General features: G+C 59.0%; 92 protein-coding genes and 1 pseudogene (2 of these 93 running past the window's edge). 69 read left to right on the top strand and 24 right to left on the bottom strand.

Going from position 1 to position 115,343, the window contains the following annotated elements; genetic code table 11:
• The 4 genes from ACP26L_RS28780 to yajC form a co-directional block, all read left to right on the top strand.
• Positions 1-286: the end of a SpoIID/LytB domain-containing protein gene (locus ACP26L_RS28780; protein WP_426448636.1), read on the top strand. The gene continues 1,850 nt to the left of window position 1, outside the view; only the last 286 of its 2,136 coding nucleotides appear in the window; the start codon falls outside the window, past its left edge; its stop codon occupies positions 284-286.
• Positions 287-357: 71 nt separating this feature from the next.
• Complete coding sequence (gene queA / locus ACP26L_RS28775; protein ID WP_426448634.1) at positions 358-1,416, top strand: tRNA preQ1(34) S-adenosylmethionine ribosyltransferase-isomerase QueA; 1,059 nt, start codon at positions 358-360, stop codon at positions 1,414-1,416.
• Positions 1,417-1,465: 49 nt separating this feature from the next.
• Positions 1,466-2,605 carry a tRNA guanosine(34) transglycosylase Tgt gene (tgt, locus tag ACP26L_RS28770; protein ID WP_426448632.1) on the top strand — a complete coding sequence of 380 codons (1,140 nt, stop codon included), beginning with the start codon at positions 1,466-1,468 and terminating at the stop codon, positions 2,603-2,605.
• 44 nt (positions 2,606-2,649) lie between these two features.
• Complete coding sequence (yajC, locus tag ACP26L_RS28765) at positions 2,650-2,973, top strand: preprotein translocase subunit YajC (protein ID WP_426448630.1); 324 nt, start codon at positions 2,650-2,652, stop codon at positions 2,971-2,973.
• 99 nt (positions 2,974-3,072) lie between these two features.
• Here yajC and ACP26L_RS28760 read toward each other — a convergent pair whose 3' ends face one another.
• On the bottom strand, positions 3,073-3,432 hold the full coding sequence (locus ACP26L_RS28760) for a TIGR04086 family membrane protein (protein WP_426448628.1): 360 nt from the start codon (positions 3,430-3,432) through the stop codon (positions 3,073-3,075).
• A 160-nt stretch (positions 3,433-3,592) separates the two neighbouring features.
• On the opposite strand from ACP26L_RS28760, the gene ACP26L_RS28755 reads away from it, so the two are divergent.
• Positions 3,593-4,270: a DUF421 domain-containing protein gene (locus ACP26L_RS28755; RefSeq protein ID WP_426448626.1), complete on the top strand. Its 678-nt coding sequence runs from the start codon at positions 3,593-3,595 to the stop codon at positions 4,268-4,270.
• Between the two features lie 23 nt (positions 4,271-4,293).
• On the opposite strand, the gene spoVB is transcribed toward ACP26L_RS28755, so the two are convergent.
• Entirely contained in the window at positions 4,294-5,859 is a 1,566-nt protein-coding gene (gene spoVB, locus ACP26L_RS28750) for a stage V sporulation protein B (RefSeq protein WP_426448624.1), read from the bottom strand.
• A 223-nt stretch (positions 5,860-6,082) separates the two neighbouring features.
• Between spoVB and ACP26L_RS28745 the strand changes: the two genes are divergently transcribed.
• The 6 genes from ACP26L_RS28745 to ACP26L_RS28720 all read left to right on the top strand — a co-directional run bounded on the left by ACP26L_RS28745 (position 6,083) and on the right by ACP26L_RS28720 (position 13,086).
• Entirely contained in the window at positions 6,083-6,727 is a 645-nt protein-coding gene (locus tag ACP26L_RS28745; RefSeq protein ID WP_426448622.1) for a post-transcriptional regulator, read from the top strand.
• A gap of 124 nt (positions 6,728-6,851) precedes the next feature.
• On the top strand, positions 6,852-8,084 hold the full coding sequence (gene secD, locus ACP26L_RS28740; protein ID WP_426448620.1) for a protein translocase subunit SecD: 1,233 nt from the start codon (positions 6,852-6,854) through the stop codon (positions 8,082-8,084).
• The gene (gene secF, locus ACP26L_RS28735) at positions 8,074-8,997 is read left to right on the top strand and encodes a protein translocase subunit SecF (protein ID WP_426448618.1); all 924 of its coding nucleotides are present in this window, start codon (positions 8,074-8,076) and stop codon (positions 8,995-8,997) included. The genes secD and secF overlap by 11 nt, the downstream gene beginning before the upstream one ends.
• 145 nt (positions 8,998-9,142) lie before the next feature.
• Positions 9,143-10,072 (top strand): cation diffusion facilitator family transporter, encoded by a 930-nt coding sequence (locus tag ACP26L_RS28730; RefSeq protein ID WP_426448617.1) that lies wholly within the window; start codon positions 9,143-9,145, stop codon positions 10,070-10,072.
• A gap of 75 nt (positions 10,073-10,147) precedes the next feature.
• Positions 10,148-12,577: a single-stranded-DNA-specific exonuclease RecJ gene (recJ, locus tag ACP26L_RS28725; RefSeq protein ID WP_426448615.1), complete on the top strand. Its 2,430-nt coding sequence runs from the start codon at positions 10,148-10,150 to the stop codon at positions 12,575-12,577.
• A complete protein-coding gene (locus ACP26L_RS28720; protein WP_426448613.1) occupies positions 12,574-13,086 on the top strand; it encodes an adenine phosphoribosyltransferase in 513 nt (170 codons plus the stop codon). The genes recJ and ACP26L_RS28720 overlap by 4 nt, the downstream gene beginning before the upstream one ends.
• An 86-nt stretch (positions 13,087-13,172) precedes the next feature.
• On the opposite strand, the gene ACP26L_RS28715 is transcribed toward ACP26L_RS28720, so the two are convergent.
• A complete protein-coding gene (locus ACP26L_RS28715) occupies positions 13,173-13,829 on the bottom strand; it encodes a DUF2642 domain-containing protein (protein WP_426455129.1) in 657 nt (218 codons plus the stop codon).
• A gap of 147 nt (positions 13,830-13,976) precedes the next feature.
• Complete coding sequence (locus ACP26L_RS28710; RefSeq protein ID WP_426448611.1) at positions 13,977-14,672, bottom strand: DUF6897 domain-containing protein; 696 nt, start codon at positions 14,670-14,672, stop codon at positions 13,977-13,979.
• 379 nt (positions 14,673-15,051) lie between these two features.
• Here ACP26L_RS28710 and ACP26L_RS28705 point away from each other — a divergent pair, with 379 nt between their 5' ends.
• The 10 genes from ACP26L_RS28705 (at position 15,052) to ACP26L_RS28660 (ending at position 28,642) form a co-directional block, all read left to right on the top strand.
• Complete coding sequence (locus ACP26L_RS28705; RefSeq protein ID WP_426448609.1) at positions 15,052-15,399, top strand: c2 calcium-dependent domain-containing protein 4C-like protein; 348 nt, start codon at positions 15,052-15,054, stop codon at positions 15,397-15,399.
• Between the two features lie 176 nt (positions 15,400-15,575).
• The gene (locus ACP26L_RS28700; protein ID WP_426448608.1) at positions 15,576-16,646 is read left to right on the top strand and encodes a CotH kinase family protein; all 1,071 of its coding nucleotides are present in this window, start codon (positions 15,576-15,578) and stop codon (positions 16,644-16,646) included.
• A gap of 194 nt (positions 16,647-16,840) precedes the next feature.
• Positions 16,841-19,033, top strand: a complete 2,193-nt coding sequence (locus tag ACP26L_RS28695; RefSeq protein WP_426455127.1) for a RelA/SpoT family protein — start codon at positions 16,841-16,843, stop codon at positions 19,031-19,033.
• Positions 19,034-19,072: 39 nt separating this feature from the next.
• Positions 19,073-19,519 (top strand): D-aminoacyl-tRNA deacylase, encoded by a 447-nt coding sequence (gene dtd / locus ACP26L_RS28690; protein WP_426448606.1) that lies wholly within the window; start codon positions 19,073-19,075, stop codon positions 19,517-19,519.
• 88 nt (positions 19,520-19,607) lie between these two features.
• Positions 19,608-19,784 carry a hypothetical protein gene (locus tag ACP26L_RS28685; RefSeq protein ID WP_426448604.1) on the top strand — a complete coding sequence of 59 codons (177 nt, stop codon included), beginning with the start codon at positions 19,608-19,610 and terminating at the stop codon, positions 19,782-19,784.
• A 535-nt stretch (positions 19,785-20,319) separates the two neighbouring features.
• The gene (locus ACP26L_RS28680) at positions 20,320-22,275 is read left to right on the top strand and encodes an FAD-dependent oxidoreductase (RefSeq protein ID WP_426448603.1); all 1,956 of its coding nucleotides are present in this window, start codon (positions 20,320-20,322) and stop codon (positions 22,273-22,275) included.
• Between the two features lie 503 nt (positions 22,276-22,778).
• Positions 22,779-24,047 carry a histidine--tRNA ligase gene (hisS, locus tag ACP26L_RS28675; protein ID WP_426448601.1) on the top strand — a complete coding sequence of 423 codons (1,269 nt, stop codon included), beginning with the start codon at positions 22,779-22,781 and terminating at the stop codon, positions 24,045-24,047.
• 40 nt (positions 24,048-24,087) lie between these two features.
• Positions 24,088-25,872 carry an aspartate--tRNA ligase gene (gene aspS / locus ACP26L_RS28670; protein ID WP_426448599.1) on the top strand — a complete coding sequence of 595 codons (1,785 nt, stop codon included), beginning with the start codon at positions 24,088-24,090 and terminating at the stop codon, positions 25,870-25,872.
• A 32-nt stretch (positions 25,873-25,904) separates the two neighbouring features.
• Positions 25,905-26,660 carry a tRNA threonylcarbamoyladenosine dehydratase gene (locus ACP26L_RS28665; protein ID WP_426448597.1) on the top strand — a complete coding sequence of 252 codons (756 nt, stop codon included), beginning with the start codon at positions 25,905-25,907 and terminating at the stop codon, positions 26,658-26,660.
• Between the two features lie 662 nt (positions 26,661-27,322).
• Entirely contained in the window at positions 27,323-28,642 is a 1,320-nt protein-coding gene (locus tag ACP26L_RS28660; protein ID WP_426448595.1) for a replication-associated recombination protein A, read from the top strand.
• Between the two features lie 1,021 nt (positions 28,643-29,663).
• Here ACP26L_RS28660 and ACP26L_RS28655 read toward each other — a convergent pair.
• Positions 29,664-30,785, bottom strand: coding sequence for an IS110 family transposase (locus ACP26L_RS28655; protein ID WP_426448395.1), 1,122 nt, complete (start codon positions 30,783-30,785; stop codon positions 29,664-29,666).
• An 835-nt stretch (positions 30,786-31,620) separates the two neighbouring features.
• On the opposite strand from ACP26L_RS28655, the gene ACP26L_RS28650 reads away from it, so the two are divergent.
• Both ACP26L_RS28650 and ACP26L_RS28645 read left to right on the top strand, forming a co-directional pair.
• Positions 31,621-33,135: an alpha-N-arabinofuranosidase gene (locus tag ACP26L_RS28650; RefSeq protein ID WP_426448593.1), complete on the top strand. Its 1,515-nt coding sequence runs from the start codon at positions 31,621-31,623 to the stop codon at positions 33,133-33,135.
• A 245-nt stretch (positions 33,136-33,380) separates the two neighbouring features.
• The gene (locus tag ACP26L_RS28645; protein WP_426448591.1) at positions 33,381-34,718 is read left to right on the top strand and encodes a hemolysin family protein; all 1,338 of its coding nucleotides are present in this window, start codon (positions 33,381-33,383) and stop codon (positions 34,716-34,718) included.
• 100 nt (positions 34,719-34,818) lie between these two features.
• On the opposite strand, the gene mnmA is transcribed toward ACP26L_RS28645, so the two are convergent.
• Positions 34,819-35,982: a tRNA 2-thiouridine(34) synthase MnmA gene (gene mnmA, locus ACP26L_RS28640; RefSeq protein WP_426448590.1), complete on the bottom strand. Its 1,164-nt coding sequence runs from the start codon at positions 35,980-35,982 to the stop codon at positions 34,819-34,821.
• 287 nt (positions 35,983-36,269) lie between these two features.
• Here mnmA and cymR point away from each other — a divergent pair, with 287 nt between their 5' ends.
• The 16 genes from cymR to ACP26L_RS28560 all read left to right on the top strand — a co-directional run bounded on the left by cymR (position 36,270) and on the right by ACP26L_RS28560 (position 53,833).
• Positions 36,270-36,689 carry a cysteine metabolism transcriptional regulator CymR gene (gene cymR, locus ACP26L_RS28635; RefSeq protein ID WP_013920049.1) on the top strand — a complete coding sequence of 140 codons (420 nt, stop codon included), beginning with the start codon at positions 36,270-36,272 and terminating at the stop codon, positions 36,687-36,689.
• Between the two features lie 34 nt (positions 36,690-36,723).
• Complete coding sequence (locus ACP26L_RS28630) at positions 36,724-37,869, top strand: cysteine desulfurase family protein (RefSeq protein ID WP_426448588.1); 1,146 nt, start codon at positions 36,724-36,726, stop codon at positions 37,867-37,869.
• Between the two features lie 82 nt (positions 37,870-37,951).
• Positions 37,952-38,473, top strand: a complete 522-nt coding sequence (locus ACP26L_RS28625; RefSeq protein ID WP_426448587.1) for a PRC-barrel domain-containing protein — start codon at positions 37,952-37,954, stop codon at positions 38,471-38,473.
• A gap of 10 nt (positions 38,474-38,483) precedes the next feature.
• Positions 38,484-38,681 carry a hypothetical protein gene (locus ACP26L_RS28620; protein ID WP_426448586.1) on the top strand — a complete coding sequence of 66 codons (198 nt, stop codon included), beginning with the start codon at positions 38,484-38,486 and terminating at the stop codon, positions 38,679-38,681.
• Positions 38,682-39,124: 443 nt separating this feature from the next.
• Positions 39,125-40,198: an AI-2E family transporter gene (locus tag ACP26L_RS28615; protein ID WP_426448584.1), complete on the top strand. Its 1,074-nt coding sequence runs from the start codon at positions 39,125-39,127 to the stop codon at positions 40,196-40,198.
• Positions 40,199-40,668: 470 nt separating this feature from the next.
• The gene (locus tag ACP26L_RS28610; protein ID WP_426448582.1) at positions 40,669-40,950 is read left to right on the top strand and encodes a hypothetical protein; all 282 of its coding nucleotides are present in this window, start codon (positions 40,669-40,671) and stop codon (positions 40,948-40,950) included.
• Positions 40,951-41,435: 485 nt separating this feature from the next.
• Positions 41,436-44,057, top strand: a complete 2,622-nt coding sequence (gene alaS / locus ACP26L_RS28605) for an alanine--tRNA ligase (protein ID WP_426448580.1) — start codon at positions 41,436-41,438, stop codon at positions 44,055-44,057.
• A gap of 79 nt (positions 44,058-44,136) precedes the next feature.
• A complete protein-coding gene (locus tag ACP26L_RS28600) occupies positions 44,137-44,400 on the top strand; it encodes an IreB family regulatory phosphoprotein (protein WP_426448578.1) in 264 nt (87 codons plus the stop codon).
• 65 nt (positions 44,401-44,465) lie between these two features.
• Positions 44,466-44,879 (top strand): Holliday junction resolvase RuvX, encoded by a 414-nt coding sequence (ruvX, locus tag ACP26L_RS28595; protein WP_426448576.1) that lies wholly within the window; start codon positions 44,466-44,468, stop codon positions 44,877-44,879.
• Between the two features lie 14 nt (positions 44,880-44,893).
• Positions 44,894-45,214: a DUF1292 domain-containing protein gene (locus ACP26L_RS28590; RefSeq protein ID WP_013920037.1), complete on the top strand. Its 321-nt coding sequence runs from the start codon at positions 44,894-44,896 to the stop codon at positions 45,212-45,214.
• A gap of 65 nt (positions 45,215-45,279) precedes the next feature.
• Positions 45,280-45,585 (top strand): DUF1292 domain-containing protein, encoded by a 306-nt coding sequence (locus tag ACP26L_RS28585; RefSeq protein WP_426448574.1) that lies wholly within the window; start codon positions 45,280-45,282, stop codon positions 45,583-45,585.
• A gap of 192 nt (positions 45,586-45,777) precedes the next feature.
• Positions 45,778-46,857, top strand: coding sequence for an endolytic transglycosylase MltG (mltG, locus tag ACP26L_RS28580; RefSeq protein ID WP_426448572.1), 1,080 nt, complete (start codon positions 45,778-45,780; stop codon positions 46,855-46,857).
• Positions 46,858-46,891: 34 nt separating this feature from the next.
• A complete protein-coding gene (locus ACP26L_RS28575) occupies positions 46,892-47,836 on the top strand; it encodes a peptidase U32 family protein (RefSeq protein WP_426448570.1) in 945 nt (314 codons plus the stop codon).
• 33 nt (positions 47,837-47,869) lie between these two features.
• On the top strand, positions 47,870-49,147 hold the full coding sequence (locus ACP26L_RS28570; RefSeq protein ID WP_426448568.1) for a peptidase U32 family protein: 1,278 nt from the start codon (positions 47,870-47,872) through the stop codon (positions 49,145-49,147).
• Between the two features lie 392 nt (positions 49,148-49,539).
• A complete protein-coding gene (locus ACP26L_RS28565) occupies positions 49,540-51,771 on the top strand; it encodes a methyl-accepting chemotaxis protein (RefSeq protein WP_426448566.1) in 2,232 nt (743 codons plus the stop codon).
• A 229-nt stretch (positions 51,772-52,000) separates the two neighbouring features.
• Complete coding sequence (locus tag ACP26L_RS28560) at positions 52,001-53,833, top strand: peptidoglycan D,D-transpeptidase FtsI family protein (protein ID WP_426448564.1); 1,833 nt, start codon at positions 52,001-52,003, stop codon at positions 53,831-53,833.
• A 13-nt stretch (positions 53,834-53,846) separates the two neighbouring features.
• Here ACP26L_RS28560 and ACP26L_RS28555 read toward each other — a convergent pair whose 3' ends face one another.
• The 7 genes from ACP26L_RS28555 to ACP26L_RS28525 all read right to left on the bottom strand — a co-directional run bounded on the left by ACP26L_RS28555 (position 53,847) and on the right by ACP26L_RS28525 (position 62,793).
• Positions 53,847-55,139, bottom strand: a complete 1,293-nt coding sequence (locus ACP26L_RS28555; protein ID WP_426455125.1) for an ATP-binding protein — start codon at positions 55,137-55,139, stop codon at positions 53,847-53,849.
• Positions 55,140-55,351: 212 nt separating this feature from the next.
• Positions 55,352-56,809, bottom strand: a complete 1,458-nt coding sequence (gene pelG, locus ACP26L_RS28550) for an exopolysaccharide Pel transporter PelG (RefSeq protein ID WP_426448562.1) — start codon at positions 56,807-56,809, stop codon at positions 55,352-55,354.
• A complete protein-coding gene (pelF, locus tag ACP26L_RS28545; RefSeq protein WP_426448560.1) occupies positions 56,797-58,221 on the bottom strand; it encodes a GT4 family glycosyltransferase PelF in 1,425 nt (474 codons plus the stop codon). Before pelF ends, pelG begins: the two co-directional genes overlap by 13 nt.
• Positions 58,218-60,077, bottom strand: a complete 1,860-nt coding sequence (locus ACP26L_RS28540; protein WP_426448558.1) for a DUF2194 domain-containing protein — start codon at positions 60,075-60,077, stop codon at positions 58,218-58,220. Before ACP26L_RS28540 ends, pelF begins: the two co-directional genes overlap by 4 nt.
• A complete protein-coding gene (locus ACP26L_RS28535) occupies positions 60,031-61,143 on the bottom strand; it encodes a hypothetical protein (protein ID WP_426448556.1) in 1,113 nt (370 codons plus the stop codon). Before ACP26L_RS28535 ends, ACP26L_RS28540 begins: the two co-directional genes overlap by 47 nt.
• On the bottom strand, positions 61,140-62,378 hold the full coding sequence (locus tag ACP26L_RS28530; RefSeq protein WP_426448554.1) for a hypothetical protein: 1,239 nt from the start codon (positions 62,376-62,378) through the stop codon (positions 61,140-61,142). The genes ACP26L_RS28535 and ACP26L_RS28530 overlap by 4 nt, the downstream gene beginning before the upstream one ends.
• A 13-nt stretch (positions 62,379-62,391) precedes the next feature.
• On the bottom strand, positions 62,392-62,793 hold the full coding sequence (locus tag ACP26L_RS28525; RefSeq protein WP_426448552.1) for a response regulator: 402 nt from the start codon (positions 62,791-62,793) through the stop codon (positions 62,392-62,394).
• Between the two features lie 158 nt (positions 62,794-62,951).
• Here ACP26L_RS28525 and ACP26L_RS28520 point away from each other — a divergent pair, with 158 nt between their 5' ends.
• Positions 62,952-63,779: an endo alpha-1,4 polygalactosaminidase gene (locus ACP26L_RS28520; protein WP_426448550.1), complete on the top strand. Its 828-nt coding sequence runs from the start codon at positions 62,952-62,954 to the stop codon at positions 63,777-63,779.
• 202 nt (positions 63,780-63,981) lie between these two features.
• Here ACP26L_RS28520 and ACP26L_RS28515 read toward each other — a convergent pair whose 3' ends face one another.
• A complete protein-coding gene (locus ACP26L_RS28515; protein ID WP_426448548.1) occupies positions 63,982-65,031 on the bottom strand; it encodes a metallophosphoesterase family protein in 1,050 nt (349 codons plus the stop codon).
• A 276-nt stretch (positions 65,032-65,307) separates the two neighbouring features.
• Between ACP26L_RS28515 and ACP26L_RS28510 the strand changes: the two genes are divergently transcribed.
• From ACP26L_RS28510 to ACP26L_RS28500, 3 genes are all read left to right on the top strand, one after another.
• Positions 65,308-66,537: a DUF2157 domain-containing protein gene (locus ACP26L_RS28510; RefSeq protein WP_426448546.1), complete on the top strand. Its 1,230-nt coding sequence runs from the start codon at positions 65,308-65,310 to the stop codon at positions 66,535-66,537.
• Positions 66,527-67,108: a GDYXXLXY domain-containing protein gene (locus ACP26L_RS28505; protein ID WP_426448545.1), complete on the top strand. Its 582-nt coding sequence runs from the start codon at positions 66,527-66,529 to the stop codon at positions 67,106-67,108. The genes ACP26L_RS28510 and ACP26L_RS28505 overlap by 11 nt, the downstream gene beginning before the upstream one ends.
• Before the next feature lie 665 nt (positions 67,109-67,773).
• Positions 67,774-68,661: a lipoate--protein ligase family protein gene (locus tag ACP26L_RS28500; protein WP_426448543.1), complete on the top strand. Its 888-nt coding sequence runs from the start codon at positions 67,774-67,776 to the stop codon at positions 68,659-68,661.
• Positions 68,662-69,535: 874 nt separating this feature from the next.
• Here the strand turns inward: ACP26L_RS28500 and ACP26L_RS28495 are convergent.
• On the bottom strand, positions 69,536-70,264 hold the full coding sequence (locus ACP26L_RS28495) for an alpha/beta hydrolase (protein ID WP_426448541.1): 729 nt from the start codon (positions 70,262-70,264) through the stop codon (positions 69,536-69,538).
• A 252-nt stretch (positions 70,265-70,516) separates the two neighbouring features.
• On the opposite strand from ACP26L_RS28495, the gene pdhA reads away from it, so the two are divergent.
• The 5 genes from pdhA (at position 70,517) to ACP26L_RS28470 (ending at position 76,827) form a co-directional block, all read left to right on the top strand.
• Positions 70,517-71,614 carry a pyruvate dehydrogenase (acetyl-transferring) E1 component subunit alpha gene (pdhA, locus tag ACP26L_RS28490; RefSeq protein ID WP_014371907.1) on the top strand — a complete coding sequence of 366 codons (1,098 nt, stop codon included), beginning with the start codon at positions 70,517-70,519 and terminating at the stop codon, positions 71,612-71,614.
• An 18-nt stretch (positions 71,615-71,632) separates the two neighbouring features.
• On the top strand, positions 71,633-72,613 hold the full coding sequence (locus tag ACP26L_RS28485; protein ID WP_426448539.1) for an alpha-ketoacid dehydrogenase subunit beta: 981 nt from the start codon (positions 71,633-71,635) through the stop codon (positions 72,611-72,613).
• A gap of 32 nt (positions 72,614-72,645) precedes the next feature.
• On the top strand, positions 72,646-74,031 hold the full coding sequence (locus tag ACP26L_RS28480; RefSeq protein WP_426448537.1) for a dihydrolipoamide acetyltransferase family protein: 1,386 nt from the start codon (positions 72,646-72,648) through the stop codon (positions 74,029-74,031).
• A 5-nt stretch (positions 74,032-74,036) separates the two neighbouring features.
• A complete protein-coding gene (gene lpdA, locus ACP26L_RS28475; RefSeq protein ID WP_426448535.1) occupies positions 74,037-75,452 on the top strand; it encodes a dihydrolipoyl dehydrogenase in 1,416 nt (471 codons plus the stop codon).
• 166 nt (positions 75,453-75,618) lie between these two features.
• Positions 75,619-76,827 carry a hypothetical protein gene (locus ACP26L_RS28470; RefSeq protein ID WP_426448533.1) on the top strand — a complete coding sequence of 403 codons (1,209 nt, stop codon included), beginning with the start codon at positions 75,619-75,621 and terminating at the stop codon, positions 76,825-76,827.
• A gap of 7 nt (positions 76,828-76,834) precedes the next feature.
• Here the strand turns inward: ACP26L_RS28470 and ACP26L_RS28465 are convergent, their stop codons facing one another.
• Positions 76,835-77,905 (bottom strand): GGDEF domain-containing protein, encoded by a 1,071-nt coding sequence (locus tag ACP26L_RS28465; RefSeq protein WP_426448531.1) that lies wholly within the window; start codon positions 77,903-77,905, stop codon positions 76,835-76,837.
• Positions 77,906-78,149: 244 nt separating this feature from the next.
• Here ACP26L_RS28465 and ACP26L_RS28460 point away from each other — a divergent pair, with 244 nt between their 5' ends.
• From ACP26L_RS28460 to ACP26L_RS28435, 6 genes are all read left to right on the top strand, one after another.
• Positions 78,150-80,339, top strand: a complete 2,190-nt coding sequence (locus ACP26L_RS28460; RefSeq protein WP_426448529.1) for an alpha-galactosidase — start codon at positions 78,150-78,152, stop codon at positions 80,337-80,339.
• A 509-nt stretch (positions 80,340-80,848) separates the two neighbouring features.
• Positions 80,849-81,481, top strand: coding sequence for a TetR/AcrR family transcriptional regulator (locus ACP26L_RS28455; protein WP_426448527.1), 633 nt, complete (start codon positions 80,849-80,851; stop codon positions 81,479-81,481).
• A 25-nt stretch (positions 81,482-81,506) separates the two neighbouring features.
• On the top strand, positions 81,507-82,712 hold the full coding sequence (locus ACP26L_RS28450) for an HlyD family secretion protein (RefSeq protein WP_426448526.1): 1,206 nt from the start codon (positions 81,507-81,509) through the stop codon (positions 82,710-82,712).
• Positions 82,693-83,913 carry an ABC transporter permease gene (locus tag ACP26L_RS28445; protein ID WP_426448524.1) on the top strand — a complete coding sequence of 407 codons (1,221 nt, stop codon included), beginning with the start codon at positions 82,693-82,695 and terminating at the stop codon, positions 83,911-83,913. Before ACP26L_RS28450 ends, ACP26L_RS28445 begins: the two co-directional genes overlap by 20 nt.
• The gene (locus ACP26L_RS28440) at positions 83,910-85,727 is read left to right on the top strand and encodes a hypothetical protein (protein WP_426448522.1); all 1,818 of its coding nucleotides are present in this window, start codon (positions 83,910-83,912) and stop codon (positions 85,725-85,727) included. The genes ACP26L_RS28445 and ACP26L_RS28440 overlap by 4 nt, the downstream gene beginning before the upstream one ends.
• Positions 85,728-86,427: 700 nt before the next feature.
• Positions 86,428-87,957, top strand: coding sequence for a phytoene desaturase family protein (locus tag ACP26L_RS28435; RefSeq protein ID WP_426448520.1), 1,530 nt, complete (start codon positions 86,428-86,430; stop codon positions 87,955-87,957).
• A 212-nt stretch (positions 87,958-88,169) separates the two neighbouring features.
• Here ACP26L_RS28435 and ACP26L_RS28430 read toward each other — a convergent pair whose 3' ends face one another.
• Positions 88,170-89,042, bottom strand: coding sequence for a hypothetical protein (locus tag ACP26L_RS28430; protein ID WP_426448519.1), 873 nt, complete (start codon positions 89,040-89,042; stop codon positions 88,170-88,172).
• A 277-nt stretch (positions 89,043-89,319) separates the two neighbouring features.
• Here ACP26L_RS28430 and ACP26L_RS28425 point away from each other — a divergent pair, with 277 nt between their 5' ends.
• From ACP26L_RS28425 to ACP26L_RS28410, 4 genes are all read left to right on the top strand, one after another.
• Positions 89,320-90,168, top strand: a complete 849-nt coding sequence (locus ACP26L_RS28425; RefSeq protein WP_426448517.1) for a DUF429 domain-containing protein — start codon at positions 89,320-89,322, stop codon at positions 90,166-90,168.
• Between the two features lie 209 nt (positions 90,169-90,377).
• Positions 90,378-90,710, top strand: coding sequence for a hypothetical protein (locus ACP26L_RS28420; protein ID WP_426448515.1), 333 nt, complete (start codon positions 90,378-90,380; stop codon positions 90,708-90,710).
• 356 nt (positions 90,711-91,066) lie between these two features.
• Complete coding sequence (locus ACP26L_RS28415; protein WP_426448514.1) at positions 91,067-92,773, top strand: AMP-binding protein; 1,707 nt, start codon at positions 91,067-91,069, stop codon at positions 92,771-92,773.
• 37 nt (positions 92,774-92,810) lie between these two features.
• The gene (locus tag ACP26L_RS28410; protein WP_426448512.1) at positions 92,811-93,134 is read left to right on the top strand and encodes an SCP2 sterol-binding domain-containing protein; all 324 of its coding nucleotides are present in this window, start codon (positions 92,811-92,813) and stop codon (positions 93,132-93,134) included.
• Here ACP26L_RS28410 and ACP26L_RS28405 read toward each other — a convergent pair.
• The 3 genes from ACP26L_RS28405 to ACP26L_RS28395 form a co-directional block, all read right to left on the bottom strand.
• Positions 93,125-93,787, bottom strand: a complete 663-nt coding sequence (locus ACP26L_RS28405) for a hypothetical protein (RefSeq protein WP_426448510.1) — start codon at positions 93,785-93,787, stop codon at positions 93,125-93,127. The two genes, ACP26L_RS28410 and ACP26L_RS28405, sit on opposite strands and share 10 nt — an antisense overlap.
• A 133-nt stretch (positions 93,788-93,920) precedes the next feature.
• Positions 93,921-94,073, bottom strand: coding sequence for a hypothetical protein (locus tag ACP26L_RS28400; protein WP_426448508.1), 153 nt, complete (start codon positions 94,071-94,073; stop codon positions 93,921-93,923).
• A gap of 192 nt (positions 94,074-94,265) precedes the next feature.
• Entirely contained in the window at positions 94,266-94,421 is a 156-nt protein-coding gene (locus tag ACP26L_RS28395; protein ID WP_013919994.1) for a hypothetical protein, read from the bottom strand.
• 219 nt (positions 94,422-94,640) lie between these two features.
• On the opposite strand from ACP26L_RS28395, the gene ACP26L_RS28390 reads away from it, so the two are divergent.
• Entirely contained in the window at positions 94,641-95,888 is a 1,248-nt protein-coding gene (locus ACP26L_RS28390; protein ID WP_426448506.1) for a helix-turn-helix transcriptional regulator, read from the top strand.
• 220 nt (positions 95,889-96,108) lie between these two features.
• On the opposite strand, the gene ACP26L_RS28385 is transcribed toward ACP26L_RS28390, so the two are convergent.
• The 4 genes from ACP26L_RS28385 to ACP26L_RS28370 form a co-directional block, all read right to left on the bottom strand.
• Positions 96,109-97,308, bottom strand: a complete 1,200-nt coding sequence (locus ACP26L_RS28385) for a DNA-binding protein (protein WP_426448505.1) — start codon at positions 97,306-97,308, stop codon at positions 96,109-96,111.
• Between the two features lie 27 nt (positions 97,309-97,335).
• Positions 97,336-101,853, bottom strand: coding sequence for an immunoglobulin-like domain-containing protein (locus ACP26L_RS28380; RefSeq protein ID WP_426448503.1), 4,518 nt, complete (start codon positions 101,851-101,853; stop codon positions 97,336-97,338).
• Between the two features lie 182 nt (positions 101,854-102,035).
• Positions 102,036-102,581, bottom strand: a complete 546-nt coding sequence (locus ACP26L_RS28375) for a GrpB family protein (protein ID WP_426448501.1) — start codon at positions 102,579-102,581, stop codon at positions 102,036-102,038.
• A 515-nt stretch (positions 102,582-103,096) separates the two neighbouring features.
• Entirely contained in the window at positions 103,097-103,540 is a 444-nt protein-coding gene (locus ACP26L_RS28370; protein WP_426455123.1) for an Lrp/AsnC family transcriptional regulator, read from the bottom strand.
• A gap of 169 nt (positions 103,541-103,709) precedes the next feature.
• On the opposite strand from ACP26L_RS28370, the gene ACP26L_RS28365 reads away from it, so the two are divergent.
• The 10 genes and pseudogenes from ACP26L_RS28365 to ACP26L_RS28320 all read left to right on the top strand — a co-directional run.
• Positions 103,710-104,447: a YitT family protein gene (locus ACP26L_RS28365; protein ID WP_426448499.1), complete on the top strand. Its 738-nt coding sequence runs from the start codon at positions 103,710-103,712 to the stop codon at positions 104,445-104,447.
• A 680-nt stretch (positions 104,448-105,127) separates the two neighbouring features.
• Complete coding sequence (locus ACP26L_RS28360) at positions 105,128-107,377, top strand: helix-turn-helix domain-containing protein (protein WP_426448497.1); 2,250 nt, start codon at positions 105,128-105,130, stop codon at positions 107,375-107,377.
• A gap of 210 nt (positions 107,378-107,587) precedes the next feature.
• Complete coding sequence (locus ACP26L_RS28355; protein ID WP_426448495.1) at positions 107,588-109,108, top strand: extracellular solute-binding protein; 1,521 nt, start codon at positions 107,588-107,590, stop codon at positions 109,106-109,108.
• A gap of 174 nt (positions 109,109-109,282) precedes the next feature.
• The gene (locus tag ACP26L_RS28350; protein WP_426448493.1) at positions 109,283-110,203 is read left to right on the top strand and encodes an ABC transporter permease; all 921 of its coding nucleotides are present in this window, start codon (positions 109,283-109,285) and stop codon (positions 110,201-110,203) included.
• A gap of 15 nt (positions 110,204-110,218) precedes the next feature.
• The gene (locus ACP26L_RS28345; RefSeq protein WP_426448491.1) at positions 110,219-111,094 is read left to right on the top strand and encodes a carbohydrate ABC transporter permease; all 876 of its coding nucleotides are present in this window, start codon (positions 110,219-110,221) and stop codon (positions 111,092-111,094) included.
• 130 nt (positions 111,095-111,224) lie between these two features.
• On the top strand, positions 111,225-111,926 hold the full coding sequence (gene sigK, locus ACP26L_RS28340) for an RNA polymerase sporulation sigma factor SigK (protein ID WP_013919982.1): 702 nt from the start codon (positions 111,225-111,227) through the stop codon (positions 111,924-111,926).
• Positions 111,927-112,063: 137 nt separating this feature from the next.
• Complete coding sequence (locus ACP26L_RS28335; RefSeq protein ID WP_426448488.1) at positions 112,064-112,237, top strand: hypothetical protein; 174 nt, start codon at positions 112,064-112,066, stop codon at positions 112,235-112,237.
• A pseudogene (locus ACP26L_RS28330) lies at positions 112,234-112,834 on the top strand (zeta toxin family protein). The gene ACP26L_RS28335 and the pseudogene ACP26L_RS28330 overlap by 4 nt, the downstream one beginning before the upstream one ends.
• A 443-nt stretch (positions 112,835-113,277) precedes the next feature.
• A complete protein-coding gene (locus tag ACP26L_RS28325; RefSeq protein ID WP_426448486.1) occupies positions 113,278-114,519 on the top strand; it encodes a carbohydrate binding domain-containing protein in 1,242 nt (413 codons plus the stop codon).
• 273 nt (positions 114,520-114,792) lie between these two features.
• On the top strand, positions 114,793-115,343 hold the 5' portion of the coding sequence (locus tag ACP26L_RS28320) for a GBS Bsp-like repeat-containing protein (RefSeq protein WP_426448484.1). 1,156 nt of this gene lie beyond the right edge of the window; 551 of the gene's 1,707 nt are visible here — the first part of the coding sequence; its start codon is at positions 114,793-114,795; its stop codon lies off the right edge, out of view.

Raw genomic sequence — 115,343 nt, 5'->3', positions numbered from 1 at the left:
AGAGGGGGCCGTCCGCACGCGGACGCCGGGTTCGAATCCCGTCTACGTGGCGGCCGGCACAGCATCCTCCCGGCAGGCGGCTAAGGATGAACCGCTGTTCGTCCTGAATGGGACAGGGCAGGTGCGGGCGGCTACGGATGACGCCCAGTTCATCTTCAAGGGCACCGGCTTCGGCCATGGCCTGGGGATGTCCCAGTGGGGGGCCAAAGGCTACGCCGAGCAGGGGCTGGATTACCGGGCCATTCTGCAGACCTACTATGCCGGCGCAGCCATTACCAAGTTGTAAGGCACTTTTAACGTTTAGCAGTCATGACTCCCGCACAGGCGGAATTCCATATAGAAGGATGTTAAGAACCGATGCAGGTGGATTTATTCGATTACCATCTTCCCGAAGAGCTCATCGCCCAGACGCCGCTGGCAGACCGTACGGCGTCCCGGCTGCTGACGTTGAGCAGGACGAGCGGTGAGATTGCTCACCATACCTTTGAAGATCTGGAGCAGTATCTGCAAGCCGGGGATGTCCTCGTGTTGAACAACACGAGGGTCATTCCAGCCCGGCTTTTTGGCGTGAAGGCGGACACGGGAGCCAAGGCGGAGATTCTCCTGCTGAAGCAGCTTGAGAGCGACCGCTGGGAGGCCCTGGTGAAGCCGGGCAAGCGGCTGCGCGAAGGCGCCGTGATCCACTTCGGCGGGACCGCCGGAGCGGACAGGGCAGGCGAGGGCGAACCTCTGTTGAAGGCGACGGTCGAGGAGCACGGAGAGCAGGGTGCCCGCGTGCTGCGCTTCGAGTACGAGGGAATCTTCAACGAGCTGCTCGACCGGCTCGGCCATATGCCGCTGCCGCCTTACATCAAGGAGCAGCTGCCCGAGCGCGAGCGGTACCAGACGGTATACGCCAAGCACGAGGGCTCGGCCGCGGCACCGACCGCCGGGCTGCATTTTACGGAAGCGTTCCTGCATAGGCTGGAACAAAAAGGTATACAATTAGCCTATGTCACCCTTCATGTAGGCCTCGGCACCTTCCGTCCGGTTTCCGCCGAGACGGTGGATGCGCACGCGATGCACGAAGAGTACTACGAAGTGCCGCCGGAGACCGCCGGGCTGGTCACCGCCGCGAAGCGGGAGGGAAGGCGCGTGGTTGCGGTGGGCACCACCTCGGCCCGCACCCTGGAGACGGCCGCCGCGGAAGACGGCAGCCTGCAGGCCTGCAGCGGCTCCACGGGCATTTTCATCTACCCCGGCTACCGCTTCAAGGCGGTGGATGCGCTGTTAACGAACTTCCATCTGCCGAAGTCGACGCTGATGATGCTGATCTCCGCCCTCGCGGGGCGGGAGCAGGTGCTTGCCGCCTACCGTGAAGCGGTCGAGGAGAAGTACCGCTTTTTCAGCTTCGGGGATGCCATGTTTATCTACTGACCGTACTCTACAGAGGGCGGTTCTTATACGGACGGAAAGAAGTGAAACCATGATGCCAGCAGTAACGTATGAACCTATCAAAACCTGCAAGCAGTCCGGCGCCCGGCTCGGGCGCGTTCACACGCCCCACGGCGTGATCGAGACGCCTGCCTTCATGCCGGTCGGCACCCAGGCGACCGTGAAGACGATGGCTCCGGAAGAGCTGAAGGCGATGGATGCGCACATCATCCTCAGCAATACGTATCACCTCTTCCTGCGGCCCGGCCACGAGACGGTCAAGGCGGCCGGCGGCCTGCACAAGTTCATGAACTGGGACCGACCGATCCTGACGGACAGCGGCGGGTTCCAGGTCTTCTCGCTCAGCGACATGCGCAAGATCAGCGAGGAGGGCGTGGAGTTCCGCTCCCATTTGAACGGGGACAAGCTCTTCCTCTCCCCGGAGAAGGCGATGGAGATTCAGAACGCGCTCGGCTCCGACATTATGATGGCGTTCGACGAATGCCCGCCTTATCCGGCGGAGCACGGCTACGCGAAGCAGTCGCTGGAGCGCACTACCCGCTGGGCCGAGCGCTGCCTCAAGGCGCACAGCCGTCCGGAGGACCAGGCCTTGTTTGCCATCGTCCAGGGCGGCATGTATGAAGACCTGCGCAGGCAGAGTGCGGCCGAGTTGACTTCCCTGGATTTTCCGGGGTATGCTATTGGGGGACTGAGCGTAGGGGAGCCGAAGCACCTGATGTATGAGGTGCTCGATTACACGGTTCCACTGCTGCCCGCGCAGAAGCCGCGCTATCTGATGGGCGTCGGTTCGCCGGATGCCCTGGTGGAAGGGTCCATCCGCGGGATCGACATGTTCGACTGCGTACTCCCTACACGGATTGCCCGCAACGGGACGATCATGACGAGCACAGGGCGTCTGGTCATCCGCAACGCCAAGTTCGCGAATGACTTCGGACCGCTGGATCCGGCCTGCTCGTGCTATACCTGCAAGAATTATTCGAGAGCGTATATCCGCCATCTCATCAAAGCGGACGAGACATTCGGCATCCGTCTGACCACATACCACAACCTGCATTTCCTTCTGGAGCTCATGCGGGGCGTGCGGCAGGCGATCCGGGAGGACCGGCTGCTCGACTTCCGCGACGAGTTTTTTGCGGCCTACGGCATAGATGAGAACAGCAAAGGGTTTTAACCACCATTTCATAGACACCGAAAGACAGAAAGGGGAGTTCTTGCATGTGGGAACTGGCAGCGGCCAGCGCACCGGCAGAAGCATCCGGGCCTATGGCGTACCTTGTGACTTACGGACCGCTCGTTCTTATGTTCGTCGTTCTTTATTTTCTCCTGATCCGTCCGCAGCAGAAGCGTCAGAAGGCGCGCAACATGCTGCTGGGTAACCTCAAGAAGGGTGACAAGGTAGTCACTATCGGGGGGCTGCACGGAACGATTCTGGAGCTGACGGATGACACGGTCATTCTCCGCGTGAACGACGTGACGAAGATGACGTTCGAGCGCTCCGCGATCAACACGGTGACGACGAGTGCGGCAGGCGACAAGTAAAGACATGCACAGGGCCTGAAGCGAGCATGAGCGGCTTCAGATCTATACGGCATAACCCAAAAAGAGGCTCTTCCCCAAGGGGAAGGCCTCTTTTGCAATTCATCTTTTGAGATTGACGCCGATCATCCCGCCCAGGGCGCCGGCTAGGGGAGCGACGCCGCCGAGCACCAGCATTTCCTGAGTGAAGCCCGCGTCATAAGCCAGGAAGCCGACCATCCAGATGACGGCCATATACAGCAGACCGAGCAGGCCTCCCTGATACCAGCCTCTGGAGCCGCTGCGTTTGCCCGACACAATGCCCCCGATGAACAAAGACAGCGCATGGATGGCCAGAGTCACGCCCAGCCACGAGCCTTCCGCCACTTCGGTGCCGAGCAGTACCAGCGAGGCGGCCAGCGTACCGGCCAGCATGAACAATACGGCGTACATCAATCCGGAGAGCAGCGGCGATCCTTTCATGGTTCCTCATCCTCCCGTAACCTGATCTTGTCTCATTCTATGGGCCCTCAGGGCAAAATAGTACAGGCTTTCCTCCCCGCGTTCCCAGCATTTCTCCCGCATGACAACCATTTGGCAGGGTCACAATAGGCTTGGAACCGTTGCCTCGGGAGGTTGAGCTATGGAGACGTTGTTGGTCCTTTTTTTCCGTACCCTGCTGGTCTACGTGGTCGTATTCTTGACGATGCGCCTCATGGGGAAGCGGGAGATTGGCAAGCTGTCGCTGTTTGATCTCGTGATTTCGATCATGATTGCCGAAATCGCCGTATTCGTACTGGAGGATCTGGACAAGCCGCTCATCCAAGGCATTCTTCCGATGCTGACCCTGGTGTTCGTGCAGGTGTTCATAGCCTTCGTCTCGCTGAAGAGCCAGAAGCTGCGGCGGTTGTTCGAAGGCCGGCCTTCGCCCCTGATCGAGCATGGGCAGCTGAACCGGGAGGAGATGCGCAGGCAGCGCTACAACCTCGACGATCTGCTCCTGCAGCTGAGGGAGAACAAGGTGCTGAATGTGGCGGATGTGGAGTTTGCCGTGCTGGAGCCCTCGGGTAAGCTGACGGTGCAGCAGAAGGCGGACAAGGAGGAAGAGCCGCCGTGCCCGCCGCCGTCGTTCCGCTATGAAGGGCTGCCGCTGCCCCTGATTATGGATGGGAAGGTCCAGGATGATAGTCTGAAGAAGCTGGACAAAACGCGCTTCTGGCTCAAGAGCGAACTGCAGAGCCGGGGGGTCAAGGACTTCAAGGAAGTGTTCTTCTGCTCGCTGGATCACCGGGGGCGCTGGTTTATCGATAAGAAAAGATAGGATGACGCTTTGGCGAACCCCGTTTATTTCACCAACTTCTTGCCGAGCCAGAAGATCCGGAAGAGATCGTCCCGTTCGATGAGACGAAGCAGCGTGGCGGCGAGCAGATAGATGACAAAGCCGGTAAAACAGGCGGAGGCGAACTTGCCGAATCCGTCCGGCAGCCATTCGGAGTACATGACTGAATAGCTCGATAGGCCGGCCGCCGCCATACTGACGCCCACCTTCAGGAAATCGGCGGGATTCATCCGGAACTGCAGCAGACGCACGATGCTGTTCCAATGAAGCAGCGTAACCAGCATGATATTCACGGTAATAGCCATGACCGCTCCCAGGATACCGAATTCCGGCCGGGAGGCGAGGAAGACAATCAGAGACAGCTTGACCGTAGACCCGATGAGTGTATTGATCAGTGCGCTTCCGGGTCTTTCGAGTGCCTGTAGAGCGGACTGCAGCGGCGCCTGGAAGTAAATGAACAAGGCCGCCGGAGCCATCATGCGCAGCATGGCACCCACCCCCGGCTGGTTGTACATATAAAGGCAGATCGGCTCCGCGAGCACGTACATCAATACCGCGAACGGTGCGCCGGTGACCAGGGCGAGCTTCAGGGATTGGTGAAGGCGCATATGGATCGTCTTCATATCCCCCCGGGCGGCCGCCTCGGATAAGGACGGGACCAGAGAGACGGCCAGGGAGAAGGTCAGGGCGCTGGGCAGGAGCAGCACGGGAATGACCATCCCCTGCAGCGCCCCGTACTGCGCGGTGGCCGCACCGGTGGCAATCCCGGCGACCGCAAGGGCATGCACGGTGAAAATCGATTCGAGCAGATAGGACCCCGATCCCACAAGCTTGCTGCCTGTAATCGGAAGAGCCAGGCCCAGCAGATTCTTGAGAGAGGCCAGGCGGTTCAGGGACTTCCGTCCGCCGGAACGGCTGCGGCGGTCCTGCAGTTCCCGTCTGCGGCCGCGAAGGTAGATGGAGGCGAGAACGAGCATTGCGCCGATTTCCCCGATGGTCACACCGACCATCGCGCCTGCAGCTGCGTATTCGATACCGTAGGGGATCATCCAGTAGGCGAAGAGCAGCACGGTAACGATCCGGATCATCGTTTCGATGACCTGGGAGAGAGCGGTCGGAATCATGTTGTGCCGGCCCTGGAAATACCCGCGGAAGACGGAGGAGACGGCCACGATCGGTACGATGGGCGTCATGCACAGGAACGTGTAGTATACGCGGGAGTCTGTGAAGACGTGGTTCGTGATCCAGGGAGCGAAATAGAAGATAGCGATGCCGAAGAGCAGGCCAAGCGCGGTGGAGAGGGCGAGGGACACCCGGAAAATGCTCCGGATGCGCGCTTCGCTGCCTTCCGCTTCCGCTTCGGCAATCAGTTTGGCCACCGCTACGGGGATGCCGCCGGTGACGATCGTCAGGATCACCACGAGGAACGGCCAACCCATCTGGTACAGTCCGATCCCCTCGGAGCCGATGACCCGGGGAAGGGTCATGCGGGGGATGAAGCCGAGTATACGGTTAATGATACCGGCTGCCAGCAGGATGAGCGTTCCTTTGATGAACGATTGTTTGGTCAAGGGAATAACCTCTTTTCTCCCTCCAAGGGCATGTGGTGCCGGATAGATTCCTTAGGCCGGTCCGGGCGGACGGCCAAGCCGTTGATCCTGTATAATGAATATGCGGAACCTGTCCGGCCGCATGCTAGAATTTTGATAGGGCCGCCTTCCGGTTGTGCAGGAAATCAGGCCCGGGGCAGCGAATAGGATAACCATCGAGCTGCGTACGGGGAGGGGATACCTGATGGATAAAGACATATGGAAGCAGGACCGCAGCAGCAGTACGGAGCCGGACGAGAACCTGCAGGATGGAGTGCAGCCGCCGGACCATCAGGCTGAAGGGGCCGCTGCAGCAGGGGATACGGAAGAACAGGAGGACGCGGCGCCCCGGAGGGAAGCGGAAGGGAACGCCGAAGATGTACCTTATATGGAGAGATATTATGCGGCTGCCGAATCGGCGGCTTCGCTGATCCGCGAAGATGTGGAAGATGCCGCTGCGCAAGAGGAACCGGGAGAGCCGCTTCATGGGCCTGAGGCAGCGCCGGAGCCGGAGACTGAGGCGGAAGTGCCCTCTTATGAGGAGGATCCTTCGATTCCGCTGATCGAGCGGGCCGAAGCGTATGCGGGGGAAGCGGAGCCCGAGACGATGGACGACGATGAGCTCAGCCTTGTGATCGAGGAGATGTGCCGCAGCAAAGCCGAGGAGTTTCATATGCTCGGTTACGAGCATGTAACGCCGGAGGATATCTGGGACTGTGTCAGCGACAAGTACCGCAAGAGCGGCGTGCCGCCGCTGCACCGGATTGTGAATGATATTTTGTCGCTGCGGGTGACGAATTTTATGAACTGGCTGACGATGAGCGCATTCAAAGGTGCCCATTTCCGTTGAATGGGCTTCTTTTTTTGCGGTTAAGCTATACTATTGGTAAGCTCCTCTGCCTAGGGGATTCCAAATTGACTCGTTTTTGGCAGGTGAGTATAATGGGAATATTGAGTGTGGAAGGAGATTTTTCATGGACATCAAAAGATTGGCCGCCTTTCTTGGCATCGTCCTGATCGTATTCGCGTCGATCGGGCTGACAAGCCCTGCCCTGCTCGGCGGCATCAAACTCGGACTCGACCTGCGGGGCGGCTTTGAGATTCTGTATGTGGCCGAGCCGCTTGAGGCGGGGCAGCAGGTGACCAAAGAGTCACTGCTGGAGACGGCAAGAAGCATTGAGCAGCGTGCCAATGCGCAGAAGGTGGCCGAACCGGAAGTCACGACCGAAGGCCAGGACCGGATCCGCGTACGGGTCGCCGGGGTAGCCAACGAAGCCCAGGTGCGGGAAGTGCTCAAGAAGCCGGCGGAGCTCACATTCCGCGGACCCGACGGCACCAAAGAGATGGTGGGAAGCGATTTCGCGGTGGGCGCCGCCCAAATCGGCTATGACCAGTCCAACCGCCCTCAGATCAACATTGAAGTGAAAGACGCCGAGAAATTCCGCAAGGTGACGGAGAAGCTTCTTGGCAAGCCGCTTGCGATTTATCTGGACGAGACGGAGCTTTCCGCGCCGATCGTACAAAACGTACTGACCGACGGCAAGGCGACGATCTCGGGTAACTATACATATGAAGAGGCGAAGCAGATCGCAGACACGATCAACCTGGGCGCGCTGCCGCTCAAGCTCACCGAGAAGTATACGCAGTCCGTAGGCGCTTCCCTCGGTCTTCAGTCTCTTCATCAGACGGTGAAAGCGAGCGCGATCGCATCGATCCTCATTATTTTGTTCATGCTGATTATTTATCGTGTGCCGGGTCTCGTGGCTTCGATCTCCATCGTGACCTTCATCTGGGCGATGCTGGGCGTGATGTACTTAATGAAAGCAACCCTGACCCTGCCGGGCATTGCAGCCTTCGTGCTTGGCGTGGGGATGGCGGTGGACTCCAACATCATCACGTATGAGCGGATCAAGGACGAGCTGCGCAGCGGCAAGAGCCTGTTCTCCGCGCTGAAGGCCGGTTCGAAGAACTCGTTCCGGACGATCGTAGATGCGCAGCTGACAACGGTTATCGCTGCAGCGGTCCTGTATTTCCTTGGAACGGGAGCTATTCAGGGCTTTGCGCTGACGCTGATTCTTACGATTATCGTCAGCATTCTGACGAACGTCTTTTTCTCCAGATGGCTGCTGCACCTCCTGGTTCGAAGCAACTTGGTTAAGAAGCCGGAGTATTTTGGAGTAAAGGAGTCCGAGATTCATGCGCTATGATGACAGCAAGTTCGACTTCATGAAGCACCGCCGGAAGTTCTACGCGTTCTCCATCATTATTACGCTGCTGGGGATTCTGACCTTGGCGGTGTTCGGACTGAACCGGGGCGTGGATTTCAAAGCGGGGACAACGCTGGATATATCCACAGGGGGCAAGGCCATAACCCAGGAACAGGCATTGGAAATTACGAAGGCAGCCGGCTTCGAGCCGGCCGGCAATCCGATCATCGGCGGCGATGCCGGCGACCGGGTGACGATGCGCTTCGACCACGTCCTGAATGCCGAGGAAGTAGGCAAGGTGGAAGCGGGCTTCAAGGCCGCCTTCGGTGAAGGCGTGTCCAAAGAAGAGAATACCGTCGATACGGAACTCGCTAACGAAATGGCTGTGAAGGCCATCTATGCGGTACTTGTTGCCAGTCTCGGGATCATCGTCTACGTGTCGATTCGTTTCGAATGGCGGTTTGCTGTGGCAGCGGTTGTCGCCCTGCTGCATGACGCCTTCATCGTCATCAGTCTGTTCTCGATCCTCCGCCTGGAAGTGAACCTTCCGTTCGTTGCGGCGATCCTGACGATTGTCGGTTATTCGATCAATGATACCATCGTTATATTTGACCGGATCCGCGAGAATTTGCGGTTCGCCAAAGCAAAGACCTATGAAGATCTCGCCCGTGTCGTGAACCAGAGCATATGGCAGACGCTGACGCGTTCGATCAATACCGTGCTTACCGTCTTGATCGCAGCGGTTCTCCTTTGCGTCATGGGCAGCGAAGCGATTCGTCTCTTCTCGCTGGCCATGATCATGGGGCTCGTGGCGGGGATGTATTCTTCGATCATTATTGCGAGCCCGCTCTGGCTCATTCTCAAGACCAAATCGCTCAATTCCAAACCCAAGGCTGCAGCGCAGAACGGTTGATTCTCGGGATGGTTCTGCCCGGCTGCAACGTACAGCATCGGCCGCGCGAAACGGCAGTTTCGGCGGCCTTTATCCATGAACCGGAGGCTCGGCAGCTGCCGGCGCCATGCTTATGAAATCCTGAATCTAACGGAGGAGGGGCCCCATGACGGATGAACGTGACAAGCAGGCCGAGGCGGCGGCGCGGATGGCGCTTACCGGCGGACTCGCACTCGCGTTGTTGAAGGCTGCAGCCGGTATGGCGGCAGGCAGTAAAGCATTGATTGCGGACGGGCTCCATTCGGCCGCCGGCTCGCTTGGTTCGCTGGCCTCACTGATCGGTCTGCGGGTCTCGGGGGATCCGGACAGCGGCAGGACCCGGGCGGTTTCATCCATCGTGCTCTCTGTTCTTCTGCTTGTAATGGGAATCGAGACGGCGATCTCCTCCCTGAAGTCGATTCTTCTAGGTCCCGTGGAAGCGCCGGAGCGTTATGCACTTATCGTTCTTGTTGTAACTGTCATCGCCGGCGAAGCATTGTATCAATTCAGACAGCGCCCGGGAGCGGCTTCCGGGTCAGAGGCACAGGATGAAGGGGCACGCGTTCACCGCTCCGGTCTCTATGCCGCCTTGGCGGCTCTGATCGGGATGGGCGGAGCCATCCTGGGGAATTACCTGGGAAATAAATGGCTGTATTATATGGATCCGGCTGCAGGGTTCGTGATTGCGCTGCTTATCCTCCGGACGGGTTACGTTACGGTGCTGGAATTGGTCGTCCGCGGTTGGGACAAGGTGCTCGACAGAGAAAATGCGGCTGATTTGATCGAAACGGTCCAGCGGGTGAAGGGTGTCATTGCGGTCGACGATCTGCAGGCGAGGGAACAAGGCCATTATGTGATCGTGGATGTCCGGATCAGCGTGAATCCGCGCATTACGATCCAGGAAGGCCACGAAATTGCAAGAATTGTCAAACAAACGCTGATGAAGCGGTTCAGCCATATTACGGAAGTGTTGACACAGGTGAGCCCGTATGACGCGGGCTATCCGTACAAGGGCGCAAGCCGGGATCACGATGATGTGTCCACACTTCTTCATTAAGGCCGGCCCGCTGCCGGCAGGATCAGTATGGCCCGGCAGCCGCAGAGGCGTGCCGGGAGAGGAGGAAAGGCAGGCATGCTACAAGCCAAGGCAAGATGGAACATCGGAGAAGCGGATGAATCGGCGGTGAAGACCCTCTCGCAGCAGCTCGGTCTCTCACCGCTGCTTTCGCGTCTTCTGGTGGTTCGGGGAATGACAGACACCGGGCATGCTGCCGAATTTTTGGAGGGGGGAGCGGATCACATTCATGATCCGTTCCTTTTGGACGGGATGGAACGTGCGGTCGGTCGGATTCGTCAGGCCCTGGAGGCCGGAGAGCGTATCCGGATCTACGGGGATTACGACGCTGACGGGGTGAGTTCCACGACACTGATGGTGTATCTGCTCCGACAGCTGGAGAGTACGTTCGATTATTACATTCCTCACCGGGTGACCGAGGGGTATGGACTGAATATAGGGGCGATGGATGAGGCCCACAAGCAGGGCGTGGGGCTCATCATCACGGTGGACACGGGGATCAGCGCGGTGGAAGAGATCGCTCATGCGGCCGCTCTTGGCATCGATGTGATCGTCACGGATCATCACGAGCCGCCGGAGGTGCTTCCGGATGCCTACGCGCTGATCAACCCGAAGAAGCCGGGCTGCCCGTACCCTTATAAGCACCTGGCCGGGGTAGGCGTCGCCTTGAAGCTGGCCCAGGCGCTGCTCGGCCGCTGGCCGGAGGAGCTGCTGCCCTATGCGGCCATCGGCACGGTTGCCGACCTCATGCCGCTTACGGAAGAGAACCGGATCATCGTCAAGCGGGGCATCGAACAGATGCGCTCGACCGCGAGCTGCGGCATTAAGGCGCTGCTGGCCGTAGCCGGCATCCCGGTGCGCGAGGTGAGCTCGACGCATATCGGCTTTGCGCTCGGTCCGCGGATCAATGCCAGCGGAAGGCTGCTCAGCGCCGATACGGCGGTGAAGCTGCTGACGACGGGGGATGACCGGGAAGCCGAACGGCTGGCCCAGGAGCTCGACCTCCTTAACAAGGAGCGGCAGCGCATCGTGGACGAGATGGCCAAGGAGGCGTTCGCCCTTGTCGAACGGCAGCGGGAGAAGGCCGGCGCGCTCCCCAAAGCGATCGTGCTCGCGCACGAGAATTGGAATGTGGGGGTAATCGGCATAGTCGCCTCCAAAATCGTCGACCGGTTTTACCGTCCCACAGTCATTCTGGGCATCGACAAGGAGAGCGGAATGGCCAAGGGCTCGGCCCGGTCCATTGCCGGCTTCGACATGCATAAGGCGCTGACCCACTGCGCCGATCTCATGGATCATTACGGCGGGCACCAGATGGCTGCCGGCATGACTCTGGACCGGGAGCAACTGGGCGAATTCGCACGAAGGCTGGATACCCTGGCGGAGGAGTGGCTGCAGCCGCAGGACTTTGTTCCGCTGCTGCAGGCGGACGCCGAGTGCGACTTCGGGGAGATCAGCCTCGAGAGCATCCTTGATCTCGAGAAGCTGGGGCCGTTCGGGACGGGTAACCCGTCACCGCGGTTTGTCTTCCGCGGTCTGAAGCTCAGCGACCTGCGGACGATGGGCAAGGAGCAGCAGCATCTTAAGCTCTCCTTGAAGGGGGCGGGGGAGGCGGCAGCCGCTCTGGAGGCTGTCGCCTTCAACAAAGGGGCGCTCAGCGACTGGATTACGCCGACCGCCCGGATCGACCTGCTCGGAGAGCTGTCCGTCAACGAGTGGAACGGCGTACGCCGGCCGCAGATTCTGCTGCAGGATCTGCAGGTGACGGACCTCCAGCTCTTCGACTGGCGGGGGACGCCGAAGCCGGACCGCAGGGTGGCCGAGCTGTGCGAACGGCTGCAGCGCCGGCCGCAGGGACATGACCACCTTCCTGCGGCGGTGGTGGTGTTCCGCTCCTGGATCCCGCCGGAGCTTCAAGCCGCTGCTCAAGGCTGTGCCCTCTGGCACTGCGATCTCCAGGGGCACCTGCATCCGGCCGGGGGCCTGTGCGCAAGCCTACCGCTCCACGAGGCGCGGGATATCGTGCTCTATCATCTGCCGGAGCGGCTCGAGCAGCTCCATGCGGTTGCCGTCCAGGCTGCCGCCGCCGAGCGGTATTATGCGGCTTGGGGCGGCGCAGAGGACAAGCATGCCGCCCTGCTGCCGGACCGCACACAGTTTAAGACGGTCTATGGCGTGCTGGCCGGAGCAGGAGGGGGCGGGAGCTCAGCGCAGAGCATCGGGGCTCGGACACGGCTCGAGCCCGCCGTGGTCCGGTTTATCCTGGATGTCTTCACGGAGCTTGCGTTCGTCGAGTCGTCGGGGGATACATTCCGTCTCCTGCCCGCCGTGGAGAAGAAAGATCTGACGGCATCCCTGCTCTACCGCAGCCGGATGAACCATAAGGAAGTAGAAGAACGTCTGCTTTACACTACAGCAAGAGAGCTCCTGGGCACCTTGGTGTCCGAGGCTCATAACACAACCACATTGATGGAGGGAATCCTATGAATTTCAAAGAATATATCCGCGTGATCGAAGACTTCCCGCAGCCGGGCATCTCATTCAAAGACATTACGACCCTGCTTGCAGACGGTAAAGTATACCGTGAAGTCATCCGAGAGCTGGCTTCGCGCCTGGAAGGACAGCAGATCGATCTGATCGCGGGTCCCGAAGCGAGAGGGTTTGTGATCGGCGCCCCGCTGGCAGTCGCCCTCGGCATCGGCTTCGTGCCGATCCGCAAAAGCGGCAAGTTGCCGGGCAACACCATCGAAGCGGATTATGCGCTGGAGTATGGCAAGGACAAGCTGGCCATGCATGACGATGCCATCAAGCCCGGCCAGAAAGTGCTGATCGCCGACGATCTGCTCGCAACGGGCGGAACCATCGCGACGTCGATGAACCTGGTGAAGCAGCTTGGAGGCGAAGTGGTCGGTGCGGCATTCCTCATCGAGCTTCTGGAGCTGAACGGCCGGGAGAAACTGGATGGGATCGACGTCATCTCGCTTGTGCAGTATTAATTTTTGCTCGCAATACACTACAGGGCGGCCATGGGGCCGCCCTGTTTTTGTATATGGCATCTTTCGGATTTTCAAATGGAGCTGGTTTACGGCTTGTGCACCGTCTTTACATGATCCATATGCATGAAGACCGACGCGCCGCCCGAGGTGATCAGCTCGACAATGGGGGTATCCGCGGACTTCAGCAGCCCGATATGGCTCTGCCGTTCACCTAGATTCAGAACGACGAATTCGCCTTCCAGCTTCTTAAGCTGTTGGTCCATTGTCCGTGCGAGCGGCATGGTGTTAGGGGAGACGGGGAAGGCGGCCGGGTTCATGGAGTAAGGCGTGACGTTGGGTCCGTAAGGGATGAGCGTCTTGAGATGGCGCATGGATACGAGGACGGTGTGATAGACCGGAGATTGAAAGGCGAAGAAGTCGGTCATGAGCGAAGTGATGTAGCCATGAATCGACTGCTGGCCGGTAATATAAATCTCGCTGAAGATGCCCTTGGCATTCATCAGAACTTTGCGGTAAGACAGATCCGGCGTGCTTTCCCAAGTAATATCGGCAAGGGATGATTCCTCTCCCGCCGTTATGGCCGCCAAGGTGAATTCCTGCAGGTGCAGGGCGGGAACATAATGAAAGCGTCTGCCGTCGTGGACGACAAGGATATCACTGCCCATATCGATCAGGATTCCGCGGACCGGTTCTTTTTTGCCGGATACGAACAACTCGACAGGGCGGTTCAGATAGGAGAGCATCGCTGACAAAAGGTACACCTCCTCCGGGCTCAGCTGAAAAAGAGAAAAAAAGCCCCATGGATGTCGGGAATACAGCGCATCTCCATGGGGCGTAAACGGTACAGCTTTATGGTATGGGGCGTCCCCTCAGGAGACGGGGACATCAGGTTAGCGGCGTGTGGAACGTTTCAGGCTGTATACCGGCGTTTTGACGGATTTGCTGCTGCGTGTCGAGGCGCTGGCTTTCTTTTGTCCGCTGCGGCTGCCGCCGCTGCTGGCGCTGCGTTGTCCGCTGCGGTTTCCACCGCTGCTCGCGTTTCTTTGGCCGCCTTGGGCTTGGTTCTGACCTTGGTTTTGGCCTTGGTTCTGACCTTGGTTTTGACCTTGGTTTTGGCCCTTGTTCTGGCCGCTGCGGCTGCCGCTCCGCGAGCCAAGGGTTACGCTTTTGATATGAAAGAGAGGAATCCGGACGATCTCTTTGCCTACGATCAGGAACAGAACATCCTGGTTGACGTCCGAGATGATGCCTTCGATTTTCTCCGGACCGCCGCGGTTGATCTGCACGAATTGATGGCGGAGCTGCTGGAGTACAGCGGGGAAGGAGCCGGCCGACACATAGGCAGGTGTCATTCCACTTCGATTACCACTGCGGTTACCACTGCGGTTACCGCTGCTGTTTCCGCGGGGAGCATCGCTGATGCTCTTGATGTGGGCTGCATTCACATAAACCAGCCCGTCCTTTGTTTTCACTACGAGATACCCGTGTCTAACGGCAAGCAGCCTGCCGGTAATCGCGTCGGGACCTCCACGGTTGATCCGGATTTCGGATCCGACCAGGGTGCTAAGCGGGTTGTTGTAAGCCATTTGAACATTCCCCTCTCGTGTAATTAAATTGAATTGCAGATTGCTAATTTCCTGAAGCCGTACGGAACTTAACTGAAGCAACGGGTATCCAGGTTGAACCGGTGAACCCTACCGCCGCCGGGCACCGACCACCTCCCTTCATTTGTCGATGGGGTTGATTTGTAAGATATGTATATGTATAACGCAGGGATTCCGTATGGTCTGGAATCTAGGTTTCTTCCAATTTCCACTTCTATCATGGCTAGGGGGGACAATCGTTCAGTAGAGAGGAGGCGCGGGCGTCAGCGGTATTTTGACGGGGCTGACGGTTGTCCCTTACCACTTGAGGATCATCTACATACCTTGAATTATCTCTATTAAAAGGGAGGTAGTTTGAGAGATGACGACTCATGAGCAGGGGCTGAAAGAGGCAAAAGTACAGGGAACTTGCGCTTGCAATGAAAATCACAAGAGCAAGGGCAAGAAGAGTCAAGGGAACCGCACACAGGGGAACCGCACACAGGGGAACCGGACTGAAGGGAACCGCACGAAGGGGAACCGGACTGAAGGGAACCGCACACAGGGGAACCGGACTGAAGGTAACCGTACGCAGGGGAACCGGACCGCAGGGAACCGCACGAAGGGGAACCGAACTGCGGGGAACCGCACGGGCGGCAACCGTACGAAAGGCAACCGTACGAAAGGCAACCGTACGAAAGGCAGCCGCGGGAACCGGACCGGCTGTTAAGCAGTTTGGTCCCTTCGGGGCGGATGTCCCCGCAGGACAACTGCCGTCGCCCCGGCCGCCCTCCCGGCATAAGGTAATGTAGCACAAAAAGCCTATCCGATAAGGATAGGCTTTTTGCTTGTAGCGGAGGCCGGATACCGTGCTTTCCGCTAATCGGACGGGAGGGCGGAAGAGCGATGGCTGCTGAACTGCCGGTGAGGCATCTGTTGATTGAAGAGAACGAGCTGAAGCAGCTGGAGAAGGATGTGTGGAGTGACAGATTCGTTCGCTGCCGGCTTGCGGCCGGCCGGGGACGCTCCAGCGCCAAGGTCCGCTACCGGGGCGGGCATACGAGGGGTTACCCCAAACGTTCTTATGAGGTCGTCTGCGGAGGCAGGACTTATCATTATAATGCGGAATACGATGATCCTTCGCTGATCCGCAATGCGCTCTCCTTCCAAATCTTCGAGTGGATCGGGGTGCCGAGCCCGAAGACCCGGCATGTGCATCTCATGCTCAACGGGCAAAGCCTCGGAGTATATCTGGAGCTCGAAGGGGTGGAGAGGCCCTTTTTCCGCAAGCGGGGGATTGGGGTGCAGTCGCTGTTCTATGCTGTGAACGACGATGCCAACTTCAGTCTGAAAGCCACGGATTCCTCCCGCCGCAAGTCCTCCTTGTTCTCGGGATACCAGCAGATGATGGGGCTGCCGGCCGAACGCCGGCGCCTCGTGCTCTTCATCCGACGCCTGAACGCCGGGGGGATGGCCGGCTCAAAGGAGCTGCAGCGTTATCTGGCGCTAAGGCTGGACATCGATAACTATCTCCGGTGGCTGGCCGGTGCGGTGCTCACCGGCAATTACGACGGCTTCGATCAGAACTACGCGCTGTACCGGCATACGCGCACCGGCAGATACCGGATCATCCCTTGGGATTACGAAGGGACATGGGGGCGCAACTGCTACGGGCGGGATTGCGGCAGCGACCTGGTGAGGATCCGGGGGTATAACCTCCTGACGGAGCGGCTGCTGCAGTTCGCGAGTGTACGGAGGCAGTATAAGCTGCTGCTGCAGCGGCTTCTACGAACGACGTTCACGGTGAACCGGGTTCTTCCCGTCGCGAGGGAGATGCATGCGCAGATCCGTCCCTATGTCCAGCGCGATACGCAGCGGAAGTGGAGTTTCTCCACCTTCGACGGCGAGCCGGAGTTTATCCGCCGGTACATCGAAGAACGCCGGAAGCTGATCGCCGAAGGGATCAAGGAGCTCTGAGCCTGAGGCCGCGGCGGTTCGTGAGAAGGAGCAGAGCGATTTCCGGGTTCAGGAAGCGCTGACTTTTCCCGTAAGGGGCTGCGGCTCAGGAGAAGGGACCGCGCAATATGTCGGTTCTTCCCGCATATTCTTGACGCCGGGCCCTCATCGGGGGCATAATGGATTAAAATCGATTTAAGGGAATGGATGAACGGATGGGGATAGAGCAGCTTCTTGAGAAGGCATCCAGTTATGTGAAGGAACAAGATCTCAAACGAATCCGGGAAGCCTACGAATTTGCCGACCAGGCCCACTTCGGGCAGGTCCGCAAGTCCGGGGAGCCTTACATATTGCATCCGCTTGCCGTGGCGGAGATTCTCGTGAACATGCAGATGGACACCACGTCGATCATTGCTGCGCTGCTCCATGACGTGGTGGAGGATACGACGGTATCCCTCGAGACCGTGCATGAGAAGTTCGGCGCGACCTGTGCGATGATCGTGGACGGACTCACGAAGCTCGAGAAGATCAAGTTCAAGAGCAAGGAAGAGCACCAGAATGAGAATTACCGCAAAATGTTCGTGGCCATGGCCCAGGATATCCGCGTCATTCTCATCAAGCTCGCAGACCGGCTGCATAACATGCGCACCCTGAAGCACCAGTCGGAAGAGGCGCAGCGCCGCATTGCCGACGAAACGCTTGAGATCTTCTGTCCGATCGCCCACCGGCTCGGAATCTCCGCCATTAAGTGGGAGATGGAGGATATCGCGCTCCGCTACCTGAACCCGCAGCAGTATTACCGCATCGTGAATCTCATGCAGAAGAAGCGGACGGAACGGGAGCAGTATATCAATGATGTCATCACGAACGTGAAGGAAAAGCTTCATGAGATGGGCATCGACGGGGATATCTCCGGCCGGCCGAAGCATATCTACAGTATCTATAAGAAGATGACCGTGCGCAGCAAGCAGTTCAACGAGATCTACGATCTGCTCGCCCTGCGGATCATCGTCGACAATATCAAGGACTGTTACGCGACCCTGGGGATCATTCACACGCTGTGGAAGCCGATGCCCGGACGCTTCAAGGATTATATCGCAATGCCGAAGCCGAACATGTACCAGTCTCTGCATACGACGGTCATCGGCCCGAAGGGCGAGCCGCTGGAAGTGCAGATCCGTACCTTCGAGATGCACCGGACGAGCGAGTACGGGGTGGCGGCGCACTGGGCGTACAAGGAAGGCACGAATGTGCCGACGGGCAGCTACGAGGATAAGATGCATTTCATCCGCGAGATCATCGAGCTGCAGAACGAAGCCGAGGATGCCCAGGAGTTCGTGGAATCGCTGAAGATGGACTTTTTCTCCGACCTGGTATTCGTCTTTACGCCTAAAGGGGAAGTCATTGAGCTGCCGGTCGGTTCCGTGCCGCTCGACTTTGCTTACCGGATTCATACGGAGGTCGGCAACCGGACGATCGGAGCCAAGGTGAACGGGCGGATCGTGCCGCTCGACCACCGGTTGAAGACCGGGGATATCGTCGAGATCCTCACCTCCAAGCATTCTTATGGACCGAGCCAGGATTGGGTGAAAATCGCCCAGTCCTCGCATGCCCGCACGAAGATCCGCCAGTGGTTCAAGAAGGAACGCCGCGAGGAGAACGTCGTCAAGGGCAAGGAGATGATCGAGCGCGAACTGAAGCGGCTCGGCTACGATGTGCCTCCTCTGATGAAGGAAGACGAACTGATGGAGGTTGCCCGCAAGTTCAACTTCCAGGAAGTCGAAGATATGCTGTCGGCGGTCGGATTCGGAGGCATTACCGCGGCACAGATCGTCACGCGGCTGACAGAGAGGCTCCGTAAGGAAGCGGAGGAAGCGCAGGCCCAGGCCATGCAGCTGACCTCCGAAGTCAAGGAGATGAAGGCTCCGGATAAGGAGCGCAGGGGACGTCCGACCGGCGGCGTGCGGGTCAAGGGAGTGGACAACCTGCTTATTCGCTTTGCGAGGTGCTGCAATCCAGTGCCTGGGGATGCCATTATCGGCTACATTACCCGGGGGCGCGGCGTTTCCGTCCACCGGCTCGACTGTACGAATATCCCTTCACCCGAATGCAGCGATGAAGGGAACCGCGTCATCGAGGTGGAATGGGTGGACGATGTGGAGGCGAATTACAACGTCGAGATCGAGATCACGGGACATGACCGGCGGGGGCTTCTGAACGAAGTGCTGCAGGTTGTCTCGGAATGCAAGACGATCATCTCGGCCGTGTCGGGGCGCTCCGACAAGAACAAGATGGTGACGATTCATATGACGATTCTCATCCGCAATATCGATCATCTGCACTCCGTGGTGGAGAAGATCAAGCGGGTGAAGGACGTGTATTCGGTGCAGCGCATCATGCAGGCGTAAGAAGATGCGGAATATGAAGCAGAAGCGGGGCTTATAACGATGAAGGTGGTACTGCAGCGCAGCAAAGCCGCGCAAGTGACGGTAGACGGCGAGACGGTGGGCCGGATTGAACACGGGCTGGTTCTGCTCGTCGGCATCGCGCACGAAGATACCGAAGCGGATGCGAAATATCTCGCGGACAAGATCGCGGGACTGCGCATCTTTGAAGACGGGGATGGCAAAATGAACCATTCGGTGCTGGAAACCGGAGGACAGATTCTCTCGGTTTCCCAGTTCACGCTCTACGGAGACTGCCGCAAAGGCAGACGTCCGAACTTCATGGGAGCGGCGAGACCGGAGCACGCGGAGCCTCTGTACGAGCGGTTCAACGGCATGCTGCGCGAGCTGGGGCTGACCGTGGAGACGGGCCGGTTCGGCGCGATGATGGACGTGTCGCTCGTCAACGACGGGCCGGTGACCCTGATCCTGGAGAGTAATCCGGCCTGACCCGGATTGGATAGGCGGTTTCCGGGGAACAATGGGAAGATGAGGGAGGCGACCTCCCGGATTCTCTCCCAAAGGAGCCGTAACCGCCATGTACCGTTCCACGAAGGAAATACTCGCCGCCCAGCCGGATCAGCTGCTGGGACACGGCAGCCCGGCCGAAGCGATGGCCCTGCTGTCGGCGGAGCGGGCGGAGGGCACGCTGCTCAGCATCTATACCTCCGACAGCGAGCAGCGCAAGCGGACGCCCCGCAAACCCTACCGGTAAGCTTTGGCAGACCGCTTTCGGCATAACCCGAAAGCGGTCTGTTTGTTTTACCTCCCATGGGCAAATATGCTAAACTGGTTGACGGTATACCACATGGCAGAGGGGGGGCGGAACGGAAAGTACCGCACCAGGGCGTAAGCCGAAGGGGCGGCAGCCTGGCAGGACTCAGGTGTCCTGCAGGAAGCGGATGAATGTGAAGAGCGGAGAGCCGGCCTAGTGCCGCGGCAGGTCCCGAAGGCTTCTTCCGATCGATGGATCGACGGGGCCGGGGGATTAGAAGCTGCGCGGCCGAACGGACATGCTCGCCTTACATAGGGCGCCTATTTCAGCATACCGGAATGGACAGGCTGTCAGGCTTCTCGGCGCTCTCTGTGAGCGAAGGCCGAACGGGCCTTTCCCCCGTGAATGCGGCATGCTGTTCCTGCCGTCCATGCCGGACCGGATAGGAGAGGCTGAAGCAGGAAGAGGCGGGGCCCGGGTGAAAGCCCAACATGCTCTTATTGATTTTTTACTATTTTTGAAGATGAGGTGTATTATGGCATCCAACAGGAAAGGGGCCGGAGGCGCAAGCAAGGGCTATTGGCTGCTGGCTGTGCTGCTGCTGGTGATCGCAGCGGGAGCTTACGGACTGCACAGGTGGACTAAGAATACGACTCACAGTGCAGGGGTTCAACCGGGTACTGCCCAGCAGCTGGAGAAGGTCAAGACGGTGGCGAAGCCGCAGGAGAGCTATGATGTGATTGTGGCAGGTACAGATCCGGAAGGCGTGGCTGCAGCGGTCTCCGCAGCCAAGAACGGCCAGCGCACCCTGCTCGTCGACGGGCATAACCGCGAGATTCTCGGCGGACTGATGACCCTTGGCTGGCTGAACTCGCTCGATATGAATTACGGTCCTGCGGAAGGCGTGCTCCATCAGAGAGAGCTGCTCAACAAAGGATTGTTCTCGGCCTGGTACAGCCAGATTGAGGGCGACTCCTTCGATGTGGTCACGGCGGCTAATACCTTCAACCGGATGGTGGCGGCGGAGAAAAATATTGATGTGCTCCTCAAGGTGAAGTCCATGGAGCCGGTTGTCGAGAAGGGCGATACGGCATCTCTGGTAAAGGGAATGAAGCTGACCCTGGAAGACGGCAGCGAAGTGACCGTCAGCGCGAAGTCGGTCATCGATGCGACGCAGGACGCGGATATCGCGGCTGCGGCAGGCGTGCCTTACACGACGGGAAGGGAAGACCTTGGGGACAAAAAGTCCCGGATGGCCGTGACCCTCGTATTCCGGCTGAAGAACGTGACCCCGGACGTATGGGCGAAGATGCGCCAGCGTGCCGAGCAGGATAACGACGAAGGTACAGGCTCCAATGAGATGAGCATCTGGGGCTATAAGGATATGAAGGACTATCCGGCGGTCAATAAAGAGCGGATCCGCATGCGCGGACTCAATATCGGCCGCCAGAACGATAATACGATCCTGATCAACGCGCTGCAGATCTTCGGCGTCGACGGGACGGATCCCAAATCGAAGGAAGAGGCCTTCGAGCTGGCCAAAGCGGAGCTGCCTCATGTGGTCGACCATATGAAGAAGCAGTACCCGGAGCTGGCCGGCATCGAGCTGGATGCCACCGCGCCGGAGCTCTATGTGCGTGAGACACGGCACATTCAGGGCGAATACCGCCTGAGCATCGTGGATGTACTCGAGAACCGGGACCAGTGGGACCGGGTCGCCTTCGGCTCGTACCCGGTGGATATCCAGCGCATGTCGCCTGCGGATACGGGGGCGGTCGTAACGGTGCCGAAGCAGTATGCCGTTCCATTCCGGAGCATAGTACCGCTGAAGGCAGACGGACTGCTCGTGGTTGGGCGTGCCGCGTCTTATGATTCGCTGCCTCATGGCACCGCGCGGGTGATCCCGGTCGGCATGGCTGCGGCGGAAGCGGCCGGTGCCGCCGCCAAGATCGCGGCGGACGGCAAGATGACCTTCCGCCAGATGGCTGCAAACAAGGACAGCATTGCGGCGCTTCACGAAACGCTGAAGAAGCAGGGCATGGCTTTGGAATCGTATACGCTGAAGCCCGAGCCTTTTATGGAGCACAAGGCGTACGAGGGCTTGAAGGTGGCGGTGACACTCGGTCTGGCTACCGGCGGCTACAATAATGACTTCGGACTGGATGGCAAGAGCAACCAGCAGCGCTTCGTGAACCAGCTCGAAGGCTTCCGCAAGTTCAAGCCGGCCGTCCTCACAGGCAGTCCGGCGGGTGCGCTGGTGAAGGGCTCCGATCCGAAGGCGCTGGCGCTGACGCTCGATGCGGCGGCCCACATGATCGCGCTGCTCGTCAAAGCGGAAGCCGGGGCGGATAACGCCGTGCCGGTGCTGACGGAGCGTGGGCTTCTCAAGGCCGAGACACTTGAGGCTATTGCCAATAAGGAAGAGCTGACGAACGGGGATGCGTATCTGCTGATCCGGGATGTATATAACGCGGTCAAAGCGGAATCCTAGAAGTCAGGTCAGCGAGCAGAACTTCAGGGAAAGTCAGATTCTCCGGACACCCGGCTCTTGACTTCCGGTGAAGAGATCATTACAATGAGTGTTAACCATTGCCAAAACATGTCGATCCTATGATGGGACAAAGTAGTACGAACCTTGCGTATACCAGAGAGGGAAGCCGCCGGCTGCAAGCTTCCTTGCGCGAATCGCACGAAGAGACCTCCCGGAGGACGGTCGGGGAACTCCGCCGTACCGAGCTGGCGCCACACGCCGCTCCTGTACCGGACAGTAGCCGCACGCGCAGGCGGGCGTTATCCGCATGAAGTGTGAAAGAGAAGCAGATCGTTCCTATCCGAGGAACGGGTCCGTTCGCTTTCAAATCGTGGGTGGTACCGCGGGAGACTTGCTTGAAGCTCAATCTCTCGTCCCTGAATTCGTTCAGGGGCGGGAGTTTTTTTGTTTTTTTGGTTTGAAGAAACAGGTGAGCAGGTAGAGGAAAGGAGTCAGTGCTGCAAATGAGTATTCAGAAACCGAAGGGCACGCAGGATCTGCTGCCCGGGGAAATCGAGAAATGGCAGTATATCGAGAACAAGGCCCGCGAGCTGTGCCGCCGTTTCAACTACAAGGAGATACGCACGCCGGTCTTCGAGAGCACGGAGCTGTTCCAGCGCGGGGTCGGCGAGACGACGGACATCGTTGAGAAGGAGATGTACACGTTCGTCGACAAGGGCGACCGCAGCATGTCCCTCCGTCCGGAAGGCACAGCGGGTGTCGTGCGTTCGTACGTGGAGAACAAGCTCTACGGCGAGCCGGACGTCACGAAGCTGTACTACATCGGGCCGATGTTCCGCTATGAGCAGCCGCAGGCCGGACGCTACCGCCAGTTCCACCAGTTCGGCATCGAGGCGTTCGGCGCCGTCGATCCGGGCATTGACGCGGAGGTAATCGCGCTGGGCTACACGTTCTACAAGGAGCTCGGGCTGAAGGATGTCGTCGTGGAGGTCAACTCGGTCGGTACGCCGTCGGTGCGTGCTTCCTACCGCGAGCATATCCAGCGGTTCTTCGCGCCGGTAAAGGATCAGCTATGCAAGGACTGCCAGTCCCGGTATGACCGCAACCCGATGCGGATCCTCGACTGCAAAATCGACCAGAAATTCTGTGAGGGCGCGCCGACGATCACCGAGCACCTCGACGAGGAATGTACTGTGCACTTCCAGGCCGTGCAGGACTATCTGACGGCGATGGAGATTCCGTTCCGCCTGAACCCAAGGCTCGTCCGCGGCCTGGATTACTACACGCACACCGCGTTCGAGTACAAAGCGGGCGGGATCGGCGCTATCGACACGATCGGCGGCGGTGGCCGCTACAACGGCCTCGTCGGCCAGATCGCCGGCGGCAATAACGACAAGCCGGGCGTGGGCCTGGGCCTTGGCATGGAGCGCATCCTGCTCGTGCTGGCGGCGCAGGGCGTGGAGATCCCGGCAGCGAAGCCGCTGGACGTCTATCTGATCGGCCTCGGCGAAGCCGCCGACAAAGAGTGCGTCCGTCTGCTGCAGCAGGTGCGTATCGCCGGACTGAGCGGTGAGAAGGACTACCTGAGCCGCAAGATGAAGGCTCAGATGAAATCGGCGGACCGCCAGGCGGCTGCTTTCGTCGCCATCCTCGGCGATGACGAGCTTGCGAGAGGCGAGATCAGCGTGAAGAGCATGCTGACCGGCGAGCAGGAGACGTTACCGCTTTCCGGCTTCGTGCAGACGCTGGCGGACCGGATCCGGAATGTATAGATTGGCCCAATTCGAATAACACTTGGAGGTAGAATCAACCATGTCTACAATGCTCAAAACGCATCAATGCGGCTCCCTGACGAAAGCGAATGTCGGCGAGACCGTCACTCTGAACGGCTGGGTGCAGCGCCGGCGCGACCTTGGGGGCGTCCTGTTTATCGACCTCCGCGACCGCAGCGGCCTGGTCCAGATCGTTTTCAATCCGGCCTTCTCCGGCGAAGCGCTGGCGACAGCCGACCGTGCGCGCAACGAATATGTGCTCGCGGTACGCGGCAAAGTCGTCGAGCGTGACGCGGAGACGGTGAACGCGAACCTGCCGACCGGTGAGATCGAAGTGCAGATCACCGAGATCGAGATCATGAACCAGGCGAAGAACCCTCCGTTCTTCATCGAAGACGGCATCGAGATCGACGAGTCGCTCCGTCTGAAGTACCGCTACCTCGACCTGCGCCGTCCGGAGATGCAGCGTACGCTGATGCTCCGTTCGAAGGCGGCGAAGGTGTTCCGCGACTATCTCGACGAGAACGGCTTTATCGACGTCGAAACGCCGATCCTGACAAGGAGCTCGCCGGAAGGCGCGCGTGACTACCTCGTGCCGAGCCGGGTGCACCCGGGCGAATTCTTCGCGCTGCCGCAGTCACCGCAGATCTACAAGCAGCTGCTGATGGTAGCCGGACTTGAGCGCTATTATCAGATCGCCCGCTGCTTCCGTGACGAGGACCTTCGCGCCGACCGCCAGCCGGAGTTCACGCAGGTGGACATCGAGACGTCGTTCCTGTCCCAGGACCAGCTCCTCGGCCTGATGGAGCAGCTCGTGGTCCGCTTGTTCCGCGAGACGGCGAACGTGGAGATCCCTACGCCGTTCCAGCGCATCCCTTATGCGGACGCGATGAGCAAGTACGGCTCCGATAAGCCGGACCTGCGTTTCGGTCTCGAGCTCAAGGACGTATCGGACATTGTCAAGAGCTCGGGCGTGAAGGTGTTTGCCAGTGTCGTAGAGAACGGAGGCCAAGTTAAGGCGCTTAACGCCAAGGGCTGCGGCACGTGGAGCCGCAAAGAGATCGACGATCTCGGCGTCTATGCGGCCCGCTACGGGGCCAAAGGCCTGGCGTGGATGACCTACAAGGAAGGCGAGCTCAAAGGTCCGATCGTGAAGTTCTTCTCGCCGGAGGAGCTCGAAGCCCTGAAGTCGCACCTGGAAGTGGAAGAAGGCGACCTGCTGCTCTTCTCCGCCGACACGAAGAAGGTCGTGGCCGATGTGCTCGGCAACCTGCGTCTGAAGATCGGCCGCCAGCTGGGCCTCATCGACGACAGCGTGTTCAAGTTTGCATGGGTTGTGGACTTCCCGCTCCTTGGTTACGACGAAGAGCAGAAGCGCTATGTGGCGGAGCACCATCCGTTCACGCGTCCGAAAGATGAAGACCTGCACTTCTTCGACACGGACCCGGGCCAAATCCGCGCGCAGGCGTACGACCTCGTGCTCAACGGCTACGAAGTCGGCGGCGGCTCCATGCGGATCTACCAGCGCGACGTGCAGGAGAAGATGTTCAGCGCACTGGGCTTCTCGCCTGAAGAAGCAAGAGAGCAGTTCGGCTACCTCCTGGACGCCTTCGAATATGGTACGCCGCCGCACGGCGGGATGGCCTACGGCTTCGACCGTCTGGTCATGCTGATCGCCGGTCGTACCAACCTGCGTGAGACGATCGCTTTCCCTAAGACGGCGAGCGCGACGGATCTTCTCATGAATGCGCCAAGCACGGTAGACGACAAGCAGCTCGAGCAGCTGTCGATCCGTACGGCCGTGAAGCAGCCGGCGCCGAAATAAGCGACCGACACGAAAAAGGAGTGTGTTCCGCCATGCTGAACCAGTTCTCCCGCACGGAACTCGCCATTGGCCCGGAAGGGCTGCAGGTCATGAAGAACAGCACGGTAGCTGTGCTCGGCATCGGAGGCGTCGGTTCGATCGCCGCCGAGGCGCTGGCCCGCACCGGTGTGGGCCGGCTCGTCCTGATCGACAAGGACGTCGTCGACATCACGAATGTGAACCGCCAGATCCACGCGCTGACCACAACCGTCGGCCAGCCGAAGGTCGACCTGATGCGCGACCGGATTCTGCAGATCAATCCGGAGTGCGAGGTCATCGCGCTGCGGATGTTCTATACGGAAGAGACGTACGAGGAGCTGTTCAAGTACCCTCTTGATTACGTGCTCGACGCTTCCGATACGATCTCGTACAAGATTCATCTCATCAAGCAGTGCCTGCGCCGTAAGATCAAGTTGATCTCCAGCATGGGCGCGGCCAACAAGATGGATCCGACCAAGTTCCAGGTCGCCGACATCTCCAAGACGTCGGTCGATCCCCTGGCCCGGGTCATCCGTCACAAGCTGCGCAGCGAGGGCATCAAGAAGGGGGTCAAGGTCGTCTTCTCCACGGAGGTGCCGATCAAGCCCCGTCAGGATGTCACGCAGAAGATTGTGCCGGAGAATGCGCCGGAGATCCGCAAGGCGAAGCAGCCGCCGGCAAGCAATGCATTCGTGCCTCCGGTGGCCGGGCTCATCATGGTCAGCGTCGCGGTACGCGATCTTTTGAACAAGGCGGGCATCAAGGCTTGACCGGATAAAGGTGAGCATGGCCTCAGCATAACCGGGCCCATAGTAATGAAATGGAAACACACCCTGCTGTCCACGGACGGACAGGGTGTGTTTTTTGACTTGCCCTTCAAGGGCGGGGGGCATGCTGCCGGCAGGGCTATCCTTATCGAGTTCATATACGGTGCGTACGCGATGAACCGACTCACATCTCTCCCGTCCGAAGCCATGAGCCGCATCTGTGCAACCCGTGGGTCACCGCCTGGGGTAGGGCCTTTGCGGGCGGGCTTCGGGCATCTGCTGGGCGCTGTCAGCTTCCGGCTGAGACGGCAGGAGAGGAGTTTAAGGAGATGTCTGCCGGGCTATGCGGCCGATGCGCTGATCCATTGTCGAAAGCGGAGGAGAAGGGAACAGCGCCCGCAGTCCAATTGCTGCTCATGATGGAGTGTGAACCGGATGGTGAAGAAAAGCTTCGTCAGATACTTAAAGAGCCGGAGTGCGAAGGGGATCGTGAGATTGGATAAGGCGGGCTGCCCGCTGCCGTTGTAATTCGCGGTAGGGGGTTTATAATGGAGTGGGGGGCTCTGCCTGCCGGAAGACGGCGGGAGGGCGCGTTAAGCTTGCAGGCTTTGCGGTTCAAGTCCCCCCACGCATATATCCTAAGCGGAATAAAGGTTGTGACACCTATGGATTTGTTTACCATGGCGGCGGAACAAAGCCCGGAAGGCCGGCTGCTGGCTGACCGGATGCGTCCCCGCACCCTGGAGGAATATATTGGACAGGAACAGATCGTTGGCCCGGGCAAGCTCCTGCGGAGGGCGATCGAGGCGGACCAGGTAACGTCGATACTGCTCTACGGACCGCCGGGCACGGGCAAGACGACGCTGGCCGGGATCATCTCGCACCGGACCTCGGGTATCTTCGTGAAGCTAAACGCGGTGGATGCCGGGGTGAAGGACGTACGGGAAGTGATCGATCAGGCGAAGCAGAACCGGTCCCTTTATGGCAAAAAAACGATCCTGTTCCTCGACGAGGTTCACCGGTTCAATACGTCCAGGCAGGACGCCCTGCTGCCGGCGGTGGAGCAGGGAATCATCATCTTCATTGGCGCGACGACGGAAAACCCGTTTCACCATGTGAACGGGGCGCTTCTGTCGCGCTCCACGCTGTTCCAGCTCCAGCCGCTGACCCATGAACACTCGCTGCTTGCCATGCGGCGCGCGCTTGCGGACACGGAGCGGGGGCTCGGGTTCCTGACGGTACAGGCGGATGAAGAAGCGCTGAACCACCTGTCGAAGATGGCGGGCGGGGATATCCGCAGGGCACTCAACGCGCTGGAACTAGCGGCTATGACGACGCCGCCGGAGCACGACGGCACGATCCGCATCACGCTTGAGGTGGCGGAGGAGTCGATCCGCCGGCCGACCCTGAAGGCGGACGAATCGACGCAGTACGACGTGCTCTCTGCCTTCCACAAGAGCCTGCGGGGCTCCAGCGATGCGGCCTTGTTCTGGTTCGTTTATGCCGTCGAGCAGCTTGGCATGGATCCAATGACCTTCCTGCGCCGGCTCATCGTCATGTGCAGTGAGGACATCGGGCTCGCGAACCCGCAGGCGATGGTACAGGCCGTGACGGCCATGGACGCGTACCACAAGATTGGCTGGCCCGAATCGAAGTATGTCGTGGCGCAGGCAATCCTCTTCGCGGTAGAGAGCCCGAAGTCGGATGCCATTCCGCAGGCGCTCGGCCGGGTGGGCCAGGCCATCGAGCGTCTTCGCAGCGCAGAAGTGCCTCTGCACCTGCGGGACGGGCACTATGCGGGTGCCGAGAAGCTCGGACACAAGGGCTACCTGTATCCGCACAACTACCCGAATCACTACGTGGAGCAGCAGTACCTGCCTGATCCGATCCGCACCGCCCGGTTCTATGAGGCGACGAACCAGGGGATGGAGGACAAGATCCGGCAAAACCAGGAGAAGCGTCACGGGGCCTCGCGGAAATCGTAGGGGCTGGCCGATGTGGAGATCAGTGCGCGGGGGGGGGGGGGGGGCGGCTGCACGGTGAGGAGCGGGGCTGTTGCGGAGGCGGCAGGGAGCCCCTTTGCCTTTTTCGCTGTGTGGAATTATCTGCGTTTGGGCAGCTTTGCGAGCGGGGGTTCGCTCTGTGAGGCAGCTGTCATATGGGCGACGGCAAGCACTTGAAGGTCGATTCAGCTGCATTTTGATGCGGTGCTGCTCTCCTGAACGGGTCTACAGGATGGGGGAGTAGGAACGCTTGATGCAAGGGTGCTGCCGAACCGGATACGAACGTGGATGCTCAGGGTACTCCAAGTGAAGGAGGCCGTTTAGAACTCGAAGACCTGCTGATTTGCCTATGTGTGAAGAAGTCGCGACAATAGCGGAACTGGGATTCGTTATGTTTGATTCTGCGAGTGCCGTTTTCTTAATAGAGGAACTGAGGTTCGCTATTGGCTGCCGTTTGGAGGCCTGGCAGTGAAAAAGAGGCCGATAAAGCATCTGAGTTCCGCTGATATGAACGTAACCGAGCAACTCCCAGCACGTATCCCTGTTTTTTTGTACTCCAAACTAAGCCTGTCAAGGTGTTCTTTTTGACAGGCGGCTTCTTTCCTCCCATACTTGTTTACGGGTCTGACTATCAAGTCAGACCCTGCCTTACGGCGAGTAACGGGGTGCAGGGGGCGTGCTCCCTGCATAGTCTTTTTCCTGAGAACAGCGGGACATGTCTACATTCCTTGGCACGAGGGCAAAATGGTTCTTTGCGCCGGCTGGCAACCTGATATTCGTGGGTTCTCACATGTGATTACATACGACCAGAGAGTTTCCTGCTAACTATCAACGCACATAAAGCTCCTGTTCCCTTGCTTTGTGCAGCGGAACTACGCGGATTTCTCTCTGCCTAGCTTTGTACTTTGCCCCCGAGCCAAAGAATGTAACGCATCTTCCTCAAATCCGTTCTCTTACCACCTCCTTCTTCGTATTTTCAAACTTCTATTACAAGCACAAGCGATTATGCTGCCGCCCTTTGCTTCTGGACTTCCTTGGCTATAGCCCAGATAAATCCCAAGAGCTCCCTGGCCACGGCGGTAACGATGGTTCCTTTGTTCTTTCCCCTGAAGCTTAACCTATTAAATTTATGATGCAGTCTTTTATGCGCCTTCCAAGAGATCTCAATAATCTCCGAGCTTAGCTCCTTTTGCCTCTCTCGCAGGGCTCTTCTTACAGCGGGTTTGCTCCGATAGGTCCAGGCGGCTTCGACCAGTACCCGTCGGATATGCGCATTTCCGACTTTCGTGATTCGCCCTTGCCGGCGGCTGCCTCCGCTTGAACTTTCCGAAGGTACCAATCCGGAATAACTCATAAGCTGCGGCGCAAAAGCAAATCTTCCTGCGAGATCTCCGAGTTCGGCCGCAAGAGTAGTGGCCGTAACTAAAGCAATACCATGAAGTCCTTGCAGCGCCTGAATCATGGTAGCCTGGCACCCTGCCGAAGCCTGCCGTTCCATTTCCTTTTCGTATCGCCCAATCCGGTTTGCGGCCTCCCTGATGGTGTTGCGGTATTCTTGAAAGACGATATCCTCGCACGCATCCGTAAAGCGCAAGGTATCCAGCCAGTTCTCGTAGGCCGATGTCCATACCTTCGTGCCGCCCGGTGGATGAAGCTGGTGCCGAAGCAGGAACTTCGTTAGCCGCTGCTTGTGCCGATTCATATCCTGAACCGCATCCTCCCGGGCCCGAACCAAATCCCGCAGCGCTTCGTCCTCGGGCGTAGGTACGTAGATTTCGGTTAACTCTCTGGCCCTGTAGAGCTGCGCTAAACGTATGGCATCCCTTTTGTCGGTTTTAATGCGCTTGTTGCCATCCAATGCTTTGGGCGCAACGACGCTGCAATTGACAAAGAGTTCAAGGAACCAACGATACAGCTGAAACCCTGTAGGCCCGGCCTCATAGCAAACGTCGAGTTTGATCTCATCGTCCTTTGCAAGCTGCTTGACTAACTTTCGCACGGCCTCCTTGGTATGGGGAATCGTCCCCCAGAACCGCACGGGCTCATCTCGATTTTCCGTGGCTATGGCAACGGCAATTTTTTCCTTGGATACGTCTAACCCTACATACTTTGTGGACATACTCATTACTAACCGACTCCTTTTTGTTTGTAGCTCTGTTTTGGATTTGATTGGTGTATTCACTCCAAGTCATTTCCAACTTCAACCTACGTGATGCAAAGAGGTAGTCGGTTTCGTTCATTATAACTATTCTGCGGGAAATGATGGGAAATAGGTGGATAAGGCATCCTAGTTCCTCTATTCTTAAAGAGGCACTGCCCGCCGGACTCCATCCAAGAGAATGCCGGTACGAATAACCGAAAGATCCACAAGAATCAGATCCGCTTGAAGCCTAAGGGATCCCTATGAATGAAGTGAATACACCAATATCCCAAACCGTCCGTACCTATTCGGATGGTTTTTTTCTTTTCGGCTGAAGAAAGTTGGAAGGACCGGTCCCGGAAGGAGAAGCAGCGTGTCTCAAACCATCCGATGGCACATCAGTAGTTTTTGGCACAGTGCTGACAGGGCGGCCAGCATGACCATGCGTCGTCGCAGCGTACCGGTAGATTTGCGCTCTAACAGCCAACCACTTGACGGAAGGGCTCTCCCAACCGCAGCCTGACCATCAAGGCGCACCTGTTTCCCTCAATAAGCCAAACGCTATCCCTTCGAAGCAGTCGCCCGTGCCGCTAGGTGACCAGGCAGCATTTCCGCGACAGGGGCGGGTAATGTGATCCATAGAGCAAGCCGTGCGTCGGTTTTATGAGGCTAAAAAGAAGGATTCCGGGTTCACTAGAGAGAAATCTAAAGAAGTTTATATTTATATGAAATTTATCATTGACACCATCTGAGATAAATAATAATATTAATTCATTAATAAATATATTAATCACTTTTCCTCGGGAGGGACACAACCATCATGGCCGATCAGAAAAAAGCGACAATGGTAGTGGATAAAGAATTCGTCATCAGCGAGATCGACAAGCGGATCTACGGATCCTTCATTGAGCATCTGGGACGTGCCGTTTATGGCGGCATCTACGAGAAGGAGCATGCGACGGCTGACGAGCAGGGCTTCCGTCAGGACGTGCTGGACCTGGTGCGGGAGCTGCAGGTTCCCATCGTGCGCTATCCGGGTGGTAACTTTGTATCCGGATACAACTGGGAGGACGGCGTAGGTCCGGTCGACCAGCGCCCGCGCCGTCTGGATCTCGCGTGGAAGACCGTCGAGCCGAACTGGATCGGCACGAACGAGTTCGCAGACTGGTGCCGCAAGGCCGGTACGGAGATCAATATGGCCGTGAACCTCGGCACCCGCGGTCCCGAAGAAGCGCGCCAGCTGCTCGAATACTGCAACCATCCGGGCGGCTCGTATTTCAGTGACCTGCGCATCTCGCACGGCTACAAGACCCCGCACAACATCAAGACCTGGTGTCTCGGCAACGAGATGGACGGCCCTTGGCAGATGGGCAGCAAGACAGCGGCGGAGTACGGCCGGATCGCAGCGGAAACGGGACGCATGATGAAGATGTACGACTCTTCGCTGGAGCTTGTCGCCTGCGGAAGCTCGAACCGCGGTATGCCGACCTTCGCGGAATGGGAAGCTACGGTGCTGGATCTGTCCTACGAGCACGTGGACTTCATTTCTCTCCACACCTACTACGGCAACAAGGAGAATGATCCGGGCAACTATCTGGCCCGCTCGCTCGATATGGACGCGTTCATCGAATCCGTCGTGGCGATCGCCGACTACATCAAGGCGAAGCACCGCAGCAAGAAGACGATCAACCTGTCCTTCGACGAGTGGAACGTATGGTATCACTCCCATGAGTCCGACAAGAAGCTGGAGCCGTGGACGATCGCTCCTCCGCAGCTTGAGGACCACTATAACTTCGAGGATGCGCTGCTCGTCGGGTGCATGCTGATCTCGATGCTGAAACATGCCGACCGCGTGAAGATCGCGTGTCTGGCGCAGCTTGTGAATGTCATCGCTCCGATCATGACCGAGACAGGCGGCGGCTCCTGGAAGCAGACCATCTTCTACCCGTACATGCACGCTTCCGTCTACGGCCGCGGCGTGTCGCTGAAGCCAGTCATCCGCTCGTCCAAGTACGACAGCAAGGACTTCACGGACGTGCCTCACCTCGAGTCTGCCGTCACGTACAACGAAGAAGAAGGGACGCTTACCGTCTTCGCCGTCAACCGGGACCTCTCCGATGCGCTGGAGCTCGAGTGCGATCTGCGCCAGTTTGAAGGCTACCGTGTAGTGGAGCACATCGTGCTGGAGCATGACGATCTGAAGGCGGGCAATTCCCTGCAGGAAGAAAAAGTGAAGCCGCACAGCGGCGGCACCGCCAAGCTGGATGGCGGACGCTTGTTCGCGCGGCTCGGCAGAGCGTCCTGGAACGTGATCCGCCTCGCCAAGCAGGCTTAATTCCACATAAACCAAGAACGCCCCAAGGCCATAAACGTCGGCTTTGGGGTGTTTCATTTGCGGGTGTCCGGGCCGTACCTGTCCCAATTGTGCGAAAATAGGCATATTGGAACAAGGTTCGCGCTTATATTGTATTAAGACTGCCGCAGGAATAGTCCTCAGCTGGCGCGGCCGCAGCGTTAAAATCTCGTTAAGCCGGGGGGAGGTGCGCCTGTCCGCCCCGTCCGGGCGGATGGGTGGTATGGGTGAGTAGCGATCCGTGGACACTGGTGATTGACGTAAGTCTGGTGCTTCTTCTGGTGCTCTTGAACGGTTTTTTTGTCGCCGCCGAATTTGCGATGGTCAAGGTGTCAACCTCGAGGCTCGAGGTGCTTGCCGGAACAGGCTCGCGCAGAGCCCGGTTCGCCCAGGGGGTGGTGGCGAAGCTCGACGCTTATTTATCGGCCTGCCAGCTGGGCATTACGCTCACATCGCTTGGACTGGGCTGGCTCGGCGAACCGGTGGTTGCCTCAATGCTGGAGCCTCTGCTGGCGCCCCTCGGCCTGCCGGAGCGGCTTGTGCAGACGATATCGTTCGTGATTGCCTTCACGGTGATAACGGTGTTTCATATTACACTGGGTGAGCAGTTTCCGAAAACCTATGCAATCCGCAAGTCCGAGCAGGTTACGCTGCTGTCATCGATCCTGCTGACGGGCTTTTATAAGCTCATGTACCCCTTCATCTGGTTCCTGAACGGCGCCTCCGGCGTGCTGCTGCGCCTGGCCGGCATCCGGCCGACCGACCAGCATACACTGGCCCACACGGAAGACGAGATCCGCATCCTTATGAAGGAAAGCTCCCGAAGCGGCCATATCGATGCCGCCGAGCTGACGCTGATGGATAATATATTTGATTTTGCCGATACACATGCCCGGGAGATCATGATTCCGCGCACGGAGATGGTGTGCCTGTATGCGTTCCGCACCTATGAGGAGAACAAGAGGATAGCCATCAGCGAGATGCATACCCGGTATCCCGTATGCGATCCCGATAAAGATCATGTGACCGGTTTCGTGCATATCAAGGATCTGCTGAAGACGGACGGAGAGGCTCCAGACCTGCAGAGTGTCATGCGTCCGATTCTGAAGGTGCCGGAGTCGATGCAGATCAGCGTGCTGCTGAAGCTCATGCAGAAGATGAAGTCCCAGATGGCGCTGCTCATCGACGAATACGGCGGCACTTCAGGGCTTGTCACCTTCGAGGATATTATCGAGGAGATTGTCGGGGAAATTCAGGACGAATTCGACGAAGAGCGCCCCCAGATCGAACGCAGGGACGAAGAGACCCACTCGATCGACGGCCGGCTGCTGATCGAAGAGGTGAATTCCTATTTCGGGCTGAACATCGAGTCCGATAATTTTGATACGATCGGCGGGTGGATCTACTCCCAGGTGGAGATGCCCCCGAAGAAGCACCAAGCCGTGAACTGGAACGACCAAGCGGAGTTTCAGATCGAGGAGATGGACCACCTGCGCATCTCGCGCATTCTGGTGAAGCGCCGCGGCAGGGACAGCAGGGTGCCGCCGTTATCTGGCAGGGGGTAGAGGCTGGGTCAAACGAAACCGCGCCCGCGCAAAAAAGGACAAAGCCCGCAGCCGAAGCTGCTTGCTTTGTCCTTTTGGCATGTGCCGTTCCTTCCGGCCGTCAGCGCTTGGCCGAAGCCTTGGCTTTTGCTTTGGGCGCCGCTGGAGCTTTGGGCGTGGCCGCGGCCTCGTCCAGCATGATCAGCTTGTCGATCGTCGCGCCGCCGAGGCATTCCTCGCCGTCGTAGAACACGACCGCCTGGCCCGGCGTGATCGCCTTCTGCGGCTGGTCGAAGACTACCTCTACGGTGCCGTCCTGACCGAAGGTCAGCGTGACGCCTTGATCGGGCTGGCGGTACCGGAACTTCGCCGTGCAGCGCAGAGGCGCCGCCGGAGTCTCGCCGCTGATCCAGTTGAGATCGGTGGCGAGCAGTCCTTTCGTGTACAGGGCCGGATGTTTCTCGCCCTGTACCACGTAGAGGATGTTGCGCTCGAGATCCTTGCCGGCGACGAACCAAGGCTCGCCGCTGCCGGAGCCGCCGATGCCGAGGCCCGAACGCTGGCCGAGGGTGTAGTACATCAGGCCGTCGTGGCGGCCCTTCACTTCGCCCTCGAGCGTGCGCATGTCGCCCGGCTTGGCCGGCAGGTACCCGCTCAGGAATTCCTTGAAGTTGCGTTCGCCGATGAAGCAGACGCCCGTACTGTCCTTCTTCTTCGCGGTGGCAAGGCCGGCCTTCTCCGCGATCGCGCGGACTTCCGGCTTCGGCAGGTGGCCGATCGGGAACATCGCTTTCGAGAGCTGATACTGGTTCAGCGCGTTCAAGAAGTAGGTCTGATCCTTGTTCCCGTCAACGCCGCGAAGGAGGCGGTGCTTGCCGTCCGTATGCTCGACGCGGGCGTAGTGGCCTGTGGCGATATAGTCGGCACCAAGCTCGAGCGCCTTGTTCAGGAACTCGCCGAACTTGATCTCGCGGTTGCACATGACATCCGGGTTCGGCGTGCGGCCCTTGCGGTATTCGTCGAGGAAGTAGGCGAATACCTTGTCCATGTATGGTTTTTCAAAATTTACCGTATAATAGGGGATGCCGATCTGGTCGCAGACGCGGCGCACATCTTCCGCATCCTCTTCGGCGGTGCAGTGGCCGAATTCATCGGTATCGTCCCAGTTCTTCATGAACACCCCGATGACATCATAGCCCTGCTCCTTCAACAGAAGAGCCGCTACCGAAGAGTCGACGCCGCCGGACATGCCCAGTACGACGCGTGTTTTGTGATTCATGTTCATTACCTCGCTTTGCTGTACAATCCGTACATCTGTTTCCCATTATACACGGGAAGGGCTCCAGCTCCAAAGCGGAAAAAATTTTCAACAATATGTCACGGAATTTCTCCCATAGTAGAAGGTTTTATGTTACCATAGAAACGATACACTAATGTATGGATTGTCAGGAAGGGACCGGCTCTGCCGGTGGTCTGATTGCAGTCCGTCCAAGGCGAGTTTTAATTCCGGCTTGTGATTTCATGGACCGTAAGAAACTTGCACTTTTTGAAACCAAAACGAGGTGCTTTGAATTGAAGATTTCCACCAAAGGCCGCTACGGGCTTACCATCATGATGGAGCTGGCGACAAAGTTCGGAGAAGGCCCTACCTCACTCAAAAGCATCGCGGAAAAGCATCAGCTCTCGGAGCACTACCTCGAGCAATTGGTCGCGCCTCTGCGCAACGCGGGACTGGTGAAAAGCATCCGCGGCGCCTATGGCGGCTACATCCTGTCGAAAGCGCCGGAAGAGATTTCTGCCGGCGACGTGATCCGGGTGCTCGAAGGGCCGATCTCGCCCGTAGACTTTACGGAAGAGGACGATCCGGCGAAGAGGCACCTGTGGATGCGAATCCGTGACGGAATCGCGGAAGTGCTGGATTCGACCACTCTGGCTGATCTTATCTCATTCAAGGATGAGGGCAGCGGCGACAGCTACATGTTCTATATCTAGGAATGAATTCTTCACGAGAATGCGGTGACTTGACTTGAATCCTATCTATTTGGACCATGCGGCCACGACTCCGGTTCACCCGGCAGTGGTGGAGCGCATGCTGCCCTATTTGTCGGAATATTTTGGTAACGCATCCAGCACACACCGGGCGGGCCGCGATGCCCGCTCGGCTCTGAATGCGGCCCGGGACCGGATCAGCGCGTTCGTCGGCTGCTCGCCGGCGGAACTCGTGTTCACCGGGGGCGGCACGGAGAGCGACAATACCGCCATCTTCGGAGCGGCGGAAGCCTCTTCCGGCCGGGGGCGTCATATCATTACGACTCAGATCGAACACCATGCGGTGCTTCATGCCTGCGAGCGGCTGGAGAAGTTCGGGTACGAAGTCACCTACCTGCCGGTCGACAAGTTCGGACAGGTGTCGGCCCGCGATGTGGAAGCGGCCGTCCGTCCGGACACGGTCCTCATCAGCGTTATGTACGCCAACAATGAGGTCGGCACGATTCAGCCCGTGAAGGAGATCGGAGCCATCGCCAGAGAGAAGGGAATCCTGTTTCATGTGGATGCCGTTCAGGCGCTTGGCCATATTCCTATCGACCTCGGCAGCCTGCCTGTCGATCTTATGAGTTTTTCCGCGCATAAGCTCAGCGGTCCCAAGGGGACTGGTGCATTATATATAGCAAGGTCGGCCCGGGTGGTTCCCCTGCTGTACGGCGGCTCTCAGGAGCGCAAGCGCCGGGCGGGTACGGAGAACACTGCGGGCATTGTCGGGTTTGCCGAAGCGGTGAAGATTTTTGAGGGTGCAAGGTATGAAATGCAACAAAAGTTGGAAAAACTACGTCAAGAAATGGTAATGGAGCTGGAACGCCGTCTCGGTTCCGGTGGCTATGTCGTCAACGGCCATCCTTCCGAGAGGCTCCCGCACATCCTGAACGTCAGCTTCCCGGGGGTATCGACCGAGAGCCTGCTGATGAATCTGGATCTGGCGGGTGTGGCGGCGGCCAGCGGATCCGCGTGCACGTCCGGTTCGCTGGAGGTGTCGCACGTACTGCGCAGCATGGGGCTTCCGGAGGAAGTGACGGCTTCGGCCGTGCGCTTCAGCTTCGGAAGGACCAATGATGAGGCGCAGATTGCTGCCGCTGCCGGAGCTGTCCAAGACATCGTTACCCGTCTGCGCAGATAGGCGCACTTTCAGGTAAGTCATCCTAGCGCTTCCGGTCCTCCGTCACCGGGATATGAACAGCCAGAAGAGGAGTGAGCGAGTCTTGAGAAGAGCGCGCGATGTCATCGGCCTGCCGGTCATGTGCCTGGAATCGGGCAAGCAGGCCGGCGAAGTCAAAGACCTTCTTCTGGACGAGAAATGGCTGGTGCGGATGCTCCTGCTGGAGACGAAGCACTGGTATTCCGATCCGATGTGCATCCGTGCGGAGGATGTGGCCGCTCTGGGTGAGGACGCGGTGATGATCCCCTGTGAGGAAGTCATTGCCGGGCTCCCGGAGGAGGTTCCTTACCGCAGTCTGATCTGCGGAGACTGTAAAGTGAAGGGGATCCCGGTGCTTACGGCGAACGGCCGCGAGTTGGGGATTGTTGAGGATGTTTACCTCCAGGCGGATCAGGGTATAAAGGTAATAGGTTACGAGCTTAGCGAGGGTTTCCTGACGGACTTAAGAGAGGGGCGCAAGTGGCTGCCGCTTCCCGATTCGGTGAAAGCCGGGGAGGATGTACTCATTGTACCCGTCCATGCCAGCGATACATTACAAGAAATCTTCGAATCAAAAGAAGAATAGGGTGATACCGATGCTACGTTGTCCAAACTGCAATTCCAAAGATATCGGCAAAATCGGTTCCCATCAGTTCTACTGCTGGGGATGCTTTATCGAATTGTCCGTCAACGGAGAGAAAATGTCGGTCTTCCAGGTGGAAGAAGACGGCACGCTGAGCTCTCTGGATGATTTGTTCTTTGAAGAAGAAATGCCGCAAGTTCACGCGAATTAACGCCTGAATTCCCCGGAAGGGGAAGGGTGACCAGCACCGCTGTCCGAAGGTCGGAAGACCTTACCGGGGCGGTGTTTTTTGTTCCCATATGGAGAGTAGAATTCGATTCAGCTCGTTTTTTTAACTTGCTCCGCAGGCTGTGCCTTGCTCATCCCCCTCATTGTATTCCGGCCTGCGGCAGCATATGCGGGCGGAGGACAGATCGGCTTCTTCTCCCCAAGCCGGGAGCGGCTTGATCAGGCAGAAGACGGGCCTGCAGGGTTAAGCGGGAGATGTCCTACATATACTGTAACGAGCAGAGAATGGAGGGACTCCGTTCTCGTCCGCTCGGACGGGCTTCGGCCCAGGCCAAGCGATGCATGGGGAACTGGTACGCTACGGAAGAAACGGGGCTCTGCACGGGGAGCGTACCGAATTTGGCCCGGAAGGGGAGGGGGCTGGCTATGGAACGGTTTACGAAGAGCAGTCTGCTGCTCGGGATGGTGTATATCCTGCTTGCCTTGATCATTTTGTTCATGCTGCAGCAGCTCCGCCCCTTGTTCGTGGGCATATATCAATTTCTTCGGGAGATCCTGACGCCGTTCATCATCGCGATGATTATTTCGTACGTCCTTAACCCGGTGGTCACTCTGCTTGGGGCGCGAAAGGTGCCTAGGACCATCGCCGTGCTGCTGATCTACGCGGTCTTCATCACCTCCACCACGGTGGTGCTCATGAACATCATCCCGATGTTCGTTCGCCAGCTGGCCGAGCTCAACGAGCACATGCCGGATGTGGCCTTCAAGGCGCAGAATGTCGTACAGAACATGAATGATCTGCAGTTCCTGCCGGACAGCGTGCGGACGGGGATCAACCAGTCACTCTCGAAGCTCGAGAACGGGGTCTCCCTGGCCATCGCGAATTACATCCATTCGATCGGCAATACGATCAATACGCTGTTCCTGATCTTCATCATCCCATTTGTGGCGTTCTACATCCTCAAGGATTTTCAGCTGCTGGAAAAAACGACACTGGCTATCGTCCCGCGTAATCACCGCAAGGAGATCGTCTCGATGCTGATGGATATCGATACGGCCCTGGGCAATTACATCCGCGGGCAGTTCACCGTATGCATGATCGTCGGGCTGCTCGCGTACATCGGCTACTGGCTGATCGGGATGCCCTATGCCCTGCTGCTGGCCTGCGTGGTGGCGGTGTTCAACATCATTCCGTACCTGGGTCCTTTCCTTGGGGCGGCTCCAGCGCTGATCGTAGCGGCAACCATCTCCCTCAAAATGGTGCTCTTCGTCATTCTCGTCAACACGGCCTGCCAGATCATGGAAGGCAATGTGATCTCGCCGCAGGTCGTCGGCCGTTCGCTGAAGATGCATCCGCTCTTCATCATCTTCGCCCTTCTCGTAGGCGGGGAGATCGCGGGTATCGCCGGCCTGATTCTGGCTGTTCCCTTCTTTGCCGTAATGAAGGTGATCCTGCAGCATGTGTTTACCTATTATATTCACCGCCGGACCCCGACTTAAGTGTGGAGGGGGCAGGGGGAGTGGGGCTTTGAATTGGGCAGGTGAACAAAAGCGGCATAGTTGATTCTACGGAGGGCCTGCGTCTGCAGGCTCTTTTGCTGTTGGGCTGGGGATAGGTGTTGAGTCTTTCTAACTGGCGCCAAAGCACTCAGCCGACTCCAAGAGGGAATGGGCAGGGGGGGAGTTTACGTGCCGCCTTTGAAGTCGTGTCCTGTACCTATTCAAAATTCAATGAGAGGACACGATTTCAACAGCGGCTGGAACCGCCTGCCCATCCCTTCAACGCGCCGAAGTATGAATCAGCATTTTAAAGTTCACGAGCTTTACTCATAAGCCGCCAGTCAGCCGGCCGTGGCCTTCTGATGATTGCATTGGCGTGTCCTCTATGAGATAGTTACTATAGGAACGGCCCCACGAGGGAACCGGCCTGCAGCCAAGCTGTCATTTGTCCAAGGTAAGGAGGCAGTTCCATGCTTCACTATGAATACAATCCCGAGCTGCTGACCATAGAAGAGGATGCATCAGGGCAGGATATCGAGTTCCGCATGAAGCTCCACAGCCCGGATGCCGAGCTGGAAAAAGCGGTGAAGCGCATCCGCGATCATTTCAACGACAACCATGTCCTTACGGATGTGCTCTTCTCTGCACACGGCCACGAGGAGTACCAGTGGATTGTCCGCGAGGACTACTATATCGACTTCGTGCTCAGTTTGTTCAAGCACCGGCTTGTCACCCGGATGAGCTGGAACTAAGGTCCCGGACCCCGGGAATATTGATCATGAATCTTGAATCGGCGGTGGTGACCGTTACGGGTCTCTTCGGAGGAGAGTTGCTCCCTAGCGGACCCAAGTTGACATGCCGACCTTCGTCCGGGTATACTTTGGGAAGGAATACCCAAGTAAGCCTATCCCGTCAAAGCGAAGATGAAATTCAGTAGGTCATAGCCCATTAGCCAGAGAGAAGGCTGAGGAACCGGTGCCGGAGAGGCCCATTCCCCGCTGCGAATGCCTTCCTGATGAAGAATGACTGAACGCTACTTTCGGAGCGCGGATCAACTCCGCCGGTCTCAAGACCCGTTATCGTCTTGTCTAAGGAGATTGCAGGGCCGCCTTGAACAGGGGCTGCGCCGCGCAATAACCAGGGTGGTACCGCGAGCAACTCGTCCCTGTTTTTCAGGGGCGTTTTTTTGTTTTTCACCCCTGTGTTCCCCAAACCTACCATAAAAGGAGTTACCGTCATGAAAGCCAGTGAAATCCGTTCCAAATGGCTGCAGTTCTTCGAAAGCAAAGGACACAAAATCGAGCCGAGCGCGCCGCTCGTTCCGCATAACGACCCGTCGCTGCTGTGGATCAACGCGGGGATGGCGCCGCTGAAGCCGTACTTCGACGGCCGCGTCGTACCGGAGAATCCGCGGATCGCGAACTCGCAGAAGTGTATCCGCACCAACGACATCGAGAATGTCGGCAAGACGCGCCGCCACCATACCTTTTTCGAGATGCTCGGCAACTTCTCCATCGGCGACTACTTCAAGGAAGAAGTCATCACATGGGCGTGGGAGTTCCTGACGAGCCCCGAGTGGATCGGCTTCGATCCGGAGCGACTGTCCGTGACCGTCTACCCGGAGGATACGGAAGCGTTCGACTACTGGAACAAGAAGATCGGGCTCCCGGCGGAGCGCATCTACAAGCTGGAGGAGAACTTCTGGGATATCGGCGAAGGCCCTTGCGGACCGTGTACGGAGATCTTCTACGACCGCGGCGAGAAGTACGGCGACCTGAACGATCCGGAGTGCTGGCCGGGCGGCGAGAATGAGCGCTTCCTCGAAGTATGGAACCTCGTCTTCTCGCAGTTCAACCACAACAAGGACGGCTCCTATACGCCGCTGCCGAACAAGAACATCGATACGGGCGCGGGTCTTGAGCGCTTTGCATCGATCCTGCAGGACGTAGACTCGAACTTCGACACCGACCTGTTCCAGCCGATGATCCAAAAGACCTGCGAGCTGGCCGGAGTGAAATACAAGGAGAACGAAGAGTTCGACGTGGCGCTGAAGGTTATTGCGGACCACATCCGTACGGTGGCGTTCTCCGTCGGCGACGGCGTCCTGCCGTCCAACGAAGGCCGCGGCTATGTGATCCGCCGTCTGTTGCGCCGTGCGGTCCGCTATGGCAAGGTGCTCGGCATGGATAAGCCGTTCCTGTACCTGCTGACACCGATCGTAGGCGAAGTGATGGGCGTCTACTATCCGGAGGTTGTCCAGAAGCGCGAATTCATCGAGAAGGTCATCCGCACGGAAGAGGAGCGCTTCCACGAGACTCTGTCCGACGGACTTGCGATTCTCGGCGAGATGGCGGAGAAGGCCCGCCAGGCGGGCTCCACTCAGATTTCCGGTCCAGATGCGTTCAAGCTCTACGATACGTATGGCTTCCCGTTCGACCTGACCGAGGACTTCGCTGCGGAGAAGGGCATGACTGTCGACCGCGAAGGCTTCGATGCCGCGATGCAGGAGCAGCGTGACCGCGCCCGTGCAGCACGTCAGGATTCCGGCAGCATGCAGACACAGGGCGGCCCGCTGGCCGACTTCACGGTTAAAAGCGAGTTTGTTGGTTATACTGATTTGGTAACACCTGCTAAAGTGATCGCGGTGGTCCATGAGAACCAGTTCGTGGATCTTGTCGGCACCGGCGAAACGTGCCAGGTGATCCTGGACGTGACTCCGTTCTACGCCGAGAGCGGCGGACAGGTCAGCGACCACGGCTACATTACGGCCGGCGATACGGTGCTGAAAGTGGAGGACGTTACGAAGGCACCGCACGGCCAGCACGTGCATACCGTGGTGGTGGAAGCCGGCGTGCTCCGCAAAGGGGATTCCGTGCAGGCAACCGTCACGCAGGAAGTGCGTGAGGATATCATCAAGAACCATACCGCGACTCACCTGCTCCACAAGGCGCTCAAGGAAGTGCTCGGCGAGCACGTCAACCAGGCGGGTTCCCTCGTAGCGCCGGAGCGTCTGCGCTTCGACTTCTCGCACTTCGGTTCGATCTCAGCCGAAGAGCTGCAGGAGATCGAGCGCCGGGTGAACGCGCAGATCTGGAAGACGACCGAGGTCGACATCTCCCTGAAGCCGATCGCGGAAGCGAAGGCAATGGGCGCGATGGCCCTCTTCGGCGAGAAGTACGGCGACGTGGTCCGCGTCGTGAAGGTCGGCGGCTACAGCCTCGAGCTGTGCGGCGGCTGCCACGTTCAGAACACGAGCCAGATCGGCCTCTTCAAGATCATCAGCGAGTCGGGCATCGGATCGGGCGTACGCCGGATCGAGGCGACGACAGGCCGCCATGCGTACCAGTATCTCGACGGCCAGCTCCAGCTGCTCCGCGACGCTTCGTCGCTGCTCAAGTCGAACATCGCCGACGTGCCGAAGCGCATCGACGCCCTGTTCGGCCAGATCAAGGAACTCTCCCGCGAGAACGAGTCGCTGAAGGCGAAGCTCGGCGGTATCGAAGCCGGGTCGTTGACCGATCAGGTCCGGAACGTGAACGGCGTTCAGCTGCTGGCTGCCCAGGTATCCGCGGCGGATATGGAGTCTCTGCGCAACATCGTCGACCAGATGAAGTCGAAGCTGGGCTCGGCCGTGATCGTGCTTGGGGCACCGGCGGAAGACAAAGTTAACCTCGTAGCAGCCGTTACCCCGGATCTCGTGGCTCAAGGCTACCATGCCGGCAAGCTCATCAAGGAAGTGGCTGTACGCTGCGGAGGCAGCGGCGGCGGACGTCCCGACATGGCGCAGGCAGGCGGCAAGGATGCCTCGAAGCTGCAGGAGGCGCTGGAGAGCGTCGAAGGGCTGCTCGGTTCCAAATAAATAAATTTTGCTTGTCAAGAGGAATTTTTCGACAAATGGCGAATAAGAGAGTGTAAGATGATGGCAGGGGGTGCTCAGCGTGAGTTCGATGGATAAAACGATGAAGTTTAACGTAAAAGCGGAGGAGATCGAGACTTCGCCCAGAGAAGTCATACTCGCCGTGTATGATGCCCTCCAGGAGAAAGGGTATAATCCGATCAACCAAATCGTCGGATATCTGCTCTCCGGCGATCCGGCTTACATCCCGCGCCACAACAATGCGCGGAGCATGATCCGCAAGAGGGAGCGCGACGAATTGATCGAAGAGCTCGTCCGGTCCTATCTGCAGAACCACAAATCTTAAGTTGCACGGAAAAGCGGCAGGCGGCGGACCTTCCGGTCGGCCACCTCCGTAAGGGAGCAGGCAGCATGCGCTACATGGGACTCGATTATGGGGACAAAACGATCGGCGTGGCGGTCAGCGACGAGCTCGGCTGGACGGCACAGGGTCTTGAGGTGATCCGCCGGACGACGCAGGAACGCGACCTCACCCGCCTTCGGGAAATTATCGAGCAGTACGGCGTGACCGAGATTGTCGTCGGTCTGCCGAAGAATATGAATAACACGATAGGCCCCCGTGGAGAAATTTGTATTGCATTCTCCCAAACTTTGCATGAAACACTAGAGATGCCGGTTCACCTGTGGGACGAACGCCTTACGACCGTCTCCGCTACCCGTACGCTGCTGGAGGCGGACGTCTCCCGCAAGAAACGAAAGCAGGTCATCGACAAGATGGCGGCTGCGCTCATTTTGCAAAACTATATGGATTCTCATTCTAGGTAAAGAGGTGAAGGAACATGTCAGACAAAGACCAAATCCAAGAACAGCTGCAGGAAGAGCCCGAGATCATTTACATTCCGGATGAGGAAGGCAACGAAGAAGAGTTTGAAGTCATCATGAAATTCGAGGTGGACGGCTCGGACAAAAAGTACATGATGGTTGTTCCTGTCGATGCCGATGAGGAATCCGACGAAGTGTATGCGTTCCGCTATGAAGAAGACGGCGACGATCTGCAGCTCTACACGATTGACGACGAAGAAGAATGGAACATCGTCGAAGAAACCTTCAACACGCTCATGGAAGAGTTCGACGAAGAGGAAGAAGAATCCAAATCCTAATTACGCATACAGAGCCTGTGCCGCAAGTTCCGGGCACAGGCTGTCTGCCGAGGAGGCCCATCCGTTTGAGCGCACCGGAAGCACAGCCGACACGCCAGTTGCGGGACGTGTTCGGAGATGATATTATTTTGTATGATGAGGGGCAGGAATCCGTTGTGTACCGGATTACCGCCGAGCTCATGCTGAACGGCCAAGGCTATGCGATGCTCGAGAAGGCCAAGCCGGGCAAGGAAGATGAACCGGAGATTTTCCGCGTCGCCGCGAAGGCTGACGGGGAGCTCGAGCTGGAGACGATCGACGATGACGACGAGTGGGAGAACATCTCCGAACTCTTCGATGAATGGACTTTCCCGGCGGAAGATACGATATAATGCGCTGTTACCTGCGGGGAGTTCGCAGAATTCCCCGGCTCTGCGTTCTGCTGCCGGATTGCTTCATGCAGCAGAGTGCTGCTGCGCGTCCGGAGCCGAAGGGAGCAAGCAGGGAAGCCTGGAGCGGAGACAATCCGCTCTTTTTATTTTGAAGCCGGGCAAAGCTAGCAGAAAGGGGAGCAGCAACGCGACGTGGATAGGACAGCATCGCGCAGACGCTCCCGGCGTTGGGGCGTAGTAAGCATTTTTATCATTTTGACGGCAGCCGCGGCTGCCGTGTGGTATATCCGCAGCGCACTCCAGCCGCCGTCTACTTCCGCTGCCGCGGTGCGGATCTCGTACCCGCCGGGCACCTCGACGGCCCAGCTGGCTCACGAGCTGGAGGCCAAGGGACTTATTCGGGACAGCCGGATGTTCACCTTGTATCTCCGGTACAAGGGTGAGGGAGGGCGGTTCCAGGCGGGCGAATACGAGTGGGCACCGGGTGCGACGGCCGATGAGATTATCGCCAAGCTCAACAGCGGAGAGACGGTCAAGGAAGCCGGACTGCGGCTCACCGTTCCGGAAGGCTTCACGCTGCTTCAGATCGCTCGGAAGCTGGAGGAGCAGGAGGGCCTGAAGGCCGCAGACCTGTTGGCTGTGGCGGACAGCTACCGGCCGTCCGAGGGAACGGAAGGCCTGCCGGCACTGCCGGCGCCGGATGCCAAGCTGCGTCACCGGCTGGAAGGGTACCTTTTCCCGGAGACGTATGAATGGAAGAAGGACGCGAAGCCGCAGGAGATTGTGGATACGATGGTGCGGGAGCTCGGCCGAAGGCTGGAAGAGCTGCCCAAGGGATGGCAGGACGTTATGAAAGAACGCGGTTTGACCTTCCATGAGGTGCTGACCATCGCTTCCTTGATCGAACGCGAGGTGGTCGTGGACGAGGAGCGGAAGATCGTCAGCGGCGTGATCCAGAACAGGCTGAAGCAGGACATGCCTCTTCAGATCGACGCGACGATCCAGTATCTGCTGGACAAGCCGAAGGAGAGACTGCTGCACAAGGATCTCGAAGTGGTCAGCCCTTATAATACTTATCTCAATAAAGGTCTGCCTCCCGGACCGATCGCGAGTCCGTCGCTTGCCTCCATCGAAGCGGCGCTCTATCCGGAGACGACGAGCTACCTGTTCTACGTAACGAAGAAGGACGGCACGATGGGGCACCTGTTTGCCGAAACCTTCGAGCAGCATAAGAAGAACATTGCCGAGAGCAACAAAGCCGGCAGTCCTTAGAACTACACCACTTCAAGGAAAAGAAGGGAACGTTATGGTGAAAAAACCGGAACTGCTCATCCCGGCCGGCTCTGCCGAGGAAGCCCGCCGTTATATCGAAGCGGGAGCCGACGCCGTGCTGGTCGGCGAGCACCGCTTCGGGATGCGTCTGCCGGGCGAGGTGCCCGCAGAGGAGCTCGGCGCGCTGCTGGAGTGGGCTCATGCCCGCGGGGCGCGCATCTATGCGGCGGTCAACAACATTATGGATAACCGCATCCTGCCGGACCTCAAGGCCTATATGGCCAAGCTGCAGGAGGTCCGCGTGGACGGCGCCGTCTTCGGCGACCCGGCCGTGCTGATCGCCGCACGCCAGGCGGCTCCGGACGTGGAGCTGCACTGGAATGCGGAGATGACCTCCACCAACTACGAGACGGCGCGCTACTGGGGCTCCAAGGGGGCGGTGCGGATGGTACTTGCCCGCGAGCTGAACCTGGAGGAGACGCTGGAGATCGCCCGTCAGCTGGAAGGCACGATGGAAGTGCAGGTCCAGGTGCACGGCATTACGAATATATATCATTCGAAGCGCAGTCTGCTCCAGAATTATCAGGAGCATCAGGGCCGCTTCGAGACGATTTCCCGCGAGGAGCTGAGCAAGGAGGAGGGCCTGTTCCTAATCGAGCAGGAGCGTCCGGAGGAGCGCTTCCCCGTGTATGAGGATGAGAACGGCACGCATATCATGAGCTCGGACGATATGTGCATGCTTGACTCGCTGCATGAATTGATGGAGGGCGGTATCGATTCGCTGAAGCTCGAATCGCTGCTGAAGCCTGTGGAGTACAACGAAGCGGTGATCCGCAGCTACCGCAAGGTGATCGATGCTTATACGGCCGATCCGGCAGGGTACGAGTTCCAGGAGGAATGGCTGGATGAGATCCGGGCGCTCCAGGATCCGAACCGCGAGCTGAGCTACGGCTTTTTCTTCAAAGAGCAGGTCTATTAATCCAAGGAACGAACGAATAGAGAGGTGAACATCATGACCTTGATGAGAGAGCAGCTGCTCGGTAAACGCATCCGGTTCGAGAAGCCGGAGGTGCTGGCGCCGGCAGGCAGCCTCGAGAAGCTGAAGTTTGCGGTGCACTACGGCGCCGATGCGGTCTATATCGGGGGGCAGCAGTACGGACTGCGCTCCAATGCGGACAACTTTACGTTCGAAGAAATGCGGGAGGGCGTGGAGTTCGCGGAGAAATACGGCGCGAAGGTGTTCGTGGCGACCAACATCTACGCCCACAATGAGGATATCGAAGGCATTGAAGCTTATCTGAAGGGGATCCAGGATGCCGGCGTGCATGCGATTATCGTCGCGGACCCGGTCATCATCGAGACCTGTAAACGCGCGGCGCCGAAGCTGGAGATCCACCTGAGCACCCAGCAGTCCACGATGAATGCGGGCGCGGTGCAGTTCTGGAAGGAAGAAGGCATCGACCGCGTCGTACTGGCGCGGGAAGCGACGATGGAAGAGATCCGCGAGATCAAAGAGAACGTCGAGATGGAGATCGAGGTGTTCGTCCACGGGGCGATGTGCTCCTCGTACTCCGGACGCTGCGTGCTATCGAACCACTTCACGGACCGCGATTCGAACCGCGGGGGCTGCTCGCAGTCCTGCCGCTGGAAGTACGACCTGTTCACGACGGAAGAGGACACGCAGATCGGCATCAAGGAGATTCCGCTCTTCCAGGAGGGCGACAACCCGTTCTCGATGAGCTCGAAGGACCTCTGCATGATCGAGCATGTGCCGGATCTGATCCGTGCGGGCGTGGATTCGTTCAAGATCGAGGGCCGGATGAAGAGCGTGCACTATGTGGCCACGGTCGTCAATGCGTACCGCCAGGCCATCGACGCTTACTTCGAGGATCCGGAGAATTATCAGATGAACCCGCAGTGGCTCTACGAGATTCAGAAGGCCGCTAACCGGCCCCTGAACACGGGCTTCTTCTACGACTCCCCGGGGCACGAGGATCATATCTTCGAGCCGGAGGAGAAAGCCGCTCCTTACGACTTCGTCGGGGTGGTCATGGAGTATGACGAAGCGACCGGAACGGCGCTGATCCAGCAGCGCAACCACTTCAAGCCGGGCCAGGAGGTCGAATTCTTCGGACCGAAGGGCACGTTCTTCAAGCAGGTGGTGCCGGAGATCTTCAGCCAGGAAGGCGACAAGCTGGATGCCGCAAGACATCCGCTGCAGCTCATCCGCATGAAGGTGGAAGCGCCGGTAAAGCCGCTCGATATGATGCGCAAGAAGTTCGGTAAATAAGGAAGCAAGGAAGCCGCAGCGGCCGCTGCGGCTTTTTTTAATGGATTCCGCTAGTAAGGTGTGTCACATCGGCTTGCAGCTGCCTAGACAAACGGGGACCGCCAATAAGGATGGCGAAGCCGTTCATCTGAAGTAAAAAATTCGCCAAGATCTAACAAATGGGGACGCATGTCCCGATATAAAGTAAGAGATGCTGGAACCTCCTTCCAAAGAGGAGCTAGGGACTAGCTTTTACCAGTATTTATAGGTCTTTTTTCACAACGTTATTGTAAGATCAGGAAGGAATAGAGCGTAAAATGTCGAATACTTTATGTATGCGATTACATTTACATTGGCATTCCCCATTTTTTCTATCCTTTCATGAAATCTAACTTACATAGGGGTGGGTACATGTGAAAGAGCAGTGGGCAACAATCAAATCCAGGCTGGCACGGGAAGGGCGCAGCGCCAAGCAGAAGCTGCAGGAGAGCGGGCTTGGGGACAAGGCGCGGCGGACAGCCAAGGCAGCAGCCAGAGGGGCGCTGAAGGGGACGGTCAAAGGAACGGCGGCCGTCATTCGGGCGGCAGGCACGAAGCGGGAGGTCCGGCTGAGCCAGCTGGTGAAGTCGGTAGGGGCCAAGTTGTTTTTGATTTTTTTCGTATCGATTCTATTCTTTGTTCTGACGGTCGGTCTAACCTCCTACAGTATCTCCAAGGGTGTGATTCAGACGAAGGTCGGCGAAGCTTCGGAGGGAACCATCGCGCAGGCGGGGCAGAAGCTTGATCTCATGTACGCCGTATACGAAGATCTCTCGATGCAGGTAATGCTTGACGGCTTCATCAAGGATGCATTGCTGAAGTCGGCTTCTTTGGACAAGGGAAGCTTCGATTTCCTCCAGCTGCGGCGGGAGCTGGGCGAGCGGCTCAACGTGTTCGCTTTTTCGAACAAAACCTTGAAGTCAATCTACCTGTTCGATTCCAAAGGCGAGCTGCTCAGCTCGGTAGGGGGCAGCATGTCGCCGACGAAGAAGGTTGCTGAAGAAGAGTGGTTCAAGAAAGCCGTGGAGGAGGGCGGACGTCCGTACTGGATGGAGACCAACCCGAAGGGGTATTCGGATGGCATCGGCTTCGGGGGAACCCCGACCTATGGTCTCAGCCGTCTGCTCCGGGATACGACCTCGAGCAGCGTGCAGGCCGTACTTCTGATGGAGATTCAGGGAGAGACGCTGAGCAAGGAAGTCGCCGAGATCAACATGGGCGAAGGCGGGCGTACCCTGATCGTAAACCCGGAGCTCAAGACGATCTCCGCTGTAGATAACGGATTGATCGGGCAGGACAGCGCCCTCGGCGTGACCAAGGAGAAGCTGAATGAAACGAAGGGCAGTCTGCTGAGCGACAAGGAAGATACGCAGATCGTCTATTACAAGTCCGAGAAGACGGGCTGGCTTCTCGTCGGTGCGATGCCGGTCGACCAGCTCGTGAAGGATGCGAAGAAAATCTTTACGATGACCTGGGTGATGGCTGTCATCGCCATGATCATGGCGGTGGGTATCGGCTACTTCATCATCCGGATGATCGGCCGCCCGCTGGTGCTGCTCCGCAACCTGATGAAGGAAGGCGAGCAGGGCAACCTGACGGTCCGCATGGAAGTGAAGAGCGAGGACGAAATCGGGCAGCTCGGCCGAAGCTTCAACGAGATGATGGAAAAGATCACCGCGCTTGTCCGGCAGACGAACCATTCTGCGCAGGAAGTGCTCGATACGGCGGCGGAGCTCTCCGACGTATCGAAGAAGACGGCGTCTTCCGCCAAGGAGATCGCCGTAGCCACCGAGGAGATTGCCGGAGGCGCGACCTCGCTCGCCATGGAATCGGAGCGGGGCAATGAGCTGACGTACCAAATCTCGACCCAGATGAAGAGCGTGGTCGAATCCAATGTCGTGATGGGAACTTCCGCTTCAGAGGTGCAGCATTCCAGTAAGCAGGGCATCGAATATATGTCGGAGCTCATCGGCAAGACGAACACGACCGAAACGATGACCCGGTCGATGGTCGAGAAGGTGGATAACCTGAAGGAGAGCACGGGCTCCATCGTGAAGATTCTTGATGTGCTCCGCAGCATGACCAAGCAGACGAATATCCTGTCGCTCAACGCCACGATCGAGGCGGCGCGGGCCGGAGAAGCGGGCAAAGGCTTCATGGTGGTGGCCGATGAGATCCGCAAGCTTGCTGACCAGTCGAAGCAGTCCATCGATATCGTAGGCCAGATCACCGCCAAGATTCAGAAGGAGATCGAAGAGACCGTGGGCGTGCTGTCCCAGGCCTATCCGATCTTCCAAGAGCAGATCTCCTCGGTGAAGGAAGCCGGCTCGATCTTCGAGCAGGTGGACGAGCAGATGAGCGGACTCATCGGGCGCCTCTCCGAGGTGACGGAGTCGATCTCCCAGCTCGAAGCCTCGCAGCTGGTGCTGACCGACGCGATGGCCAATGTCAGTGCGGTGGCTGAGGAGTCGTCCGCCACATCGGAGCAGGTCGCTTCGCTGAGCTCGGAGCAGCTCGGAGTCTCCACAGGCCTCGTGAGGCTGTCGGAGAAGCTGGAGGAGCTCTCCAACTCGCTGAAGGAGTCGCTGACCAAATTTCAGGTATAGCCGTTTCATGGATAAGCACTTGACAGGCACCGGAAGCAGGCAATGTCCCGGACGCCGGCTGAACGCCTTTCCCCGCTTGGGAGAAGGCGTTTTTGCCGTTGGCAGGCGCTTGGATCAAGACAGAAACCAACCGAATGGCATCGTGCGGTTTAGATGCGGCGGCGTAGGTTGATACTGAGAGATGAATTCCTGTTGTGCCAAATTTCGACAGACTTGGAAGGTGTGCAGCATGAGGGAACCGGGCGTCCGAAAAAACCGCATCTTTATCGTCTTATCCGGAATTACGGCAGTACTCGTCCTGTGGAATATCCGCCTGTTCTGGATCCAGGCGGCGGCCGTGCACAGCTTCGCCGGCCTGGGCATCGATCTTACAGAGAACTCCGTCATCCAGCGGGCGGAGGGGATTGTGCTGGATTCGGGAAGGGGGGACTTCCTGGACCGCCGGCTGGAGCCGCTGACCGGGCGCGAGCTGCAGGTGCTGGCCCTCTTCCCGGTGAACAAGCAGGCCCTGGAAAGCGGCCCGGAAGCTGACCGCTACACCGAAGCGGCCCGGATCCTAGGCGTGCCTCAGAACGAGTGGAAGAGCCTGATCCTCGGGCTGAAGATACCCTGGCTGTGGCGGCGGGAGGAGCGGCCGGCTGCGCTAAGTCCGGCGGAGGCGAGGCGCCTGGAAGCTCTCGGCCTGCCCGGCCTCAGAGTGCTGCCCTACAAGGAGCGCTATACGGAGAACCAGCCGGCCGCCCAGGTTATCGGATTCATCGGGCAGAACCCCGAGCGGATCACGAAGCAGTTCACGGACCAGTTCCACAAGGGAGAGCTCCAGCTCACGAGCAAGATCGGAGGCGCCGGGCTGGAGAAGACGTTCGAGCCCTGGCTGCAGGGCCTCGGCCCCACATCCGTCTCCCTGTTCACCGACGGGGAGAAGCGGGCGCTGCCGGGGCTCGACGCCCGGCGGATCGCACCGGACAATCCGAACTATCCGCTGCAGGTCGTTACCACGCTGGATGGGCGCATCCAGCGGGAGATCGAGGCGCGGATGGAGCGGCTGCACATCCGGGAGGGTGCGGTCGTCGTGCTCGATACGGAGCACGGGGATACGGTTGCGGCGGCAAGCCGGCCGGCCTTCGACCCGGAGCATGTGGATCTCTCGGGAGGCGCGTGGAGCAGCCGGGCGGTGAAGGCGGCGGTCCCCGGCTCGGTCTTCAAGACGGTGACCGCGGCTGCCGCGCTCGAGACAAAGGCCGTCCGTCCGGGCGAGACATTCGAGTGCACGGGCGAGCTCGGCCGCTTCGGGCTCTCGTGCTGGAAGGAGGGCGGTCACGGCCGTCTGACGCTTGAGGAGGCTTACGCGCAGTCGTGCAACGTCGCGTTCGCGAAGATCGCCGAGCGGCTCGGCGGGGAGCAGCTGGAGCGCTACGCCAGGAAGCTGGGAGTGACCGGCACGGTCGGCTGGAGCGGGGATGTGCACGGGCACCCGCACCTTCACCAATGGGACGGTGAAGAGGGCGGGACGGTCTATGCGGATCCTGCGGAGGCGAAGGATGCGGGGGCGGTTGCACAGACCTCGATCGGCCAGCGGGACGTACGGATGACGCCGCTGGCCGCCGCCAATCTGGTCGTGACGCTGCTGCACGGGGGCGAGGTTCGTTCGCCCCGCCTCGTGGACAGCATCCGCTTCCGCAGCGGCCGGCCGTACGAAATTTTCGGGCCCCAGCTGCGCGGTCTGGCCCAGGACGCCGGGGTGCAGACCGAGGGAGGCATCCGCCCCGCCACCGCCAAGGTACTGCTGAAGTGGATGCAGGGGGTGGTCTCCCGCGGCACGGGGCAGCCGCTGCAGCAGGCGAAGTGGCCGCTCGCGGGCAAATCGGGCACCGCCCAGATTACGCTGAGGAACGGACAGCCGGGCGAGAACCACTGGTTCGTCGGTTACGGCCCCGCCGGGAAGCCGCGCTACGCGGTGGCGGTGCTGGTCGGCCAGCTGCCCGAAGGACAAAAAAACACATCCCTGACCCTCTTCCGGGAGGTCATGGATGTGCTGGCGAAGCAGGATGCGAAGCCGTGAGGCCCCCTCCCCATTAATGATAAGTAGAGGCGGGGAGGGAAGGGATCAGAATGGAGAAGCAGGTGCCCTTGCCAAGCTCGCTCGTCACATCGATGCGGCCGTGCAGGTTCTGGATCGTCCGGTAGGTGACGATCATGCCGAGCCGGTTCCTCTTGCTGCCGGCGCTATAGAGCGGGGTGCCGAGCCGGCCGACTTCATCCGGCGACATGCCCGCCCCTTCGTCGATGATATCGATGCATACCGTCTGGCTCTGGCGTCCAGCCACGATGTGAAGACGTCCGCCGCCCGGCATGGCTTCCATGCCGTTGCGGAGCAGATGCAGCATGCACTGGGTAAAGTGATCTGCGTTCGCGCTGATGATCAGGCTGTCCTGCAGCTGGGTCTGCACCTCGATCTTCTGCAGAGCGGCGTAAGGCTCCAGTGTCTCCAGCGCCCTCAGGATCGCCTGCTTCACATCGAGCAGCTCAAGCTCGGCCAGCGGAGGCCGCGAGAGCGTGACGAAGTCTCCGATCACCGTCTGCGCCTTGTCCATCTCCTCCTGCGCCAGCTTGGCGTAGGCCTGGCGTTTGCCCTCGGGCAGTTCCTGCCCGGCGAGCATCTGCACGAAGCCCTTGGCGGCGGTCAGGGAGGGATGCACCTCCCTGGCGATCGAGGAGGCCAGCTCTGCGGCGGCGGCCGACGTATCCTGCGCCCGGAGCGCCGCCGGCCCTCCGCTGCGCAGACGGCTCTGTCCAAGCAGGTAGGCGACGAGCCCCGCCGTACAGGCCTGTGCCGCGGCGTAAGCCGCCCACAGCGCATAGAGCCGTCCGGCAGGGGCGATGCCCTGGGCGAGCAGGCTGGCTGCGCTCGCGAGGACGAGCACCGCGGAGACGGCGAGCCCGAGCAGGGCGCCGTTCAGCGGGTGAAGCAGCATCGCGGTCTCCCGCAGCCGGCGCCGGACGAGCCAGAGGCCGCCGAGCACAAGCGCGAGAACGGCGGGGAAGACCCAGGCTTCCAGCCCGCCGGCACCGAAGCGGAAAGCGAGCATGAGCGCTCCCGCGCCCAGCGCATAGAGAGGGCCGCCGTAGAAGAAGCAGACGGCCAGCGGGATCATGCCGAAGTCCAGCGGAGGCCAGGAGCCGAGCTGAAGCGGGTGAGCCATAGCGAACAGGGAAGCCAGCGCGCAGACCGCTGCCGCCATGAGGCGGCTTTTGGTCTCATGCCCCTTGCGGAGCTTCTCCGACCACGGCAGCTGGTACAGCATGACGGCGGCCGCTAGTGCCAGCACATTGAGCAGCAGGACATTGACTAGATTCAAGAGAACCACCTTTGCCTTTATAGAGTAAGTGAAGGATTGACGGGTAACGGCAAGCGGACAAGTCCGCAAACAATCTTTCCTTAGGTATTCGACAAATTCTTCTAATTTCCTACATCCTCATCAAAAAAACCTCTTCACCGCCCGGGATTTTTTCTTACCGGTCCGTAAAGAGGTAGTTTGGCATGGGAAGAGGTGTGGCGTCCGGCCTCTGAAGCGGCCCCTTACAGCCAGCGGTAAGCAAACTCGCTGAGCCGGGTGAACCACCCCTGCCACCTAGGCTCCAGGATGCCCTGCCGGACAAAGGTCCGCACTTCAATGCGCTGCAGGAAAGTGAGCAGCCTCCAGGAGCTGTAGGCGAAGGCGATGAAGGAGGCCAGGAAATAATTGAAGCCGTAGAAGTCCAGCCCCGGGGGGAGGACGCCAAGGGTGAACAAGGTATTCAGCGACAGGAACAGCAGGGAAGTGACCCAGGCTCCTTGTCGATCCTCGAAGTAGAGCATGATGAGGATCACGGTAAGCATCAGCGTGCTGACCATGGCGCCCAGGCTGTAGATGCGGAAGATATCGGCGGTCAGCGGGCCGTACCCCAGCCTATCCAGGAGAAAGCCGGATACCACAATCAGGAAGAGGGTGAGGCTGCCCTGCAGCTTGGCCATCCGCAGAAGTTCGTTCCAGAGCACTTCGACCATCCTTTTTTTGGCCGTCAGAATCATCTCCAGCGTCCCGCCGTTCGTGATATAGCCGTAGAATTTCCGGTACTTGTCATAGAACCTCGTCTCCACCGAGACCACGAAGAGCACCAGGGAAGGGACGACGGTCAGGTAGGCAAGGAAGACGGCGTTGTCATAGATCGGCGAGAAGCGGAACGTGCCCTCTACGGTGACGCCGGCCGGACCGAGCCAGATGAGGATCTTGTCCATCCAGACCCCCAGGTTGTAGCCGAATCCGGTCACGAGCAGGGAGGGAAATTTGTCCGCGTACTGCAGAAAGCCATACGGATTCTCCATGTGCTTCGACGGGAAGGTCCGCAGCAGCACGGCGGCTAGGATGCTCATCGCGGCAAGCATGCCCAGCGTGAAGCCGAGGAGAACATTCGAGGCATCTCTGTGGGAGGTGAAGGGCAGCGGGTGACGGAGCAGGAGCAGCACGAAGACCACCGCCAGCAGACCGCCCGTCACGAAGGCCCAGGAGATGATCCGGTAGTTTTTGGCCGCGGACAGGAAGACCATCGACAGCCAGATCTGCCCCATCGCAAGGAAGAGGACCGCCGAGATCAGTTTGTAGCTGAAGGGCAGTGGGGTGTTCCAATAGAAGAGCAGCGCGGCGGCCGCCGAGATGACCAGGACCAGACGGGATATGCCGGTGTACACCGGTGTGATGATGTCGAGCCTGCCGAGATAAAAGTGGTCCGCGAGGAACCGGGTGACGACCAGCTGCCAGCCCCCCGACACGATCTGGGAGAAGATGAAGCAGTAGGATACCGTCACTATGAACAGCTGGGCTTCCTGCTCGCCGAAGCCGCCGTACCTGCGGATCAGGAAGTTGAGAAGCGATACGCTCAGCACCGAAATCAGCCAGGGACCCGCCGCGATGAAGGAAGCGTAGGCATACGCCCGGATCTGGAGCGAGGTATAGTCCTCGCGGAAGAGCTTCTGCAGTTTGAATCCTATTCCGGCCATCCGTCCACCGCCTCCCGGTACAGTTTGCGATAGGTTTCTATGAAGTGCCCGATCTGATAATAGGCTTCCACCCGGCGGCGGCCGACCGCCCCCATATAGCTTCTCTGTCCGGGAGACTCGTACATCTGCACCATCCGGTCGGCCATAGCGGCCGGGTTCACCGGCGGTACGACATAGCCTGCGACGCCGGGATCGTGCTCGTCCTTGCCTTCGAGCAGCTCTCTGCAGCTGCCTACGTCCGTACAGATCCAGGGGATGCCCGCGGCCATCCCTTCGAGAACGGCCAGCGGCTGGCCTTCGCTGATGGAGCTGAGGAGGAGCACATCCACAAGCGGAAGCCGTTCGGCGACCGATACCTTGCCAGTGAAGGTGACAATGTCTTCCAGCTCCAGCTGCCGGGTTAGGGCAAGGCATTCCTCGTAATAGTCGGGATCCTCATCTGTCGGGCCCATGATCCACAGCTCCATGTGCGGAATACGCCGGGCGGCGAGCCTGGCGGCGTACAGCAGCGTCTTGATGTCCTTGATCGGCACCAGCCGCACCAGGGCGCCGAAAGTGATTGCTGCGCCGGGCTCGCTGGTGCGCCGCGGAAGCCGGGAGAGCGTCTCGTAGTCGATCCCGTTCGGGACGATCAGCGACCGGTCTTCCGGCGCGCCAAGCTCAAGCTGAATGTGCTGCGTTCCGCCGTAGAGCGCAATGGTGCGGTCGGCCGTCCGGTAGGCGCCCCGGGACATATGATAGAAGTAGTCGATCCAGCGCCGCTTGAATGCCGGCTCCACCCAGGCCGATTGCAGGATTTCCTCTTCGCGTTCCCTGGCATAGACGCCGTGCTCCGTGAGGATGAACGGTGTGCCGTGCTTCTGCCGCAGATAGGAGGCGATCATTCCGGCGTAGCCGGTGGATACCGCATGGTACACGTCTGCCTCCGGATAAGACTGCTGCAGGAGGAAGATGGCCGGCAGATACATGGAGCGCCAGGTCCAGAAATAAGCGTTGAAGGAGCGCGAGGGCATTTCGTTGCAGTAGGAATCCACAAGCAGCTCCCAGAAGGCCTCGCTCTTCAGGAAAGCGATCGGATTGCCCAGCCTCGACGGGTCCGCGATGATGGGCAGCGCGCCTTCCGAGCCTTCCCGGAAGGCGAACCAGTCCAGGCACAGGCGCGCTTCCTCCGGACGCAGGCGCGGCCCCCGGCCCTCTGCCAGCTCGAGGTAATCCATAATGTACACATCGTGTACACCCGTTACATTGACCGGCATCTTGTATTTGGGCTCCCGGGCCTCTTTGCGGGAGGAGGAGATCGCGACGATCTCAAAATCATGCTCGCGCATCGAGGTTACGAGCATCTGGATCCAGCTCGCGACGCCGCCGGCCACGTAAGGATAGCTTCCTTCGACGATCAGGGCAATCTTCACGGCGCGGCCTCCCCGTGCTTCAGCGTAATCTCCAGCGCAGCCTGCTTCGCTTCGATCCGCCAGAGTCCGGAAGCGGGCTCCCAGGAGAGGATCGTGCCCTGTTCCGGGGGCAGATCAGGCGTCCTGCCTGCCGGCAGCCTCAGCGTGTACACGGAGGGAAGCGGCGCGTCCTGGGCGCGGATCGTGATCCTGCCGGCCTCGTAGCGGGTCTCAATCCGGCTGTTCTGGTACAGGATAAGCTTCTTGACCGAATCACGGACGGTCAGCGGCTGCAGATAAGGATAGCTTTCGGTCAGCTGCTTCATCCACTCTTCGAACTTGCTGCTGAGAAACGACCAGCCGCGGCCCTGCGACCGCTCGGCGTCCAGCACGTCATCCGGATGGACAAAATGGTTCACAAGCCCGAAGTTGGCGACCGCGTCCGTCTGGAAGAACTGCGCTTCTTCATCCAGCCAGTACCCGGATGTGATGCGGGGGTAATCATAGAACCGCTTGTTGTCGGGATCCGGACCGAACTCCTGCTCCAGCGGGCCCGCTTCGCTCCCCGCAAAATAAAGGGAAGCGAGGATATTGACGGAAGGCACGGCGGCCGCGATCGCTTCCTTGCCTTCCCGGCCCATGACATTGGATGGAGGAACGTAGGTGCGCAGATCATGCTCCGGGAAATAATGATGGGCGAGCTCTGCAAGCCGGGTCAGGCCTTCGATCATGTCGCTGCGGGAAGGCCAGGGAACATAGTTCAGCGAGGGAGGAAGCGGCTCTGCCGGGGTCACCAGAGACTGGTGGTTATATCCGTGAAGCCCAAGCTCCCCTCCCAGCTTCAGAAGCCTTGGGCCGAAGAAGCGGACTGTCTGCGGCTGGTCCTCCCCGAGCAGCGACGGCAGGGGGGAGGCGGTGCGGTTCTGGTAATTGCCGATCATCAGCCCGGTATACTTCCAGCCGTACCTGCCGGCGAACCGGGCCATATCGGCCCACCAGATCCGCTCGTAGAACTCCGGCGTGCTCAGGCCGTATTCCTGCCGGACCAAAGGGTTGGTTGCTTCGGGAGCCGGAGAAGGGAAGTCGTCGATCTCCAGGGTCCGGATGCCTGCCTGGGAGGTGACCATGCTCTCCGCTGCGAGTCCGAGCGAGTGGACAAGTAGGCCTCTTCCGGTCTTCTGCACACCGCTCGTAGAGTTCCAGAAGACAACCCGACCCTCTCCGTATCCGTAGGTCCACAGAAGCGGCACGCCTCCGGCCGTCAGATAAACCTGGGTACCCGGCAGGAGGGTCACATCCAGCATGGAGTTAGAGAACATGTTATTGGTAGATGGCAGATCGGGGTAACCCGGGAACAGCGGCTTCACCGTGGTGATGCCCTGCACGGCTCCCTGCAGGAATCCGCGGTTCTCTCCAATCCCGAAAAGTCCGTTGAGCGCCGGGGCGTAGTATCGCGTCATGACCGCGAGTCTGCCCCCGCCCTCCACATAACGCTGGAGCATGGCAGGCTCCAGAGCTTCGTTCTTCTGGCCCATGAGAATCAGCACCTGCCAAGGATCGGGGGAGAGCGCCGGGATATCTTCCGCTGCAATCTCGTCCCACGGTAGCTTGGCAAGCTCCAGCGCTGCGGTAAGATTGCTCTTCACCCGGAGCCCCTCCGCATCCGCAGGGTCGCTGAAGATCAGAAGGCGGAGGGAGGCTCCCTCCGCCGGAGCCGCTGCTTCGCTGCTCCCGAGGGCGAATTCGGTCTCCGCGTAGGAGCTGTCCGCCGGGAAGGCATCCCACTGAAGGGAGCGGGCGAACTGAAGGAGGCCGCCCAGCAGCAGCAGGCTAGCGATAACGCAGCTCAAAATCACTTGTTTGCGGAACACCGTCATCGTTCATCTCCTTCCACAGCCTTACGGCGGATTGATAGGCTTCGGGGATCGTCACGCCGCTGCTCCACCAAGCTGATGCAAGCCGGCGCAGCTCTTCGAAGCTCCCTTCCTGATAGAGCCGCTCGCACGAGGCGAGATAGGAGACGTACCGGTATTCCGCTGTGCCCTCAATAGACTTCGCGAGCCTCTCGGCCAGCGCAAAGTCTCCTTCGGCCCGGGCCAGGTAGCACAGCTTCTCGGTGAAGTACGGCTCGGAGGGAAACAGCTCGGCTCCCCTGCGGATAAGCTGCTTCAGGGTGGATCGGATCTCCTGCGCCAGCTCGCCGGTAAGCAGGCGGGAGTCCAGGTAGCGGACATAGGCTTGAAGCAGCACCCTCCATTGGGGAAGGGAGGTCTCGTCCGCCTGTAGCTCCTGCGTCTCCTTTTTGATCTCGCGTACGAACCGTTCATTCAGGAAGGTCAGTGTGGTGGCCGCATAGTGGACGACTTCGGGGTCTTCGTCGCGCAGAGCCTCCTGGAAAAGGGCGACTTGGTTGCTCCCCTCGTATTGGAGCAGCGAGAACATCGCTTCCTTCTTGGAGCCGTAAGCCCCGGATTGCAGGATCTCGCGGAAGGGGATCAGCGCGGCCTGCTGCTCCACGTTGACATCGAACGAATCGAGCGAGCCGGGCACATAGTAAACGTAATTCTCATACTCCCGGAAGAACTGGTCGTCGAATCTTCCCACCCACAGCGTGATCACGATCAGCGCTCCGCACAGCAAACCTGCTCCGGGAAGGAACAGGCTCAGCGTCATGACCCACTGAAGGCTGGCCCGGTCCTGGGGCCGGTAGCGCGGTGTGGCGCGGAAGAGGAGCCAGACCCCCGTGCACAGCAGCAGATGCAGCAGCAGGACCGCCGTCCATCCCCAGCCGAAGCTTCCTCCTCTGTCCGGAGTGCCTGTCAGCACCCCGGGCAGCAGCACGGTCTGCGCCAGATCCAGCAAACCTGCGGCCAGAAGAGCCAGTGCCGACAGGGCGGCGGAGCCGGGAAGATCGCGGTGCAGCGAAGAGCGGGTGCGCTTCATGGGCTCCCCCCCTCCCCGAACCTTCCGCGGATGCGCGATTCGATCCGCTCCCGGAGCTCGGGAGCGGTGGCGGGCAGCAGGAACAGCAGCTCTCCCCGGAAGGCGTCATAGCCGACGACATCGTCTGCCCTCAAGGTTTGTCGCAGCAGCGCATCCATCTCCTGCAGGGCGGCCTCCGTGTCCATGCCCTCGAATTCAATGGGCAGCTGAAAGAGCGTGAACTTCTGCGAGAAGTCGGAGGCCCGCAGCGTTTCTTCGGAGAGCCGGTTGTAGAACGGCTCGGGCTTCATGATGAGGGTATCCATGAAATAGCGCTCCCCCCGCAGCTTCTCCGCTTCACGGAAGGCCCGGATGCAGCTTTCGCCCATCCAGCCCAGAATGAGCTTGAACAAATCGGCCGTCGCCTTGTTCATCGTCTTAAAATCCAGGCCGTCCAAGCCGATAATGCCTATAAGCTCTCCCTCTTCCCCGAGAATGGGACCGGCCATCAGCGGGTCCCTGGGGGGATCCGCGGCACCCCGGATCTGGATCAGCCGGCTCTCGTAGACGCGGCGGTACAAGGAGGGCTGTTCGAGAAAGACCGAGCCCGGATAGCCATCGGGTTTGGAGCCGTAGGACACTTTGAGCCGCATGACCTTGCCGGAGGCATCCATCCGGTAGATAACGACGGATTCGGCATGAATCAGTTCGCGGAACAGCCGGACGGCATCGGTGAAGATGATCTCCGGGTCGTCGGAGTCCAAGGCTTTAGCCATTTTATACAGCGTAAATAAGCTCTCTTGGGCTCCCACGATCCGTTTCTCCAGCGCATTCTTCACCACGGAGAGGTCGCTGCAGCTTTTCTCCACAAGCGCAAGCCGGCTCTGCAGGTCCTCGTGTTCTTCGGCGAGCGACCGGTACCGGTACCGTTGTGTAGAGGAATAATGACCGACGAACAGGGCGATGCCCGCATACACGACAAGCGGCTGGTACTCGGGCCATTCGTTGAACAGGGTGTACCCATCCCCTCCGCCGCGGAAAAATTCCCAGCCGTACAGCAGGGCGGCACCCGCTGCAGCAGGCAAACCGAGCCGGGTGCCGTACCGGAGCGCAAAGTAGAGAACGATGAACAACAGCGGATCGGGAGACCACTCCGAAACAGGGGCTGGCAGCGATTGGGACGCTGCATAGAGCAGAAGAAACAGGACGATGAGCTCGGTCCAGGGGATCCAGCGGCGTTCCTGCGTATAGATCAATGGAATTCCTCCATTACCTTACCCCGGGTTTGATGCGGACGGGGTTGTTCTTTTTTTCGTAGGTCTCGGTCAGCTTCTTCAGCAGGTCATCCGGTGAGAACGGCTTGATCACATACTCGTCGGCACCGGCCATCATGGCCTTGGACAATTCGCTGACGGCATGCTTCGCACTCATGAGGAAAATGGGCGTGCGCGAGAAGCCAGCCGAGCCCCGGAGCTTCCTGCACAGCTCGAAGCCGTCGATATGGGGCATAAGGCAGTCGGAGAGAACGGCATCGGGACGGATCTCCGGAATCTGTTCGAGAGCCGCCAGCGGGCTGTTGTAAGATGTCACCTGCAGTCCTCGGAGCTTGAAGATTTCTTCAAGCACGGACAGGAGGATGGGATCGTCGTCAATGAGGGCCAATGAGTTCATGGAGCAGAGCCTCCTTCTTCTCGTGCAGATCATGCTCCTCGGGTTATCCTCCGGAAGCAGACCCGGATCCCGGCCTTAGGCGGAGGAGCCTTCCATTGTATAATATTGATAACAGCGGCCAGCCTTATCCCTAAACTACCCCGAAAGAAGGAGCTGCCATGAAGACAGCGGGACTGGTCTCCGCCACAGCCCTGTGTATGGGAGCGGCATTTTTTGCCTTTTGGTGCTTCCAGGCGCAGGCGAAAGGACCATTGCAGCAGATCAAAAACTTTCAGATCTACTACGCCGAACCTACCGCTGAGGCGCTTGCAGCCCTCCGGAAGACGGGCATGGCGATCGTCGAACCCCAGCTTTATACTCCGGAACAGGTAGCGGAATTGAAGGAAGCGGGAACCCTGCCGGCGGCCTACCTTAGCGTAATGGAGTCGCCAACATGGAATGAGGCCCGGACGAAGCGGCTGCAGCCGGGAGATTACCTGCTGCAGGGCGGGCAGCGGACCCATTTTGCGGCGTGGGACTCTTACCTGATGGATCCTCGACAGCCGTCGTACCGCAGGGTGCTCTTGGACGAGCTGGGCGCTGCGGTGGAGAAGGGCTTCCCTGCGGTGATGCTGGATACGGTGGGCGATATCGACGAATCGGTGAAGGACCCCGCTCTCCGGGAAGAGCTTCAACGGGCGTACGTTACCCTGCTCCGCGAGATGCAGTCCCGGTTCCCCGGGCTGTACTTGATTCAGAATCGGGGCTTCGGTTCTCTCCCCGCCGCCTCCCCTTACCTTCAAGGCTTCCTGTGGGAGGATTGGCGGGGAGACTGGCGCCAAGACGGATGGCTTGCCAAGCAGGTGGAGCTTGTCCGGCGGTATGAGCGCAGAGGCCTCGCCGTCTTCGCCGTCTCTTCGCGTTCCGAGCCGAAGGGTGCGAGGGAGGCCGGGAAGCTGCGGTTCATTCATCTCGAGACACCGTCCGGTTATGACAAGCTGAACTGATCTGCCCTCCGGGGTCACACGTGCAGCCCAAAGAGCCGCGAGAACGACCGGAAATCCGGCTGCTCTCGCGGCTCTTTGGGCTGTTTGGCAGGAGGAACCGGTCAGACCGGCGGACCGCTGCAGATCCGCCGGCTCCCTAACCTGATCTATTACCCTCCATTTGTCGGTTTGACACATCCATATGGTGTAAGCCTCGTCTTACTTACGTATGCCCGGGCCGAGTAAGCGGTACGGTCCACGAAGCTCCTTCGATCCACGACCGGTCCGTGAACTCCCGTCCGCGGACCACCACACGGTCGGCGAACACCTGCACGTGCATGCCCTGCACCTGCGTACCCGCCGTACCGCCGGGCTTGGCACGGGTTTTGCCGACGGAGGCGTTGTTGAACCAGTGGAAGGTGTTCTGCTGGTTGTAATGATTCTCCCCGACGAAATTGCGGTGCGAGTGACCCGAGAAGACGAATACGTTGGGATAAGGCGCCAGAATCTCACGGAATCGTTTGGCCCTGATAAGGCGGTGGGTGCCCCCGTCCGTACCGGGATCCGGCAGCGGCTGGTGGATGAAGACGAAGGCCGGCTGGCTGTAGTTGTGCACCTTCATCACGTCCTCAAACCAGGCGAGCTGTTCGTCGGAATACCAGGCGCCCTCGCCCACCTCGGGACGCTCCTGCACATAAGAATCCTGCGAGAGCAGGATGAGGTGGGTGCCCCCGATCCACACATCGCGGTAAGGCTTCGGCTGGCCGAAGAACTGCTGGAACCGCTCGCGGGCCATGGCGTCCGTCTTGCCGTTGGGCATCGTCTCGGTGGAGAATGCGCCGGCGGAGGTCAGCCAGATATCGTAATAATCATGGTTGCCCATGTTGCCGTAGACCGGCGGCAGCTTGTAGCTGCCGAGAATCTTCCGGAGCTGGTCATATTCGATCGTCCGCCCGAAATCGGTCAGGTCTCCCCCAAGGATGACGGTGTCCACTTTCGATTCGAACTTGGAGATATCCTGAAGGGCCAGGTGCAGTTTATCGGCAATGGTCGGGTCAACGGCCGAGAGATGGATGTCACTGAGCAGAAAAAAGGATGAGATCGGCAGCGCCGGTCCCGAAGGATCGTCTGCAGCCGGCGAGGCGGCCTCGGCGAGGGGAACGGCATCCTTCTCGGAGCCCGGTCCGAATACCCGGACGGCCGAGGCGGCACTTCCGGCGGCCAGGGCAAAGAAGGCGAGCATCTGTTTGACAAAGAGGCGTCTGGATATCATGGTAAAGCTTCATCCCTCCGGGGCGTCCTTCTGGAGGACGGAATACTATTATTATAATGCAGCTCCGCATAAATAGAAATAAGCCTCTTATCCGGCTGTGGCGGCTTAGGGGGCGGCCTTGCGGCTGTCTGTTTCCGGAGGCGGATGACGGGGTACTAGGGGAAGTTAGTACTTTTGGGGCGGGGGAGCCGGAGGTATACTGGAGTCAAAGATGATAGTCCATGATGCATGATATTGTGCCGGCGGAGGCCGGGAGAGGACAAGAGGTGAAGTGACATGAGCCGCAAATGGTTGGAAAAGGAAGCCCCGCAGTGGGTGGAGCGGGGGATCGTCACGAAAGATCAGGCCGGACGGATCCTGGACCTGTATAAAGATAAAAGGCAGGCCCCGGGGCTGCTGCCTATACTGGGGAGCATTCTTGTCGGGCTTGGCATTCTCAGCTTTATTGCGGCCAACTGGCAGGATCTGCCGGAGCTGCTGCGGCTGTCCCTGATAGCCGTCTTTCTGGGCGGTTTTTATGGGGCTGCCGAAGTCATGAGGCGGCGGGGGCAGGAGAAATTCGCCACGGCTTTTGCCGGAATGGGCGTGATGACCTTCGGTGCGGGGATCATCCTGATCGGGCAGATGCTCCACCTCGTTGCCTACAACGCCGGCTCGTTCATCTTGTGGGCGACCGCCGGCGCGGCGGCCGCTTATCTGTACCGCTCGAGATACCTGGCGCTGCTGGCCCTGCTGCTGTTCGATATCGCCCAGTGGTACAGCGTCTCGGCTTTCAGCGGGTTCAGCTACACCGCTTTTCTGGTGATGGCTGCTGTCATGTATGTGCCGGTCCTGAAGTGGTGCAGCGCGCTCCTTACCTGGTGCGGCGCCCTCAGCTGGACGGTGCACTCGCTGATGTGGGCGGCCTCCGGAGAGCTTTCCTTCCTCTGGATGTTCGTGCCGGCTATGGCGCTGTATGCGGCGGGTGACTGGCTTCGGGAGCGGGATGGCGGCTATGCCCTGCAGACCGCCCCGCTGGCCGCAGCTTACGGGTTTGCAGTCTTCATGGTCCTGTTCCCGCCCGCATGGGACAGCGGAATGCTGACGGAACTGCGTTCCGGACCGATGTATTACGTACCGGCTCTGCTGCTGGTGTTCGCCGTGTCGCTTGCAGGCAAGCTCCGGCAGGGGCGGGCATCCAGCGCATTCGAATGGATTCTGCTGGCTCCCTATGTGTATCTGCCTGCCGGCTATGAGGTGCTGTACCTGCTGGCCCTGTTCTTCTTCTCTTTCTATGTGCTGTGGCGGGGGTACGCGGAGGAATTCCGCTTCAAGATCAACTTCGGTACGCTGCTCTTCATCTGCAGTACGCTGGTGGCGTATGGCAAACTGACGTGGGCCTTCATGGACAAATCGCTGTTCTTCATTCTCGGAGGCGTGCTGCTGCTCGGTCTCAGCTGGTTCCTGAACCGGAGGAAAAACCGGTTCCTGAACGAAGTGAAGGAGGATGACTTCGATGAAAAATAAGACGGGTTCATCCAAACACGGCTTGTGGGCCCTCCTCTTCGCGGCCGCTCAAGTGCTTGTGCTTGCAGGAATCGCTCTTTCTTATTATGCGGTGGGCTGGTACGGTCAAGAAATCCGGCTGCGCACCGTGCCCGTGGACCCGCGCGACATTTTCTACGGCGATTATGTGACGCTGAGCTATGAGATCAGCCGGATGGACGGCGCGCTCTGGAAGGAGACGGTGCCTCCGGAGCGGGGGGATACGGCCTACGTCGTCGTGAAACCGGGCGCGGACGGGATCGCCGTGCCGGTGGCGGTGTATGGCTCGAAGCCGTCTCTTGCGGCAGGTGAAACCGCGCTGAAGGGGATCGTCGAGTATGGCTGGGATAGGAACTTCGAAAGCGTACGCCAATTGTCCGTACGCTACGGGATTGAGCGGTATTACGTGCCGGAGGGAACCGGGGGGAAGCTCGAGACGCAGGCTTCGAACCTCACCGTCCGGGTGAAGGCGGCTCCATGGGGGCAGATGACGATCGAGCGGATCGAGGAGCTGGCTGTGCCGGATACGGGCGGCGGGCAGCAGGGCTCCTGATAGACGGGAACAGAGGGATTCATGGATGGGAAGCGGATCCGTCTGGCGGATGAGATCGTGGATGTCCGGTGCAACCGCCGGTACTGTATTGTAGGAGCATTAAGGGACATGCGTATTGTAATGTAGGGGCATCGAATGACTAGCGTATTGTAATGCAGGGGCGCATCGTGACAAAGCGTATTGTAATGTAGGGGCATCGTGACATGCGTATTGTAATGTAGGGGCATCGTGACAAGCGTATTGTAATGTAGGGGCATCGTGACAAGCGTATTGTAATGTAGGGGCATCGTGACAAGCGTATTGTAATGTAGGGGCATCGTGACAAAGCGTATTGTAATGTAGGGGCATCGAATGACTAGCAGCATGTCTTGTGTTTCAGTGGGGGGCTCTCGTGGAGGGCCCCCTTGTTTTGTTGTATGGGACGGCGCAGCTCTGCAGCCCAGATGCCGCTTTAGGTGAGGATTTTCCTGTGTGTGCTTCTAACAGCCGGGACATGAGGATGGATGCCACTGCCTGCGCCTCAGCGGATTCATTGTCCGTAACCCTCATTCGGGGGGAGTGGAGCATTTTCTATAAAGCACAGTACGTCCTGCGGGAAGGGTTGCAATCGGCAGCGGGCAGCCCGTACAATGGGGGACATATGCGGGATAAAGGACGGGAATAAGATGAATGAAGAAGTACAAGTGGAGCGGGCGGCAGGGGAACTCACGGATCTAGGGCTCCCCGAGCTGCTGCTGCTCGACCGGACGAAGGAGCTTGGCGAACAGGACGTGCTCTACCATTTTGCGCTTGAGGAACTGCTGTGCCGGCATGTGGGCGAGGGCGGGGCACCTCTGTGCCACCTGTGGCGGCACCCGAAGGGCTTCGTGATGGGCCTGAGGGATTCGCGCCTTCCGGGAGCGGCAGAGGCGACTGCCTGGCTGGAAGCCCAGGGGTATTGCGCTGTCGTTCGCAACTCGGGAGGCGCAGCGGTTCCGCTCGATCCCGGCGTCGTCAACGTCTCGCTGATTCTGCCGAAGCGCCGGGCTGGGGAGATTGACTTCCGCGACGACTTCGAGCGGATGTACCTGCTCCTCGCGGAGACGCTGAAGGAGACGGGATGCCGGGTGGAGAAGGGCGAGATCCTCGGGGCTTACTGCCCCGGGGACTTCGACCTCTCCATCGGCGGTCGCAAGTTCTGCGGCATCGCCCAGCGGCGCCAGGCCCACGCATACGTCGTGCAGGCCTTCGTAATCGTCGAAGGCTCCGGCACAGCGATGGCCCGGCTGGCCCGGGGCTTCTACGACCGCGCAGCGGCAGGCCGGGAGGGGCTCGGCCACCCCGATGTCGCCGAGGGCAGCATGGCTTCGCTGCAGGAGCTGGCCGGCCTCGGCGCCGGTGAGCCGGCCGGGCGCGGGGCGGAGCGCTTCACCGATGCGGTGAAGCGTGTCGTGCGCGCCCGGCAGACGCCGGAGGGCATGCGGGCCGCCGCTGAGCGCTTCCGCCTGCCGGAGGCTGCGGAAGTGCGGGAGATGGCGGCCGAGCTGCGCCGGCGGTACGGCATCGCGCGGTAGGCGGCGGGCCAGTGCGGCAGTCCGGATGCAGGCCCGAGTCGTGGCGGATGCGCGTGGCGGGAGTGCGGCAAGGCTGGGGAGCGCGCGCTGTGCGCACTCGCCAGACGTCGGAGGGCATGCGGGCCGCTGCTGAGCGTTTCCGCCTACCGGAGGCTGCGGACGTGCGGGAGATGGCGGCCGTGCTGCGCCGCCGGTACGGCATCGCGCGGTAGGCGGCGGGCAAGTGCGGCAGCCCGGATGCAAGCCCGAGTCGTGGCGGATGCGCGTGGCGGGAGTGCGGCAAGGCTGGAGCGTCCGTTGTGCGCACTCGCCAGACGTCGGAGGGCCTGACCGTCGCCCATTTCCGCCTGCTTTAGGTGTAGTTGCAGGAAACGCGGTGCTGATTTGTCTGGTACAGTACGCTGTTATAGCAGCAGCATTTGAAGCCTGGAAGAAATAGCGGAACTCAGATTCGCTATGTAGCTTTTAGCGAGGGCCAATTATCAAATAGCGGAACTGAGGTTCGCTATTCGGGAGCCGCTGCCTTGTAAAAGGCCAATCGGGGACTCATAAGGCATCTGAGTTCCGTTATTTAACGGGAAATGATGGGAAATAGTCGAATAAGGAATCTCAGTTCCTTTATTTTTAAAATCACGCATCAGAATCGGGCGAAAGCGGTACAGGGTTGTTTCCATTCAGGGGAATTCGCCCGACAGGAGTTCTTGAGCCTAAGCGGTCTTCTTCGTTGCTCGAAATAATAACACAGCCCGGCCATCGTTGGCCGGGCTGTGTTATTTTCTTTAACGATAAGGGCCCCGCAAGAATTCCCGCTGGATGTTAGCAGGTGTAGAGGGTTGTTTGTGACGTATGGACTCTATTGGTGCAGTAACTCCCGCTACCCCATCATGCGCTTCAGCATGCCCGGCAGCTCCTGCTGCCACAGCCCCCACACATGGCGGCCCGGCTTCTCCTCGTACGTCAGGCGGCAGTTCCGGTCCTCGAGCAGCGCTTTGGACTGCCGGTTGGCTTCGAGGAAATCATACGTGCCGCGTTCGGTGGACACTTCGGTTTCCTCCGTGCCGATCACCATGTGGAGCTCGAGCCAGGCTAGATCGGTTTCCTGCGCGATGCGGCTGCGGGTGCCCTCCAAAAATGCGCCCGATAAGGATAGGACCCGGTAAAACAGGCTACGATAATCCAAGGCAAGATGCAGCGAAACCGTTCCCCCGAGCGAGTCCCCCGCAAGGATGCGGTCCTCCGCGGAGCTTCGGACCGGGTAGCGGCTCTCGACAAAAGGCAGCAGCTCTTCCGCAAAGAATCGGCAATAAGCGGCGAACCGGTCGCCTTCGGGCGCGTACTCCGCGGTCCGCACGGATTTGTCGACATCGACGCCGACGATGATGGCCGGCTCTACATTGTCATCGTAGATCAGGCGGTTCATCGTCGTGGCGATGCGTCCGAAGTTGAAGAAATCCTCCCCGTCCTGGCAGTAGATCACAGGGTAGGTGATCAGCTCGTTATAGCCGGGCGGCAGGTAGATCCGCAGCGGTCTCGGAGCGTCCAAAAGGGTCGACGGGACCTGCTCTTTGACAATCGTTCGTTTGAGATAGACATTTTCATCCATGGGAACCTTCTCCTTTGGGGCTTGTATTATAATAGTTTCTTAACAATTCATGAAACTGTACTATCTATTTTGTTACACTGTACCAATGGTATACCACAAAAGACTCGGCATTTTTCAAGTAAGTTCTTGTGTTCTGCACAAAAACAGGTTTATAATACTACTATAACAGAAGTTCTTTCCTTTTCTCCAGAGCGGGCAGGATCTTCAGCAATACCTTCAACCCCAAATTCTATCTTCGAGGTGACTATACTTATGAGCAAGCCATCTGTAGCGGGCGTGCAAGACAAGTCATATGTAGTGGCAGTGCAGGAAGTAAAGCCTTTGTCCGTACTCGGCACCGACGGTACGGTCGTCAATCCGGACGAGATGCCTAAGCTCTCCGACGAGCAGCTGAAGGAGCTCATGCGCCGCATGGTCTTCACACGCACGTGGGACCAGCGCGCCGTTAACCTGACGCGCCAAGGCCGTCTTGGTTTTTATGCACCGGTATCCGGACAGGAAGCGACAATGGTCGGTTCCGAGTTCGCTCTCAATAAAGACGATTTCATCTGCCCGGGCTACCGTGACATGCCGCAGATCGTATGGCACGGCCTGCCGATGTACCAGGCGTTTCTGTACTCCCGCGGCCACCAGCATGGCGGCCAGATTCCGGACGACGTACATGTCCTGATGCCGCAGATCATCATCGGCGCGCAGTACCTGCACGCAATGGGCGTGGCTATGGCGTTCAAGAAAAAAGGCGAGAAGCGCGTTTCGATCACTTACACGGGTGACGGCGGTTCCTCCGAGGGCGACTTCTACGAAGCGCTGAACTTCGCGGGCGCATTCAAGCTGCCTTCGATCTTCATGGTTCAGAACAACGGCTATGCGATCACGACTCCGTTTGCCAAGCAGACGGCGGCAATGTCCGTAGCGCATAAGGCAGTTGCTGCCGGTATCACTGGCGTACAGGTAGACGGCATGGACGTTCTCGCTGTCGTGAAGGCTGTTCAGGATGCTGCCGAGCGCGGCCGCAACGGCGAAGGCGCGACGCTGATCGAAGCCCTGACTTACCGCTTCCTGCCGCACTCGATGTCCGGTGACGACCCTTCCAAGTACCGTACGAAAGAAGAAACGGCTGAATGGGAGCAGAAGGATCCGCTGAACCGATTCCGCACGTTCCTGGTGAACAAGGGCCTGTGGAGCGAAGCCGAAGAAGCGGCTGTCGTGGAAGACGCGAAGAACACGGTGGCGGAGCAGATCAAGAAAGCCGAGACGACCGAGAAAATGACGATTCCCGGCCTGATCGATTCCATGTTCGAAACGACACCGCAGCATCTCGAAGAGCAAAAAGCGGATTACTTAGCGTAAAGGGGAGGACATTCAGCCATGGCTCAAATGACAATGATTCAAGCGATAAAAGACGCAATGCGCGTCGAGCTTCAGCGTGATCCTAACGTGGTAATTTTCGGTGAGGATGTAGGTAAAGTCGGCGGCGTATTCCGTGCGACCGAAGGCCTGCAGGCCGAGTTCGGCGAAGAGCGCGTATACGATACGCCGCTGGCCGAAGCCGCTATCGGCGGTATGGCTGTCGGTATGGCAACGCAGGGCTTCCGTCCGATCATGGAGATCCAGTTCGTCGGCTTTATCTATGAAGCCTTCGACCAGATCGCCGTGCAGGCAGCCCGTATGCGTTACCGCTCTGGCGGCAAGTACCAGGCTCCAATCACGATCCGTACGCCTTTCGGCGGCGGCGTAAAGGCAGCTGAGCTTCATACCGACCCGCTCGAAGGTCTCCTCGTTCAGACGCCGGGGATCAAGGTTGTCGTGCCTTCCAATCCTTACGATGCCAAAGGCCTGCTGATCTCCGCGATCCGCGACAACGATCCGGTATTCTTCATGGAGCACTTGAACCTGTACCGTTCGTTCCGTGCGGAAGTGCCTGAGGGCGAGTACACGGTGCCGATCGGCAAAGCCAACGTGGTCCGCGAAGGTTCCGACGTGACGATCATCACGTACGGCGCTATGGTTCACACGTCCCTGAAGGCAGCCGAAGAGATCGAGAAGACCCGCGGCGTGAAAGTGGAAGTCATCGACCTCCGTACCCTGATGCCGCTCGATACCGACACGATCGTCGAGTCCATCAAGAAAACCAACCGTGCGATTGTCGTGCAGGAAGCTCAGAAGACTTCCGGTATCGCGGCAGAAGTGATCGCGCAGATCAACGAGAAGGCGATTCTGCACCTCGAAGCGCCTGTACTGCGTGTGGCTCCGCCGGATACGGTGTATCCGTTCGCCCAAGTCGAAGATCAGTGGCTGCCTAATGCGGCGAAGATCGTTGCGGGCCTGAACAAAGTACTGGATTTCTAAATCGAAGCGATCAATAAGGACGGTGAGCGACCATGGCAAAGTTTGAGTACCGGTTTCCAGAGCTGGGCGAAGGCATCCACGAAGGCGAGATTGTCAAGTGGCATGTCAAAGCCGGCGATAAAGTCAATGACGAAACGATCCTGATGGACGTTCAAAACGATAAATCCACCGTAGAAGTTCCCTCTCCTGTAGAAGGCACCATCGTCGAGATCAAAGTCGGCGAAGGCACGGTATGTACGGTTGGCGACGTCATCGCTGTAATCGACGTAACCGGCGAAGTGCCTGAGCAGGCACACGGCCACGGTGAAGCGCCAAGTGCAGCAGAGGCGGCAACGCCGGCTGCAGCGAAGACGGAAGCCGAAGCGGCTGTCGGCGGCATCGAGCCGGTAGGCAGCTCCGTCGCGGCGAACGTCGCGAACAGCAAGATCGACACGCCGATGGCAGGCGGCGCTCCGGCAGCTGCAGCCCAGCCGGCGGTAACGCCAAGCGGCGTGCTGGCTACGCCTAGCGTGCGCAAGCTGGCCCGTGAGAAAGGCGTGAACCTCGCTCAAGTGACGCCGACCGGCAAGAACGGCCGCATCACCCGCGAGGACGTGCTCGGCTTCACGCCTGGCGCAGCGGCAGCTCCTGCAACGGCAGCGCCTGCGGCAAGCACAGCGGCTCCTGCAGCAGCAGCTCCAGCGGCATCCGCAGCGGCAGCTGTCAGTGGCGACCGCGTCGAAGAGCGCGTACCTCTGAAGGGCATCCGCAAGGCGATCGCGAACGCCATGGTGAAGAGCGTGTACACGGCTCCTCACGTTACGCTGATGGACGAAGTCGACGTTACGGAGCTCGTAGCTCTGCGCGGCCGTGCCAACAAAGCCATGGCTGAGAAGAAGGGCATGAAGCTAACGTACCTGCCGTTCATCGTGAAGGCACTCGTGGCAGCGGCACGCCAGTTCCCTGTTATGAACGCCATGATCGACGAAGAGAAGCAGGAGATCGTCTACAAGAAGTACTACAACATCGGTATCGCTACCGACACGGATAACGGTCTGCTTGTACCGGTTATCCAGGATGCGGACCGCAAGAATATCTGGACAATCGCAGCAAGCATCAAGGACCTGGCTGCCCGCGGACGCGAAGGCAAGCTCGGACCGACGGAACTGAAGGGCTCCACGCTGACGATCACCAACATCGGTTCGGCAGGCGGCATGTTCTTTACGCCGGTCATCAACTTCCCTGAAGTGGCGATCCTCGGAACCGGCCGCATCACGGAGAAGCCGGTCGTGAAGAACGGCGAGATCGTCGTGGCTCCGGTCATGGCGCTGTCTCTGAGCTTCGACCACCGGATTATCGACGGTGCTACGGCACAGAACTTTATGAACTACATTAAGCAGCTGCTCGCAGATCCTGAGCTGCTGATCATGGAGGTGTAATCGCTATGGTAGTAGGTGACGCATCGGTAGAAATTGACGTTCTCGTCATTGGTGCCGGTCCTGGCGGTTACGTGGCGGCCATCCGTGCCGCCCAGCTGGGCAAGAGCGTGCTCATCGTGGACAAGGCCGAACTCGGCGGCGTCTGCTTGAACCGCGGCTGCATCCCGTCCAAGGCGCTGATCAGCGCGGCCCATCACTATGAAGTGGCCAAGCACAGCTCCTCCATCGGGATCTCGGCGGATAACGTAGCTGTGGACTTCGCGAAGGTGCAGGAATGGAAGAATGGCATCGTGAAGAAGCAGACCGGCGGCGTAGGCATGCTGCTCAAGGGCAACAAGATTCAGGTATTCAACGGCGAGGCTCTGTTCATCAACGAGAATGAAGCCCGCGTGTTCAACGATAATGAAACCGCACGTTACAAGTTCAACTACTGCATCATCGCGACGGGCTCCCGTCCGATCGAGCTCAAGACGTTCCCGTTCGGCGGACGCATCCTGTCCTCGACGGAAGCTTTGCAGCTCAGCGAGATTCCGAAGAGCATGGTCGTCATCGGCGGCGGCTACATCGGCATCGAGCTCGGCCAGACGTTCGCGAAGTTCGGTACGAAGGTAACCGTGCTTGAAGGCTCCGACCACATCCTGCCGGGCTTTGAGAAGGACCTGTCCTCGCTCGTGGCGCGCAACCTCAAGAAGCTTGAGGTGGAAGTGGTCACCGAAGCCATGGCGCAGGGCTCCGAGCAGTCCGGCGACTCCGTAACGGTAACGTACACGGTCAAAGGCGAAGAGAAGAAAGTCACGGCGGATTATGTCCTCGTTACGGTCGGACGCCGCCCGAATACCGACGGCGATCTGTCCCTCGAGCTCGCAGGTGTTGAGATCGGCGAGCGCGGCCTCATCAAGGTCAACGAGAAGGGCCAGACGAACGTGCCCCACATCTACGCGATCGGCGACATCGTTCCAGGTCCGGCACTGGCCCACAAAGCTTCCTACGAAGCGAAAGTGGCGGCAGAGTCGATCGCGGGACTGCCTAGCGTCGTAGACTACAAGGTCATCCCGGCCGTAGTCTTCTCCGATCCGGAGATTGCCGGCGTAGGTCTCAGCGAAAGCGAAGCGAAGGCCAAAGGCATCAACACGGTTGTAGGCAAGTTCCCGTACGGAGCTAACGGCCGTGCCCAGTCGATGAACGCGACCGATGGCTTCGTGAAGCTGATCGCGGACAAAGACACCGGCGTACTCGTCGGCGGATTCGTCGTAGGAGCAGAAGCCTCCAACCTGATTGCAGAGCTGACGCTCGGCATCGAGATGGGCGCTACCCTCGAAGATATCGCTCTGACGATTCACGCTCACCCGACACTGGGCGAGATCACGATGGACGCCGCCGAAGGCGCGCTCGGTCATCCGATTCACCAGCTCGGCAAGTAAGCTTTTCATGCATTTCGCAAAACAGCAGCCAGGATTTCAAGCGAACATCGCTTGGGGTCCTGGCTTTTTTGTGGGTCCAAACCTTTTGGGGAATTCCAGCGTCTGGTAAATTGGGTGTGCGTGTCCTGTCCTTTACTATATTGGCATGGTTCAAGGGGGGAAGAGGGTGAAAGGTTCATGGGCAGGGACGGTAAGGAAGAATGTGCTGCTGGCAGGAGCAGTAATCGTGTGTGCGGCCCTTCTGTACGCAGTGGGGGGAGGTCGGGATTTCAGGCTGGAGCCCGGTGTTTATGAGCTTGGGATGAAGGAGGGGATCTGGCTGGCCGCTCCCAAAGGTGCCGTATCGCCAGAAGAGGTTGTCGAAATACCGAAACTACCGAAGGCTTTGGGAGGGCTGATCGCTGGACTGAAAGCCGACTATCCTGGCGGGCCTAGCAGGTATCCGTTTCGCTATGAACTCACGGTGCTGAAGAAGGGAATGGTGCTTCAAGCCACTCAATCCTACGGCGAGCCGCAGGTCCACGACTTGGTGGTTCTGACTTACATTCGAGAGGGGGAAGTCATACAGAGAGAGACGCTAGAGTATCACTGGGGCAATGGGAAAAATGTGACGGCCGCAGGGGATCGGGTGCTGATACATGACGGCAGGCTTATGACTGTGTGGGATGACGGGACAGGAGAGACTGCAGCCAGGATCGAGCTTGCAGCCGGTGAACGGGTAAGGGGACCTCAGGCCCCGGCAGCGCAGCAGGTATCGGTGTCGCAGGAAGGGCAAGCTGGGCAGCCCGGGAGCGATCAGGCCGTGATGACACAGGAAGGGCAGCAGCATGTCCCGCCGATGCCGGAGGATCCAATAGAGCAGACCGCGACCCAGCAATCCCTGACTGCGCAGCAAGGCAAAACTGCACCGGCAGGAACTGTGCGGGTACCGGCGACGCCGGAAGGACAAGCAGGGCAGACAGGGAGCCGACAGGCTGCGTCACCGCAGCACGGACAAGACTCGCAACCAAGCCCACCCGAGGGGCTGGCTTTGCAGGCAGGACCTTCAACGGCCGAGGGAGGAACGCCCTTTTACGTAGAAGGCTACCCGGGGGAAGGGATCGTTATCCTTAGACACGCACGTTCGGATACGATGCGTGTGCTCGCCGGCGGCAAGTCCTATACGCCTTATCGGGATCTGTTCAGCGAGAAGTGCCGGCGCAGTATAGAGAGCCGCCCAGCGGTAACCGCAGGCGTGCCTACCGGCGACGGATTGAGCATAGCGAGATACGAACGGGGCGTCCTATGGCTTCATGTTCGGCCGGGTCCGTTCTGTGAGTTAGAGGTCCCGGTGCAGCAGGAAATGCCCTACCCTCTGGCGGGAGCCGGAGAGTAGGGCATGATTATGGTTCGATAGAGCTTAAGGAAAACTGGGTGACCACACGGTTTTTACCTTCCTGCTTGCCCAGCATTAACGCTTGGTCCGCCTGTTGGATGCAGTCATTGACGGAACGGGCAGGAGGACAAGCGGCCAGCCCGAAGGTCAGGCTGATGTGCAGTTCCCTGCCTTCATACGAATGGACTGATTCGTACAGATGGGAGCGGATTCGTTCGGCGATGCTCGCCGCTTCTTCCAATGCGGTTTCCGGCAGGAGGATCAGGAATTCTTCGCCGCCCCATCTCGATACGGCGTCACCGGTGCGGACCAGCCGCCGGATCGAATCGGCACAATCGCGCAGTACATAATCCCCGCAATCGTGTCCGTACAAATCGTTGAACGTCTTGAAGTTATCAATATCGCACAGCAGAACGCAGTAGGAGATTCCATGAGCCTGCGAGCGGTTTTGTTCCCTTTCCAGGCGGGTGTACATGGATCTGCGGTTGAGCAGTCCGGTAAGCGGATCCGTGCTGGCCGCATTCTGCAGCTCTCCTACCGTCTCGGTGATCCGCTTGCGGAACACGGAAGAGAGAAGGGCGATGGTTACCGTTACCAGGACGATATTATGTATATTCACAAGATCAACGTACAGGTCCGGCACGGGATAACGAGGTAGGGGCGTGTAGCTATAGAGCAGCAGGTAAATCACTACGTCGGAGACCGCCAGGAAAATCCGCATGGGACGGCCATACATGGGGATCATAAAGGCGGCAAAAATCAGAATGAAAAAATAATAATGAAAGCCCGTTTCCCAGCCTACCGTCACCGAGGCAAGTACCATGTGCAGCCGAATCTCGAGGTGAAGCAGCAGTGCCCACAGGGTATGATGCTTTTTGAGAAGGAAGAGATAGGAGCAGATAAAAAAGCAGGTGCTTAGAGCGTTATAGAGAACCATCGGAAGCACGCCGAGTCCCCAGAACAGCATCGTCCACATCAAGTGAATGATCACGCAGCCCTTGGTGGCCGCGGTAAACAAGGCTTCATAATAGCTTGCTCTGGAATTCGGCGGCGTTGTGTATGCTGGCTGATCGCTCATAAGGTTATGGGTCTCCTTCACTCCCTTCCAAATTCATAAGCCATTATACCATACCGGCCGAAGAATATGATGAAAAATGTCGAATAAAAACGACTCCGATTCCATGTGAATCGAAGGCTGCCGGTGAACGTCCTACATTCCTCCATACAATGGAGTCATCCCTCCATATCCGGCCGGGAGGACGGAGGGTATCATGAGGGAAGAAACCACGACTACTTGTACAAAAAGAGGAGCCTGAACCGATATGAGCATTCGTTACCAAGAAGAGCAGCGGCAATTTCATCTGCAGGCGGGCGGGAGCAGTTACATTCTGCAGGTTTATCCAAGCGGCCATGTCGTTCATTTGTACTGGGGTGCTAAGGTGCGTTCCCTGGCGATGGACCATGTGATCCGCACGCGTGACCGCGCGTTCTCCCCGAACCCAAGCCCTCCGGACCGCAGCTACTCTCTGGACGCCCTGCCGCTGGAGTACCCGGGCTACGGCAATTCGGATTTCCGCCAGCCGGCCTACCAGATTCAGCTTGCCAATGGAACGACCGTAACGGACTTCCAATACATATCGCATGAAATCACAGCCGGCAAACCGCCGCTCGAAGGGCTTCCCTCCACTTATGTGGAGGCGGAGGAGGAAGCGGACACGCTGAAGCTCCTGCTCGAAGATGCGCTGACCGGACTGCGCGTGGAGCTGTCCTACACGGCGTACCGCAGCCGGAATGTCATTACCCGCAGCTCCCGGGTCATCAATGGGGGGAAGGAGCCGCTGCGGTTGCTGCGTGCCATGAGTGCCAGCGTGGACTTCCCGCACCACAGGTTCGATCTCCTCACGCTGCCGGGCGCATGGGCGAGAGAGCGGTATATTGAGCGGCGGGCGCTGGCCAGCGGCACGCAGTCTGTCGAGAGCCGCCGGGGCGCCAGCTCGCACCAGCAGAATCCCTTCATAGCCTTGCTTGGCAGGGGGACGACGGAGGAGCAGGGTGAGGCTTACGGCTTCAATCTCGTGTACAGCGGGAGCTTCCTCGCCTCGGCTGAGGTGGACCAGTGGTATACGACCCGTGTGTCCTTAGGGATCAACCCGTTCGACTTCAGCTGGCTGCTGGAGCCAGGCGTTGCGTTCCAGACGCCGGAAGCGGTCATGGTGTACTCGGCCGAGGGGCTGACCGGCATGTCACAGACGTATCATGAGCTTTACCGCACCCGGCTGTGCCGCGGCGAGTTCCGCGACAAGCCGAGACCGGTGCTCATCAACAATTGGGAAGCGACGTATTTTGACTTCACGGCCGAGAAAATCGAAGACATCGCGAAGGCCGGACGGGAGCTCGGCATCGAGCTGTTCGTGCTCGACGACGGCTGGTTCGGCCGGCGCAACGACGATACGACCTCGCTCGGCGACTGGTTCGTGGACAAGGCGAAGCTTCCGCAGGGGCTGGACGATCTGGCGCAGCGGGTGAAGGGGCTGGGGCTGCAGTTCGGCCTCTGGTTCGAGCCGGAGATGATCTCGGTGGACAGCGAGCTGTACCGCAGGCATCCGGATTGGTGCCTGCACGTACCGGGACGGGTCCGTTCCGAAGGCCGCAACCAGCTCATCCTCGATCTCTCCCGTCCCGAGGTGTGCGACTATATCGTCGAGACGGTATCGGGCGTGCTGGCCAGTGCGCCAATCTCCTACGTCAAATGGGATATGAACCGCCACATGACGGAGATCGGCTCCGCGGCGCTGCCGCCGGAGCGCCAGCGGGAGACGGCGCACCGCTACATGCTCGGTCTCTACTCGGTCATGGAGCGGATTACCACGGCATTCCCGCAGGTGCTGTTCGAGAGCTGCTCGGGAGGCGGCGGCCGGTTCGACCCGGGCATCCTGCACTATATGCCGCAGACGTGGACCAGCGACAATACGGACGCGGTCTCCCGCCTGAAGATCCAGTACGGGACGAGCATCGTGTATCCCGTCTCCGCGATGGGCGCCCATATCTCCGCGGTGCCGAATCACCAGGTGCACCGGATGACGTCCCTGAAGATGCGCGGCGATGTCGCAATGAGCGGCAATTTCGGCTACGAGCTCGACCTGACGAAGTTCACCGCGGAGGAGAAGGAGCTGGCGAAGGCACAGGTGGCGCTCTACAAGGAGCTGCGCGAATTCGTGCAGTTCGGCCGCTTCTACCGCCTCATCTCGCCGTTCGAGGAGCTTGAAGCCGCCTGGATGTTCGTCTCGGAGAGCGGGGACGATGTGCTGGCCTGCTACTTCAATGTGCTGGCGGAGCCGAACGAGCCTTACAAGCGGCTGAAGCTGCGGGGACTCGACCCGGCTGCGGACTACACGGACTTGGAGTCGGGCGAGGTGTACGGCGGCGATGAGCTCATGCATGCAGGCATTTCGCTGCCGGTGCAGCATGGCGATTTTGAGAGTGTGCTGATCCGGTTGAAGAAAGTCCAATAGGCGAAAGACGATTGAATAAGAGAAGCATCGGCGTGCCGGCAGCGGCGCAGCCGGTGCTTTTTTTGTGCACAGGTTAGAAGGCGTAACTCGCTTAGCCCGTTTCTATCACCCGGGATGTTTAATAAACGCGCTTTGTTCTTAAAAGAACGTCATAGGCGGTTATCTTGTGCGGCCGCAAGCCACGGCTGCTCGTATGCTGAGCTGCCGCTGCCGGTCATTGATTAGATGAACATAGGGATTCCTGATTCCTTATGTGAGGCGAAAGCCATTTAACCAATAAGTATAGACACTGCGGGGGCAGCCTTCTTCTCAGGCAACGGAGTGAGGAGATCGTGGCTGAAGGTCGCGGACGTCCGTCCTTGGGATAAAGCTGCATGATTTTCGTTGACATGCCGAATTCATTAGTAGTAAAATAAACAACGAAGAGATTTGAACAAACGTTCAAAACATACGTTCAAAACGAGTGTTAAACTTAGTGATCGCCTGTGTGAAGCAAAGGAGGGCTTGCATTGAAACGGGAAACCGAAGGCAGGGAAGCCAAGGAAGACGTGAAGCTGAAGATTCTCAATGCGGCGAAGAAGCTCTTCGCGAAGAAAGGGTTCGAGGGCACGACCGTGCGGCAGATCTGCGATGAGGCGGGTGTGGCGCTTGCGCTCGTCTCGTACCATTTCGGAGGCAAGGAGAATGTGTTCTTCGCGCTGTTCGAAACGTTCGCCCCGGACTTCCTCCAGAAGGAATATGAGCTGAAGGATCCCGTCGAGGATTTGAGTGCCCTGATCCGCGAGTTTACCTTGTTCCGGCTGGCGGAGCCCGAGCTGATCAACATGCTTCAGCAGGAGGTCATGATGCAGAGCCCCCGGCTCGAGCGCGTTCAATCCGTGATTCATGGGCTGTGGCGCCAGCTGATCAGGATTCTGGAGAAGGGCCGGGCGGACGGACATTTTCACTATGTCTCGCTGAGGCATACCGTCCAGTCCATTATCGGGACGCTGGTTTTTGCAAGAAGCACGGCATTTCTAGATCCCGTGTTCCAAGAAGCGGGCGAGCCGGGGCAGGCCTCGGAGAACGGGGCCGAGGTGGTCAGGTACACGACCGGATTCATCATGAATGCTCTACAGTGCCGTAAGGCGCAGTGGCTGTAACTATCTGAGAGGGGTAAGTGTGGGAATGAAGAAACAAGTAGCGGCTGTTGTGGTATTGGCGCTCGCGCTCGGCGGCGGGGGGTACATGCTGCGGGCGGAAGGTAAGGATGCGGTGACGCTGTCGGCGGCAACGAAAGCCAGCATTCTTACGGCGGAGCAAATTAACGTATCGTTCCAGGGTGTGGCGGGCAAGATCATCGATCTGCCGGTCAAAGAGGAGCAAAGCGTGAAGCAGGGCGATGTGCTCATGACGCTCGATCCGACGGATATCGATCTGCAGCTCAAAAAGGCGCAGGCGGATATCGAGGTGACGACGCTGAAGATCGCCCAGGCGGAAGACGGCATCCGGGTGGCAGAGAGCAAGCTCGGCAACGCGGTCAAGCAGGCGCAGATTGGCCTGTCGCAGGCTCAGACGCAGCAGGCACAGGTGGCCGAAGGCGCCCGGGCCGAGGATATCGAGCGTCAGAAGCTGGCGGTGGCCGCTGCTGAGGAATCGTACACGCACGCACTCAAGCTGTATAACCAGCTGATGAATATGGAAGAGAGCTACGATGATAATCCGTATAACTACAAGGATCACCGGGACGCGGTAGAGAATGCCCGCAGCCAGGTGGCGACGCTCGAGAATGCGAAGAACCAGCAGCAGGCGGCGCTCGATAAGATGCTGAACGGTGCGACGGAGAAGGAGCGCGAGCAGGCTGCGCTGCAGGCGGACCGGGCTGCGGCCGTCGTCGAGCAGCAGGAGCTGGCCGGCGGGGACATCGCCAACCAGAAGATCGGGATAGACGCGCTGAAGAAGCAGCTCGAGCAGCAGAACATTCTGCTTCAGTCGCTGCAGATTCAGAAGGACCGTCTCTCGCTCAAGGCGCCTGCCGACGGCAAGATCGTCAAGGTGGTGCCGAAGGCGGGCGAGAATGTCGGCGCCGGAACGCCGGTCATTCTCCTCGAAACCGGCAAGCTGTACTATGACCTGTACGTGGATGAAACGCAGGTGGGCAAGTTCCATCCGGACTCCGCGGTGCCTACGCATTTTGCCGCGCTGAGTGATGTAATGGACGGCAAGGTTCAATTCGTCACGGCCGCTCCGCAGTTCGCCGCCCTCCGGATGAGCCGGGAGAAGGGAACCGCCGATCTGAACTCGTTCCAGGTGCGCGTCTACGTTGACCGTACGGAGAAGCTGCTGCCGGGCATGACGGCGGAGGTGCATGTCGATGAAGTCCCAGCTCAGTGAGTGGAAGTACGTTCTGACGAGCAAGTTCATCCCGTCGATCCTGCTCGCGCCGCTGATCATGGCGGCGGTGTTCGGCTATATTTTTCAGAACGGACAGATTAACGAGGTTCCAGTCGCCGTTGTGGACGAGGACAACTCGCTCTACAGCCGCCAGTTCACGGACAAAATCAACGCTTCACAGTATATGGACGTCGCCGGCGTGTTCCACGAGGCGATAGCTCCCGAGACGCTGATGGCCAATGAGAAGTACATGGCCGTCGTGTACCTGCCAAGAGGCATGGAGCAGCTTCGCTTCCAGGGCAAGACGATCAACGTCGGCTTCCTCATCGACAACTCGATGCCGTCGGCGATCGGGAACATCCGCTCGGGGATGCAGGAACTCATTACGACCGAGAATACGACGCTGACCGTGGGTAAGCTCAAGGTCCTCGGCATGGGCGATGAGGCAGCGGCAGGAACCGCGACGCCGCTTTCCATGCAGCAGCGTCTGCTGTTCAATCCGACGTCGGATTTTATCGCCTTCATGGTCATCGGCTTCGTGAATGTGACGGCGCTCGGGATTACCTCGATCGCTGCCGCCTCTATCGTTCCCCGGCTTCGGATGGAGGGCCGCCTGCGGGAGGCGCTGCGCTCCCCCATCGGGCTGTGGCTGCGCGTGCTTCCGTATGCGGTGATCAATACGATCTCGCTGCAGCTGGCCTTCGGCCTGCTGAAGCAGGTCGGCGGTCTTCGTTTTGTCGGCGAGCCGCTGTCGTTCCTGCTGCCGCTGTTCCTGTACTCGCTGACGGCGACGCTGATGGGGATGGCGGTCGGCTGGACCGCTTCGGAGCCGTCGAAGGTCACGCTGCGGACGTACGCGATCGTGTACCCGTCCTTTATGCTCTCGGGCGTGCAGGTCGCCACGATCATGTTCCCGGCGCCGATCCAAATTATTTCGAATCTGCTGCCGCTGACCTGGCTCTTCAAGTTTATCCGGGGCATGGGGTACCGGGGCGGGGAGCTGAAGTATTTTACCAGTGAACTCGGCGTGTTCGTGCTTATGATCGGTGTGTACTCGCTGATCATCGGACTGCTGCTCTGGAGAGAAACAAGGAAGGCGGCGAAGGCTTCGGCCGACACCGGCCTGCCCGCCGCACCACAAGAGGCTGCCCTGCCGGCAGCTGTGCATACAACAACGCAAGTAGGGGAGATTATGGCATGAGACCAACCAACAAGATCTGGACAAAAACAACCCTGGCCGCTCTTCTGACAACGGCGCTGCTGCTGTCGGGCACGGTGCCGGATACGGCGCGACTGGCCCTGGCCGATGCGGCGGCTGTCACGGCAGCGGATGACACGGTGACCGGTACGGCTGCAGCGGCAGCCTACCAGCTCACGGACAACCTGCAGGTGGAAGTGAAAAGCCTGCTGAACGAGACGACGAGCGAAGGCACGAAGATCGGCGTCGTGGTCAAGCTGAGAAGCTCGGCGGCCAAGGTAGCCAAAATTCCGGACCTCGAGCTGCGCGCCCGCACGTCGGACGGCTTCGAATACCCGCTGCAGGCGAGTGTGTTCAATGCCCATGCGATCCGGCCGGGCACTACGGAAGAGCTGAATTACATGGTCACCGTCGACAGCCGGGTGCCGCTGGACCTTTCGGAGCTGGCTTGGTATGCGGTGGATTGGTACTCGTATCCGAAGCAGGAGAGCCAGAAGCTGGCCGTGCCGGTGGCGGGCCAGGCCTGGAGCGGTGCTTCCGCCGGCTTCGGGGACGCGGCGCTCACTTGGGGCACGCCGTTCCGGCTGTCGCCGGTTGTGGATTCCCCACTCGTCTACATGCCGGAATCGGTGAGCACGGATAATACGGCGAACGGGCCGGTGACGACCGTGAAGGTGCTCGTGAAGAACCCATCGGCGAAGAAGGAAGCCGTGCCGGACTTTACGATCGACGGACACACTGATGGCACCGAGGGTACGGACAAGACGGTGTACAGCGGCAAGCGGACGGAAGCCTCCCCGCTCATCCTTGAAGCGGGCGAGCAGCGGTACATTCACTTTGCGGTTCCGACGGACAAAGGAACGGTCCTGAAGTCGTTCAATGTGATGACGCAGGAGACGTTCCGCCAGATGGACGCCAAGGGCCAGGTGTCCGCGAGCGCTTATTCGGTGGGCCGCTTCGGCATGAAGCTGCCGATCGTGAACGGCATCGCCGAGTTTGCGGCTGCCGCTAAGGTCGAGAACGGCCGGCCGTTCCCGCTGCAGGGCGCGGCGGACGCGGTCGATCCGAACCTGGCTGTGTCGCTCGTGGAGCTGCACCAGCATGTGAACGAAGGTGAAGGGTACCAGACGGCCATCGCGAAGATCATGCTGACGAACAGCGGTGAGCTGCCGATTCCGCTGCCGGCGCTTGGGACGAAGCTCGTCACGAAGTCGGGCATGACCTACAGCGGCAGCCGTCAGGCCGGCACGGTCACGGAGATCATGCCGCAGACGAGCTATGTCGTCAGCTATGCATTCAACATGCCGGAGGAAGTGCAGGACGAGGAGTTCGTGCTGAAGCTCAGCGATCTCAAGACCGCCGCTCCGGCCGTGACGACGCTTGGCTCGTACCGCGTCGCCGTGCAGAAGGAAACGATGGACCTCAAGAACATGGCGTTCTATCCGTTCCAGGTCAAGCTGAACGACTGGGAGCTCGGCTTCCGTACGAACATGCCGAGCGCGCTGAACCCGTACTCGCCGATGACGTACACTTACAAGCTCGGCCTCTCGATGGACATCACCCGTCAGGAGCATGTCGTCGTCGATTCGAACTTCTCTAAGATGTCGCTGGAGCTCGTCGATTCGACCGGCAAGCTGATCTCGGTCCGCACGCTGCCGTTCACCGGCATGAACCGCGTCGTCTCAGGCAAGCAGTACATCACGTTCGACAACTTGAAGACCGACGAGCAGTATTACCCGCTGACGGTCAACATCTACGAGACGATTACTACGGCGACCGGTGAAGCGAAGCGTTTGGTCGGGGTGCTGAAGCAGTAATCGGTAAGCAGGTATCTGTATTGCGGTATGGCGTATCACGGGACGGGAACAAAAGAGGAACAAGAGATAAGTGATCCCAAGCGAGATGTAACCAAGGTAAGTGACCCAGGAATAAGTGATCGAGATCGAGAAGCACTATATTCGATAATGGTTGTTGGCGGCGATTCGGGCTGCCGATCAGCTCGCAGCAGGAACCGCTGTTGTGTTTGACGCACTCATAGATATAGCGGTTGGAGATCCCGTTGTCCCTTGTGGATGGCGGGATTTTTTGTATTAGATGACTAGCATTAGGGGAGGGGATGGTGGTCTGGTCGGTGTATGGAGGGAAGCTGAATTATATGTGGGCAAGTAACACGGAAGTCCGTGTTCGAGAGCCGTACGAGGCCTTGGGGCTCTGCGGAGCACGGATAATCCGTGCTGCATGGTCAAGCCGGAGGGCGAGCGGCTAAGGGCAGGCAAGTAACATGGAAAAACCGTGTTCGAGAGCCGTACGAGGCCCAGCGTGTCCACGTAGCACGGAAAAAACCGTGCTGCATGGCTAAGCTCATGCCTCGCTCATCTACGGAACCCGGCGGCCGGAGCGCAAACCTGCACGGACATCGCCACATTTGAAACGATGTACAACAGATTGTATAATGTTTGTATAAGGTTAGCTCATGCCATAGGCACGATGATAACAGAATCCAAAGGAGGAGCCGGGATGAAAAAAGTGGACGCAGCAGTGGTGGGGGCCGGCATGGGCGGGCTGGCAGCCGCAGCCGTTCTCGCAGCGGGCGGACGCTCCGTGCTCGTGTGCGAGGGCTCGGGGGAGCTCGGCGGCTGTGCCGGGTCGTTCCGGCGCAGCGGGTACCTGTTCTCCGCCGGAGCCACCTACGGCATGGGGTTCGAGTCTGGTGGCCTGTTCGGGCGGCTGTACCGCGAGCTCGGACTCCCTCTGCCGCCGCTGCATCCGCAGAGCGTGATCATGGATGTGCACCTGCCGGACCGGACAGTGCGGTATTACCGCCAGAAAGAAGCGTGGTTCCGGGAGATCCGGCGGGTATTTCCAGCCAAAGCCCAGAACATCATCGACTTCTACGAGGAGGTCTTTGGCTTCTCCTTCCTGCTCGAGCAGGTTGCGGTCCATCGTCCGGTGCTTCCGCCGCGGACATCCGGTGACGCGGCCCGCCTGCTGCGGATGGCCGACCTCCGGCTGTTGAAGCGGGCACCGCTGCTTCTGCAGACACTGGGCCGCCGGCTCCACCGGTACGGACTGGAGGGAGAGGAGGCGTTCGTGCATTTTCTGAACGGCCAGCTCATTGACAGCGTGCAGACCACAGTGGACGAGTGTCCGGTGCTTCTGGCGTATACGGCGCTCAACGTGTTTCACCGCGGAGCTTATTATATCGACGGGGGCCTGTCACGGATTGCGCTGGACTTGGCGGAGTCGGTTCGCAGCAGCGGAAGCGAGGTCAGGCTGCGCACCCCCATTACAGGACTGCGGAGGTCGGCGGACGGCACCGGGGGCTGGGAGCTGCGAACCCGCCGCGGGGAGCTCATCCATGCCCGTCAGGTGGTGCTGGGCAATTCGCTGCACAGCTTCCATGGACTCCTGGACGGGGAGGCGCTGCTTGGCTCTTCCGGGCTCCCGTCCCAAGAGGCGGAAGAGAACCGGCCGGCATGGAGTGCTTTCACCCTATACATGGGAGGGCCAGCCGACAAAGTGTTCCCACCGGCCGACGCCTACGATCAAGACGGAGCATCGCCGGTGCTCTATCATCAATTCATCCGCAGCTACGGCGCGCCGCTGGCCGAGACGAACCAGTTCCTGCTCTCGATCTCCAGGCCTGGCGACGATCTGCGCGCACCGGCCGGTCATGCGGCCATTACAGCCTCCACCCATACAGCGCCGGACCCTTGGTGGTCGCTCGATAGGGCGGCTTACGAGCGCCGCAAGCAGGAGTATGTGCACAGCATGCTGGAAGGGGCGGATCGGGCGTTCCCGGGCTTCTCCACCTCGCTGGAGGTTGTGCTGCCGGGGACCCCGGTCACCTTCGAGCGCTATACGCAGCGCAGGCGGGGCAAGGTGGGAGGGTATATCCCGCAGGGGCCGCTCGACCTGCTTCGGATGTCCTCAGCGTACTCCGGGCTCCCGGGTGTCTACTTATGCGGCGATACGGTATACCCGGGGGCAGGGACGCTGGGCAGTGCCATGTCCGGCTGGATTGCCGCCGAGCGTATGCTTCGATGACCCGTCCGATGGGTCATCCCGTATGACTTGAAGCTCTATCGGCCGGAAGGGGAAGCCTGACGACGATAATCTGCCCGCTCCTCCCGCAGCCGGCTGCAGCACCAAAAAGCCTTGCGTCCGCGCTGCCGAAGCGTTGGACCAATGCTTTTGGAGCTGCCGGGCCGGGGGCTTCGGTGACAGCCCCAAACCTGCTGATCCTGCAGCTGCCAAGATCACCGGGAACGGGGAGCCAGCTTACTGCTGCTGAGCCAGGCACCCTGCCTCTTGGGGGAGGGAGTCTTGCGGCTGCTTCTGCGCGTCGGAGCCGCAGTGCCCTCTGGCTTCATCCGAACGGCCGGGTAACGCAGGATCCAAGTGTTCTTTCCTTTTTTGGCTGAAGGAGGACTTCCGGTCTTTGCGGTCCATACGTTGCCCCGGGAGGACGTCGTTCGTTTGGTGCGGGACCGGCTGCGTTTGCCCGCCACACTGCTCTCGGACTGCGGAGCGCCGTCCACATACAGCACCCTGGACGACTGGCTGTATTCGAGCATGTGCTCTTTTCCGCCGGGAATTCCAAGCTTCGCCGCGGCTTCGGGGGAGAGCCAGACTTCTTCGTCGAGCTCATTCTCGGGGACGATCAGGCGGAGCTTGTAGGTCGTGCTGCCTTTTTTGACCGATACGTAAGACGCCCGCTGATCTGCGAAGCCGAGCATGCTGAGGATGGAGTACCCCATCGTGATGGAAGCTTCCCTGCTGCGGTCCGTGCTGACATCAATCGGCGTCATGACCCGGCTCAGCGTAACCCGCCGGAAGGTCATGGACCCGCTCATCTCGTTATAGTCGATCTGGTAACGGTATCCGTCTTTGAGGCCAAGTGCTTTGGCCGCTGCCGTACTTATCTCGAGATACGGGAAGCCGCATTCGTCTCCCCTTTCACGATAAAGGCGCACACTGCGTTCCGTATTGTTATTCTTCAGGACAACGGAAGCGCCGCTGCGGATCGAGTCCATATCGTGGGGAAAGCTGTTATAGCATTCCAGCACGAGCGCCGCTGCCGCATCCTCCATCTGATCCGAGACCGAAATATCCACAATGCCGTAGGCCATGTTCTATCCACTCCCTGCTTTCTCATCTTGACCTGACCATAGAATACGGCAGCCCCCTCTACAGATATGCCCGGAGGATGGCCAAGCCGCTCCACGAATGTCTCCCCTATGCCTCTATAAGGTATGTGTGCCGCCGCCCTGTCGCTTGTACCTCTGTCCCTGTTCATCCGTCCAGAAATCCGGACAGGAAGGAAGAATGTCAAGTATAATGGGATTCATAGAGGGGCAACTGCAGGGGGAAAAGAGGGCGGAGCAGCCGCCGGATCGGGGGAGCAGCATGAAGAAGCGGAGCGGGCTGCCGGCGTCTGCGGAACGGGATGCCGCAGGATTGACCGCCAGCGGGAGAATCGTGGATGCAGAGGATAGAGTCCAGAACACAGACCAGGACCAGCCGCAGGGCGGGGATGCCGGCGTGGACGGATGTCCCGGCGGTTGGATCGCCGTCCGGCTGGAGAGGGACGGAAGCTGGCAGGGCGGAGTCTACCCCCGGTTGGATGAACTTTGGGAAGCCTTCCGCGGGTGCGGCATGCTCCTGATCGATATGCCGATCGGCCTGCCTTCCGGCCCGGAGCCCCGCCAATGCGACGGGGAGGCCCGCCGGAAGCTTAAGCCTTGGCGTACATCCAGCATCTTTGCGGCGCCGGTCCGCGGGGTGCTCCATGCAGGTTCCTACGCGGAGGCGAACGCACGGCACAGGGAGCTCAGCGGGCGCGGTCTCTCGCGCCAATCCTGGGCGCTCGTGCCCAAGATCCGCGAGCTCGACGCGCTGCTGCAGCGGGAACCGGCGGCATGCGGCACCATCCACGAGGCGCATCCCGAGCTGGTGTTCGCGGGTCTTGCCGGCTTTCCGATGCGCGGCGGGAAGAAGACGGCCGAGGGCTATGCCGAGCGGATGGCGGTGCTGGAGCAGCGGCTGCCCGGAGCGGCGGGGATCGTCGGGGAGCTGATGGCACGCTATCCCCGCCGGATGCTGGCCCGCGACGACATCGTCGACGCGCTGGCGCTCGCCGTCGCAGCTTCCGCAGCCGGGAGCAGGGCCGGGATGCGTCAGGTGCCGGAAGCGGACCTGCGCGATGAGGCCGGGCTGCCCATGGCGATCGTGTACTATGCGGCTCACCGGGAGTAGAAACAGTAGCAGACGAAGCACAAGAAACAGGTCGGAGGCTTGAACTCCGATCTGTTTTTGTCTGTCCTTTTTTTGTGTCAGACCGGAATCTCCCCGTATTAAGAAAAAGTTGGTAAATAGTCGATAGAAGCAGAAGGGTACCAGTGGTTCGCTTCCAACTGCTAGGCTGGGGGTCAATACAAACGTTTTCTTCACGAAGTTAACAGTTGATGGAGATTTGGGATTCAGCACTCTCGTGGCAGGAGAAAGAGGCACAATATGAGTCGATGGTGAAGGAAGTGGATCAATCGCTTCTGGAGACCTTCTCCTTTGAGAAAGCGATGAAGTCTATTGAGCATAACCAAGGAATGGTAGTTTACAGCGGCAAATGGGCACTCAAGACGAACGCAGACAAAGAAATGCTGCTTGGAGAGCTGATGCGTGACGGAACGTATTCCTGGATGAATCCTCTCTATATCCCTCCCATCCTGCTCGGATTAACATGGGGGCTGAAAGAGAAGAGGGGCAGGAGCGGATCGTTCTTCAGCAGGTTCTTTAAGTAAAGAGGGACGTCATCTTGATACAAAATCATAAGCTCTTTCAGGAAGACTGCCGGGGCAACGGCGGTCTTTTCCGGCTTGAAAGGGCCAATATGGTATAGGTTTGCAGCCAGCCGTCCCTCATTTCCACAAAAAAATTCCCGACCGCTTGGCATATTCTCCGGTTCACCGCATATCTTATTCAGTACAAAGCAAATGTAAGCGTTTTCGGACAACCTGTGGGCGCTCTACTGCTCTTTCCATGGCTGCTTCGCCTACGTTTGGCTTTGATGCGGGAGACCCGCCGGGGAAGGGCGCCTCTTACGGCTCACCAGCCTGGCCTCTGCTTGTACCCGCTCTTCTATAGGAGGTGTCCACCTATGTCTGCTAAGCCTTGGCTGGCCCATTATCCTGCCGAGGTGCCGCCGAGTTACGATTATCCGAAACAGCATGCGGCGCAGTTCCTGCTCGATGCGGCACGGGACTACCCGCGCCGGGCGGCCGTCGATTTCCTCGGGGGGCGCTTGTCGTATGCTGGGCTGCTGCAGGCCGCTTACCGGTTCGCGAATGCGCTGCGGCATCTTGGCGTTCACCAGGGGGACCGGGTGGCGATCATGCTGCCGAATTGTCCGCAGGCGGTGATCGCCTTTTACGGCACGCTGCTGCTCGGCGGGATTGTCGTTATGACGAACCCGATGTATACGCCGCGCGAGCTCCTGCACCAGTTCGGCGATGCGGGGGTGCGAACGGTGGTGACGCTCGATCTGCTGTATAAGCGGGTGGCCCGGACGGCCGAAGCCGCGGGGCTGCGGCGGATCATCGTCACCTCGCTGAAGGATTATATGCCGTTTCCCAAAAGCCTGCTCTACCCCCTGTTCGCCCGCCGGCAGGGGCTGGACCGGTCGGTCGACTATGGGGGAGGCGTCTACGCCTGGACCAAGCTGCTCAAGGGGGCTTCCCCCGAGCCCTACTGGCATAATGTCGATCCGGAGGAGGATCTCGCCCTGATCCAGTATACCGGCGGCACGACGGGACGGCCCAAAGGGGTGATGCTCACCCATGCGAACCTCGTCACGGCGACGATCCAGAACCGCCTGTGGGCGTACCGGTGCAAACGGGGCGAGGAGGTGTATCTGGCGGCCCTGCCGTTCTTCCATGTGTTCGGCTTGACCGTGCTCCTGAACCAGTCGGTCGCGCTGGCGGGGACGCTCGCCCTCCTGCCGCGCTTCGATCTCGACCTGCTGTTCGAGACGCTGAAGCGGACGCAGCCGACGGTGTTCCCCGGGGCGCCGACGATGTACATCTCGTTCCTCGGCGATCCCCGTTCGCTGCGCTTTCGGGGCCGGGCCCCTTCGGTCTGTGTCAGCGGGGCGGCCCCTCTGCCGCTCGAGGTGCAGGAGCGATTCGAGGCGCTGACGGGCGGCCGGCTGATCGAAGGGTACGGCATGACGGAAGCTTCGCCGGTGACCCACGCCAATCCGATCTGGAGCAGGCGCAAGGCGGGCTCGATCGGCATTCCTTTTCCGGACACGGATGCCAAGATCGTCGATCCGGAGACGGGCGAGGAACTGCCGGCAGGCGAGGTGGGGGAGCTGATCGTACGCGGTCCCCAGGTGATGAAGGGCTACTGGAACCGGCCGGAAGAGACGGCGGCGGCGCTGAAGGACGGCTGGCTGTACACCGGCGATCTCGCGAAGATGGATGAGGAGGGATTTTTTACGATACTGGACCGCAAAAAAGACCTCATCATCGCCGGAGGATTCAACATCTATCCGCGGGAGGTCGAAGAAGTGCTGTATGAGCATCCGGAGGTGGTGGAGGCGGTGGTGGCCGGGATCCGCGACGCGTACCGGGGCGAAACGGTCAAGGCCTACGTGGTGCTGAAGGAAGGCAGCGAGGCGGGGCGCGACGAGCTCGACCGCTGGTGCCGGGAGCGTCTGGCCGCCTTCAAGGTGCCGCAGCAGTATGAATTCCGCAGCACGCTGCCGAAGTCGCTTGTCGGCAAAATTCTGCGGCGGGCGCTGCTGGAGGAAGAAGCCGAAGGGAGCACGGCAGAGAAAGAAGAGGAAGAGCACATTCCCACTTGAACAGGAATTGACCAGACTAGGGCGATGAGGTGAGAGCATGGTCATTCGCGAAGAGATCGAGAAGCTCGTCGACCGAATGAACGGCAGCCCGGATCCGATCCGGAATTTGCAGGCGGTGTATCAATTTGATTTTGGGGAAGGAAACACGCTGCAGGTGAGGTTCAAAGGGGGAAAGGCGGAACTCGTGGACGGCGCGCCCTATCCTCCGGACTGCAAGCTGATTCTGACGGAGGACACGATGCGCAGGCTGATGACCCGCCGGCTCAATGCGGCGGCCGCCTATATGGAAGGCAAGCTCAAGATGGAGGGGAAAATGACCGTGGCGTTCCGGCTTCAGGAGGTGCTGAAGTCTTACGTGTAAGCGCGGGGCTTCAGCAGCGTCCAGCCGACAATGGCGAGCGCGGCGTATAGCAGCGCGGGGAACGCATACAGCGATGAGGCGTGGAACACGCTGCGGAGCAGGCCGCACACCGGGTACAGCACGAGCAGGACGGCGGCGCTTTGCGGCATACGGGGCATCCGGCGGATGGAGAGGAAGGCGGTCACGGCACCGGCGATCGACATCAGGGTCCCTGGAATGAAGAGGAACGGGCCGGGAGGCGCAGCATACATCCGGGCGATCTCGACATTCACGGCGCGGATCTCCTCCGGTGCGGCGAGACCGGTATACATGCCCGGCAGCACGGTGATTTCGAGCATGCAGTGCAGTGTTTCGGTGAGCAGGATGCCGAAGAACAGGAGCGGAAGGGAGATCCAGCCGAGACGGGTGAGTTCGCGGCTGCGCCGGACGTACCAGGCCGGCAGGCCGAAGAGCAGCAGGACGGAGGCCAGGAGCAGGACGGTATGCACCGGAACGGTCCGCGCGGTGTAAGCGGCGGTTTCTTGCAGGGTCTCGGGCATGCCGGGGTGAAGCAGGTGGGCGATGACGCCGGCGGAACCGCCGAGAAGCAGCGCGAAGCCGGACCACCGGCCATAAGAGTCAAGCGGAGAAGTCGTGAGGTCAGCGTGAAGCATAAGGGGTTCGGTCTCCTTTCAACATCCCTACTAATGATCAGGTGAATAAAAAAAGATACGCCGGCTGCAGCTGCTGACGGGTCGCTCATGCGATAGCCCGTAGAAACTGCGGCCGGCGTCATGGCATGCTCTCCTAGCGGAGGAAGTAGTACCAGTACGCGTATTCGATGGATTCCATGACGCTGCGCGGCATAGCGCCGGCATCCGTAGCGAAGTCTCCGAGACCGATGGCCGCAACGGCGGCACAGGCCGTGATCATGGCAAGTTTGCGGGTATGCTTTTTCATAAGTGTTTCATCCTCCAGTAGTGGGTAGTGGGGTGTGAAGCTCGTCAGCGCGGGGCCGGCGAGGAAAAGGGGAATCGCGGGGCTGAGGGGTGGCTGCCGGCCGCATGCTGTTTCTCGCTGATGATACAATCATCGAGCGGGGATGCATGGTATATTCGCTGCGGACCGGATGAAGCATGGTTGTTAACCGTGTTACGTAAGGAACCAGTACCAGTAGCCCATCTCAATTGTCTCCATGATCGAGCCGGGGACATAGCCTTTGTACATCGCGCTTGCCGGTGCGGCGAAGTCGCCTGTGCCGAGCAGAACCACAGCTGCTGCAGCCATAACCATCAGGGTGCGTTTCATGTGTGTTCACCTCCTTGCCGTCATCGTCTCGTTGTCTGACGAAAGTAAGCATATCACCGCAGGACAGCGTCAGGTAGTATACGAAGGTATACTCTTTGCGAAATTGTGGTATATCTCACCAAAAGAACGGCCATCTGCGCATTGCCGCTGGAATGGGATTTGTTTACAATAGGGATAACGAAATCAAGCCAAAGGTCGGATGCAGCTATGCTCAAAAGTATGACTCTAAGGGAGACAGGAGAGCGTTCTCATGCCTCCCCTCTCTTCATTGGGAGAAGCAGCAAACTGCTTCGGTTCGAAGCGCTGCTGGAACAGCTGGAAAAGCGCGGGTCCGGGAACGGCGTCTCCCGGCTTCATATCGAGGGGACGGCGGGTACGGGCAAAAGCTGCCTGCTGGCCGAGTTCCGCAGGCTCGCCGGATCCCGGGGCTGGCTGACGCTGCAGGTCGACAGCCGGGATGCTGCAGGGCACGGGGAATCTCTGGCGGCGGCGATCCTGGCCGTCCTTCCTTCGGAGCCGGACAGCCCTGCTGCCGACCCCTGGGCCATCCTTCCTTCCTACGGCTCGATGTGCCGCGAGAAGCTGTCTGCCGCCGCCGCCCGGGTTCCGGTGCTGCTGGCCGTGGATTCCTACGAGGCCGCCGGGGACGCGGAGCGCTGGCTGTGCGGGACGCTTCTGCCTCAGCTGCCGCCCTCCGTGCTGCTCGTGACCGCCGGCCGCCGGGGCCCTGGCGCCTGGCCGGCTGCACAGGCCGGCGGGGCGACGGAGCGCCTCGAAGTGGTGCAGCTGGGGGGCTTCACGCCGGAGGAAGTCCGCGCTTATGCGGAAGCCGCCGGGCGTTTGGCCGCCGGGGAAGCCGCCCGGCTGTGGGCGGCCTCGCAGGGCCATCCGCTGACCTTGTCCTGCCTTGTGATGGCAGGGGAGTCGGATGCCGGTTCTTCCGGCAGCCAGGGTCTGGATGCGCTGGGGGCGGGGCTGCAGACCTACCTGCTGGGCCGGTGGCTCCAGGAGGATGGCGCCGAGGGGCTGCGTCCGCTGCTGGACGCGGCGGCCCTGCTGCCCTCCTTCGAGCAGGAGCGGCTCGAAGCGCTGCTCGAAGCGGAAGTGGCGCCGGCCGACTTCGCCCGGCTGTGCGCCCTCTCGTTCATCCGCCCGCATGAGGAGGGCGGATGGGAGGTGTACGGGCTGCTGCGGAAACTCCTCGCGGACGATCTGGCCCGCCGGCAGCCGGCGCTGCACGAACGGCTTGCGAAGCGGAGCGCACAGCTGCTGGACGACAATCCGTACGGCCTGACGGAGCGCGAAGCGGAGGTCGCACGGCTGGTGCTGGACTGCAGCACGACCGCGGACATTGCGCAGAAGCTGATCGTGGCGGAGATTACGGTGAAGAAGCACCTGAGCCACATTTTTGAGAAGACCGGGGTGCGCAACCGCAAGGAATTGATCAAGAAGCTCATGGGCTCTTGAGGCTGGGCCTTTGTCGGCTCCTTGTCGTGCTAGAGCCCCCAAGCTTGTACCTTTCCCCTTCACGGTCGGCGTAGGGATCCACCGCTAAGCCCTCTTACGATCTGGCGGGGATTCATCCCCGCCTTGGAATGCCAAAAAACCTCCAACCCACAAAACAGTGGCGTTGGAGGTTTTTTGGTGCTGCGGACAGCCCCGGGCGCGGTGCTGTCCAGGCATGTCCTTATTTCCCATAGGAGCCTGTCTTGAAGGTGGAAGGATCCCACCACTTGTAGCCGGCGGCCGGAGCGGCCCAAGGCTCGGCCTGCGGCTCCACCGTCTGCTGCGGAATCTCGTTCTCCGCACCGGAGGTCAGCAGCGGTGTAGGGGAGTCGAGCTGCAGCCCGCTGATCTGCGAAAGCTTCGTATACGACTCCTTCTTGGCCAGCCAGTTCACGACATTGATGAGCAGGGCCGCGTCGTTCTGCTCCTTGAAGCCGTCATACGTCGTCTTGGCTGCCCCGGTCTCTTCGCGAAGGTAGCGCGGGGTAGCGTCTTCCACCGGAGAGGAGTCCCCGATGAAGGCGGCTTTCCCTTTGCCTACCTTGGAGATGGCGGCGTAAGGTCCCTCGGCGATGCCGCCGCCGGCGTATACGCCCTTGTCCACGGCATTGCCCCAGGCCTGGTTCGTGGAAGGCAGATAGACGATGCCCTTGGCTTTGGCTGGATCGATGATGGCCAGCGTGCTGCCGGCATGCATGGCCACTGTCTTCACGCCGCGTGTAATGCCGAGCGACTGCTCCGGCGAGACGATGACGGAGGCGTTAATGTCGCCGAGCGCGTTATAGCGGAACCGCACGCCGAAATTGGAGGCGAGCCAGTCTGTGCTGGCCACGCCCTGCATGGCTGCGGACGCACGCTCCTCCGCGGACATGCCCTTCGCCGGATCGGACCAAGCTCCGCGCCGGAAGCCGTTGAAGACCTCGGAGGAGTCCCAGCGGTTCTTGTTGCGGTCTGCATTATAGTGGTCGGCGATGAAGAAGATGCTTCCGCCGCCCTGCACATACTGCAGCATGGCCGCCTGCTCGGTCGTTTTGTAAGGCACGTTGGATTCCGGAATGATGAAGACGTCATACGCCTTGAGGTCGTCGAGCGTGATCGGCGTGCTCTTGCGCAGCTCCTTGACGTAGTACCCTGCGGCGGCAATGCCTTCGGCGAAGTCCGAGAACCCGCCGTTGATCACCCAGTCGGCCGCTCCGGCCGTTTGGCCGTGTGTGTTGTCGAAGAGCACCTTTTTGCCGTTCGCCGTACCTGCCGGATTGAGATACGGAGCCGGGTCGGCCGGACCCTCGGCCAGGACGGCGGGTACCGCAGAGGCGGTCACCGTGAGGGAGAGGGCCAGGCTGAGCAGTGTGCGGGTGAAGCGTTGCTGCATTATCTTCATGGGAGAGCCTCCTCGTGTAGGATGGGTTTAGTTCGTATGCTGGCCGAGTCCGTCGAACGTGTCGACCGGATACCCGATCCACTGCGCCGCCGGATCGAAAGCGTCGGAAGCGTTAGTGTCGCCTGCGGTCGTGCCCGGCTGGCGGCGGATCGTATTGTCGAGGGTCGAGGTTACGCCGCTGCCCCACTCGGTGCCGGGATCGGTACCTACTTGACCGATGACATCGATGATGACGCCGTTCTTTTTGAGCACGAGGGCATCGTCGCCATTGAAGAAGGTAACGGTGCTGGTGACGTCGGCTGCAGCCAGGATTGCCGCGTTAGCGGAGCTGTTCGCGATGACATAGACATCGCCTGCAGCCAGCGTGCCGCTCAGATCCAGCTTGTTCGTCGGTGCGGTCGCGCCGTTGGCATAGAGCTCCACCGTATACCCGCTGAGATTAACGGCTGTGCCGGACGGATTGAAGATTTCGATCGCTTTGTTATTGGACGTGCCTTCGACGTACTCCGAGAAGAAGAGGTCGGCGCCTACAGGTCCTGGACCTTGCTGCCCTGTTACTTGTCCTGTCGCAGCGCTCTTCACCGGCTGGCCGGCGGCGGTGCCGGATGCGGCGGCCGGAGTGACTTCGAAAATCAGGTATTTGCCGAGGTCGGCTTCGGTGACCGTGTAGGTTTTGCCGGCTGCGCCGGCAATGGGCGTGAGGCCTGTACCGTCCGCCGAATCCGCGCGGTACCAGGCGTAGAGGGAGTTCCCTTCGGCATCGTTCTCTGCATCGCTGTAGGTGTAGACGCCCGTCAAGGCTGCGCCCACCTGCGGCACGCCGCTGTACGTCACGTTCGTTACCGTCGGAGCGCTGTTCTCTGGGCCTTGAACGGCTGCGGAGCGGATCGTTTCGATGGACGGCTGGCTGTTATACGTATCGATCTTGCCTTCCACGATGACCATGGAACCGATCGGCGCATCGAGCAGCGCCTGCTTTGCAGCCGGGTCGACGTAGTAGGAGTTCGTCTGCGGAATCTGGATCGCGCCCGCATTGCCCGTGAAGTCGGTCACGCCTTCCTGATCCGCCAGGACGAAGACAATGTTGCTGTTGCTTGCCGCCGTCTTGGACGTCAGGTAGCCGCGCACCTTGACCAATGTGCCTACAGGCAATGCCTTGGCTTCGCTGATCGTCAGCGTATCACCGGAAGGAGCCGTCTGCTTCAGCACGGTGACGGTGAAGGTCTTCGTGTCACTGGCGCTTCTGCGGGAGATCGTTGCTGTCAGTGTAACTGCGGCATTCTCAGCGGAGGAAGCCGGCCGGCTCACGGTACCGCTCGTGGAGATGACGGACGGCTGGCTGGACTGCCAGGAGATCGTCGTTCCATTCTCCCCGGAGGTCGGCAGCTTCAGCGCGGTCGTCACGGCATCCAGTGACGGGTTGCCGTTCAGGATGACGCTGTCCGTCAGGGCATTCTTGTCCGCCGCAACCGCTCCGGCATCGTTCAGTACGGGTGTCAGCACCAGGACGTACGCCGGGGTGCTGGTATAGCCCGTGGCTGTTGCGATCACTTCAAGCACGGTGCCTGCAGGCTGGGCTGCAATAGGCACCTGGTAAGCACCGGTGGTGGCATGGGCCGCCGAGCTGCCGAGCACGATGTCGCCGGTGCGGACCGTCACAGTGGAGCCCGCCTTGGCCGTGCCGGTGACGAATGTGTCATTCTCGTATACGGCGTTTACTACCGCCGGAGCCGGCAGTCCGCGCACGAGAATCGTGAACACATCGATATCGGAGTACGTTCCGCGGGAGATCGTGGCGACGAGGGTTACCTTCTCGCTGCCTCCGATGACTTTGGTGCGGTCCACGGCACCCGTCGTGACGTCAACGATGCGGGAGAGCTCCGGATTGGTCAGCCTCCAGGAGATCGTAGTCATGTCAGCCCCTGCGGTGATCAGCTTCAGCTTGTCGGATACGCCGTCATACGTCAGGAACAGGGCGGCTTTGGCGTTGGCTACGGCTTCCTGGTCGGTGAGGCGCTTCGGCTTGACGGTGATGGAGAAGTTCTTGGTCAGGGTGGAGGTGCCCTTCGTGATCGTCGCCGTCAGGACCGCCGCTGCCGCCGGCTGGCCTTTCTCCGGACGGGTGACCGTACCATCCGCCGCTACGGCAGCCGGGTTGGAAGAGCTCCATGTGATAACGGAGCCCTTCGCTCCGGCAGTTGGCAGCGTCAGGTTCAGCGTGACGGCGCTCGTATCGCCGAGCGTCAGCGCTTTGGAGTCCGCCGCCGTGATTTCGGCATCGCTGAGTCCGCCGGTGACCACGATGTCCGCTGCGCTGCGCGGTTTGATCTGGTTCTTGTTATAGTAGGCGGCGATGCCCGTCAGGTCGATGATGTCGCCGTCTTTGACTTGGGTGGTGCCTACGCCGTAAGCGCCGGTGTAGACCATGACGGTCGAGCCGCCGGCCGTGACATTGAAGTCATTCGCACGGATATCCGATACCTTAACAGCCTTCAGGGTCACGAGCTTGCCCTGGTGGTCGCCCGCCTGAGCCGGAGTGATCTGGACCGGTGCCGGTACAGGTTCGGTACCGATCTTGGTCACGGCAGCACCGGAGTCGAATTCCAGCTCACCGTTGAACGTCTTTTTGATCCCGCTGACCGTTACTTTATCGCCGATGGCCAGCGTCTCCGTCACGGATGGCGAGTAGATGAAGATGCCTCCCGTGCTGTCCTGCATATAGAAGCTTTTGTTCCCGAGCGGCGTGGTGGTGATGACGCCTTGGGCTTTGCCCGCCGTGCCGTCAGCCAGCGCGCGGAACTGTGCGACCGTCAGCAGTGCCGGATCGGTCGGTACGCCGGAGACTTCCTTGATGCGTCCCTCGGCCTGGTAGCTGATCGGTGCGCCGCCGAAGCTGCGCGTGAAGGCGACGGATGCTTCGAGGTCTTCCGGACCGTAGACCGGATTCTTCCCGAGCGTGCCGATCGGCTTGTACTTCGAGGAAGTGGCGGTCTGCATGAAGTTGTTGACGGTGACGGTGTACGTCTTCGTCTTGTCGATCTTGGAGCCGTCCGGCAGGAAGATATCGACGACCTTGGTCGTGCTGCCGTTCCACGTGTAGGAGAAGCCGCCGATGCTGTAGTCCGGCCCGTAGAGCGAAGAGAGCTGGGCGTTCAGGATCGTCTCGAGATCCGCGCCGGTCACTTCCACCTTCACGAGCTGGTTGTTGAACGGCTGGATGTTGTACAGCTCGCCCCACGTGACATCGCCTTGGTTCAAGTTATCGCGAATGCCGCCGCCGTTCATGAGGGCGAAGTCGCTGTTCATCGCATAGCGCATGCCATCGGCGATGAAGTTGCCGAGTGCATTGTCGCCGACAGGGCCGCGCACGCCGTAGCCGCCGGTCATCTCGGACGAGGTCGTGCCGACGACTTCATTGATGATCGGAGCTACGCGGTCCACGTACTTCTGGAGGATCGCTCCCACGGCAGGGTCCGGCGTGATGCCGGCCTGGTCCACGTACACGATCTCCGCGCTCTTCTGCACGATATCGCCCGTAGCCGGGTCGATCTGCAGGTCTATATCGGAGATCGCTTTGCCGTATTCCCAAGCCTGGACGATCAGCTTGTTGTCGACGGTACCGTTCACGACCGCATGGTTGTGGGCCGCGAAAATCACATCGACCTCGTCATCCACATGGTTCGCGAGATCCGCTGCTGCTCCGGTGACGTTCGTCCCGCTCTGTGAGGCATCTAAGTGCGAAAGCACCACGATGGAGCGGATGCCCTGCGCCTTCAGCTCGGCCGCCGCCTTGTTCACGGCTGCCGTCTCATCCGTGAAGCGGATGTCGGCGATGCCGCCCGGCATGACGATGGAGGCTGTGGATTGGGTGACCACGCCGATGAAGCCGATCTTCACACCGCCGATCTCGCGGATGAAGTAAGGAGGGAGCACGGGGCTGCCGTCTGCCTTATATTCGATATTCGCCGCTACGATAGGGAAGTTCATGCCGTCGTAGTTCGCTGTGCCCTTCGGGTGAGAGCCGCCTTGGATCATGCGGAGCATCTCGGCGGTGCCTTCGTCGAACTCGTGGTTGCCGACCGTGCCGCCGTCAAAGCCGATGGACTCGAGCATCTCGACCGTAGGCTCGTCCTGCAGCAGGGCGGTGACGGGCGAGCTGCCGCCGATCGTATCGCCGGCATGCAGGATCAGCGTATTCGGATTGCCGGCTTCGCGCTGCTTGAGGTAAGCTGCGACGTAGTCCATCCGGCCGAGGTTCGCTTCATTGACCTTGTCGCCGTTGGGGTCGACCGGGTAGGTCTGATCGACCTTGCCGTGCAGGTCGTTGATGCCGAGGAGCTGGACGGATACCGGTCCGTATGTCGCTTCCTGTACGGTTGCGCCCGTTCCGCTTTGGAGACCGTACGCGGATGTTTGAACCGCATCCGTATCATTGTCTGCTGCGAGGATACGGTATGTATCGGAGGATGCATACGATGCCGATGGTGCGAGCGTGCTGCCGGACAGCAGCAGGGCCAGCGCCAATTTGAATGCTGGTGATCTCATTTCTCTACCTCCCGTATAATGGAGCCGTTCACCTTTAAGAAATTTGTCGACTCTTGAAACATTTTAGCAGGACAGTGTTATTGGCTTGTTAAGGGAATGTGAAGAGAATCTGTAGTTCTATGAAAAGAAGTGAAAATAGGCCCGTGATCCGGGCGGTCGGTGGGATAAAATGGGATTTTGGGTTAGGTCTGAAGAACGCTGCGGATAAATTCGGATTTGGCCGCTGTGTAGGCTTCCCGGTCGTCCCGGAAATCGGCGGCCAGCTTCGTTTTGAGGGCCGCATAGGCATCTCTGAGCGGATCGTCGGCCCTGAGGCGGTTCCGGAAACAGAGCTGCTCCTCCCAATGGGGATCTCCATCCAGCAGCAGATGAAGATGGGCGGTCCGCCGGTCCCCCGCCGCCCTGACGAAGAACCGCCGCCAAGGGCGTTCATCCAGCTCCGGCGGTACGAAGTGCCAATGATGCGGTTCGAGGGTGCGGGCGATCTCAGGCACATCCTCCCAGCCGCGCACGGCGGCCATCAGATCCAGGACGGGCTTGGCGGGCAGGCCGGGAATCGAGGTGGAGCCGATATGCTCGATCTCCGTCACCCCGAAGGGAAGCAGCAGCGAAGCCAGCTCCTGCCGCAGGTTCTCGCCCTGCGCCGGCCACTGTGGGTCGGGCGGGACAAGCGTTACAGGCTCCACGGCCCAGGCGGGCCAGGTGGAAGTGTCGTTCGGTCGGCTCATCCGGGAGAAGCACCTCCTGTGTGTATACTGCTCATCTCATCCTCCCATTCTGCCAAAGTCTCAGCCGCTGAAGCGGGACAAGCTGATTCTATTATATAGGAAAAAAGTGGTACGTGAACCCCTTAATTCGCCGCCGATCAGGAGAAAAGGGAGAGGTGTGGCGAAGCGTGCTGCGGGGTGTCGGAACCGGGACAGTGGAAGCCGGCTAGCACGGAAAATCCGTGCAAGCGCAGGAGATGAGCCGGCTTTAGCCGCGGACGGACCGCCCGAAGGTGGAAAATCCGCGTTAGCGGAGCCGCGCGGAGTGCGAACTGCCGTCTAGCACGGAAAATCCGTGCTAGCGCCCGTAAATCGCCGGCCTTCGGATGCATCGTGCCACCGCCACCTGCGCCATGCTTCCAGCATGCCGGCGCTTTGCACGCCAGCCTGACTCCACGCCGCGCGGCCCGCCAACACAACCAGCCCGCCTGCAATAATCTGCAGGCGGGCTGGTCTCTTTCCGGCTGTACCGCGGCTTATTTCTTTTCCCGCGGCAGGATCGGTCGTCCGGCGACGGGGGAGCCGATGATCACCGACGTGTGCGGGCTGCCGTAGAGCATGAGCCGCTCGACGAGCAGGCTCAACCCGTCTACGCCGCCGACCGCGGCCTTCATGATATAGTCCACCGTCCCCGTGACGCGGTGGCATTCGATGATGTCGGGATCGGCGATCATCTTCTGCTCGAAATCATGGTAGGACAATTTAAGCTCGCTCATCTGGATCATGAGCACGGTGCTGCGGCCGACTGCGGCCGGTGACACCTTGGCGCTGAATCCCTCAATAACCCCTTTTTCCTGGAGACGGAGCAGGCGCTCGGAGATGCTGGGACGGCTGAGAGAGAGCTTCTTGGACAGCTCGCTGACCGTCATCCGCCCATCTTCCTGCAGCCATTTGAGCAGGGCAATATCTGTGGCATCCACGATAGACAACCAACTTTCAATGTGAAGTTTATTTGCATCAATTTCCTTCAAAGTTTCGGTCAGCTCCACCAAACAGGTTCGTTTCTTTATATAACAAGCTTTACGCTTAGTATATCATGTAAGGAAAGGTAACGTGTTATAAAAAACAGACCGGTGGAGTGAGTGAGCTATGCGTAAATTTGCCAATATTGTATTCGGTTGTATGGTAACGGCCATCGGCTTGTTATTCCTCAAACATACGCATGCCGTGACCGGGGGGACGGCAGGGCTGTCGCTGAGCCTGTCTTACTTGATGAATCTTCCTTTTACCGCATTGTTCTTGGCGATCAATATTCCCTTCTTTCTCTTCTCGGCCCTCACCATGGGCCGTTCGTTCACGCTGTATTCTGCGGGTTCGGTCCTGATCCTGACCTTGTTCACGGGTGTGGATTCCCTGCTTCCGGCCTTCGAGCCCTCGAATTTGATGGGCGCCGTATTGGGCGGGATGGGCATAGGCCTTGGGGTCAGCATCCTCTTTGCGAACAACTCGTCGCTAGGCGGAGCCAACATCTTGGCGTTCTACCTCCGCAGGAAGTATGGCTGGGACCCGGGGCTCGTCAATTTTGCCTTCGACGGGATGGTGGTGCTCATCTCCCTGTCCGCCGTCGGCGTGACCAAGGCCCTGTATTCGATCGGCTCCATCGCCCTCGCTTCCCTGATTATCAGTTATTTTAAAAGCAAGATCAATAGCGAACCGGTGAAGGAAATAAAGACCTATGCCATCCCCGGAAAAGCACACAGCGGCGGCGTAACTTTGGCCGACCTGCATGCGGCGGACGACGAGCTGCAGCCCGCGCAGGCTCCTCTTGCGGAGGTGCCGGCCGGTTCTCCGGCGCTCTACACGGACGGCCCGGAAGGTCTCCGATAATAAGCAGGGACGGTTTACCGTATGCTGCAAAAGCACACAGCGGCGGCGTAACTCTGGCCGACCTGCATGCGGCGGACGACGAGCTGCAGCCCCGGCAGGCTCCTCTTGCGGAGGTGCCGGCCGGTTCTCCGGCGCTCTACACAGACGGCCCGGAAGGTCTCCGGTAGCAGGCAGCAAGGCGGCAAACCCGTACTACACTCAAGCGCACAATGCGATGGAAGATTCCATCCATTCTGCGCTTTTTTCACGACTATCTCGCTGAGGCTCGCTTCCCTGGAATGGGAATAAACGCACGCACTGTTCTTCAAGAGGACGGTTTAGAGCTGCTTATCTTAAATGTACAAAAAGATGGGTTCCCAGCTGCCGGCTCCTTTTATCCGTAATTCGTTCTCATCCGTAACTTGTCCCCATCCGTAACTTGCCTCCACCATTAACTTGCATCCATTAGCTGTGCACATCATCAGTAACCTTCTCCTTGCGGCCAGAAGCCGTTCTATTTCCCCTCCCATGCTGCCGCGATCCTGTGCAGTTCTTGGCAGGCTCGCCTCTCCGAGTAATAAAATCCGGACTTCCCTGATAAGATTCATACTGGACAATTCTGGAATCTTGGCCTATGTTCATCTTGGAACTTGGGAAGAGGGGAGAGGAAGCTTATGTGGAGCCGTATCCAACCGAAGAAAATGTACTTGACCATCTTTCTGTACTCCTGTGCTGCCGTCAGTCTGCTCACCCTGATGTTCACCTGGTTCCTCAGCGGGCAGTTCGTCCGGACGGCTCTGGAGGAGATGGACAAGTCCCATGAGGCGAAGATGAAGCAGGTCATCCAGTCTTCGGAATTCACCCTGCAGAAGCTGCGCCAGTTTGCCCTGCGGATTTATTCGGATGAGAGCATCGGGCTGTGGCTCAGCATGGAGAAGAGCGGGGAGTCCCCCTTGGCCCTGAACAAAGCTGCGGCCAGCGTCAGGGAATTCATGAGCAGCGAGCCGTTCATCCGCGCCATCTATTTGATCAACTTCGATCTGGATCGCATCTACACCTCCGACTCCAGCATCTATTCCACCCGGGATTTTGTCGACCCGGCTATGCTGGACTACATTCGACATCAGACCACCCCGTATCTGCAGTACGTGAACCATGAGGCGCAGGGCGAGTCGGATCTGGCCCTGGTCGTGCCATCCGCGGGTCCCCGGCAGAGCTACCAGGGCTATGCGGTGATCCTGTTCAGCAAACCTCATCTGCAGGAGTACATGCTCCAGATCTCGGAAGAAGATCAGAACAAGCTGTATATAGAAGGAAAAAACGGCGAGTACATCCTGGGCAGCGCGGACCCTGCGTTAGCGAAGGAGCTGGGTGGCATGCGTACGCCGGAGGGGGCGTCAGGCTGGGAGTGGAAGTCGGGCGGCGAGACCTGGTCCGTCCGGACCGAGCAGCTGCCGACCGAAGGCTGGACGGTGTATCATTTGTCTCCCCTCTCCGTATGGCAGGCCAAAGTGGGCAAGATCCGGCTCGAGATTATCGGTTCTTCGGTGCTGCTCCTGGCCGCGCTGCTGCTGTTCCTGTTCTGGCAGTCGTACCGGAGCCTGAAGCCGATAAGCGACCTGGCTTCTCATATCCAGAGCCGATTGGGCAGCGGGCATCCCGTCCTGCAGTCCCCGAAGGCCGGGAATGAGGTGGCTATGATTCGCTCGGGCTTCCATTCCCTGGTGGAGCAGATCGAGCAGCTGGATCTGTCGATGAAGAGCAGCCAGGCTCTGGTGAAGGACGATTTCCTGCGCCAGTGGATTCTGAGTCCGGGGCCTTCGAAGCCGATCCGGGAGTTCATCGAAGGCCGAACGCCCATCCTCGGTACGGGATGGTTCCGGATGGCCGTCATCCGGCTGGAATCGTACGGACGCTTCAATGAGCAGTATGACTTCGCATCGCGGAAGCTGCTGCGTTTTTCGATGGGGAACATCCTGTCCGAGGTGCTCGCGAATCATGGCTATGCGGCGGAGACGGTGGACTTCGGCTCCGATCATATTGTGGCGCTCCTCTCTTCGCCGGCTTGGGAGGGGGACAGAGAGCAGGTGATTGCGGCGGCGGAGGAAGCCCGGGGGCAGATCCGGCAGTGGCTGAAGCTCGAAGTGCAGGCTGCCGTCAGCCCCCTGCTCGACGTGGAGGAGAATCTGCCGCTGACCTATCACCAGCTCTGCGAGCTGACCCTGCTGCGGTTTATTCATAACGAAGACAAGGTGTTTACCCGGGATGATCTCGAGCGGTATGAGCGAGGCCGGGGCAGCGAGCCGGACGAAGCGCTGCTGCAGCAGGTGATTCACTCCGTGCAGCTTCGCAACGAGAAGGCGCTCGAAGGATACTGGGACCAGCTCATCCACCAGATGCGGGAGCTGAGCTACGAGGAATGCAGGCTGCAGTTGACCCACATCATCTATACGATCATGAAAAGCTTCAAGCACCACACCCCCTTCCATGGGATGAAGAGCATTCATGCGTTCCTCGACCAGTTCGCCACACTCACGGAAGTCCACTCGTGGATGTACCGCGAGATGCTGCAGATCATGGACAGCCACCGCAGGAAGAGCGGCTCCAGCCGGAGAGAAGAGGTGGCCGCGGAGATGATCGAGTATGTGCGCAACCATCTGCACGATCCGAATCTCTCCGTCGATGACATCGCCGCCCACGTCTCCATGTCGGTGAACTATGCCCGGCAGATTTTCAAGGACCGGTTCGGGAGCTCCTTGTCCGACTTTATAGCGAACCAGCGGATCGACTATGCAGCCAGGCTGCTGACCACTACCGACTGGACCGTAGCGGAGATTACGGAGCAGTCCGGATTTCAGACGAAGAGCACCTTCTTCGCCGCCTTCAAACGGGCCACCGGCATGACGCCGAACCAATACCGGTTGGAAAAGTCAGCCGGAGCTTCATCATGAACATCCGTACTCCGCGGAGTGAATATCCGGACTCCCCCATTTTGTAATCACCCGTACCGATGAATAACAACCGGACTATGCGGGCCCGGAGCCTCCGGTTTATGATGCAGACACCAAGCGGAGCGCAGGCATCGGAGCATGGGGGATAGAGAGAGGGGTTGGCAGCCAAAGACCGGCTCCGCTTGCCATCGAATATCAGGAGGGGTTGCGATGAGAAGATCGAGAGGGACCCGGAGCCTTGCGCTGGCGTTGTCGCTGATGCTGGCGGGGACGCTGACCGGGTGCAATTCCAATGAAGGGGGACCTTCCGGAACGGGAGAGGGAGCAGACGCCTCCGGAAAATTGAATCCGGTTACACTCAAAATCATGTTCCCCGGAGACCCGCCCTCTAACTGGAGCGAAGTAAAAGGAGAGCTGGAGAAGCGCCTGGCGGGTTCGCTGAACGTCAAGCTCAATGTGGTTTTTATTCCGTGGGCGGACGTTATGCAGAAGCGGCAGGTCGCCCTGTCCTCGGCGGAGGATTACGACCTGATCTGGGACAACAATCCCGTGCAGAGCATCGCGGCCGGACTCTACGAACCGCTCGACGAGCTCATCGAGAAGCACGGACCCGACATCAAGAGCACCCGTTCCCCGCAGCTGCTCGAAGCCAACAAAGTAAACGGCAAGCTCTATGCGGTGCCGCTCGAAGTGAATTTTATCCGCCCGTGGACCTTCGTCATCCGTAAGGATATCCGCGAGAAGCTCGGCATCCCGCCGATCAAGAGCTATGACGAGCTGGTTCAGTTCATGTATGCCGTCAAGGAGAAGGACCCCGGCATCACACCGTTCATTCCCAACGGTTCGGAGCACGTTGGCGTGAGGATGGCGAGCATGCTGGACCCGGGGGCGAACCTCGCGCCTGTGCTGAATTATGCCGGATTATACACCAAGGGCAATGACGGGAAGGTCTACAATATTTTCGATGACATGGACCCGATGATGATGATGAAGAACTTCGAGATGAACCACAAGTTCTACAAGGACGGGATCTTCCCCAAGGATGTGCTGCTGCTCAAGAACGGGGAGTTCACCAAGGGTAAAGCGGCAGTCACGACCTTCTTCGACTTCGGCGCCAATCTCGGTACCCGTACCGGCCTTGAGAAATCCGTTCCCGGCGCCACCGCAGAAGCGTTCAGCCTGTACGATCCGGGGATGAAACTCAGCTCCACCTACAAGGCGGGCAACTACATCGCTGTGCCGGTGGTCAGCAAGAACAAAGAGCGGGCGATTCAATTCATCAATGCGCTGAATCAGAAAGACAACTACGACCTGCTCGCCTACGGCATCAAGGGGAAGAACTGGGAGGACGCGGGAGAAGGCTTGTACAAACCGGTCAAGGAAAATCCGTACACCGGTATTCCGTTCGCATGGGGCTGGAATCCCAAGCTCGACCGCATTGACGCCACAATGGACAAAGAAGTCATTAAGCTGAACCAGTGGGAGCGGGATCCGAACAATTTTACGGCGGACATTCTCTCCGGCTTCACCTTCGATCCGAGCCCCGTCTCCAATGAGATCGCCCAGCTGAGCAGCATGAGCAAGGAGCTGTTCGAGCCCGTCGTACTTGGGGTGATCGAGCCTAATGAGGGGCTCGCGAAGTTCAAAGAGAAGGCCTATGGCCATGTGAAGAAAATCCAAGCGGAATATCAGAAGCAGCTTGACGCATTCCTGGCCGGTAAAAAGAAGTAGGCTCGGGAGCAGCCGCATGCGCGGGGGCGGCCGCATCCGCGGAAGGCCGTGCCCTGCGGGGAGCTGCCGTCCCTGCCGGCATAAGCCTGCGTTCCTCCCGGCGGCCTACAAGTGCAGGCCGCCGGCCTTTTTGCTGCGCGCTTCAAGGATTAGAAACGAAAGGGGAGCTATAGCATGGGCGTGATCCGGGAGCTCCGGAAGAACAAATGGCTGTACGCCATGGCGCTGCCTGTCGTGGTGTATGTCTTCATCTTTTCTTATATGCCGATGTCCGCCCACCTCCTGGCATTCAAGCAGTTCATCCCGGTGAAGGGGCTGTGGGGGAGCCGGTGGGTGGGACTGGATAACTTGATGTTTTTTTTCACGGGTCCGGACTGGCTGGCAGTCACCTTGAACACGGTATACCTGAACCTGCTGTTCATCATTGCGGGTACCATATGCTCGCTTCTCATTGCACTGCTGCTCAATGAGATCCGGATGGTCTGGTTTAAGAAGGCGGCGCAGTCGCTCGTGATCCTTCCGCATTTTATATCCATTATCGTCGTCAACCTCATGGTGCTGAACTTCTTCAACGGGCAGGACGGCATGATCAATCGGATGCTGAATGATGTGGGCCTGGAGACGGTCGACTGGTTTCAGACACCGTCCGTATGGCCGTTGCTGCTGACGGTCATCTTCGTCTGGAAAGGGGCCGGGTGGGGCTCCATCATTTATCTGGCGACCCTCACGGGGTTCTCCGAGGAATATTACGAGAGCGCCCGCATCGACGGGGCCAGGCGGTGGCAGCAGATCTGGCACATTACCCTGCCGCTGCTCCGGCCGACCATCATCGTGCTGACGCTGCTCGCGCTGGGGCGGATTTTCTACGGGGACTTCGGACTGATCTACGGCATCATCGGAGACAATTCCCTGCTCTTCAAGGCGACGGATGTCATCGATACGTATACGTACCGGGCACTGCGGGACGTCTCCAACATGAACAGCTACAGCAACGCGGCCGCCGTGGCCTTGTTCCAGTCGGTGATGGGCTTCATCACCATCCTGTTCTTCAATGGGGTAGTCCGCCGGGTCGACCCCGATTCGAAGCTGTTTTAGAGAGGAGCCTTACGCATGCTCACAAAACCACAGGACGCATCCGGGTGGGCCCTGTCCGCCGCCGCCTACGTGTTCATCGGAATCTTTTCCCTGCTGTGCTTCATTCCCTTCTGGCTCGTGTATATCGGGTCGTTCACTGCGGAGCACCAGATTGTAAAAGGGTTCCAGCTGCTGCCGACCGAGTTCTCGCTGGATTCCTACCGCTTCCTGCTGCAGGGCAGCCAGGTGTACCGCAGCGCATGGGTCTCTATCGTCGTCACGGTGACGGGGACCGTGGGGGCTGTGCTGCTCACATCCATGTTCGCCTATGTGACGGCCCATCCGAGGGTGAAGTACCGCAATGTGCTCGCCTTCTATATTTACTTCACGATGCTCTTCGCGCCTGGCCTGGTGGGCTATTATCTGCTGATTTCCAATTGGCTGGACCTGCGGGATTCGGTCTGGGCGCTGATTCTGCCGCACCTGTTCTCGGCCTTCAACGCCTTTCTCATGACCTCTTACTTCCGCACGCTGCCCTTCGAACTGAATGAAGCGGCGACGGTGGACGGAGCGCATGAGCTCTACATCTTTTTCCGGATCATCTGGCCGATCTCCATGCCCGTCATTGCGACGATCACACTGTTCTATGCGCTGTCCTGCTGGAACGATTGGTTCAATGCGCTGATGTTCATCGACGATCCGACCAAGCATCCGCTGCAGATGATGCTGCGGAGAATCGTGTCCACTTCGCAGAATCTCGATTACCTGAATACGAATGTGAACATCTCCCCGGCCGCGGCCGGTGTACAGCTTTCGACAGTATGCATCACGATCGGCCCGATCATTTTCCTCTACCCGTTCCTGCAGCGTTATTTCATCAAGGGAATGACGATTGGCGCAGTCAAAGGATAACGAATTTTTGCGGTACAGGCACGGATAGGCGGACACCCACATAAAATGGTACTAATCTCTGGCGGAAGAAGCCGCACCACTGGGCTGGACGCTCCGCTGCTTTTTGCGAAACCATGAGGGGGTGCCTGAAGTGCCTGGATTCTTTACTGCCGTTGCCCTGTTCATTAAAGAGTTGATGCTGCTCGTCTCGTATGTCAAAAATAATGCTTTCCCCCAACCCCTGGCGGAGGATGACGAAGAAAAGCACCTGAAGCTCATGGCCCAGGGCAACCAGCATTCCCGCAACCTGCTTATCGAACACAACCTTCGGCTGGTCGCGCACATCGTGAAGAAATTCGACAACACCGGAGAGGACCTGGAGGATCTCATATCCATCGGCACAATCGGCCTGATCAAGGCGATCGAGTCGTTCTCGCCCGACAAGGGCACGAAGCTGGCGACCTTCGCTGCGCGGTGTATCGAGAATGAGATTCTGATGCATCTGCGGTCGCTGAAGAAGACGCGCAAGGACGTGTCGCTGCACGACCCGATCGGCACGGATAAGGAAGGCAACGAGATCACCTTGATCGACATCCTCGGCTCGGAGCATGACGATGTCGTGGAGAAGGTGCAGCTCAAGATCGAGAAGAGCAAGATCTACAAGAATCTCGACATCCTCGACGAGCGGGAGCGCGAAGTGGTTGTCGGCCGCTTCGGCCTCGAGGCGGGGGGGGAGGAGCGGACGCAGCGGGAGATCGCGAAGGAGCTTGGGATTTCGCGGAGTTATGTGTCGCGGATCGAGAAGCGGGCGCTGATGAAGCTGTATCATGAGTTTTATAAGGCGAAGCGGTGAGGAGAATGCAGGCGTGCCGATCATGGGCGCCTGTTTTTTCTTTTGGTGTCACGAAGATAGTGGAATGTGCAGGGGGCTGATGTAGTCAAGTATGATATAATCAGGATCAGGTATAACTGTAACGGAGGGTGAAGAGCGTGAATCGCACACAGGACCTGAGTAAGTTAATCAGGTTGACTGGCGATAGGGCTAAATTGGACGCTAAAGCAAATGGGACCTATATTGTTTATAAAACAGAGGCTGGCCAGTTTGTGAAAGAGTACAGCAATGGTGAAATCGTTAAAATGAATGAGCAGGATCTTCCTCAATGAATAATGAATCAAGGGCTGCAATGCTTGTCTTTGCCGGCAACAACGGAAGTGGAAAGAGTACCATACGGAATCTAATCATTGATCGTCTTGGCGTGAGTGTGAATATTGACCCAGATGCCTTAGCCCGAGGTATCGATCAGGAAAATCCTGAAAGTCATAAGGTTTCGGCTGGGAAAAAAGCTATCGAACTAGCACGAGATTGTATTAAAAATAAACGGGATTTTTCCGTAGAAACTACCCTTGCGGGCGGCAATGTGATCCGTCAAATGCGAGAGGCAAGAGAAAATGGGTTTGAAATTATTATGTACTATGTTGGTCTTGGTGAATATTGAACGAGTTGCTGCACGGGTTAGGAACGGAGGACACCACATTGATTCCAAGGATATCATCAGGCGTGAACAGACCTCGCTCTCCAATTTGCTTTCCCATCTGCAGCTAATTGATCATTTGATTGTCATTGATAACAGCAGCTCAGACGGCCAAATTGTACTGGAAATGGATAGTACCACAATAGAATGTCAATCCGAAGCATTACCTGGGTGGGCTGAAACTATTTATCGTCAATTGCAAAACAGAGGCAATGATAGTAAGGAGTAAACCGACTGCTGCAAGGGACAGCGATCGGTTTATTTTTATGTTAGCTAGCAGGGGTGGGCTGTAGGTATAGTGTTCACAACCGACAGACATCCTCGACGAGCGGGAGGTGCGGGTGGTGGTCGTCGTCGGCTTCGAAGAGAGTTCTGATGAAGCTGTATCGTGGAGCTTTGTAAGATAAAGCGGTGAGGTATGGGGCTGCTGTCCAATAGGACAGCGGCTTTTTTATTTGTTTTCAACTAAATTATACTTTGTTAACTTTCCATTTCTTGATATAGTATTCGTCGACATCTATTGTTCAAAAAGGTAGGGGTAACCATGTTGTTCAGAACAGATTGGGGTCTACGCTTGATGGAGTATGGAGAACGGCCTACGTGAAATTCCAAGCCGGAACCAATCCTGTTGTATAGCAATTGGTATGGATTTCCGCAGAAGGAGATGAAGTAATGTATTACAGGCAATGGATAATCGTACTGCTTAGCGCTGTTATATTTCTATGGGGATCTGAAACGGCGCTGGCAGCAAAATACTTCTATGATCAGAATGGCAGATTGGAGCAGGTTCAGACGGATAAGGATACGATAAGCTATGAGTACGATCCCAACGGGAATTTGATCTCATCTTCTACGCAAGGGAATCTGCTAAGAAATCCCGATTTTGAATTCTATAATAAGGATACGGGCTTAGCGGACCATTGGGGGACTTATAGGGGACCGGGAATTACTCCTGTGTTTGAGGTCGTAGATAACCCGGTGAACAGCGGGAAGCACGCCCAAAAAATCTCTGCTGCCAATATGCCGGGTGGCGGATTGAACGTATGGCAGGACGTTAAGGTAAAGGCGGGAGAAACCTATACCATTAGAGGCCGTCTGCAGACCGCCGCTTTAAATAATGCAAAGGCGGTTATTGTAATGCATTATTTGGATGCGAATGGAGTGCTGATCAGTGGGCAGGAAGTGGCATCCTACACGGCTGCAACCCATTGGATTTCGCTGAACTCCAAGGTGACCCCGCCTTCAGGGACTTCCACCATGAGATTGCATATCCATCTGGAAGCTACAGCAAGCGGAGGGTCGGGGACGATATATGCGGATTCTTTTACCGTTACCCAAAGTCCTGATCCCAACCTGCTGTATAATCCGGGTTTTGAGACTTATACAGACTCGGATGGAGTAGCGGATGGCTGGCAGGCTTTCTCCAGCGGCGTGACGCCGAATGATCAGGTGGTAACCTCACCCGTCACCAGCGGTACTCGAGCCCAGAAGATTGCTGCCTCTAACATGGCGGTTGGACAAGTAACGAACGTCTGGCAAGAAGCGATGGTAAGAGGCGGGATTACCTGCACAGTAAGCGGCCGCTTGCAGATTCCTTCGTTAACCAACGCACGGGCAGTGGTTGTCATGCATTACCTGGATGCGAAAGGAGCGCTGATCAGAGGGCAGGAAGTAGCATCCTATAAAGCTGCATCGGATTGGATCACGTTCAATACGCCGATTACTCCGCCGGCAGGAACGGTAACAACGCGGCTGCATATTCATCTTGAGCCATATAGTAACGGAGCATCGGGGACAATCTATGCCGATTCGATGGTATTGAAGGAGGGAGTAGAGACAAACTTGCTCTATAACCCTGATTTCGAAACCTATACAGGATCAAATGGAGTAGCGGATGGGTGGAAGGCTTTCTGATCTACGCCGACTCGATGGGGTTAAAGGAAGGACAATAGACGATATTGAGATAAAGAAGCTGTAAGTAGTAAAAAGGATGCCGTAGGATAGTTAACCTGGCATCCTTTTTTATAATTATGTTAGTCCAAAAGGTATATTTTACCTAAGCAAATTTGTCAAAATTTAATTAAAAATATTATTCGACAACGTAATTCGACAAACAGTGTGTATGTTTTGCTGGTATATTAAAACAACGCTCCTGAGGATTCAGATGGATTCTCAGTTATTGTTGCGTTGAAGAACGAAGATGATTTAGGGAGTGGTCATAACAACGTGCGTAAACTATTACTTCTTTTCCTGGGGATTTGGCTTCTTCCCATAGGGACTCCTTCGGCAACTGTGAATGCGGCCGCAACACAATACCATTACGACTCCAACTCCCGGTTGACTTACACAACGCTGCCTAACGGTAATGTAGTAGAGAGCAAGTACAATGCCAATGGGAATGTAATCAGCAGAACTATTCGCTATCCGAATACGATCGTGGGTCCTAGGAAAGTGGACTTGTCGAGTCCAACATACGATGTCTATGTATACGGGGTTTCCAAAACGGCGGCGAAAGTACAGTTTCCGACGTGGACGGAATACAATGGCCAAGATGATATAGGTCCATGGGTTGAGGGTACGAAGGTAGCTGATGGAGTTTGGAAAGCAACGATTGCTTTCGACAAGCATAACAACGAAACTGGCAAATACATCACGCATGTCTATGTAGACGACAAAGGGCTAGCTTCGGGAATCGTAACGGAAGTCACCGCTTCGGCAGTCACAATTAAGGGGCCGGC

Source organism: Paenibacillus sp. S-38 (genome assembly GCF_049942825.1).
Classification (GTDB): domain Bacteria; phylum Bacillota; class Bacilli; order Paenibacillales; family NBRC-103111; genus Paenibacillus_G.
Note: the sequence above shows the minus strand (reverse complement) of the source record. Positions and strands in the feature narration are given on the sequence as shown.

Excerpts from the sequence above, each read along its gene's own strand:
- alaS (WP_426448580.1), top strand. The coding sequence starts at position 41,436 with ATGAAAGCCAGTGAAATCCGTTCCAAATGGCTGCAGTTCTTCGAAAGC.
- ACP26L_RS28680 (WP_426448603.1), top strand. The coding sequence starts at position 20,320 with ATGGCATCCAACAGGAAAGGGGCCGGAGGCGCAAGCAAGGGCTATTGG.
- hisS (WP_426448601.1), top strand. The coding sequence starts at position 22,779 with ATGAGTATTCAGAAACCGAAGGGCACGCAGGATCTGCTGCCCGGGGAA.
- ACP26L_RS28720 (WP_426448613.1), top strand. The coding sequence starts at position 12,574 with ATGAATTTCAAAGAATATATCCGCGTGATCGAAGACTTCCCGCAGCCG.
- ACP26L_RS28345 (WP_426448491.1), top strand. The coding sequence starts at position 110,219 with ATGCTCACAAAACCACAGGACGCATCCGGGTGGGCCCTGTCCGCCGCC.
- ACP26L_RS28375 (WP_426448501.1), bottom strand. The coding sequence starts at position 102,581 with ATGAGCCGACCGAACGACACTTCCACCTGGCCCGCCTGGGCCGTGGAG.
- ACP26L_RS28400 (WP_426448508.1), bottom strand. The coding sequence starts at position 94,073 with ATGAAAAAGCATACCCGCAAACTTGCCATGATCACGGCCTGTGCCGCC.
- ACP26L_RS28415 (WP_426448514.1), top strand. The coding sequence starts at position 91,067 with ATGTCTGCTAAGCCTTGGCTGGCCCATTATCCTGCCGAGGTGCCGCCG.
- ACP26L_RS28730 (WP_426448617.1), top strand. The coding sequence starts at position 9,143 with ATGACGGATGAACGTGACAAGCAGGCCGAGGCGGCGGCGCGGATGGCG.
- tgt (WP_426448632.1), top strand. The coding sequence starts at position 1,466 with ATGATGCCAGCAGTAACGTATGAACCTATCAAAACCTGCAAGCAGTCC.
- ACP26L_RS28615 (WP_426448584.1), top strand. The coding sequence starts at position 39,125 with ATGGAACGGTTTACGAAGAGCAGTCTGCTGCTCGGGATGGTGTATATC.
- ACP26L_RS28525 (WP_426448552.1), bottom strand. The coding sequence starts at position 62,793 with ATGAACTCATTGGCCCTCATTGACGACGATCCCATCCTCCTGTCCGTG.
- ACP26L_RS28695 (WP_426455127.1), top strand. The coding sequence starts at position 16,841 with ATGGGGATAGAGCAGCTTCTTGAGAAGGCATCCAGTTATGTGAAGGAA.
- ACP26L_RS28450 (WP_426448526.1), top strand. The coding sequence starts at position 81,507 with ATGAAGAAACAAGTAGCGGCTGTTGTGGTATTGGCGCTCGCGCTCGGC.
- ACP26L_RS28430 (WP_426448519.1), bottom strand. The coding sequence starts at position 89,042 with ATGGCCTACGGCATTGTGGATATTTCGGTCTCGGATCAGATGGAGGAT.
- ACP26L_RS28620 (WP_426448586.1), top strand. The coding sequence starts at position 38,484 with ATGCTACGTTGTCCAAACTGCAATTCCAAAGATATCGGCAAAATCGGT.
- ACP26L_RS28495 (WP_426448541.1), bottom strand. The coding sequence starts at position 70,264 with ATGGATGAAAATGTCTATCTCAAACGAACGATTGTCAAAGAGCAGGTC.
- ACP26L_RS28700 (WP_426448608.1), top strand. The coding sequence starts at position 15,576 with ATGGCTGCTGAACTGCCGGTGAGGCATCTGTTGATTGAAGAGAACGAG.
- ACP26L_RS28715 (WP_426455129.1), bottom strand. The coding sequence starts at position 13,829 with ATGCTCTCCTATCTGAACCGCCCTGTCGAGTTGTTCGTATCCGGCAAA.
- queA (WP_426448634.1), top strand. The coding sequence starts at position 358 with ATGCAGGTGGATTTATTCGATTACCATCTTCCCGAAGAGCTCATCGCC.
- ACP26L_RS28380 (WP_426448503.1), bottom strand. The coding sequence starts at position 101,853 with ATGAGATCACCAGCATTCAAATTGGCGCTGGCCCTGCTGCTGTCCGGC.
- pdhA (WP_014371907.1), top strand. The coding sequence starts at position 70,517 with ATGAGCAAGCCATCTGTAGCGGGCGTGCAAGACAAGTCATATGTAGTG.
- ACP26L_RS28515 (WP_426448548.1), bottom strand. The coding sequence starts at position 65,031 with ATGATATCCAGACGCCTCTTTGTCAAACAGATGCTCGCCTTCTTTGCC.
- ACP26L_RS28420 (WP_426448515.1), top strand. The coding sequence starts at position 90,378 with ATGGAGATTTGGGATTCAGCACTCTCGTGGCAGGAGAAAGAGGCACAA.
- pelG (WP_426448562.1), bottom strand. The coding sequence starts at position 56,809 with ATGGCCGGAATAGGATTCAAACTGCAGAAGCTCTTCCGCGAGGACTAT.
- ACP26L_RS28520 (WP_426448550.1), top strand. The coding sequence starts at position 62,952 with ATGAAGACAGCGGGACTGGTCTCCGCCACAGCCCTGTGTATGGGAGCG.
- ACP26L_RS28665 (WP_426448597.1), top strand. The coding sequence starts at position 25,905 with ATGCTGAACCAGTTCTCCCGCACGGAACTCGCCATTGGCCCGGAAGGG.
- ACP26L_RS28760 (WP_426448628.1), bottom strand. The coding sequence starts at position 3,432 with ATGAAAGGATCGCCGCTGCTCTCCGGATTGATGTACGCCGTATTGTTC.
- ACP26L_RS28445 (WP_426448524.1), top strand. The coding sequence starts at position 82,693 with ATGAAGTCCCAGCTCAGTGAGTGGAAGTACGTTCTGACGAGCAAGTTC.
- ACP26L_RS28560 (WP_426448564.1), top strand. The coding sequence starts at position 52,001 with ATGAGGGAACCGGGCGTCCGAAAAAACCGCATCTTTATCGTCTTATCC.
- ACP26L_RS28460 (WP_426448529.1), top strand. The coding sequence starts at position 78,150 with ATGAGCATTCGTTACCAAGAAGAGCAGCGGCAATTTCATCTGCAGGCG.
- ACP26L_RS28710 (WP_426448611.1), bottom strand. The coding sequence starts at position 14,672 with ATGGCTTACAACAACCCGCTTAGCACCCTGGTCGGATCCGAAATCCGG.
- recJ (WP_426448615.1), top strand. The coding sequence starts at position 10,148 with ATGCTACAAGCCAAGGCAAGATGGAACATCGGAGAAGCGGATGAATCG.
- ACP26L_RS28350 (WP_426448493.1), top strand. The coding sequence starts at position 109,283 with ATGGGCGTGATCCGGGAGCTCCGGAAGAACAAATGGCTGTACGCCATG.
- ACP26L_RS28510 (WP_426448546.1), top strand. The coding sequence starts at position 65,308 with ATGAGCCGCAAATGGTTGGAAAAGGAAGCCCCGCAGTGGGTGGAGCGG.
- ACP26L_RS28575 (WP_426448570.1), top strand. The coding sequence starts at position 46,892 with ATGGTGAAAAAACCGGAACTGCTCATCCCGGCCGGCTCTGCCGAGGAA.
- ACP26L_RS28465 (WP_426448531.1), bottom strand. The coding sequence starts at position 77,905 with ATGAGCGATCAGCCAGCATACACAACGCCGCCGAATTCCAGAGCAAGC.
- ACP26L_RS28485 (WP_426448539.1), top strand. The coding sequence starts at position 71,633 with ATGGCTCAAATGACAATGATTCAAGCGATAAAAGACGCAATGCGCGTC.
- ACP26L_RS28755 (WP_426448626.1), top strand. The coding sequence starts at position 3,593 with ATGGAGACGTTGTTGGTCCTTTTTTTCCGTACCCTGCTGGTCTACGTG.
- ACP26L_RS28505 (WP_426448545.1), top strand. The coding sequence starts at position 66,527 with ATGAAAAATAAGACGGGTTCATCCAAACACGGCTTGTGGGCCCTCCTC.
- yajC (WP_426448630.1), top strand. The coding sequence starts at position 2,650 with ATGTGGGAACTGGCAGCGGCCAGCGCACCGGCAGAAGCATCCGGGCCT.
- ACP26L_RS28610 (WP_426448582.1), top strand. The coding sequence starts at position 40,669 with ATGCTTCACTATGAATACAATCCCGAGCTGCTGACCATAGAAGAGGAT.
- ACP26L_RS28390 (WP_426448506.1), top strand. The coding sequence starts at position 94,641 with ATGACTCTAAGGGAGACAGGAGAGCGTTCTCATGCCTCCCCTCTCTTC.
- ACP26L_RS28360 (WP_426448497.1), top strand. The coding sequence starts at position 105,128 with ATGTACTTGACCATCTTTCTGTACTCCTGTGCTGCCGTCAGTCTGCTC.
- ACP26L_RS28435 (WP_426448520.1), top strand. The coding sequence starts at position 86,428 with ATGAAAAAAGTGGACGCAGCAGTGGTGGGGGCCGGCATGGGCGGGCTG.
- ACP26L_RS28405 (WP_426448510.1), bottom strand. The coding sequence starts at position 93,787 with ATGCTTCACGCTGACCTCACGACTTCTCCGCTTGACTCTTATGGCCGG.
- secF (WP_426448618.1), top strand. The coding sequence starts at position 8,074 with ATGCGCTATGATGACAGCAAGTTCGACTTCATGAAGCACCGCCGGAAG.
- ACP26L_RS28540 (WP_426448558.1), bottom strand. The coding sequence starts at position 60,077 with ATGACGGTGTTCCGCAAACAAGTGATTTTGAGCTGCGTTATCGCTAGC.
- mnmA (WP_426448590.1), bottom strand. The coding sequence starts at position 35,982 with ATGAACATGAATCACAAAACACGCGTCGTACTGGGCATGTCCGGCGGC.
- ACP26L_RS28480 (WP_426448537.1), top strand. The coding sequence starts at position 72,646 with ATGGCAAAGTTTGAGTACCGGTTTCCAGAGCTGGGCGAAGGCATCCAC.
- ACP26L_RS28440 (WP_426448522.1), top strand. The coding sequence starts at position 83,910 with ATGAGACCAACCAACAAGATCTGGACAAAAACAACCCTGGCCGCTCTT.
- ruvX (WP_426448576.1), top strand. The coding sequence starts at position 44,466 with ATGCGCTACATGGGACTCGATTATGGGGACAAAACGATCGGCGTGGCG.
- ACP26L_RS28660 (WP_426448595.1), top strand. The coding sequence starts at position 27,323 with ATGGATTTGTTTACCATGGCGGCGGAACAAAGCCCGGAAGGCCGGCTG.
- ACP26L_RS28325 (WP_426448486.1), top strand. The coding sequence starts at position 113,278 with ATGTATTACAGGCAATGGATAATCGTACTGCTTAGCGCTGTTATATTT.
- ACP26L_RS28500 (WP_426448543.1), top strand. The coding sequence starts at position 67,774 with ATGAATGAAGAAGTACAAGTGGAGCGGGCGGCAGGGGAACTCACGGAT.
- ACP26L_RS28385 (WP_426448505.1), bottom strand. The coding sequence starts at position 97,308 with ATGAAGATAATGCAGCAACGCTTCACCCGCACACTGCTCAGCCTGGCC.
- ACP26L_RS28745 (WP_426448622.1), top strand. The coding sequence starts at position 6,083 with ATGGATAAAGACATATGGAAGCAGGACCGCAGCAGCAGTACGGAGCCG.
- ACP26L_RS28685 (WP_426448604.1), top strand. The coding sequence starts at position 19,608 with ATGTACCGTTCCACGAAGGAAATACTCGCCGCCCAGCCGGATCAGCTG.
- ACP26L_RS28590 (WP_013920037.1), top strand. The coding sequence starts at position 44,894 with ATGTCAGACAAAGACCAAATCCAAGAACAGCTGCAGGAAGAGCCCGAG.
- ACP26L_RS28570 (WP_426448568.1), top strand. The coding sequence starts at position 47,870 with ATGACCTTGATGAGAGAGCAGCTGCTCGGTAAACGCATCCGGTTCGAG.
- ACP26L_RS28650 (WP_426448593.1), top strand. The coding sequence starts at position 31,621 with ATGGCCGATCAGAAAAAAGCGACAATGGTAGTGGATAAAGAATTCGTC.
- ACP26L_RS28355 (WP_426448495.1), top strand. The coding sequence starts at position 107,588 with ATGAGAAGATCGAGAGGGACCCGGAGCCTTGCGCTGGCGTTGTCGCTG.
- ACP26L_RS28705 (WP_426448609.1), top strand. The coding sequence starts at position 15,052 with ATGACGACTCATGAGCAGGGGCTGAAAGAGGCAAAAGTACAGGGAACT.
- ACP26L_RS28410 (WP_426448512.1), top strand. The coding sequence starts at position 92,811 with ATGGTCATTCGCGAAGAGATCGAGAAGCTCGTCGACCGAATGAACGGC.
- ACP26L_RS28395 (WP_013919994.1), bottom strand. The coding sequence starts at position 94,421 with ATGAAACGCACCCTGATGGTTATGGCTGCAGCAGCTGTGGTTCTGCTC.
- lpdA (WP_426448535.1), top strand. The coding sequence starts at position 74,037 with ATGGTAGTAGGTGACGCATCGGTAGAAATTGACGTTCTCGTCATTGGT.
- ACP26L_RS28365 (WP_426448499.1), top strand. The coding sequence starts at position 103,710 with ATGCGTAAATTTGCCAATATTGTATTCGGTTGTATGGTAACGGCCATC.
- dtd (WP_426448606.1), top strand. The coding sequence starts at position 19,073 with ATGAAGGTGGTACTGCAGCGCAGCAAAGCCGCGCAAGTGACGGTAGAC.
- ACP26L_RS28655 (WP_426448395.1), bottom strand. The coding sequence starts at position 30,785 with ATGAGTATGTCCACAAAGTATGTAGGGTTAGACGTATCCAAGGAAAAA.
- aspS (WP_426448599.1), top strand. The coding sequence starts at position 24,088 with ATGTCTACAATGCTCAAAACGCATCAATGCGGCTCCCTGACGAAAGCG.
- secD (WP_426448620.1), top strand. The coding sequence starts at position 6,852 with ATGGACATCAAAAGATTGGCCGCCTTTCTTGGCATCGTCCTGATCGTA.
- ACP26L_RS28535 (WP_426448556.1), bottom strand. The coding sequence starts at position 61,143 with ATGAAGCGCACCCGCTCTTCGCTGCACCGCGATCTTCCCGGCTCCGCC.
- ACP26L_RS28425 (WP_426448517.1), top strand. The coding sequence starts at position 89,320 with ATGAAGAAGCGGAGCGGGCTGCCGGCGTCTGCGGAACGGGATGCCGCA.